The sequence below is a fragment of the Streptomyces sp. NBC_01750 genome (assembly GCF_035918095.1).
GTDB lineage: Bacteria > Actinomycetota > Actinomycetes > Streptomycetales > Streptomycetaceae > Streptomyces.
Genome location: NZ_CP109137.1, coordinates 5486470 through 5598224, shown reverse-complemented (window position 1 = coordinate 5598224; position 111755 = coordinate 5486470). Strand labels below are relative to the sequence as shown.

Sequence of the window (111755 nt, the reverse complement as noted above, 5' to 3'; positions counted from 1 at the left end):
ACCGTGCGCGGGCGGAGCCGTCTACTCCCCGGCGATCACCGACTTCACGGTGATGGTCGACCAGACCTCGCACATGTTCATCACCGGACCCGACGTCATCAAGACGGTCACCGGTGAGGACGTCGGCTTCGAGGAGCTGGGCGGAGCCCGCACACACAACACCACCTCGGGCGTCGCGCACCACATGGCGGGTGACGAGAAGGACGCCATCGAGTACGTCAAGTCGCTGCTGTCGTACCTGCCGTCCAACAACCTCTCCGAGCCGCCGGCCTTCCCCGACGAGGCAGACCTGGAGACGAACGACGAGGACCGCGAGCTCGACACCCTCATCCCGAACTCCGCGAACCAGCCGTACGACATGCACACGGTCATCGAACATGTGCTTGACGACAGCGAGTTCCTGGAGACGCAGGCGATGTTCGCGCCGAACATCCTCACCGGCTTCGGGCGGGTGGAGGGCCTTCCGGTCGGCATCGTCGCCAACCAGCCGATGCAGTTCGCGGGTTGCCTCGACATCAACGCCTCGGAGAAGGCCGCGCGCTTCGTCCGCACCTGTGACGCCTTCAACGTCCCGGTCATCACCTTCGTGGACGTGCCCGGCTTCCTGCCCGGCGTGGACCAGGAGTACGGCGGCATCATCCGGCGCGGCGCGAAGCTGATCTACGCCTACGCGGAGGCGACGGTCCCGCTGATCACGGTGATCACGCGGAAAGCCTTCGGCGGCGCGTACGACGTCATGGGCTCCAAGCACCTGGGCGCCGACCTGAATGTGGCCTGGCCGACGGCGCAGATCGCGGTGATGGGCGCGCAGGGCGCGGTGAACATCCTGCACCGCCGCACCATCGCGGCGGCCGGAGACGCCGACAGCACGGAGGCGACGCGGGCGCGCCTGATCCAGGAGTACGAGGACACGCTGCTCAACCCGTACACGGCGGCCGAACGCGGCTACGTCGACGCGGTGATCATGCCGTCGGAGACGCGGGCACAGGTCGTGAAGGGCCTGCGCCAGCTGCGTACGAAGCGGGAAAGCCTGCCTCCGAAGAAGCACGGCAACATCCCCCTCTAGCCCCCAGGAAGGGACTTGACGATGATCAAGGTCGTACGAGGAAACCCGACCCCGGAGGAGCTGGCCGCCGCACTGGCGGTGGTTCAGGCGCGCGCCGCGGCGACGGCCTCCGTCGCGGACGGGGAACCGCTACTGCCGGAGCAGTGGTCGGACCCGGCGCGCATCGGGCGGAGCCGGAGGCCGCAGCCGGGACCGCGCGCCTGGGCGCGCACGTACTGGCCGGTGTAGGCCGGGCATCCGGGGCTCCGCCCCGGACCCCGCGCTCCATCGGGCGGGACATGCTTGCGGGGCTCGGGTCCGGTCACAGGACCCGAGCCGCCTCGGCCGCCGTCCGCCGGCACCCCATGCGCCGAACTCCGGAGCACCGCACCAAGCCGAGAGAAACTAATGGGACAACAGACCCGTTTACAGGGGGGCGACACCCGGAATTAGCCCGTTGTCACCCCGGCGGTTGAGTACTTGTACTCAGGCGCCGTTCAGGCCGCGGCAGCAGGATCGATTGCATGCTGTGGTCCGACCCGGAGAACGAACCCCCCGAAGAACTGCGCGAGATGCAGGCCATGATGCGTCGCGTGGGCTTCGTGCTGGCACTGGCCATGGTGCTTGCGATGTTCGTGGTCGGTCTCCACTGATCGCCGCCTACGATGGCCCCATGACCGATCAGCGTCGCCGTCTCGTCCTCGCCTCCGCCTCGCCCGCCCGCCTCAATCTGCTGCGCCAGGCCGGACTCGCCCCCGAGGTGATCGTCAGCGGTGTCGACGAGGACGCCGTGTCCGCGCCCACCCCGGCCGAGCTCGCGCTGGCACTCGCGGAGGCCAAGGCATCCGTTGTGGCGGCCCGTGCCGATGTGATCAGGAGCAGCGCGCTCGTCATCGGCTGCGACTCCGTACTCGAACTCGACGGCCACGCGTTCGGCAAGCCCGCCGACGCGGAGGAGGCCATCACCCGCTGGAAGTCGATGCGCGGGCGCGTGGGCACCCTGCAGACCGGGCACTGCGTCTACGACACCGCCACCGGCCACTACGCCTCGGGGACCGCGTCCACGGTCGTGCGCTTCGGCCGCCCGTCCGACGCCGAGATCGCCAGCTACGTCGCCAGCGGCGAACCGCTCCAGGTGGCGGGCGCCTTCACCCTGGACGGCCGCTCGGCACCCTTCATCGAAGGCATCGACGGCGACCACGGCAATGTCATCGGCCTCTCGCTGCCGCTGCTGCGGAAGCTGCTGAGCGAGCTCGGCCACTCCATCACCGACCTGTGGACGTGACATCCGCTCACTTCCGCGTCCACGGGGTGACGCCGGCTCACATGTGCGGCCCGGGGAGCGAAGTCGTCGTCCTCAGGCCGGCGCCGCGCCGTTCGTGGGCGCCGCCCCGTTCGCAGCCGCCGGGGCGTCCTCCACCGGACCCTGCTCCCGCCTCCCGTACGCCACCAGCGTCAGCACGATCAGCCCCAGCACGACCATCATGAACGCGAACGCGTCCCAGCCGACCAGGCCCACCGTCAGGGCGCCCAGCACTCCGTGCACGATCGCACAGCTGATCAGCAGGATCCGCCCGAGGCGCCCCGGGGCCCGGTCCCGCAGGCCGGTAATCAGCAGGACCACACCGCACGCCGCCAGAAACAGGCCGAAGACGCCGCCCATCACCCAGGTCCCGGTGACCATCGCAGCCGGGTCCAGGTCGGCGAGCGACATGTCCTGCCGGTGGACGAAGGTGGCAAGGATGCCGTTGATCAGCACGATGCCGACGGCCTCCACCAGCAGAACAATCGCGGCCACAATGGCCACCGGTCTGCGCGCCACGGCGCCCCCAACCCTCAGTTACCGGAAGTACGTACGACATCCCGAACGCTACTAACGGGTAAACCGTGGGACAAGGGTCCCGGCACGCTGAGTCCGACAGCAAAGAATCGTTCGCCCATTCGTAGGGACTCGACAAAGAAACGCCATACGGGACTGACCGCTCGAACAGAGACCTGTGCCACACCACAGGGCTACTGTGCGAGGGAGGAACCCGTCGTACCGTGGTGCGACAAGGGATTTCGCGACTTGCGCGAGCCTCGAATCACGCTCCGTGTGGGCAAGCTCACCATTGGGGACGGGTCGTAAGGCCGTGTCGGTAGTCCCTAAACTCAGCTTGTTTCAAGGAGGGAGCCATCGTGCGCAAGGTGCTCATCGCCAACCGTGGCGAAATCGCTGTCCGCGTTGCCCGCGCCTGTCGGGACGCCGGGATCGCGAGCGTAGCCGTCTACGCCGATCCGGACCGGGACGCTCTGCATGTCCGCGCGGCCGACGAAGCGTTCGCCCTGGGCGGTGACACCCCGGCCGCCAGTTATCTGGACATGGCCAAGGTGCTGCAGGCCGCGAAAGATGCGGGGGCGGACGCCATCCATCCCGGATACGGCTTCCTCTCGGAGAACGCCGAATTCGCCCAGGCCGTGCTCGACGCCGGTCTGACCTGGATCGGACCGCCGCCGCAGGCGATCCGCGATCTGGGTGACAAGGTCGCCGCCCGTCATATCGCGCAGCGCGCCGGCGCTCCGCTGGTCGCCGGTACGCCCGACCCGGTGAGCGGTGCCGACGAGGTCGTCACCTTCGCCGAGGAGCACGGGCTGCCGATCGCGATCAAGGCCGCGTTCGGCGGTGGCGGACGTGGTCTGAAGGTCGCCCGCACTCTCGAAGAGGTGCCGGAGCTCTATGACTCGGCGGTGCGTGAGGCCATCGCCGCCTTCGGCCGCGGCGAGTGCTTCGTCGAGCGGTACCTCGACAAGCCGCGGCACGTAGAGACCCAGTGCCTGGCCGACAGCCACGGCAATGTCGTCGTCGTGTCGACGCGTGACTGCTCACTGCAGCGCCGCCACCAGAAGCTGGTGGAGGAGGCTCCGGCTCCGTTCCTGACGGAGGAGCAGAACGCGGAGCTGTACGCCGCGTCCAAGGCCATCCTCAAGGAGGCCGGTTACGTCGGCGCCGGCACCGTCGAGTTCCTCGTCGGCACCGACGGCACGATCTCCTTCCTCGAGGTCAACACCCGTCTGCAGGTGGAGCACCCGGTCACCGAAGAGGTCACCGGTATCGACCTGGTCCGCGAGATGTTCCGGATCGCGGACGGCGAGGAGCTCGGCTACGGCGACCCGGCCGTGCGCGGTCACTCCTTCGAGTTCCGCATCAACGGCGAGGATCCGGGACGGGGCTTCCTCCCCGCTCCCGGTACGGTCACGGCCTTCGCGCCGCCGGCCGGCCCCGGTGTCCGTCTGGACGCGGGTGTCGAGTCCGGCAGCGTCATCGGCCCTGCCTGGGACTCGCTGCTGGCCAAACTGATCATCACCGGCGCCACGCGTCAGCAGGCGCTGCAGCGCGCCGCGCGTGCGCTGGCGGAGTTCAACGTCGAGGGCATGGCCACGGCCATCCCGTTCCACCGCGCGGTTGTCGCCGATCCGGCGTTCACCTCGGACCCGTTCACGGTGCACACCCGGTGGATCGAGACGGAGTTCGTCAACGAGATCAAGCCCTTCTCCGTGCCCGCGGAAGCGGAGGAGGACGAGGCCGGTCGCGAGACGATCGTCGTCGAGGTAGGCGGCAAGCGTCTCGAGGTCTCGCTGCCGTCCTCGCTGGGCATGACGCTGGCCAGGACCGGTCTGGCCGCGGGCGCCAAGCCCAAGCGGCGCGCCGCGAAGAAGTCGGGCCCTGCGGCCTCCGGCGACACGCTCGCCTCCCCGATGCAGGGCACGATCGTCAAGGTCGCGGTCGAGGAGGGCCAGGAGGTCAAGGAGGGCGACTTGGTCGTCGTACTCGAAGCGATGAAGATGGAGCAGCCGCTGAACGCGCACCGCTCCGGCACCATCAAGGCTCTCTCGGCCGAAGTCGGCGCCTCGCTGACGTCCGGCGCGGTGATCTGCGAAATCAAGGACTGACGTCCGGCCGTATGTGTATGTGTGGGGCCTGCCCGGCTTTCAGCGGGCAGGCCCCACACGTGTGTTCAGGCGCAGTCGGCGGACTGCTGGTGCTGGTCCCGGCTTTGGACACGGCGGAAGTGCTTCCAGGGGACGGCAATATTCGGAGGGCTCCTCCGAATACGCAAATGGCATCCTGGACACCGGGGGCGGACTCAGGGAGGACGGCGCGATGGCGACACGTACGGCGGGCACGGCCGGTGCGACTGGTACGGCCGGTGCGGCGGCGGGCTCGCCGCGCCCCATGCGAGCCGACGCGCGCCGCAATTACGAACGGCTGCTGGCCGAAGCCCGTACCGCCTTCGCGGAGTACGGCACCGATGCCTCGCTCGAGGAGATCGCACGCCGCTCGGGCGTGGGCATCGGCACGCTCTACCGGCACTTCCCCAACCGCAACGCCATGATGAACGCGGTCTTCCAGGAGGCGCTGGCGTCGCTGCTGCAGCGCTCACGCGAACTGGCTTCGGCCGAACAGCCCTGTGGAGCTCTGGTGGAGTGGCTGCGCGCCATCATCACTCATGCGGGTGAGTACCGCGGTCTGGCGCGGGCGCTGATGTCGGCCTCGCACGACGAGAGTTCGGCGCTGTCCGGGTGCAGCGTGCCGATGCGCGACGCGGGCGAACGGCTGCTGGTGCGGGCACAGCAGAGCGGTGCGGTGCGGGCGGATGTGTCGATCGGCGACCTGATGCAACTGACGAACGCGATCGCCCTGGCGGCGGAACAGGATCCGGACGACCCGGAGTTGGCGGACCGCCTGCTGACGCTGACACTGCGGGGCCTGAAGTCCGGGACCGAGACCCACGCGGGCTGAGGCCGCGGGGCGAGGCGAGGCGGGGCCGCTCCCCTGCCCGTCCCTTCCCACAACCGGGGCAAGCCCCGGACCCCGGACCCCGGACCGCGCCCGCGCCCCGCAGGGGCGGGTGATCGAGCGGCGGCCGGGTGGGACGAGAAACGTCCGCAGCGCGAAGTCAGCGGCGGCGGAGGTCCGCCACCCGCGCCGCCCGTTCGCCCGGCGCCGGGTCCGCCAGCGACCCTCCCGCCGCGCTGCGCAACTGCGGCCCGCCACGCGTACGCCGCTGGCCCGGAAGCGGGACCTCCCGGCGAGGCTGCCGCCCCGTCGGGAGGCCGTCACCGCCGGCGCCGGACACGGCGCCGGCCACCACGATCTGGACCCCCTGGTCCGCCAGCGCCTGCAGCTCGGTGGCCGCACGGTCGTCATGCGCAGGCGGCTCGTCGGTGACCAGCCGCGTGATCACATCCGTCGGCACCGTCTGGAACATCGTGTCGGTGCCGAGTTTGGTGTGGTCCGCGAGGACCACCACCTCTGCCGCGGCCTGCACCAACGCCCGGTCGACGCTCGCCGACAGCATGTTGGACGTGGAGAGCCCGCGCTCGGCGGTGAGACCGCTGCCGGAGAGGAAGGCCCGGGAGACCCGCAGCCCCTGCAGGGACTGCTCCGCTCCGCTGCCCACCAGGGCATAGTTGGAGCCGCGCAGCGTCCCGCCGGTCATGACGACTTCGACCCGGTTGGCATGGGCCAGCGCCTGAGCGACCAGCAGGGAATTCGTGACGACGGTCAGTCCGGGGACACGCGCGAGCCGTCGGGCCAGCTCCTGCGTTGTCGTCCCGGCGCCGACCACAACCGCCTCGCCCTCTTCGACGAGGCCCGCGGCAAGATCGGCGATGGCCGTCTTCTCCGCGGTCGCGGACAGGGATTTCTGCGGAAAGCCGGACTCCCGCGTGAAGCCGCCCGGCAGTACCGCACCGCCGTGCCGGCGGTCGAGGAGTCCTTCTGCCTCCAGTGCCCGCACGTCCCGCCGTACGGTCACTTCGGAGGTCTGGACAACACGGGCGAGCTCACGGAGCGACACGGCCCCGTTGGCGCGCACCATTTCGAGGATCAATTGGCGACGTTCTGCAGCGAACACGAAACTGACAGTAACCTGACCGGCCGATAGTTTTCAGCACTATGCGCCGAATAACAGAAGTTGTGCACACACCTGGCCGCCAAGTGGTATTGGCGGCCCCGAAGTTGATCGGCCGGTGCGTGGAGTGCCCGGGGTTCTTCGGATTTACGCCTGCATCACGCCTCGCCGGTCGCCTTGCGGGTGTGCAGCTGCCGTGCCACCTCGGCGATCGACCCCGACAGAGAGGGGTACACAGTGAAAGCGTTTGCGATCTGTTCCACCGTCAGATTGTTGTCGACCGCGATCGAGATGGGATGGATCAGCTCGCTCGCGCGCGGCGAGACGACCACACCGCCGACCACGATTCCCGTACCCGGACGGCAGAAGATCTTGACGAAGCCGTCCCGGATGCCCTGCATCTTCGCGCGCGGGTTGCGCAGCAACGGCAGCTTGACGACCCGTGCGTCGATCTTGCCGGCGTCCACGTCCGCCTGGCTGTAACCGACCGTCGCGATCTCCGGGTCGGTGAAGACGTTCGACGAGACGGTCTTCAGGTTCAGCGGCTGCACCGCGTCGCCCAGGAAGTGGTACATCGCGATCCGGCCCTGCATGGCCGCGACCGAGGCGAGCGCGAAGACGCCGGTGACGTCACCGGCCGCGTACACGCCGGGAGCGCCGGTACGGGAGACCTTGTCGGTCCAGATGTGGCCCGAGTCCTTGAGCCGTACGCCGGCCTCCTCCAGGCCCATGCCGGCGGAGTTCGGGATCGCGCCGACCGCCATCAGACAGTGCGTACCCGAGATGACACGGCCGTCGGAGAGGGTGACCTCGACGCGGTCGCCGACGCGCTTGGCGGCCTCGGCGCGGGAGCGGGCCATGACGTTCATGCCGCGACGGCGGAAGACGTCCTCGAGGACGGCGGCGGCGTCCGGGTCCTCGCCCGGGAGCACGCGGTCGCGGGAGGAGACGAGGGTGACCCGGGATCCGAGCGCCTGGTACGCGCCGGCGAACTCGGCGCCGGTGACACCGGAGCCGACCACGATGAGCTCCTCGGGGAGCTCGTCCAGGTCGTACACCTGCGTCCAGTTGAGAATGCGCTCTCCGTCGGGGAGGGCGTCCGGGATCTCGCGCGGGTGGCCGCCGGTCGCGATCAGTACGGCGTCGGCAGTCAGCGTCTCCTCGCTGCCGTCAGCGGCGCGCACGATCACCTTGCGGGAGCCGTCCATGGCCTGGCGCCCGGAGAGCCGGCCGCGGCCGCGCAGCACGCGCGCGCCGGCCCGGGTGACGGAGGCCGTGATGTCGTGGGACTGGGCGAGGGCGAGCCGCTTCACCCGTCGGTTGACCTTGCCGAGGTCGACGCCGACGACCCGGGCGGCCTGCTCGATGTGCGGCGTGTCGTCGGCCACGATGATGCCCAGCTCCTCGTAGGAGGAGTCGAAGGTCGTCATCACCTCGGCCGTCGCGATCAGAGTCTTCGAGGGTACGCAGTCGGTGAGCACCGACGCTCCGCCCAGGCCGTCGCAGTCGACGACGGTCACCTCCGCGCCGAGCTGGGCGCCCACCAGGGCCGCCTCATAACCGCCGGGTCCGCCACCGATGATCACGATCCGGGTCACAAAAAAGTCCGCCTCGCATTGTCAATCCCGGCCCGCCTGCCCGCCCGACCGGGGGTCCGGGGGGTGCCCCGGGGGAATGCAGTACGTACCCCATTGTCCCGCACGGTTCAAGTAGCTCTTCCCCCGGGGCTCCGTACCGCCGCAACCGTGTGCGGTTCCGCCGGGTGGGCAGCCTCTCCGCCCCCTCCCGTACCCTCGATCCCATGTCGCTCTACGCCGCGTACGCCGGCAACCTCGACGCGCGGCTGATGTCCCGCCGCGCACCGCACTCCCCCTTGCGCGGGACCGGCTGGCTCAACGGCTGGCGGCTGACCTTCGGCGGCGAGCAGATGGGCTGGGAGGGCGCGCTGGCCACGATCGTGGAGGCGCCGCGCTCGCAGGTCTTTGTCGCGCTGTACGACATCGCGCCGATGGACGAGGACTCCATGGACCGCTGGGAGGGTGTCGGGCTCGACATCTACCGGCGGATGCGGATCCGCGTCGACACGCTGGACGGCGAGGAGCCGGCCTGGGTGTACGTGCTGAACGGGTACGAGGGCGGGCTGCCGTCGGCCAGGTATCTGGGGGAGCTGGCGGACGCGGCGGATTCGGCGGGGGCACCGCACGACTATGTGATGGAGCTGCGCAAGCGCCCTTGCTGACGCGGCGTGCGCCTTTCCGGTTGCCGGGTCGAGGTCGCCGGTTGCCGGGTCGCGAGTCGCGTTCAGTGGTTCGCACGTTCATTTGTCGGAAACGACAAGACAACGATCCGAAGACCGTGGGCTGCATCATCTACGCGCGTAGGGAATGACCGGCTACCCTCGTCGGCGTGAACGCATCTGTGAATCCGGACCTCAACGGCGCTCTTGCCGACCCCCATGCCGCAGCCGACGCAGCAGCCGCGAGACTGCGCGAGCTGACCGGCGCCGAGACGCACGACGTAGCCCTGGTGATGGGCTCCGGCTGGGCGCCCGCCGCCGATGCGCTCGGCGCGCCCGAGGCCGAATTCCCGGTCACCGAACTGCCCGGCTTCCCGCCGCCTGCGGTCGAGGGCCACGGCGGCAAGATCCGTTCGTACCGGATCGGCGAGAAGCGGGCGCTGGTCTTCCTCGGCCGGACCCACTACTACGAGGGCCGCGGGGTCGCGGCGGTGGCGCACGGGGTGCGTACCGCGGTGGCAGCGGGCTGCAAGACGGTCGTCCTGACGAACGGCTGCGGCGGCCTGCGCGAGGGCATGCGCCCCGGCCAGCCGGTGCTGATCAGCGACCACATCAACCTGACGGCGGCGTCGCCGATCATCGGCGCGAACTTCGTGGACCTGACGGACCTGTACTCGCCGCGGCTGCGGGCGCTGTGCAAGGAGGTCGACGCCTCCCTGGAGGAGGGTGTCTACGTCCAGTTCCCCGGCCCGCACTACGAGACGCCGGCGGAGATCAACATGGTCCGCGTGCTCGGCGGCGACCTGGTGGGCATGTCGACGGTCCTCGAGGCGATCGCCGCGCGCGAGGCCGGCGCGGAGGTGCTCGGCATCTCGCTGGTCACGAACCTGGCTGCGGGCCTGACCGGCGAGCCGCTGAACCACGAGGAAGTACTGCAGGCGGGCCGCGACTCGGCGGCGCGGATGGGCGAGCTGCTGACGCGGGTGCTGGACCGCATCTGAGCGGCGAGAACCCGTCCCGCCGACCCACCGCCGATGTGCGGGGGTGTGGGGGCACGGTCCCCCCACCCCCGGCACACGCGGCGGCTTCGCGCCGTGTGCCGGGTGCGAGCGGCATCGCGCGGCAGGGCGCGGGGTTGGCCGGGCGGCGGAATCGCACTGCGGGGGCCACGGGAACCGCGTGGCGGCCCGGGCGCAGGAGCTCGTACCTCCGGACGGATCGACGGTGCGTACCCCGCGCCCGGCGAGGCGGCGGCTTCGCGCCGCGGGGGCAACGGAACCAGGGGCCCACGCACAGCAAGCCGGACACCACCCCCGGCACCGGCAGCGCGTTGACTTCGCGCCGCGGCGGAGGGTTCTCCGGGTCCGCTTCCCCCGGAACCGGACCGGCCGGCCCGAGCGCGCCGGAGGCCCCCGCACAGGGGAGCCGTGCCGCTTCGGTGCCGTGGATCGCGGGTACAGGACAGCCCCACGGCGCCGCGGGCGCCACAGGGGATCGGGGGCGGCCCTCCGAAATAATGGGCGGGGCGACGGATTACACACGAGAGGCGGACCAACCGTGCAGCAGGACCTCATCGCGCGGGCGAGCGCGTGGCTGGCGGAGGACCCGGACAGTGAGACCCGGGACGAACTCGGGAAGCTCATCGAGACCAAGGACCTCGACGAGCTCGCCGCGCGGTTCAGCGGGATGCTGCAGTTCGGGACGGCCGGACTGCGCGGGGAGCTCGGGGCCGGGCCCATGCGGATGAACCGGGCCGTCGTCATCAGGGCCGCCGCCGGACTCGCCGCGTACCTCAAGGCGAGGGGACAGGGCGACGGGCTCGTCGTCATCGGATACGACGCCCGCTACAAGTCCGCCGACTTCGCGCGCGACACCGCCGCCGTCATGGTCGGCGCCGGGCTCCGCGCCGCCGTGCTGCCGCGCCCGCTGCCGACGCCCGTACTCGCCTTCGCCATAAGGCAGTTGGGCGCGGCCGCCGGTGTCGAGGTCACGGCCAGCCACAACCCTCCGCGCGACAACGGCTACAAGGTCTACCTCGGCGACGGCTCCCAGATCGTGCCGCCCGCCGACGCGGAGATCGCCGAGGAGATCGCGGCCGTGGCGAGTCTCCATGATGTGCCGCGGGCCGAGAGCGGCTGGGACACCCTCGGCGACGAGGTCCTGGACGCCTATCTGGCGCGTACGGACGCCGTCCTGACCACCGGCTCCCCCCGTACCGCCCGCGTCGTCTACACGGCCATGCACGGCGTCGGCAAGGACGTGCTGATCGCCGCCTTCGACCGCGCCGGCTTCCCCGCGCCCACCCTCGTACAGGAGCAGGCCGAGCCCGACCCGGCCTTCCCGACCGTCGCGTTCCCCAATCCCGAGGAGCCGGGTGCGATGGATCTCGCCTTCGAGACCGCGCGCCGGGCACAGCCAGACATCGTCGTCGCCAACGACCCCGACGCGGACCGGTGCGCCGTCGCCGTCCCCGACGAAGCCGCGCTGGGGGTCCCCCCGGCAGCGACAGGGGGAGGCTGGCGCATGCTCCGCGGCGACGAGGTCGGCGCACTGCTCGCCGCGCACCTCGTCCACAAGGGAGTGTCTCCGCGGGACAGGAACAGCACCTTCGCCGAGTCGATCGTGTCCTCGTCCCTGCTGGGGCGGATCGCCGAGGCCGCGGGTCTGCCGTACGCGGAGACGCTGACCGGCTTCAAGTGGATCGCCCGCGTGGACGGCCTGCGGTACGGCTACGAGGAGGCGCTCGGCTACTGCGTCGACCCCGACGGCGTACGCGACAAGGACGGCATTACCGCCGCGCTGCTCGTCACCGAGCTGGCCTCGGAGCTGAAAGAACAGGGCCGTACGCTCACCGATCTGCTCGACGACCTCGCCGTCGAGCACGGTCTGCACGCCACGGACCAGCTGTCGGTGCGGGTCGAGGACCTGAGCATCATCGCGAACGCGATGCGGGCGCTGCGCGAGCAGCCGCCGGCCGTGCTCGCCGGGCTGCCCGTCGTCACCGCCGAGGACCTCAACCGCGGTACGGACAGGCTGCCGCCCACGGACGGGCTGCGCTACTACCTCGACGGCGAGTTCAAGGCCCGCGTCATCGTCCGCCCGAGCGGCACCGAGCCCAAGCTCAAGTGCTACCTGGAGGTCGTGGTGCCGGTCGCGGACGCGTCCGCGCTCGCCACCGCCCGGGAGCGGGCCGCCGAGGTCCTCGCCGGGATCAAGCGGGATCTCGCGGCGGCCGCGGGTATCTGACCGCCGGCCGGCGTGCGTACGGACCGTCCGCCGGTGGGCGCAGGAACCGCCCGCACGTCGGTACAGGGACCGCCCGCACGACCGCCCGCACGACCGTCCGCACGGGTGAATCTCGTACGGAGTTGAGGCAGTGGCACCCGCTCCCCGGGACCGTCCGGGAAAGGGTGTCCCGGTAGCGCATACCGAGTCCCAGGAGCTGCCGCTGTGCACCCCACCGCGACCGTTCGGCCCACCGTCCCCGCCTCCCGGCGCCCACCGGCCCCGGGAGGCGGTGCCGCGACCGGCGTACGGGACCGGCTGCGGCGCGCACTGCGGCGGGCCGCGCCCGCGCTGCTCGGCTATCTCGCGGTGCGGCTGTGCGGTCTTCTCGTCCTCGCCAGGTGGACGCATCTGGGCCACCACGGTGTCTGGCCGACGCTCGCCACGTCCTGGGACTCCGGCTGGTACCTGGGCATCGCCGACCACGGGTACGCCGACACCCTCGGCACCCGGTTCAACACCAACAACCTGGCCTTCTTCCCGCTCTATCCGGTCCTGATCAAGGCCGCCGCCGGTGTGACACCCGGCTCGCGCGCCACGGTCGCACTCGTCCTCGCGGTCATGTTCTCGTTCGTCGCCGCGTGGGGGGTCTTCGCGGTGGGCGACCGGTTGTACGGGCGGCGGACGGGCACGATGCTCGCCGTCCTGTGGGGCGTGCTGCCCGTCGCGATCGTCCAGTGGATGGGCTACACCGAGTCATTGTTCACGGCGCTGGCGGCGTGGGCGCTGTACGCGGTGCTCACCGGGCGCTGGCTGTGGGCGGCTTCGCTGGCCGTGCTCGCCGGGCTGACCAGGCCGACGGGCATCGCGGTCGCGGCGGCCGTGTCCGTGGCCGCGCTGCTGGCGTCCTGCCGCGGGAACCGGCGGGCGCTCGTGGGGGCGCTGATCGCGCCGCTGGGGTGGCTGGCGTACGTCGCGTGGGTGGGGCTGCGGGTGGGACGGCCCGACGGTTACTTCGCCGTGCAGAGGCTGTGGCGCAACGAGTGGGACGGCGGGGCGACGACGCTGCTGCGGCTGCGGCAGTACCTGCTGTACATGACGCGTCCTCAGCTCTTCCTGGTGATGGTGTCGTTGATACTGATCGTGTCGGTCGGGCTGTATCTGCTCTGCCTCGCCGACCGGCAGCCGCTGGTGCTGCTCGTCTTCACCGGCGTGCTGCTGCTGGTCGTCCTGGGCAGCGGCGGCGTCTACTTTCCGCGCACCCGCTTTCTCCTGCCCGGCTTCCCGCTGCTGCTGCCGATCGCGCTGGCACTGGCCAGGGCGCGGCGGACGGCGGTGGTTGCGGTGGTGCTGGGCACGTCGATGCTGTCGTCGGCGTGGCTGGGGTCGTACATGCTGCTGGTGTGGAAGGGACCGCCGTGACCGTCGCGGTCGGACGTGGACCGGATGCCTCGCGGACGCCGCGCGCGGCGACGAGGCGGCATCCGGCCGGACCCGGCCTTCATCGGCCCCGGCCGACACCTCGGGGAGACTCAGGAGCTGAGGAGGGGCCTCAGCCGATGGCCAGCAGCACCGTGAGCAGCACGGCCCCGGCCACGGCCGGCGCGACCACCTCGTACGCCCAGCGGACCTGCGGCTCGCCCTGCGCACCCGGCCGCGACGCGTTGCGCTCGGCCACTGCGCGCAGATCCGCGACCGTCCGGTCGGCGGGAGCCAGCCGTGCCTGGGAGTCGTTGACGTCGGCCGACACGGACGTCCGGCTGTGCGGGTCGTCGTGCGCGTTCTGCACCTGCCTGCGCGAGACCCGCTTGCGCTGGCGCAGCGACACGGGGATGGCCCAGAGCTGGTACTTCGTGCCCTCCTGCGTGAGGACCTCGCTGGAGTACCCGGCGCGCACATCGGCGACGGCCGCCCACGGCAGGGTGATCGTCCGGAACGGATTCCTGATCCGCACCCGGTCCTCGTTGACGAAGACCGCGGGCCGCAGCGTGAACGCGACGATGAGCGGTACGACCAGCACCGCCCCGGCGAGCGCGAGCCACGGCGTCCGTCCCTCGCCGCGGACGAGCGCGTCCCCGGCGATCCAGACGATGAGTGCGAGCAACAACACACCGCCCGCGATCCCGGCGGGCGACCGGAAGACCCGGTCGGCGTAGGTGGGCTCGGAGGGCTGCTGCGGGCTACTCATGCCTCCGATTCTGCCGTACGCTGCAGCCTCTCCTCCCGCGCGGGTCACGCCCGCCGCGAGGTCACCGTCCGGCGGCGCTGACCTGCCCCCCTGTACAGGTCGCTACGCGCGTAGATATGCTCATCTGGTGACCATGCCCACCACCCCACCCGCATTCGCTGACGTGACCGCGTCCGACAGCACACTGCGCCGCTTCCTCCACGGCCTGCCCGGCGTCGACGCCGTAGGCCTGGAGGCCCGCGCCGCAGGGCTCGGCACGCGTTCGATCAAGACGACGGCCAAGGCGTACGCCATTGATCTGGCCATCTCGATGATCGACCTGACGACGCTCGAGGGTGCGGACACCCCGGGCAAGGTCCGGTCGCTCGCCGCCAAGGCCGTCCATCCCGATCCCACCGACCGCACGACCCCGACGACCGCCGCGGTCTGCGTCTATCCCGATATGGCAGCCATCGCCAAGGAGGCCCTGCGGGGCTCCGGCGTCAAGGTCGCCTCCGTCGCCACCGCCTTCCCGGCCGGCCGCGCCGCGCTCGACGTCAAGCTCGCGGACACCCGTGACGCCGTCGCCGCCGGAGCCGACGAGATCGACATGGTGATCGACCGGGGAGCCTTCCTCTCCGGCCGTTACCTGAAGGTCTACGAGGAGATCCTCGCCGTGAAGGAGGCCTCGGGCGCCGCCCGGCTGAAGGTCATCTTCGAGACCGGCGAGCTCTCCACGTACGACAACATCCGCCGCGCCTCCTGGCTCGGCATGATCGCCGGCGCGGACTTCATCAAGACCTCGACCGGCAAGGTGGCGGTGAACGCCACTCCCGCGAACACCCTGCTGATGCTGGAGGCCGTGCGCGACTTCCGGGAGCAGACTGGAGTGCAGGTGGGCGTGAAGCCTGCGGGCGGCATCCGCACCAGCAAGGACGCGATCAAGTTCCTCGTGCTGGTCAACGAGACCGCCGGTGCGGACTGGCTGGACAACCACTGGTTCCGCTTCGGCGCGTCGAGCCTGCTCAACGATCTGCTCATGCAGCGTCAGAAGCTGGCGACCGGCCGCTACTCCGGCCCCGACTACGTGACGGTGGACTGAGCCCCATGGACATGGACAAGCAGCTGTTTGAGTACGCACCCGCACCCGAGTCGCGGGCAATCGTCGACATCGCACCGTCGTACGGCCTCTTCATCGACGGCGAATTCACCGACGCCGCGGACGGCAAGGTCTTCAAGACCGTCTCGCCGAGCACCGAGGAGGTGCTCGCCGAGGTGGCCCGGGCCGGCGCCGAGGACGTGGACCGCGCCGTGAAGGCGGCGCGCAAGGCCTTCGAGAAGTGGTCGGCGCTGCCCGGCGCGGAGCGGTCCAAGTACCTGTTCCGTATCGCGCGGATCGTCCAGGAGCGCTCGCGCGAGCTGGCCGTCCTGGAGACGCTCGACAACGGCAAGCCGATCAGGGAGACCCGCGACGCGGACCTGCCGCTGGTCGCCGCGCACTTCTTCTACTACGCGGGCTGGGCCGACAAGCTCGACCACGCCGGCTACGGCGCGAACCCGCGGCCGCTCGGCGTCGCGGGCCAGGTCATCCCCTGGAACTTCCCGCTCCTGATGCTCGCGTGGAAGATCGCCCCGGCGCTCGCGGCGGGCAACACGGTCGTCCTGAAACCCGCCGAGACGACCCCTCTCTCCGCCCTCTTCTTCGCGGACATCTGCCGTCAGGCGGGCCTGCCGAAGGGTGTCGTCAACATCCTTCCGGGTTACGGAGAGACGGGAGCCGCGCTCGTCGCGCACCCCGACGTCAACAAGGTCGCCTTCACAGGCTCGACCGCCGTCGGCAAGGCGATCGCCCGCCAGATCGCCGGCACCGACAAGAAGGTCACCCTGGAGCTGGGCGGCAAGGGCGCGAACATCGTCTTCGACGACGCCCCGATGGACCAGGCCGTCGAGGGCATCGTCGGCGGCATCTTCTTCAATCAGGGCCAGGTCTGCTGCGCGGGCTCGCGCCTGCTCGTCCAGGAGTCGATCCAGGACGAGCTGCTCGACTCCCTCAAGCGCCGGCTGTCCACGCTGCGCCTGGGCGACCCGCTGGACAAGAACACCGACATCGGCGCGATCAACTCCGCGGAGCAGCTGGCCCGGATCACGGCGCTGACCGAGAAGGGCGAGGCGGAGGGCGCCGAGCGCTGGTCCGCGCCCTGCGAGCTGCCGAGCTCCGGCTACTGGTTCGCGCCGACGCTCTTCACCGGCGTCACGCAGGCGCACACGATCGCGCGCGACGAGATCTTCGGCCCGGTGCTGTCCGTACTGTCGTTCCGTACGCCGGACGAGGCGGTCGCCAAGGCCAACAACAGCCAGTACGGCCTGTCCGCCGGTGTGTGGACGGAGAAGGGCTCCCGGATCCTGGCGGTGGCGAGCAAGCTCCGCGCGGGTGTCGTGTGGGCCAACACCTTCAACAAGTTCGACCCGACCTCGCCGTTCGGCGGCTACAAGGAGTCGGGCTTCGGCCGCGAGGGCGGTCGCCACGGCCTGGAGGCGTACCTCGATGTCTGACGTGACCAACAGCGGCTCCGCCGTGCGGCGTTTGAACGTCTTCAAGACCTACAAGCTGTACGTCGGGGGCAAGTTCCCCCGGAGCGAGAGCGGCCGGGTGTACGAGGTGACCGACTCCAAGGGCAAGTGGCTGGCGAACGCGCCTCTCTCCTCCCGCAAGGACGCGCGTGACGCGGTCGTCGCGGCGCGCAAGGCGTTCGGTGGCTGGTCGGGCGCGACCGCATACAACCGCGGCCAGATTCTCTACCGCATCGCGGAGATGCTGGAGGGCCGGCGCGAGCAGTTCACCGCCGAGGTCGCGGCCGCCGAGGGCCTGTCCAAGTCCAAGGCCGCGGCCGTCGTCGACGCGGCGATCGACCGCTGGGTCTGGTACGCGGGCTGGACGGACAAGATCGGCCAGATCGTGGGCGGGGCGAACCCGGTCGCCGGCCCGTTCTTCAACCTCTCGACGCCGGAGCCGACAGGCGTCGTGACCATCGTCGCGCCGCAGGAGTCGTCCTTCCTGGGCCTGGTCTCGGTTCTCGCCCCGGTGATCGCGACGGGCAACACCGCGATCGTGGTGGCGAGCGAGAAGGCACCGCTTCCCGCGCTCTCGTTCGGCGAGGTGCTGGCCACTTCGGACCTCCCGGGCGGCGTGGTCAACGTGCTGTCCGGCCGGACCGAGGAGATCGCGACCCCGCTCGCCGCGCACCAGGACGTCAACGCGATCGACCTGACCGGAGCCGGCGAAGTCCTCGCGAAGGAGCTGGAGATCGCGGCGGCGGACAACCTCAAGCGCGTTCTCCGTCCACAGCCTGTGGATTTCTCGGCCGATCCGGGCACGCACCGCCTGACGGCCTTCCTGGAGACGAAGACGGTCTGGCACCCGACGGGCTCGCTGGGCGCGTCCGGTTCGGCGTACTGACCCGACCCCTCCCATGGCCGAGCCCCCTGCCGTCCCGTCCGGCGGCAGGGGGCTCTTTCATGTCCCGGTTTCATGTCCCGGCTGCGTGCGCCGGCTGCCGACCTCGGCTCAGACCGGCAGCGACCCCGCGGCGCCACCGGCCACCGGCAGGTCCTTGAGTGCGGCACCGTCCGCCAGGGGCCCGGTGGCCGCCTCGGTGGAGACCGGCTTGAAGTCGGCGACCTGGGTGCCCACGCCGTTGTCCAGCGGGTCGACGCCCGTCTTGGCAAGCGGGTTGAGCTGAAGGCTCTTGACCTGCCCGGCGCCGGTCACCGAGTTCGCGACCGCGCCGGTCAGCGCCTGACCCTGCCCTTGGTCGAGCGTGCCGAGGCCCACGGGCGCCGCCGGCGCAGCGTGCGCGGCATCGCCCGCGCCGAGGACCGCGGCCACCGCCGCGACGGTCATACCTGCCCGCAGCAGCGCGAGCCGGCGGGACTGGGGAGCTGTGTGACGTGCCATGGGATTCCTGACTGAGTGAGTAATCGGACGAGCACGCAGCGTAGTTGAGGTGTGATGCTCTGTACACCCTCCGCCCCGAGGGGTCCCCTTCACGGGGCAATGCCTCACACTGGTGTCCCGTGAGCTCTTCCCCCATACCGACCCGTGTTGTGCTGCTCGCGGGCCCCTCAGGTTCCGGAAAGTCTTCCCTTGCCGCCCGTACCGGCCTGCCGGTACTGCGCCTGGACGACTTCTACAAGGAGGGTGACGACCCGACGTTGCCGCTCGTCGAGGGCAGTACGGACATCGACTGGGACTCGCCGCTGTCGTGGGACGCGGACGCGGCGGTGGCCGCGATCGTCGAACTGTGCGCCGCGGGACGTACGACGGTCCCCGTGTACGACATCGCGACGAGCTCCCGCATCGACCGGGAGGCGCTCGACATCGACCGCACGCCGCTGTTCGTGGCGGAGGGCATTTTCGCGGCGGACATCGTCGGGCGGTGCCAGGACCTCGGCGTACTGGCGGACGCGCTGTGCCTGCGCGGCCGCCCGTCGACGACGTTCCGCCGTCGGCTGGCGCGGGATCTGCGCGAAGGCCGCAAATCGGTGGGGTTCCTGCTGCGGCGGGGCTGGCGCCTGATGCGCGCGGAACGCGGCATCGTGGCGCGCCAGGCAGAGTTGGGCGCGCACCCCTGCGGGAAGGCGGAGGCACTGGGCCGCCTCGCGGCGGCCGCGGCGGGCCGCAGCCGGACGCCCGCGGCACGGACGTCGGCGTAGCGGACCACGGCGCTGCCGGTCACCCTTCCCCGCATCGGCCCGTACCGCCGGTGCCCGGGTCACCGCAGACAGAGAGAAGCGGGGCCGGACAAGACCCCCCGGCCTGTCCGGTCCCGCTCTGTATCTCCCCCGTGACCCCGGTCGGTCCCCCGTGACCCCCGTGGATCCCCCGATCCCGCCGTCTCCCCCGAAACGGCGGCCCCGTTCCCCCCGTTGCCCTCAGGCCACCAGCTCGCCGAAGGACTCTTCCTCGTCACGGCCGAAGCTGAGGACCTCGTCCTCACGCAGCCGGCGGAGCGACCGCCAGATGCTCGACTTCACCGTGCCGACACTGATGTCCAGGATCTCCGCGATCTCCGGGTCCGTGCGGCCCTCGTAGTAACGGAGGACGAGCATCGTCCGCTGGAGTTCGGGAAGCCTGGCCAGCGCCTGCCAGAGCACCGCGCGCAGCTCCGTACCCCGCATGGCGTCGATGTCACTCGCCGTCTCCGGCAGCTCCTCCGTCGGGTACTCGTTGAGCTTGCGCCGGCGCCAGGCGCTGATGTGCAGGTTGGTCATGGTGCGGCGGAGGTAGCCCCCGACCGCCGCCTTGTCGCTGATCCTGTCCCAGGCCCGGTATGTCGAGAAGAGGGCGCTCTGCAGCAGATCCTCCGCCTCGAACCGGTCACCGGTCAGGTGGTACGCGGTCGCGTACAGGGAGGCACGGCGTTCCTGCACGTAGGCGGTGAACTCCGCCTCGGACAGGCTCGTCCGCTCCCCCGCTACCTCCCGGTACGCCTCCCCGCCGCCCCCCACAGGCGCGTCAACCACCGCCATGTACGACGGCTTGTGCTGACGCCCGGCGCCGCGAACGCACCCCCGCCCGTTCACAGCGCCGGACTTCTCCGTGCTCCGCACGACGTCGTGGAGACGCGTGACAACTGCGCTTGAGGTGGTGCTGTGCAGTGCGTTCATCTCGCGCCCCCCGTCGATTGGAGTCTGCTTCGGTCCGTGTGCCAAGAAGCTTGCCCAGGCAGTTTCATGGCGGTGTCCGCCGACTGTCACAGGCGCGTCACAAGCCCCGCCGGAATGGTCGCGGAGGCGGTCGGAAGGCAGTCGGAAAGCGTTTTGGGAAAGGGCTTGCACGGCTTGCCACAAGGGGAGGAGTCGTGTGAGAGCCGACCAACTGTCGAACTCCGGCTCCCCCATGGGTCAGAATGACCTCCGTGCCCTTCCTGTTGCTGATCGAGGACGACGACGCCATCCGCACGGCCCTCGAACTTTCCCTGTCCCGCCAGGGCCACCGAGTGGCCACCGCGGCGACGGGAGAGGACGGCCTGAAGCTGCTGCGCGAGCAGCGGCCGGACCTGATCGTGCTGGATGTGATGCTGCCCGGGATCGACGGTTTCGAGGTGTGCCGGCGGATCAGGCGCACCGACCAGCTGCCGATCATTCTGCTGACCGCACGCACCGACGACATCGATGTGGTCGTGGGGCTCGAGTCGGGCGCGGACGACTATGTCGTGAAGCCCGTCCAGGGCCGTGTGCTGGACGCCCGTATCCGCGCGGTGCTGCGGCGCGGCGAGCGCGAGTCCACCGACTCGGCGACCTTCGGCTCGCTGGTGATCGACCGCTCCGCGATGACGGTCACCAAGAACGGCGAGGATCTCCAGCTCACGCCGACCGAGCTGCGGCTGCTGCTCGAGCTCAGCCGACGGCCCGGACAGGCCCTGTCGCGGCAGCAGCTGCTCCGGCTGGTGTGGGAGCACGACTACCTCGGTGACTCGCGGCTGGTGGACGCCTGTGTGCAGCGGCTGCGGGCGAAGGTCGAGGACGTGCCGTCCTCGCCGACCCTGATCCGTACGGTGCGTGGCGTGGGCTACCGGCTGGACGTCCCGCAGTGAGCGACACGCGCGCCGCGACGCCCATGGACGGAACAGCCGGGTGACCACTGCCGCCAAGCGCGCGATCCTCGCCGGACTCCGCTGGACGAGCCTGAGGCTCCGACTTGTCGTCGTCTTCGCGCTGGTCGCGCTGACCGCCGCGGTGTCCGCCTCGGGCATCGCGTACTGGCTCAACCGCGAAGCCGTGCTGACCCGTACCCAGGACGCGGCGCTCGGGGACTTCCGGCAGGAGATGCAGAACCGGGCGGCGGCGCTGCCGCTGCGTCCGACGCAGAACGAACTCCAGAAGGCGGCCGAGCAGATGGCGGGCGGCAGCGCCGGCTACAGCGTGCTGCTCATCGGCGAGCGCGCCAAGGGCAAGCCGATCGTCGGTACGTCCGACCCGGACAGTTTCACGCTCGACGACGTACCGGCGAGACTGCAGGAAGCGGTGAACCAGCGGCAGGACGTCGGGGCCGGCAACTCCGTCCCGTACCACCTGTACTGGCAGCGCACCGAGCGCAACGGCAAGCCCCATCTCGTCGGCGGCACCAGGATCGTCGGCGGCGGGCCGACCGGCTACGTCTTCAAGTCACTGGACCAGGAGCGTCAGGACCTCAACTCGCTCGCCTGGTCGCTGGCGATCGCCACCGCGCTGGCCCTCGTCGGCTCCGCGCTGCTCGCGCAGGCCGCGGCCACGACCGTTCTCAAGCCCGTGCACCGGCTGGGTGAGGCGGCGCGGCGGCTCGGCGAGGGCAAGCTCGACACCCGGCTGCGGGTCTCCGGCACGGACGAACTGGCCGAGCTGGCAAGGACGTTCAACAAGACCGCGGAATCGCTGGAGAAGAAGGTCGCGGACATGAGTGCGCGGGAGGAGTCCAGCCGTCGCTTCGTCGCCGACATGTCGCACGAACTGCGCACCCCGCTGACCGCGCTCACCGCCGTCACCGAGGTGCTCGAGGACGAGGCCGACAGCCTCGACCCGATGATCGCGCCCGCCGTGAACCTGGTGGTGAGCGAGACCCGGCGGCTGGGCGATCTGGTGGAGAACCTGATGGAGGTCACCCGCTTCGACGCGGGCACGGCCCGGCTCGTACTGGACACGGTGGACGTCGCCGACCAGGTCACCGCCTGCATCGACGCGCGCGCCTGGCTCGACGCGGTGGATCTGGACGCCGAGCGCGGGATCATCGCGCTGCTCGATCCGCGCCGGCTCGATGTGATCCTGGCCAATCTGATCGGCAACGCACTCAAGCACGGCGGCTCGCCGGTACGGGTGTCGGTGCGGCCGGTCGACCACGAGCTGCTGATCGAGGTCCGCGACCACGGGCCCGGCATCCCCGAGGACGTACTGCCGCATGTCTTCGACCGCTTCTACAAGGCGAGCGCCTCACGGCCGCGCTCCGAGGGCAGCGGTCTCGGGCTGTCGATCGCGATGGAGAACGCCCATATCCACGGCGGCGACATCACCGCAGCCAACTCCGCGGACGGGGACGGTGCGGTGTTCGTACTGCGGCTGCCGCGCGACGCCTCGTCGCTGAGGGACGGCGACGGCCACGGCGGCACGGACCCGGACGCCGGTACGGACCCCGACACCGACGGCGACGCGGACCGGGGCCGCGCCGACGGCCGTGGAGAGGAAGACGCCCAGTGACGCCGAGGAGCCGTACCCGGCGGGCGGCAGTGTCACTCGCCGTACTCGTGGGCGTCGTTGTGCTCGGCGGCTGCGGGATCAGGACCACCCAGGTGCCGGTCGACGCCGGGCCCGCGCCCTCGCGGGTGCCCTGCGAGGTGTCCGCGGAGAGCATCACCCCCCAGACACAGCAGCAGGGTGTCCCGGTCCGCGTCTACCTGGTCTGCGCCTCGCAGCTGGAGTCCGTGGACCGTACGGCGCGGATCCCCGGGGTGAAGGACGTCGACAGCCGCGTACGGGTCGCGCAGGCGCTCCTCGACGAGCTCGAGAAGGAGCCCTCGCCCCCGGAACACGAGGCCGGCTTCGCCACGTACGTACGCGGGCCGCTGGTCCTGACGGCTGCGCGCAAGGGCGATCCCGCGGGCACCCTGCGCCTCAGCCGCCAGCCGGAGGATCTGCCGGCGCCGGCACTGGCCCAGATCGTCTGCACCTTCGCGGAGAGCAGGGCCGCCGCCACGGGCGGTTCGGTGCTGCTCGGCGGGCCCGGGGAGTACGCGCCCCGGGCGTACCAGTGCTCCGCCGGGATCAAGGAACGGCCGGATGAGGCGGTGCCGACGCTCGGCGCGCTCCCGTCGTCCTCCGCCGCTCCCTGAGCAACGTCGCAGCCCCGTCCGGAGCCTGGTCCGGAGCCGGTTCGAAAGCCGGTTCGGGATGGGGTTCAGGGGCGGGTTCCGCTTCCTCTTAGAAGCTCGCGGAACCGATCCCGGCGAAGCGTGCGTCTTGGGGGGCGTGCAGCGTCAAGGTCCGGTCGGCAGTGCCGCCATCCGCTTCCGCGCGGCGGGGGTCATCCTCCTCCTCGCGCATCTGCTGCTCGTTTCCTGGCTGACGCTGCGCCCACTGGACGTGGTGTGGGTGACGGCCGCGAATCTCGAGCCGCTCGCCGGGATAAAGGCGGATCTGGCGATGGGCCCTGTGGAAGCCGCGCGCCGCATCGGCGAAGGCCTGCTGCTGCTGGCCCCGCTCGGCATACTGCTGCCGATGGCGGGCGGCCGGCTCACCGTCTCTCCGCTGGCATCGATGGCCCGTACGGTCGCGGCCGGGGCGCTGCTGTCGCTCGGCATCGAACTGCTGCAGACCGGGGTGCCCGGACAGGTCGTCGATGTGGACTCCCTGCTGCTGAACACTGCCGGGGTGGCGCTGGCCCATCTGGCCTTCGTGCCCGCGGGCCGGGCCCGGCTCCGCCGCAGGCAGGGGCGGGCGGCCGCGGGCTCCACCCGGCAGCGGCACGGCACGATGCTGCGGGAGGAGTCGTCTCAGGGGCCGACCCCGACGATTCCAAGGGTCGGGATCGCACCGTAGAGCGACGCTTCGACCCCCTTCGCGAAGCCACTATGGATGCATCGGGAGCACAACAGACGCTCCCCAACAGGTTCTCGCGAAGGAGCCCACCATGGCCGCACTTGTCCGCCCCCGAGACGGACGCATGATCGGTGGAGTGTGCGGGGCGCTGGCACGGCGCTTCGGCACCTCCGCGACCACGATGCGTGTGATCTTCCTGCTCTCATGTCTGCTGCCCGGCCCGCAGTTCCTGCTCTACCTGGCGCTGTGGGTGCTGCTGCCGTCCGAGAAAGCCGCCGGCACTGCCTGGTAGCAGGCCCGGACGCCGGTAGCAGGTCGGCACGGCCCGGTCGTACACCGGCACCGCCCGGTCGTACACCGGCACCGCCCGGTCGTACACCGGCACGGCCCGGTCGTACACCGGCACCGCCCGGTCGTACACCGGCACCGCCCGGTCGTACACCGGCACCGCGCCGGTGTGAGCAGTCAGCCGGCAAGCACCTGGGCGACCTTCGCCAGCTGTTTGTCGGCGACCTCCTGAGGGACGCGCGGCGGTGTGCGCCGCGCGAGGTCCAGCGCCATGAAACGCGCCACGGTCGCTCCCTTGCGGACCACGACCATGTGGATCGGGGCCACGGCGCCCTCGTTGGTCCCGACGGTGGTCCAGCTGACCGTCTCGTCGGCGCCGCGGGTGGTGAAGGCCGCGGCCTTCACCTCGCGGTAGGCGCCGCTGCGGCCGTCGAGGGTCGCACCGAAGCCGCCGCCGCACGCCGCCACCGCCGACTTGAGTCCGGCCATCAGCTTGCCGGCGTCGGCCCGGCTGTACGAACTGAGCGAGGCGGAGACCGCCAGTCCGAGGTTCTTGAGGGAGCCGAGACCGCGACTGACGGTGCGGTCGGCCTGCGGGCTCGGCCTGTCGCCCATGGCATCGGCGAGCGGCTGGCACTGCGGCTTGTCGGAGGCGGGCTGACCGGAGGGCGCGAGCGCGCTCTTCCCCGAGGACACCTGGAAGCCGGCCAGATCGCCGGTGGCCAGTGCGGCCCGCTCCAACTGCGGCCCGTTGAGCGGCGCGGACGCATCGCTGCCGCTGCCTCCACCCTTGCCCGTATCGGTACCCGTACCTGTACCTGCGGACGTCGCCGTGGACGCGGGCGTGTCCGTGTCCTTGGCGGGGCGCCCGTCGACGCCACTCGTACAGGCCGTGGCCAGCAGGAGCGCGGGGACGGTGGCAAGTGTGGTCAGTCCTGCGGTCTTCACGCGCATGGCCGCGATCCTGGCACAAGCGAAGTGGGTGTACACCCGATTCGGGTGTACACCCACCTCTTGTGTACGGAGCCGGCGTACGTCAGCTGAGGCCGGGCAGGCCACCGCCGGCCGGCAGACCGCCGGCGAGCGGAAGGCCGCCCAGCAGCCCACCGACCGGGTCGACGGCCTGGTCGGTGGGCAGCGCCTGGGGGGCGCCCGCCGGAAGCTTGGTGAGCGCATCGTGGACCGGCACGACACTGGGGACGGAGTCGGGGACGGGGACGGCGGCGGCCGTGCCGGCGGCGGCAGCGGCAAAGGCGGCGCCGACGACGGCGACACCGAGAGTCTTGGCAGCAGACTGCTTCATCAGGGATGAGTCCTTGGGACGGGGATTATGAGCGACTCTGCAAGCTAGCCACGCTCGCACAGGGGTCGCAAATACCACGAAGCGGCCGGAAGTTGACATTCCCAGCCGCTTCGGTATAGGTGTCGCGATCAGCTGCCACCGTGGGAAGAATCGCTGGTCGTGGCGGTCTGCCGGAACAGCCACTCGGACTTCAGCTCGGCGTATCCGGGCTTGATCACATCGCTGATCATCGCCAGTCGTTCATCGAAAGGAATGAACGCCGACTTCATCGCATTGACGGTGAACCACTGCATGTCGTCGAGGGTGTATCCGAAGGTCTCGGTCAGCAGCTCGAATTCGCGGCTCATGCTCGTACCACTCATCAGCCGGTTGTCGGTGTTGACCGTCGCCCTGAAGTGCAGCCTGCGCAGCAGGCCGATGGGGTGTTCGGCGTACGAAGCGGCCGCGCCGGTCTGCAGGTTGGACGTCGGGCACAGCTCCAGGGGGATGCGCTTGTCCCGTACGTACGAGGCGAGCCGCCCGAGTTTCACACTGCCGTCATCGGCGACCGTGATGTCGTCGATGATCCGCACGCCGTGCCCGAGCCGGTCGGCGCCGCACCACTGGAGCGCCTGCCAGATCGACGGGAGCCCGAAGGCCTCGCCCGCGTGAATCGTGAAGTGGTTGTTCTCCCTCTTCAGGAACTCGAAGGCGTCGAGGTGGCGAGTGGGCGGGAAGCCCGCCTCGGCGCCGGCGATGTCGAAGCCGACGACGCCCATATCCCGGTAGCGGTTGGCCAGTTCGGCGATCTCCAGGGCGCGAGCGGCGTGCCGCATCGCGGTGAGCAGGGCGCCGACACGGATACGGTGGCCGCTCTCGCGGGCCAGTCGCTCGCCTTCGCGGAAGCCGGCGTTGACCGCCTCGACGACCTCTTCGAGGCTCAGGCCGGCTTCCAAGTGCTGCTCGGGTGCGTACCTGACCTCGGCGTAGACGACTCCGTCCTCGGCAAGGTCCTCGGCGCACTCGGCGGCGACGCGGAAGAGCGCCTCGCGGGTCTGCATGACGGCGCAGGTGTGCGCGAAGGTCTCCAGATAGCGCTCCAGCGAGCCGGAGTAGGCCGCCTCGTGGAACCAGATTCCGAGCTTGTCCGGCTCGGTCTCGGGGAGCTCGTCGTAGCCCGTCTCGCGGGCGAGGTCGATGATCGTGCCCGGTCGCAGCCCGCCGTCGAGGTGGTCGTGGAGGAGCACCTTCGGAGCGCGGCGGATCTGGTCCGCGGAGGGCGTATTGAGGGTCTGGCTCGTCATCTGCGCACTCTACGCCCTACGCGCGTAGAGAGCGCCCCCTCACCTCGCCCGTCGATACATAACAGTGACCGTGCGGACGGGTTGCGTACACCTGTCCTTCTGAGAATGTTCTGCCATGGCACACCACGCACTGCCCCTGTGGTGGGGGCGTCCGGCCGATGAGGCCGGAGGAGCGGAAACCCGCCGTGAGGCGACCGTGGCAAGGGCAGCGCGAGGGAGCCGTACCCCGCCGCGCGCCCGCCTCGGACGCGCGAGCGGCGGGCGCGTCGCCGGGCAGGACTCCGCGGTCTGCGGGGTGGTACTGCTGCTGCCGGACGGCGAGCCGGAGTCCTTGCGCAGACCGTCCCGGCTCTCGTACACGGCGGCACTGCCGCTGGGCCGCACGCTGGCCCGGGTGGGCCGCGCGGACGGGCTGGTGGTGCACCGGGTCCGTTACCGCTGCCGCGGCTGGAACGGTCCGGACGCGCATCTCGCGGCCGACGCGACATGGGCGGTGGACGAGGTGGTACGCCGCTACGGCGACGTCCCGGTGTGCCTCACCGGCCACGGCATGGGCGGCCGCGCGGCTCTGCACGCGGCGGGCCACCCGGCCGTCAACTCCGTGCTGGCGCTGGCCCCTTGGCTGCCGGAGGACGATGTGGCGGCCACACCGGAGCCGGTGAAGCAGCTGGCGGGGAAGCATGTGCTGATCGTGCACGGCACGAATGACGCGCGCACGGACCCGGAGCTCTCGTTCCGCCTGGCCGAACGCGCGAAGAAGTCCAACCGCGACGTCTGCCGCTTCGAGGTCCACTCGGACGGCCACGCGCTGCGCCAGCACCACGAGGAAGTCCGGGCGCTGGCGGCGGACTTCGTGCTGGGCGCGCTCTTCACCAGGACGTACGCCCGCCCGGTGGCGGACGCGCTTGCGGCGCCACCGCCGCTGGGCCTGCGGATGCCACTGGCGGCGGGCTTCGGCCGCGCACTGCGGCGGTAGCGCCTGCGGGCGCTGCAGGTCGCTGCGCAGCTGGTGCTCCTGCCGGCAATCACGCCCCTGGTTTCTCAGGCTCAGGGGAAGCTGAGCGCCACGATCACCGCGAAGGCCTCCAGCAGGATCTGCAGGGCGAAGGCGGCCGTGCGCAGCTCATGCAACCGCCGCGTACGTGCGGGAAGGGCAATGGTCACCACACAGGCAAGGACCACGCCGATCACCGTCCACGAGAAGGTGCCCGCGGGCCAGGGAGAGCAGCCGTCATCGCCGTAGGTCAAGCACCTCGATCCCCGCTCGGTGGACAGCGCGAGAATTCCGGCCATGAACACCGCCGGGATCAGCAAGACGGCGGAGTTCAGGGACCATCTGCGGATGTCGGGGGGTGTGGCCGTGGTGGGCTGCGCAGCGGGTGGGGGCGGCGTCGGGTTCATGGCCTTGATCCAACCTTTGGCTGCCGCGCTGCCGTATCCGCGCCGGTACTCAGGAAGTACGCCCTGCGTACTCAGTAATGCTTGACCGTCTGAACCGTCTGGGACTACTCGCAGAAACGATCACGCGTCGGCGACAGCCATTGGTGCGGCTGGGGTCGTCACAGCGACTCTGATACCGCCGGTAGCCGCCGGAACGACCTGTGCCAGACTGCCATCCTCGGAGAAGCGCGCGATCAAAGCGGAGGCCGCTTCCGGAGGAGCGACATCGCGTACAGCCCAGCCGGTCCCCGCGAAGTACTCTCGGGCCCGCCGCATCGCCTGCAGCATCTGGTCCGGGGCGCACGGCGCCGTCGACCAGGCATGGTGGATCGAGACGTCCCCGTCGCTCTCCTCGACCACCCGCAGCTCCCTGTCCAGCCGCGTCGGGGCGTACGGGACCTGGAGCGCGTCGTAGATCCGGCTGGAGTGGCGGAGGACCCGGCGATGAGGCTCGGGGTCGGTCCGGGTGGAGGCTGGGCTCGCGCCGGCCGTCTCGGATCCCGCCACGGGGTCGAAGCAGGGCGAGGTCACCGTGATCGCGGCAAGGCCGTCGCCCTTGGCGCGGTCCACGACACCGGCGACGGCACCCATCCAGAAGTCGTCGGTCTTAGTGCGCATGTCGACCGAGGGGAACGGGTCGGACCAGTCTCCGTCCCCGTCCGAGGACTGAAACTCGTACCCCTGCTTCACCCAGGCGTCCCGTGCCTGCCTCACCAGATTCTTGGCCTCGGTACCCGGCACACCCGTTAGTTGGTAGGAAAGGCTGAGCTGCGCCCGCTCGCGGGAGTCGTGGTCGTCTGCGACGCATGCGCCGACGGCGGAGGGCCCGATCTGCCTAAGAATCGGCTTGGGCGACATGCCGTCCACCGCTTGGCGAACGATCTCCCCGGCCCGCTGGGTTGCCTGCTGCTCGTCCATGCTGACCTGCTTCACATCCGTGCCTGTATCGCTGTTCCCTTGAGCTCCACACGCCGTCACCGCGACCGTCATGGCCAGCAGCGTCGCAATGGACACCCTTCTGGTCGCTGTCACGGCTGTCCTCCGGTCACGATCTTGGCCATCCCTCGTAGGGAAGCTCCGTCCCAGTACTGCGAGTGGGCGGGAGTCCCGTTCAGACCCCAGTCCCCGCCATCGGCGACCTTGAACGTCCGCCCGCCGAAGTCGTCGCTGGTCGGATCGTAACCGTAGAGGATTGAGTGATCGTCGAAGAGCCGCATGTATGCCTTCGGGTTCAGGGGCGCCAAGGTGCCCGCATTCGGCGGGGCAAGGTTGATGAGGTCATTCTCGGCTGTCGCCGAGAACACCTGGTCGGCCGGAATATGCAGGTCCTTCGCGTGATCCACACCCACGCCCGGGCTGCCCACGAAAATGGCCTTGTCCACCGGCAGGTCAGGGTGGTCCCGCATGGTCTCGCCGGCAACCAACGTGCCATAACTGTGGCCTAGGACAGTGGAGTTCACCTCCCCGGCATGAGCTGCGTCGATCCCGGTCAGGAAGTCGTTCAGCGGCTCCCGCGCGTTGTCGGCCCACGTCGTTTCGGTGGCATCGCTCAGCACGCTCTGCGGGGCGTCGTAACCGAGCCACAGGATCGACGCCGTCTGGTGGGCAGGATCGGCGATCGTGGCCGGCCTTGGGAGCCTCCGCCAGCGCATCCTTGAGCCTCTTCTGCGGGCCGGCGAGTTCGCTGGCGAGTCCGTTGAGGGCGGTGCGGATGAGTCCGCACTCGGTGTGGATGTACTGGTAGTTGCGGCTGAGCCGGGCCAGATCGCCGATGGCAGCATCGGCGGTGTGGCCCTTCTGGGTCTCGCGCAGCTTGCCGAGCATTTCGTTGTCGACGCGGTCCTTGGCGGCGTTGGCGCGGCTGGAGACCTTGCCCCAGCCGTCCGCCGCGTCCTCGTACTCCTTGGTATTCAGCTTCTCCAGCTGCTCCCAGGTGATCGCCTCGGCCCCCCGGTCCCGCCCTCGAAGGTCCGCTTGGTCGTGACCTCGCGCTCGCCGAACTCCTTGCCCGCGCTCCTGAGGGAGCCCTCGAGCCGCCCGCACTCGTCGCGGACGGCGGTGAGACGCATCTTCCAGGAGGTCAGGACCTCGCTCATCGCCTTGGTGCTGTCCAACCCTGCGGTGCTCTTCGCCTCGACCTTGGCAGCGGTCTCCAGTTCGGTCAGCGCGGAGGCCGAGGACGTGTGCAGCGCACCGGCTACACCCGACGCGCGGGTCCAGGGCCCCTGGCTGGCCTTGTGGTCCGGGCCGCCCTTGCCGCTGTCTCCCGGCGCGTTCGCGGACGCCAGAGTCATCGTTGCCCCGGAGCTGTCCGCGTCGAAAAGCTCCTGCCATCTGGCGCTGAGCGCCATGAAGTGCCCCCCGTGGTCGTTTTGTTACTCCCGGGGAACTTAGCAACAGGAGAGTCTCCGAGGGACGAAAGGGCCCGGAGATGAGTACCAGTACCTAGAAGAATGAGCATGCAACGTCGGGCCGGTCAGGGTCCCGGAGTTCGCACCAGACTGTTGGTGGACGGTGACGGGGGTGCCTTCGCGGAGGTGGCTGATGACGTTGCTCAGCAACTCGCCGGAAACTGACCCTCACTCCGGCAGCAAGCGCCCCCGTCGCGACAGCAAGAACTTCTTGAATGCCGCCACCGGAGCCGTGTCCGGGTGGCCGTCCAGCCATGCGACGCCGATCTCCCGTACCGCACGCGGCGCCGTCACCGTCAGTTCCACGACGCCCGGGCGGGCCACCGCCGGTGGCGGGAGCAGGGCCACGCCCAGGCCCGCAGCCACCAGGCCGCGCAAGGTCTCCGCCTCCTCGCCCTCGAAGGCGATCCGTGGCGTGAAGCCCACCTCCGCGCACAGGTCGTCGGTGATGCGCCGCAGGCCGTAACCCGGCTCCAGGGTCACGAAGGTTTCGTCGGCCGCCTCTGCCAGGCGGATCCGCTTGCGGCCCGCCAGACGGTGGTCGTCCGGCACGACCAGCCGTAGCCGCTGTTCGTCCAGGCGCCGGGCCACCAGGTCCGGCGCGTCCGGGACCGGTGAGGTCAGGCACAGGTCGAGATCCCCCGCGCGCAGGCGCTCGAGCATCGCCTCGCCGTAGTTCTGGACGAGCGTGAACCGGATACGCGGATGGTCGGCGCGGAAGGCCCTGATCAGCCCCGGCACCGTCTCGGAGCCCATCGTGTGCAGAAACCCGAACGCGACCTTGCCCCCGCTCGGGTCCGCGTCCGCCTGCACCGACTCCGCCGCCCGTTCCACCTCCGCCAGGGCCCGCTCCACGGAGGTGAGGAAGGTGCGGCCGGCCGGGGTGAGCGACACCGTACGGCCCTTGCGGGCGAACAAGGTGACCCCCAGGTCCTCCTCGAGCCGCACGATCGCCCGCGACAGCGTGGACTGCGGGACGCCCATCTCCTGCGCGGCTCGCGTCACATGCTCGTGGCGGGCGACCCCGGCGAAGTACGCGAGACGCGGAGCAAGCAGCAGCGCTGTGTCCCTTGCGTATTCTTCGTAACTGCCTGGTGACAGCCGAGGCTGTGAGCTGTGTTGATGCGCCATGGGAACGATTATTGCAATTTCATGCATTGGACGCATGAAAAGTGGCGGCCTACTTTTGGCGCATGCCTCCTGCCAGTACCAAGGCGCCCACCACCGTGGGCGCCGCCCCGCTGTCCCCTTCGCCCTCCCCCACACTCCTCGCCCCGGGCGGCCCCGGTTACCGCCGCATGAGCTTCGCGCTCTTCGCCGCCGGTGTGGCCACCTTCGCCCTCCTCTACTCCACGCAGGCGCTGCTGCCCGCCGTCTCCGCCGGCTTCGGCGTGAGCGCGAGCGCCGCCAGCTGGACGGTCTCCGCCGCGACGGGCGCGCTGGCGCTGTGCGTCCTGCCGCTGAGCGCTCTCTCCGAGCGCTACGGGCGGCGCACCGTGATGACCGCCTCGCTCGCGGTCGCCGTCGCGGTCGGGCTGCTCGTGCCGTTCGCGCCGAGCCTGGAGTGGCTGGTGGCGCTGCGCGCCGTGCAGGGTGCGGCGCTCGCCGGTCTGCCGGCGTCGGCGATGGCATATCTCGCCGAGGAGGTACGGCCCAAGGCGCTGGTCGCCGCGATCGGCCTGTTCGTGGCGGGCAACAGCATCGGCGGCATGAGCGGCCGGATCGTCACCGGCTGGGTGGCACAGCTGTGGGGCTGGCGCGCGGCGCTCGGCGCGGTCGGCCTGTTGGCGCTGGCGTGCGCGCTGGTCTTCCGCGCCATGCTCCCCAAGGCCCGTAATTTCACGCCCGGTTCGCTCAACCCGCGCGCCCTGGCGAAGACGGTCCGCGGCCATCTGGCCGACCCGCTGCTGCTGCGGCTGTACGCGATCGGCGCGCTGTTCATGACCGTCTTCGGCGCGGTCTACACGGTGATCGGCTACCGCCTGGTCGAGGCGCCCTTCAACCTCCCCCAGGGCATCATCGGTTCGATCTTCCTGGTCTATCTGGTCGGTACGGTCTCCTCCGCCGCGGCCGGAAAGCTCGTCGCCCGGCTCGGCCGCCGTGGCGCGCTCTACCTGGCGGTCACCACCACCACCGCGGGCCTGCTGCTCTCGCTGGCGGACTCGCTGCCCGCCGTGCTGCTCGGCCTGGTCCTGATCACCGCGGGTTTCTTCGCGGGCCACGCGGTCGCCTCGTCCTCGGTGAGCCGTACGGCCAGGACTGGCCGCGCTCAGGCATCGGCGCTCTACCAGTCCGCGTACTACCTCGGCAGCAGCGTGGGCGGCACGCTCGGCGCGGTCGCCTTCCACTCCGGCGGCTGGGCGGGGACGGTGCTGCTGGGTCTGCTCGCGGTCCTCGGCGTCGTATCGATCACGCTGTACGGGACCCGGGTGGCGCGGGCCGAGCACCGGCTGGTGCTCGCTGCGGCCCAGCGCTGAAATAAACACAGAAATCCGCACAACTCCAACTCCCCGGCGTGCGTCCAACGGGCAGGCATATCGCAACTGCGCGGTGCACGGAGGGGAGTTGGTGGCTGTGAGGGGCATGACGAGGGGTACACACCGCAGACGGGCAGGCGTCGTGCTCGGTCTGACCGGACTGGTGGTTCCGCTGACCATGGCACTGGGCAGCGCGCCCGCGCAGGCGGCGTCGTGCACGACGTCCACGGGCCCGTACCAGAAGCAGGTGGAGAAGTTCCTGGGCCGCCCGGTGGACGGGAAGCAGTCGGCGGCCGACTGCAAGGCGATCCGGACCTTCCAGGGCTGGCACGGCATCAAGCCGACCATCGGGTACGCGGGCGAGATCACCTGGCGCACCATGAACACGATCCTCCAGCAGCGGGCGGCCGGAAAGACCCCGAACAAGGCGGGCAGGTGCCCGACCAACAAGGGCCGTATCGCGTGCGTGGACCTCACTCGCCAGCTGACGTGGATCCAGGACGGCAAGAAGCTGAAGTACGGCCCGGTGCCGGTGCGCACGGGCAAGAACGGCACCGAGACCCGTACCGGCTCGAAGAAGATCTATCAGCGGAGCATCAAACACTGGTCGACCCTCTACCGCGTATGGATGCCGTACTCGCAGTTCTTCGACGGCGGACAGGCCTTCCACTCCACGACGAAGTCGATGTACAACCCGCCCGGCTCCGGGGGCTGCGTCAACATGCGCCCCGCGGATGCGAAGGCATACTGGAATCTTCTGAAGAACGGCGACGACGTGTACGTCTACGGGCGCAAGCCCGGAACCTGACCCCGTTGTCAGTGCCCTCCTGTAGGTTCCGAAGGGCTGGGGCCGATGGGCGACAGGGGTGGACCCTATGAGTGATCTGGCAACGACACAGGACCTGGATTCCAGGCTGGAGCAGCACCGCAGGGAGCTGACCGGCTACTGCTACCGCATGCTCGGCTCCGCCTTCGAGGCGGAGGACGCGGTCCAGGACACGATGGTCCGGGCCTGGCGGAACTTCGAGAAGTTCGAGGGGCGCTCCTCGCTGCGCTCGTGGCTCTACCGCATCGCGACGAACGTCTGCCTCGACATGCTGAGCGCGGGCAACCGCCGGGCCCGCCCGATGGACCTCACGTCCGCCACGCCCGTGGCCCAGGCACAGCTCAACGCCCGTCCGGAGATCACCTGGCTGGAGCCGGTGCCGGACGGGCGGGTGCTGCCGTCCGTCGCGGACCCGGCCGAGACCGCGGTGGAGCGGGAGAGCATCCGGCTCGCGTTCGTCGCCGCGCTGCAGCATCTGCCGCCCAAGCAGCGGGCGGTACTGATCCTGCGCGAAGTCCTGGCGTGGAAGTCCGCCGAGGTGGCCGAGCTGTTGGGTACGACGGTGGCCTCGGTCAACAGCGCGCTGCAGCGGGCGCGGGCGACACTGGCGGAGTCGCAGCCCGCGTCGACCGACGCGGACGATCCGCTCGACGAGGAGCAGAAGAAGCTCCTCGACCGCTATGTCGCGGCCTTCGAGGGGTACGACATGAAGGCGCTCACGGCCCTGCTGCACGAAGACGCGACCATGTCCATGCCGCCCTACGACCTGTGGCTGCGCGGCCACGACGACATCGTGGGCTGGATGCTCGGCGTCGGCGAGGTCTGCCGGGGCTCGAAGCTGGTCCCGACCGTGGCCAATGGCTCGCCGGCGTTCGCGCACTACCACCCGAGCGGGACCGGCGAGGGGTACGAGCCGTGGGCGCTCATCGTCCTGGAGATCAGGAAAGGCATGATCGTCGGGATGGACTTCTTCCTTGACACCAAGCGCTGGTTCCCGCTGTTCGAGTTGCCGACGCGGCTGGACGGGGAGGGCGCTGCCGCGGGCTGACACCCCGTCGTCCACCACCTCTAGACGACGACCTCGCCGAACCCCACCAGATCCAGCAGCGCCAGCAGCTCCGGTCCGGCATTGCGCAGCCGGATCCGACACCCCAGCCGCCGGGCGGTGAGCTGCAGGCGGGCGAGAGCGTTCACAGCGGCCAGATCGGCATGAGTGAGTCCACCGACCTCACAGATCGCCTCCCTGGCACCGCTGCGGATGAGCTGAGCGCCCAACTCCTCGCACAGACGCGGCACATCGGCCGCGGCCACTCTCCCGGCGATGCGCACGACGATCGGCTGTGTGGCGTCCACACCCAACAGACCCCCCGGGCGGCCATAACTCATCGCCATGGCCGCCCCGGGGGCAACAACGTCAGGCGATGCGGTCCAGCACGATCGGGTTCGCGGTGAACTCCGTGCCCGCCGGGGCGATGTCGTACGCCGAGGTCAGCGAGTCCAGCGCGTAGGCGAACTTCTCCGGAGTCTCCGTGTGCAGGGTGAGCAGAGGCTGGCCGGCCGTCACCGTCTCGCCCGGCTTGGCGTGCAGCTCGATGCCCGCGCCCTCCTGGACCGGGTCCTCCTTGCGGGCGCGGCCCGCGCCCAGGCGCCAGGCCGCGACGCCGATGTCGTACGCGTCCAGGCGGGTGAGGACGCCGGAGGAAGGCGCCGTCACCACGTGCTGCTCACGGGCGACGGGCAGTGCGGCGTCGGGGTCGCCGCCCTGGGCCGCGATCATGCGGCGCCAGTGGTCCATCGCCGAACCGTCGGCCAGGGCCTTCTCCGGGTCCGCGTCCTTGATGCCGGCCGCCTCGAGCATCTCGTGGGCCAGCGCGAGGGTCAGCTCGACGACATCGGCGGGGCCGCCGCCCGCCAGCACCTCGACGGACTCGCGGACCTCGAGAGCGTTGCCGGCGGTGAGGCCGAGCGGGGTGGACATGTCGGTGAGCAGCGCGACGGTCTTCACACCGTGGTCGGTGCCGAGTCCCACCATGGTGGAGGCGAGTTCGCGGGCGTCCTCGATGTTCTTCATAAAGGCGCCGGAGCCGACCTTCACATCCAGGACCAGCGAGCCCGTGCCTTCGGCGATCTTCTTCGACATGATCGACGAGGCGATGAGCGGGATGGCCTCGACGGTGCCGGTGACATCGCGGAGCGCGTACAGCTTCTTGTCCGCCGGGGCGAGTCCGTCGCCCGCCGCGCAGATCACGGCGCCGGTGGAGTCCAGGACGTCCAGCATCTCGGCGTTGGAGAGCAGCGCCCGCCAGCCGGGGATGGACTCGAGCTTGTCGAGCGTGCCGCCGGTGTGGCCGAGGCCGCGGCCGCTCAGCTGCGGGACGGCCGCGCCGCACGCGGCGACCAGCGGCGCGAGCGGCAGCGTGATCTTGTCGCCGACGCCGCCCGTGGAGTGCTTGTCGGCGGTCGGGCGGGACAGCGCGTCGAAGTTCATGCGCTCGCCGGACGCGATCATCGCGGCCGTCCAGCGGGCGATCTCCGCACGGTTCATGCCGTTCAGCAGGATGGCCATCGCCAGCGCCGACATCTGCTCGTCGGCGACCTCACCGCGTGTGTAGGCGTCGATGACCCAGTCGATCTGCTCCGGGCTCAGCTCGCCCCGGTCCCGCTTGGTGCGGATGACGGAGATGGCGTCCATGGGATTCCTTCCGGCAAATGAAGTGCGTACACGCGACTCTACGCGCATAGAGAAGTCGGGAAAATATGAGTGCGGAGCGGCCCTCCCGCTACGGGCGGGAGGGCCGCGGTGTCAGCGCAGATGCCCGGGCCCGAAGGCCTGCGGCAGCATCTCGGACAGCGGGAGCACCCCTCCCGGGGTCTCCAGAAGCAGCTCGGGACCGCCGAATTCGTACAGCAGCTGACGGCATCTGCCGCACGGCACCAGCGACTCGCCCCGGCCGTCCACGCAGGTGAAGTGGGTCAGCCGGCCGCCGCCCGTCGCCTGCAGCTGGGAGACCAGACCGCACTCGGCGCACAGGCTGAGCCCGTACGAGGCGTTCTCGACGTTGCAGCCGACGACCGTGCGGCCGTCGTCGACGAGCGCGGCCACGCCGACCCGGTAGCCCGAGTACGGGGCGTACGCGTGCGACATGGCCTCACGCGCCCGCTCGCGCAGAGCGTCCCAGTCGACGGGCGTCACTTGCCCTGGCCCTTCCGGTAGCGCATACCGTCCGCCTTCGGCATCCGCAGCCGCTGCGCGGAGATCGAGAGGACGAGCAGTGTCACGACGTACGGAGTGGCGCTTACGAACTCGGTGGGCACCGTGTCCGTGCCGAGGTACCAGACCAGCACACCGGCGGCGATGACCGCGCTGATCACAGCCGTAAGGTAAGCCTTGCGGTAGAGCTTCCACAGCGCGAGGCCCGCGAGCAGCACCGCGAGCAGCAGAAGCAGCGCGTGGACGGACTGGCCGCCGGCACGCAGCTGGAGCGCGTCGGCGAAGCCGAACAGGCCCGCACCCATGGCGAGTCCACCGGGCCGCCAGTTACCGAAGATCATCGCCGCGAGGCCGATGTAGCCGCGCCCTCCGGTCTGGCCCTCGTTGTAGATGTGCGAGGTGACCAGGGAGAGGAAGGCACCGCCGAGTCCGGCCATCCCGCCGGAGACGATCACCGCGATGTACTTGTACTTGTAGACGTTGACGCCCAGCGACTCCGACGCGATCGGGTTCTCGCCGCAGGAGCGCAGCCGCAGACCGAACGAGGTCTTCCACAGCACCAGGAAGGTGGCGAAGAAGAGCACCACGGCCAGGATCGTCAGCAGCGACAGGTTGCTGACCAGGCCGCCGAGGATGCCCGCGAGGTCCGACACGAAGAACCAGTGGTGCTTCTCGATCGAGACGAGCCAGTCGGAGAGCCCCGGAACGGTCACCGAAGGGATCTCCTCGGCCGGCGGGGACTGCTTGGGGCTGCCGCCCTTCGCCGCGGCCTCACCGGAGTTGAACCACAGCTTGGCGAAGTACGTCGTGAAGCCGACTGCCAGGATGTTGATCGCGATACCGGAGATGATGTGGTCGACACCGAAGGTGACAGTGGCGACGGCGTGCAGCAGACCACCAGCCATGCCGCCCAGTACACCGGCGAGAACGCCGATCCACGGGTTGGTCTGCCAACCGGCCCAGGCACCGAAGAAGGTGCCGAGGATCATCATTCCTTCGAGGCCGATGTTGACCACACCGGCCCGCTCGGCCCACAGACCGCCGAGACCGGCCAGACCGATCGGCACGGCCATCGAGAGCGCGGCGCTGATCTGGCCCGCCGAGGTGAGGTCCTGCGCTCCGGTGATGGCGCGTACGGCGGACAGCGCGATGAGCGAGCCCGCGACGATCAGCAGGATGACAGGGAATGAGAGGCGGGAGCGGCCGCCCTTGCCGCCGGAGACCTTGGGGGCCGCGGGCGGCGGGGTGGAAGTCGCCGTGGCGGTCACGCCGACACCTCCTGGTTGTCGGAGTTACGGGCCTGGTCGGCGAGCTTCTCGCCGACCTGCCGCTGCTGGCGCTTGAGGCCGTAGCGGCGCACCACTTCGTAGGCGATGACGACGCAGAGCACGATGACGCCCTGGATGACGCCGACGATCTCCTTGTCGTAGCCCTCGAACTCGAGCTTTCCGGAGCCGCGCTCCAGGAAGCCCCAGAGGATGGCGCCGAGGGCGATGCCGATGGGGTGGTTGCGGCCGAGGAGGGCGATGGCGATACCGGTGAAGCCGATACCGACGGGGAAGTCGCCGCTGTACTCGTACGAGTCGTTCAGCAGCGTCGGCATACCGATCAGACCGGCCATGGCACCGGAGATCAGCATGGAGGTGACGACCATCTTCTTGACGTTCACACCGCTCGCCTCGGCGGCGGAGCCGGACTGGCCGACGGTGCGCAGGTCGAAGCCGAAACGGGTGCGGGAGAGTGTGAACCAGTACCCAATGCCGGCCACGACCGCGACGACGATGAAGCCCCAGATCGGTTCCGGCGTCGTCGGGAACTCGAAGAAGTGGGAGGACTCGGGGAGCGGCGTGGTGGACACCTTCGTCCCCGCGACATCCAGGTGGCCGAGGCGGCCGGGCTGGAGCAGATAGCCGATGATGGCCGTCGCGATCATGTTGAGCATGATCGTCGAGACGACCTCACTGACGCCCCGGGTGACCTTGAGGACACCGGCGATACCAGCCCACATGGCACCGACGATCATCGCGGTGATGATGATCAGCGGGATCTGCAGGGCGCCGGGCAGCGTCAGCGCGCCTCCGACTGCAGCGGCGAAGAACGCGGCGAGCCGGTACTGGCCGTCGACGCCGATGTTGAACAGGTTCATCCGGAAGCCGATGGCTACCGCGAGACCCGCCAGGTAGTACGTCGTCGCCTTGTTGAGAATGTAGACCTGGCTGTCCGACTTCACGCCATAGTCGAACATGATGCCGAAGGCACTGAACGGCTCCTTGCCGGTGGCCGCCAGCACCAGCGCCGAGACCAGGAACGCGGCCACGATCGCGAGCAGCGGAGCCGCCAGCCCGAGGAGCACTCGCTCCTTGTCGAACTTCTTCATCGGGCCTCGTCCTCCGGGGCGCTGTCTTCAGGGTGCTCGAGGTGGCCGGTAGCCGCGCCGGTCATGGCCGAGCCCAGCTCCTCGGGGGTGATCGCCGCGGGGTCGGCGTCCGCGACCAGCCGGCCGCGGTACATCACCCGCAGGGTGTCGGACAGCCCGATGAGCTCGTCCAGGTCGGCGGAGATGAGCAGCACCGCAAGGCCCTCGCGGCGCGCCTCGCGGATCTGGTCCCAGATCTGCGCCTGCGCACCGACGTCCACGCCCCGGGTGGGGTGCGCTGCGATCAGCAGCTTGGGGTTGTGGCTCATCTCGCGGCCGACGATCAGCTTCTGCTGGTTGCCGCCGGAGAGAGAGGCCGCGGTGACCTCGATGCCGGGGGTGCGGACGTCGTACTCGCGCACGATCCGCGCGGTGTCGGCGCGGGCCGCCTTGAGGTCGAGGAACGGGCCCTTGCTGTTGGGCTTCTCGGTGACGTGGCCGAGGATGCGGTTCTCCCACAGCGGGGCTTCCAGCAGCAGTCCGTGCCGGTGGCGGTCCTCGGGGATGACGGCCATCCCGTCCTCGCGCCGCTTGCGGGTCGGCGTCCGCGAGATGTCGGCGCCGTCCAGGGATACCGCACCGGTGTCCGGGTGGCGCATGCCCATGATCGCCTCGACCAATTCGGACTGGCCGTTGCCCTCGACACCGGCGATGCCCAGCACCTCACCCTTGTGGATGGTGAAGGTGATGCCGTCGAGCACCGCGCGGACGACACCATCGGGGTCGGTGGCGGTCAGCCGCAGGTCCTGGACCTGGAGCATGGGCACATCAGTGACAGTCGACTCGCGGGTCTCCGGCGAGGGCAGCTCGGCGCCGACCATCAGCTCGGCGAGCTGCTTGGTGGTGACGGTCTTCGGGTCGGCGTTGCCGACCGTCGTACCGCGCCGGATGACGGTGATCTCGTCGGCGACCGTCAGTACCTCGCCCAGCTTGTGGGAGATGAAGATGACGGTCAGCCCCTCGGCCTTGAGCTCGCGCAGGTTGTCGAAGAGCGCGTCGACCTCCTGCGGGACGAGCACGGCGGTCGGCTCGTCGAGGATGAGGGTGCGGGCGCCGCGGTAGAGGACCTTGAGGATCTCGACGCGCTGGCGGTCGGCGACACCGAGGTCCTCGACGAGGACGTCCGGGCGGACGCCGAGGCCGTACGCGTCCGAGATCTCCTTGATCTTGGCGCGAGCCTTGTCGCCGATGCCGTACAGCTTTTCGGAGCCGAGGACGACGTTCTCGAGAACCGTGAGGTAGTCCGCGAGCATGAAGTGCTGGTGCACCATGCCGATGCCGCGGGCGATGGCGTCGCCGGGGTCATGGAACGAGACCTGCTCGCCGTCCACCGCGATAGTGCCCTCGTCCGGCTTCTGCATGCCGTAAAGGATCTTCATCAGAGTGGACTTGCCGGCGCCGTTCTCGCCCACGAGGGCGTGGACGGTGCCGCGGCGCACGGTGATGTCGATGTCGTGGTTGGCCACGACTCCGGGGAATCGCTTGGTGATGCCGCGGAGCTCTACGGCATGGGGACTGCTGGACGCTTTGATGGCGCACTCTCCTTGGCAGGAGCGGGGGGAGCGAAGGCGGTGGATGGCGCGAAAAATACCGCGTACAAAGGGATGTTACGCGCGTAGCATCGACAACAAATCGACGCTGGACTCGAATACTCGGCCGAGACCGGGACCGGGGCCGCGCGCGTCGGGGCCCGGAGAGACAGCCGAAGCCGCTCGCCGGGCCCCGATCACACGATGGATCAGGTAGTGGTCTTCACCTTGATGGTGCCGTCCACGATCTTCTTCTTGGCCTCGTCGAGCTTGCTCTTGATGTCATCGATGTGGCCACCGGTGGTGGTCAGACTGACGCCGCTCTCGGCGAGCGAGTACGCATGCACGCCGGTCAGGGGCTTGCCGTCCTTGACGGACTTGACCAAGTCGAAGACGCCGGTGTCGACGTTCTTGACGACCGAGGTCATGATCGTCGAGGCGTACTTCTTCAGGGCCGGGTCCTTGGCCTGGTCCGAGTCCACGCCGATCGACCAGGCGCCCGGCTGGGACGCCACGGCCTCGATGGAGCCCGCACCGGATCCGCCCGCCGCCGCATAGATGACGTCGATGCCCTTGTCGAGCATGCCCTTGGCGGCAGCCTTGCCCTTGTCGGGGGCACCGAAACCGGAGAGGTCCGTACCGGTGGTGAGGTACTGGATCTGCACGGAGGCCTTCGGGTTGGTGTCCTTGACACCCTGCTCGAAGCCCGCCGCGAACTTCTTGATCAGCGGGAGATCGACACCACCGATGAAGCCGACCTTGCCGTCCTTGGACTTGAGGGCGGCAGCAACACCGGCGAGGTAGGAGCCCTGCTCCTCGGTGAAGACGATCGAGTCGACGTTCTTCTGGTCGGAGACGGAGTCGATCAGGCCAAAGTTGGTCTTCGGGTACTTGGCGGAGACCGCGTCGATCGCGTCCTTGTACGCGAAGCCGACGCCGATGACGGGGTTGTAGCCGCCCTCGGCAAGCGAGGCGAGCCGCTGCTCACGGTCGGCGGGGGTCTCCCCGTTCTTGGCGGTGAGCTCCTTGGTCTCGGCATTGAACTCGGCCTTGGCCTTGTCGAGACCGCGGGCTGCGGAGTCGTTGAAGGAGTTGTCGCCACGGCCGCCGACATCGAAGGCCATGCCGATCTTCAGCGTGTCCTTGCCCGAGCTGGTCGACTCGGTGGACGACTCGCCGCAGGCGGTGGCGGTGAGAGCGAGAGCCGCGGTGACAGCACACGCGGCGGTGATCTTGGATACCCGGCGCACGAGGAGGGTCCCTTCAGGACTGGCCGAAGCGCCACTTCCGGCGCTGATTTCGGGGCGATCGTAACGCGCGTAGATGTCAGTTAAAGACACGTTCATCAGTCGTTATCGGATCGTCGCGAACAAGCCACCCACTCAACATAGGGTAGCGAGCTCAACACGGAGCGTGCACAGCGGTTCGGCGTGTCGATATCCGAGTAACGACCCGCTCGCCAGCATCCGAGGGAATGGAATTCAGTCATCCACTTTCTTGGCTACAGGACACTTCCCGAACCCGCTTGCCCCGCCTGCGAATTCACTGATAGAAATCGAACGACCACGCGATCACGTCAACGGGGCTAATTCTCAGATCTGTCCACATCTGGAAGCAAGGCAGCGGCAGCTGTCAAATCGGACATTCCGGAGACAGTTCGACTTTTCAGTGATTACCCGTGCGTGAATCATCATTCGTCATGGACAGGGGGAGCCATGAATAAGAGAGCCTCCATTATCTCCGGTGTCACGCTCGCGCTCACGGCCGGTGCACTCGTGCTCGCGCCCGGCGCCTCCGCGAGCGCGCAACTCGGCGACTGCAACGCCTGGAAGTCGAACAGGCCTCCATACACTGGCTCTGCGTACTGCAGCGGAATGGGCTGGAGCGACAAGTTCCGAGTGAAGCTCACCTGCATCGACCCCCGCGGCTCACAATGGCTCGTGTACGGCCCGTGGAAGAAGAACGCGCAGACGTCCACCGCGAAGTGCTCAGACAATCCGAACGTCGGCATCTACAAGGTCGGGTTCGCCTTCGATCACTGAGTGTTCGCGCAGGAAATCAAAATTCGGGAGGCAGCCCGTTGCTTGCGCTGCCTATTTCGTGAACAGGAGAATCGTGGACAGGAAGTCAGTAATTTCCGCTGTCGCCTTAGCGGTAGTAACCGGATCGCTGATGATGGCACCGAGCGCCTCCGCCGGAGAGTCAAGTACCCAGCACGCCGCGTGCAACACCTGGAAGTCCAACACGGCGCCCTGGCGGGGCTACTCCAACTGCACGGGGATGCTGCCACTGGTCGAGCGCCATCAGGTGAAGCTCATCTGTATCGACCCTCGCGGACACCAGTGGACCGTATACGGCAAGGGCGCCGGCAACGGCCAGACCTCGAGCGCGAAGTGTTCGGACAACCCGAACGTCGGCATCTACAAGGTCGGCGCCAACGTCTACCGCATATGAGGGAGTGGCGCATGAGGAAGACACTCGTCACCGGCGCGCTCGGCTTTGTGATCGCGGCCGGATCGCTGACGGTGGCACCCACCGCGTCCGCCGGTGAGTCGGACGCTCAGGCGCCCCAGTGCAACCTCTGGAAGTCCAACAGCGCTCCGTACACCGGCTACGCCTGGTGCAAAGGCCGGAGGCCGACGAGCATTCATCGGGTGAAAGTCACCTGTGTCGACCCCCGCGGAAGCCAGCGGATCGTCTGGGGACCGCCTCGGCGAAGCGAGCAGACCTCTGCTGCGAAGTGCTCCGACAACCCGAACGTCGGGATCCTCAAGGTCAGCGTCGCGTACGTGGACTGAAAACCGCGTCGACGCCGCCCGGCCTTGCTTCCAGGCCGGGCGGCGTCCCTCTGCCTAGGCGGGGAGCCCGTCGATAAGGGCCGCAGCCGTGAACAGCTCCACGCCGACCTCGATGGCACGCTCGTCGACGTCGAAGTCCCCGCGGTGCAGATCGTGCCGGGCGGTGTCACCGGGCGTCCGGACGCCCAGCCGCGCCATCGCGCCCGGGACGTGCTCCAGATACCAGGAGAAGTCCTCGCCGCCCAGGCTCTGCTCGGTGTCCTCCACGGCGTACGGTCCCCTGCGCGCGGTCTGCGCGTCCCGCAGCAGCTCGGTCACGACGGGGTCGTTGACCACCGGCGGGACTCCACGGATGTAGTTGATCTGCGACTTGGCCCGGTGCAGCGTCGCGATCTCGTCGATCGCGGCATGCACCAGGTCGGGGGCGGCGCGCCAGCCGGGCAGATCGAGGCAGCGCACGGTGCCGGACAGTTCGGCGTGCTGCGGGATGACATTGCAGGCGTGACCGGCCTCGATACGGCCCCAGGTGACGGCGAGCCCGGAGCGGGCGTCGACCCGGCGGGCGAGCAGGGCCGGAACCTCGGTGGCGACCTTCGCGACGGCGGTGACCAGATCGGTGGTCAGATGCGGGCGGGCGGTGTGGCCGCCGGGGCCGTCGAGGGTGATCTCGAGCCGGTCGCAGGCGGAGGTGATGGGGCCCGGCCGCAGGCCGATGACTCCGGCGTCGACCTTGGGGTCGCAGTGCACGGCGATGATCTTGCCGACGCCGTCCAGTACGCCGGACTCGATGGCGTCGGACGCGCCACCGGGCAGCACCTCCTCGGCGGGCTGGAAGATCAGCCGGACCGGCTGCGGAAGCAGCCCCTGCCGGTCGAGCTCGGCGAGGACGAGCCCCGCACCCAGGACGGTGGTCGTGTGCACATCGTGCCCGCAGGCGTGCGCCCGGTCCGGGACGGTGGAGCGGTAGGGCACGCCGGCCTTGGTGTCCGGGATGGGCAGGGCGTCGATGTCGGCGCGGATCGCGAACAGGGGACGTACGCCGTCCCAGGAGCCGATGTCACACATGAGTCCGGTACCCGTGGCGAGCACCCGGGGCTCGAGGCCGGCCTGCTCGAGGCGGGCCTTGAGCACGGCGGTGGTACGGAACTCCTGGTTGCCGAGCTCCGGGTGCATATGCAAGTCGCGGCGGAACTCGACCAGTTCAGCGCGCAAGGACTCGGACAGCGTGCCGGCCGGTACGGCCTCGCCGGGCTGTTCGGCTTCGGACTCGCGGGACATCAGTTGGTTCACCTGTTGAAGAGTAGGCCCAGGCATGCCCCGACCGACCACCGATCAACGAAAGATCAGCCCGATAGGGTAAGGAAAGATGGCCGCGAGGTGCATGGTTGTCCACTCATGTGGGTAAGCTCACTTCTCTTCTCGACCGGAAGTCGACCGGCGATCCCCGAAGAGCCATGGATTTTCCGCGATCCGAGGCTCACTCCGTGACGAACCAGTTGCAGCCAATTGTCCTCTACTTGGAGGCATCCAGGACATGCAACCGCTCTCCGCCAAGGGAGTCACGGTGCCGGTGCGGAGTCACGGCGCCGGCCGAGTCACGGTGCCGGCCGAGTCACGGTGCCGGCCCGCTCACGCCGGAGCGGGCAGCCGGTGCACATCCCGGGCCGTCCCCGTCACCCCCGCCAGGAATCCCTGGGCCCGCGGGGACGCGCCGTCCCTGAGCCACCCCGGGGCGATGTCGCAGACCGCGACCTTGATCCCCGTGCCCGCGAGGGCGAGCGGGAGCGTGTGGACCACGGTGGACGGGAAACTGAGGACCATGCCGCCGATGGGGCCGCGGCGGGCGATCAGTTCCAGCGGCAGGTCCGGGCGGACGATCTCCAGGCCGGTCTCGACGGCGAGGCGGTGGAGTTTCTCCGAGCTCTCGCGGCGGTGCGCGAAGTAGCGGGTGGCGCCGTGGGTACGGGCCAGGGCGCGGACGGCCTCCACATACTGGTCCGGGTCGACGACGCCCGTCTCCACGAGAGACGTGCCGACGAGGTCCGCGCCCCGGGTGATCCTGGGCGGGCCGAAGCGGGAGCGGGTCCAGGCGAACCGGTTGGCCGTGACCGTGACGCCGGGCGGCGGCTCGACCGGCATCGAGGTGAACACCTCGACGTTGCGGGTTCTGGACGGGGTGAGCCGGCGCCGCGCCAGGAAGGTGACCGGCGCGAGGACCAGTTCGCGGGGGCCCCTCCTGCCGCGCCGGTGCCAGCGCACCAGCTTCTCGCCGTGTGCCAGCTGCGCGACGAACTCCATGGTGGCCGTGCCGTCGTCGACCACGGTCAGATCCTTGCTGCGGACGAGGGTCAGCAGCAGCTGTACGTACCGGGAGAACGGGTCCCCGATGACGATGCGCTCGGCGCGGTGCAGCATCGGGCCCAGCTCGCGCAGCGTCTTCAGCGGCGCACCCGCCCTGCCGCGCGCCTCCTGCCAGCGCACCGCGTATCCCTCGTCGCGGGCCAGCTCCGCCATCCGGCGCAGCTGGCCCCGCGACATGGGGTCGGTCGGCGACAGAACGACGACGGTGAGGTCGGTGGCTCCTCTGTGCGGCCCTGCCCCCGGCAACCCGGTCCGGCCCGTCCCCGCACGACCGCCCGGCTGTGCCGGGACACCGCTCAGTGTCTGCGGCGCACCCGGCCGTGCGTGGGCCCACTCCAGGACGTTCAGGAGCTGTACCGGACTCTCGACGAAGGCGAGATTCACTGAAGTTCACCTCGTGATGCCGGGCCGGCCTGACGGCCGGCCTGCTTGTGCGACCCGAAGTCCCGGAGCCCGCCACGGAGCGGATTTCGGGGGCCTCGGGTCCTGGGAAGGCAGAGCACGGCGGCAGGCATGTCAGACCGCGGCCGGCTCACGGTCGCCGGCCTCGGCGACGACGCCCGCGACCCGGCGCAGCTTCTTCATCGGGGCGAGCTCCGACTCGTAGACCTTCTTGACGCCGTCGCCGAGCGCCGTCTCGATGGTGCGGATGTCGCGGACCAGGCGCTGCAGACCGCCCGGCTCGACGGAGGCCGCCTGGTCGGAGCCCCACATGGCGCGGTCGAGAGTGATGTGGCGCTCGACGAAGGCGGCGCCGAGCGCGACCGCGGCGAGGGTGGTCTGCAGGCCGGTCTCGTGGCCGCTGTAGCCGATCGGGACATTCGGGAACTCGGCCTGGAGGGTGTTGATGACGGTGAGGTTGAGCTCCTCGGCCTTCGCCGGGTATGTCGAGGTGGCGTGGCAGAGCAGGATGTTGTCGCTGCCGAGCACCTCCACCGCGTGCCGGATCTGCTTCGGCGTGGACATGCCGGTGGAGAGGATGACCGTCTTGCCGGTGGCGCGCAGGGAGCGCAGCAGCTCGTCGTCGGTCAGCGAAGCGGAGGCCACCTTGTGGGCGGGGACGTCGAACTTCTCCAGGAAGGCGACGGCCTCGGTGTCCCACGGCGATGCGAACCAGTCGATACCGCGCTTCTTGCAGTGCTCGTCGATCTTGCGGTACTCGTCCTCGCCGAACTCCACGCGGTGGCGGTAGTCGATGTATGTCATCCGGCCCCAGGGGGTGTCGCGCTCGATGTCCCACTGGTCGCGCGGGGTGCAGATCTCGGGGGTGCGCTTCTGGAACTTGACCGCGTCACAGCCGGCGTCTGCGGCGGCGTCGATGAGCGCGAAGGCGTTGTGCAGGTCGCCGTTGTGGTTGATGCCGATCTCACCCGTGACGTAGACGGGGTGACCGGGGCCCGCGGTCTTGGTGCCGAGGGTGCGCAGACGGGACGTGCTCATGAGGGGTGGTTCCTTACTTCTCGGGGGAGTTGTGGGGGGTGGCAGGGGTGTCGGTGGTCTCTTGAGAGGTGTTTTCAGGGGTGATTTCAGGGGTGTTGAGCGTCGGGCCGAGGAGCCAGGCGGCGATCTCGCGGATCGCCCCCTCGCCGCCGGGCCTGGTGGTGACGGCACGCGCTGCCGCGCGTACGGAACCGTGCGCACTCGCGACGGCCACGGGCCAGCCGACGAGGTGGAAGCACGGAAGATCGTTGACGTCGTTGCCGACGTAGAGCACCCGCTCCGGCGCGATCCCCCGCTCCTCGCACCACTGCTTCAGTGCGAGGTCCTTGCGGTCGATGCCGTGCAGGACGGGGACCTGCAGTTTGTGGGCGCGGGCGGCGACGACCGGGTTCCGCTCGGTGGACAGGATCAGCAGTTCCAGGCCCGACGTGCGCAGGTGGGCGATGCCCAGTCCGTCGCCGCGGTGCACGGCGACGATCTCGCGCCCGTCGGAGTCGATGAGCACGCGGTCGTCGGTCTGGGTGCCGTCGAAGTCGAGCACGACGGCGTCGATGTCCTCACGGGTGGGCAGCGCGGGGGTGTCGAGGAGGGGCGCCAGCGCCCGGGCCCTGGCCAGCTCGTGCGGGTCGTCGACCTCCAGGACGCGCGCGGGGTCGGTCCTCACGAGCGCGGTGCGGCCGAAGAACCGGTGGCCGGCCTCGCGGAATCCGGTGGCGGACATGGCGTACGCGGCCCCGGTCTCCAGGAAGTCCTGCGGCCGGTCCTGGCGGCGCGGCCGGAAGGACGCGTCGTGGTTGACGCCGTAGCCGGAGGTCCGGCCGGTGTCGACGAGCAGCGCGGTGGAGCCGCCGACGCGCTGGGCGCCGATGGCCGCGGCAGTGCTCTGCTCGACCTCGCCGTCCTGCTCGCGCCAGACGAAGCCGTGGAAGGGGGCGACGGTCACCGCGCTGTCCGCGCCGCCTTCGAGCACCGCCGCCGCCACACCCTCGACGTCTTCGCGCGCCAGGAACGGGCTGGTGCACTGGATGAGCAGGACCACGTCCACCTGCGTGCCGTGCATCGCCTCGTACGCGTCCATCGCGTGCAGCACCGCCGCCTCGCTGGTCGCGGTGTCCCCCGCGATCGCGGCCGGCCTCAGCACCACCTGGGCGCCCGCGTGCCGGGCCGCCTCCGCGATGTCCCCGTCGTCCGTGGAGACCACGACATCGGTGACGTGCGGTGCGGCGAGGCTCTCGCGCACGGCGCGCGCGACGAGCGGCACTCCGCCCACGGGGGCCAGGTTCTTGGCCGGGACGCCCTTGGAGCCGCCACGGGCGGGGATCACGGCGAGTACGGTCATCTGAGCTCCTGAGTACGGGAGTTGAGGTGAGGCGCAGGGACGCGCGGTCACAGCTCGCCCATCCGGCGGATGATCGGGGCGACGCGCTGCACGCCGTGGCGGTACGCGCCGCGCGCCGCGTTCCGTACCGCCTCGCGCACCACACGCCGTACGCCGGTGATCTCGGTGGCCGGGGCCGCGCCCGGCAGCGGAGTGCCGTCGGGGCCGAGGTGGTGGCGGGCGAGGATGCCGGGCAGATAGCCCGGCGCGGTGGCGGACGTGTAGTACGGCGCGAGCGGCGGGAGTCCGGAGCTCTGCAGCAGCTCGGCGACGCGCTTGCGGGCCGCGTCGAAGGCGGTGTCGTACGCGCCGTCCGCGGCCACGCCCTGCCGGGCGAGCCAGTCGGCGTCGGGCGCGGGGCGGTGTCCGCCGTCGAGCCGGTTCCAGGAGGTCAGCAACCCGGATCCGAGGAAGTGGTGGTTGCCGAGCGCCTCGCGCACACCGAGGTCGGTGAGGACCGCGGTGGGGATGCTCCGGTGCAGCGATTCGAGGGCGGCGGTGGAGGAGACGGTGACCAGCAGGTCGGTGCGGTCGAGGACGTCGCCCATGTGCCCGTAGACCAGCTTGAAGTTGGGCGGCAGTCCGCCCGGCAGCTTGTCGGCGAGCTTCTGGTAAGGGAGTTCTTCGAGGTGCGTGGTGTGCTCGCCCGGCCTGGAGCGCAGCTTCAGCAGCACCTCGCGGCTCGGGTGGAGGCGGGCGTGCTCGACCAGGCGGCGCAGCAGATAGGTGCGGTCGGCGCGGGATTCGGGCACCGAGGGCTGGGCGGCGAAGACGACGGTGTCGCGCCCGTTCCGTGCCTCGTGGGGCGCGCCGCCGAGGAAGGGCAGCGCGGCCTCGGTGACGGACGAGGGGTCGGCGCCCACTCCCTCGTACACCGCGCGGAAGCGGTCCGCGTCGTGACGGGAGTTGGCGAGGACGACGTCCGCGCCGTGCCGCAGCAGCAGTCCGTCGGCGAGCTTCTCGTAGACGACGCCGACATAGCCGGTGACGACGACGGGCCGGCGGGGCAGCCGGAGCGCGGCCAGTCCGTGCAGCATGGCCTGGACCGCGCCACCGACGAGGGCGAGTACGACCACGTCGTACTGCTCGTCGTTCATCGCCCGCAGGAACTCGTGCCCGGTCACCTCGCGCAGTTCGTCGGCGCGCACACCGACCTCGGCGAGCTGGCGGGCCGTCGGGGTGGCCCGGCCGCGCAGCAGAAAGCCGCTCAGCTCGACGGAGTCAGCACAATCGACGGCGTCGGCCGAATCCCGTGGGCCGGCGGAACCCAATGAGTCGCGCGGGACGCCCTGCGCGGCGATACGGCGCGCGGTGAGGGCGCCCCATTTCCACCGGGTGTCGGAGTCGGCGAGTACGGCGACCCGTACGGCCTCGCTGGTACTTGATGGCACGCCGAGGACGTTAGAAAGGCATTCCGTTTGACGGCCCAACTGGACCGCAACAGCTGGTTAACAGCGCGTCTACGGTTGGCGATAGGGCCCCTGAATCAACCTGGTTAACAAAGTCGCCGCTCTGCGTTCACCTGCCATCTCTCCCGGCGTCAGTACGAATGCCGGGTGTCGGCCCTAGCGTCACGCGGGTGGTTAAGCTCTCCGTCATCGTGCCGTTCTACAACGTGCAGACATACGCGCCCGACACCCTCAGAAGCCTCCAGGCGAACGCCCGTGAGGACTTCGAGTTCCTGCTTGTCGACGACTGTTCGACGGACGGGACACCGGAGATCCTCGAGCGCGCGGAGCGCGAGGTTCCGGGGGCTCGCCTGATCAGACATGAACAGAACGGCGGACTCGCCACCGCACGCAACACCGGCCTCGACGCCGCGACCGGGGAGTACCTCGCCTTCCTCGACGGCGACGACTGGCTGGCCCCCGGCCACTTCGAGCAGCTGCTCGCCGCCATCGAGGACCTGGGCTGCGACTTCGTCCGTACGGACCATGTGCAGTGCACGGCCAGGGCCCGTACGGTCCATCGCGTCCCGGTCGGCCGGCGCGGCGAGGTGCTGCGGCCCCGCGACGCGATCCTGCCGGCCGACCGCTCCACCGGCGTCGACTACCCGTTCGCCTGGGCCGGGATGTACCACCGGCGGCTCGCGGAGCGCGGGCTGCTGCACTTCACGCACGGGCTGCGCACCGCCGAGGACCGGCCGTGGATCTGGCGGCTGCACCGCGAGGCGGAATCCTTCGCGGCGGTCAGCCGGCTCGGAATCTTCTACCGGCGCGGAGTGGCTTCATCACTCACTCAGATCGGCGACATCCGGCAGCTCGATTTCATTCGCGCGTTCGACCAGGTGCTCGAAGAAACGGCGAAGGATCCGGATTCCGAACGACTGCTGCCGAAAGCCGTACGCACGTACTGCGCGGTTATTTCCCACCACTTGGGATCAGTAGAGAGGTTCGAACCACCTGTGGCGCGGAAATTGCGTGCGATGAGTGCGGCGGCGCTGAGGCGGATGCCGCAGGAAATTCTGAAGGACGCGCTCGACTCGATGGACACCGAGCGTGCGTCACGTCTGCGCAGGCTGCGCCGCCGCCTCGCCCCGGTTTCCGCGGAGGCCGCGGCCTGATGCGTACGACCCAGATCTTCCTCGCGTCCTCGCTGTACGGGGCCGCCACGCTGGCCGCAGCGCTGGACAGCGGCTGCTTCGCGCCCGCGGACCGGCGGCTGCTGCTGGTCGCCAACAACGCCACGACGCCGGAGACCTCGCCGGCGCTGGACGAGATGCCGGGCTTCGAGCGGCTGCGCGGGCGCTTCGACGGCGTGCTCTCCTGGAACGAGGCCATCTCCCCCTTCCACCCGGGCGGCTGGGCCCCGCGGCCGGACGACGCGCCGCTGTGGGAACGCCATCTGCGGCTGCTGTGGGACCTCGGCGACGACCGGATCGAGCTGGCCGTCGAGTCCATCCAGGTCAACCCGGCGCTCGCGGTCGCGCAGCTCTTCCCGGACGCGGCGCTCGATGTCTACGCCGACGGCCTGATGAGCTACGGCCCCACCCGCAACAAGATCGACCCGCTGGTGGGCGAGCGCGTACGCAGGCTGTTCCATCTGGATCTGGTGCCGGGCCTGAAGCCGCTGCTGCTGGTGGAGTTCGGGGCCGAGCCGCGGATCGTTCCGACGGAGGCCTTCGTCAAGGTGGTCGCCGAGCTCTCCGACGGCGTGACGGATCCCGCGTCCGACGCGGTGTCCGCCGAGGGCGAGGGCCCGGCGCTGCTGCTGGGCCAGTATCTGGCGGCGCTGGGCATCATCACGCCCGCGGAGGAAGAAGCCCTTCACGTCCGGATGGTGCGGGGCGCGGTCGCGCTGGGCCACCGCCGGATCGTCTTCAAGCCGCACCCCACCGCGCCCGCCTCCTGGACACGCACGCTGGAGCGCGAGGCGGCGGCTCTGGACGCCGAACTGACGGTCCTGGACCGGCCGTTGATCGCCGAAGTGCTCTACCGCCGGCTTCGGCCCGCGCTGGTGGCCGGCTGCTTCTCGACCGCGCTCCTCACGGCGAGCACGTTCTACGGCATTCCCGTGGCCCGGATCGGCACTCAGTCGCTCCTCGACCGGCTCACGCCGTACCAGAACAGCAACCGGGTGCCGGTGACGATCGTCGACGCGCTGCTGCCGGATCTCGCCGACGGCGCGGCCGGTGCGCCCAAGGAGGCCGACGAGACACTGACCGGTCTGGTCAGCGCGGTCGGCTTCGCGATGCAGCCGCAGCTGCGGCCGGATCTGCGGGCGGCGGCGGAGAGCTATCTCGGACGCAACCTCAACAACCGCACCTGGCGCTACTTCAAGCGCCGCAGGCTGACGGTGCTCGGGCTGCCGGGAGGCATTCCGGTGCCGCGCAACGCGACGGTACGCCGGATGGTGCGGAGGGCGCGGCGCCTGAAGCGGGTGGCGCTCGGGTGACCCCTGGGCCCCCGCACCGGGCACCCGCGCCGCGGACCCCGTGCCTCAAAGGCCGGGGCTCCTGTTGGGGCTCCGCCCCAAGCCCCGGTCAGGACGGGCGCTCCGAAGGGGCCAGCACCTCCCCGATCCCCGCCACCACCGCCGCGAGCCCCGTCTCGAACCCCGTGGCGTAGCCGCGGAAGATCTCCTCCCCCGCGGCCGCCGTGAGGGGGTACTCCGCCAGCCGGTCGGCCCGGGCCACCAGGTCGTACCCTTCCGCCCCGGTCGCCGTGTCGGGCCGAATCGACTGCTCCTCGATCACATGGCCGATCGTGTAGCTGTACGCGGTGAACCAGGCGCGGGCCGCCGCGCCCGGCGTGAAGCCCGCACCCGTGAGGATGCGCAGATGCGCCTCCATCGGGCCGGCGTAACTGGTGTCGGTGAAGTGGGTGCCGCTGTAGACCTTGGCGCCGTCGCGGTAGCGCAGCAGATGCTCGCGCAGTCCGCGCATGGCCGCGGCGAGGCTCTCGCGCCAGTCGGCGGCCGGTTCCGCCGCCAGAAGGTCGGCCGCCATCCGCCGGAGCATCTCGGTCGCCATCTCGTCGAGCAGCGCCTGCTTGTCCTTGAAGTGCCAGTACAGGGCGGGGGCCTTGACGTCGAGCTCCTTGGCGATGGCGCGCAGCGTCAGCCCTTCGAGTCCCACTTCGTTGAGCAGGCGCAGGGCGGCGCGCGCCACCCGGATCCGGTCGAGTCGTTCCGTAGCCACGGTGCCAACCTACCTGCCGCCCTTGACAACTTAACGACGTTAAGCGCATCCTCTCGGGCATGGCACTTAACAACGTTAAGGAAACCGTCGCCGACGCGGAGACCGACGTCCTGATCGTCGGGGCCGGGCCCACCGGGCTCACCCTCGCCTGCGATCTGGCCCGCCGCGGCGTACGCGCCCTCGTCGTCGAGCAGCAGGACACGCTCTTCCCCGGCTCACGCGGCAAGGGCATCCAGCCCCGCACGATGGAGGTCTTCGACGACCTCGGCGTCGTGGACGCGGTCCTCGCCTCGGGCGGCAAGGCTCCGGTCGGCATGGTCTGGCAGGACGGCAGCCGCCAGGGGGAGCACGACATGTTCGAGCGCCCCGGGCCCACGGACTCCGCGCCGTACGGCGAGCCGTGGCTGCTCCCGCAGTGGCGCACCCAGCAGATCCTGCACGCGCGCCTGACGGAGCTCTCGGGCCGAGTCGCTTTCGGTACGGCCCTGACGGGGCTCAGCCAGGACACGTACGGAGTGACGGCCCAGCTCTCCACAGGGGCGGCGGCGACAGGACCATCGACGATCCGCGCGGCCTACATGGTCGCGGCGGACGGCGGCCGCAGCACGGTCCGCGCCATCCTCTCCATAGCGATGACCGGCGAGAGCGTCGACCCGGCCCCGATGCTGGTCGCCGATGTCCGCATCCCCGCGCTCGACCGCCTCAACTGGCATGTCTTCCCGGGCGGCAGCGCCGGCTACCTCGCCATCTGTCCGCTGCCGGGGACCGACCACTTCCAGGTCGTGGGCCAGTTCGCGCAGGGCGAGCCGGACACCTCGCCCTCGGGCGTACGGGAGCTGATCGGCGTCCGCACCCATCTGGCCGCGGACGAGGTAACCGAGGTGCTGTGGGCCTCGGACTTCCGGCCGCGCGCCGCCATGGCGGACCGGTTCCGCGAAGGGCGCGTGTTCCTCGCGGGCGACGCCGCGCATGTCCACTCCCCCGCCGGCGGGCAGGGCCTCAACACCAGCGTCCAGGACGTCTACAACCTCGGCTGGAAGCTCGGCCAGGTACTTCGCCACGGCGCACCCGAGTCGCTCCTGGACACCTACGAGCGGGAGCGGCTGCCCGTCGCGGCACAGATGCTCGGCCTCTCCACCCGTATCCACCGCGGCGAGGAGCAGCGCGGCGCGGCCACCATGCAGCTGGGGCTCGGTTACCGCGGCGGCCCGCTCGCCTCCGGCGGCGCGGGCGCGCTGGAGGCGGGCGACCGCGCCCCGGACGGTCCGCTGCCCGGCGGACGACGGATCTTCGACCTCTTCCGCGGCCCGCACTTCACGCTGCTCGCGGTCGGCACGGACTCCGAACTGCCCGTACTCGACGGTGCACCGGTGCACATACACCGGATCGAGGCGTACGAGCCGTACGGGAAGGGTCTCTTCCTTGTCCGGCCCGACGGCTACATCGGCTGGGCGGGCGAGGACATGTCCGGCCTCGCCGAGTACCTGGTCAGGTGCTGCTGAGAGAGAGCTTCACCGCGAAGCCCAGGAACAGCACGCCGGCCGCCGACGTCGCACCCGCGGACAGCCGCTTGCGACGGCGGAAGGCGGCCGCCAGATGCGTCCCGGTGAAGATCAGCAGAGTGAGATAGAGGAAGCTCGCCAGCTGGGCGAGCACGCCGAGCACCACGAAGGAGAGCGCCGGATAGGCGTATGCGGGGTCGACGAACTGCACGAAGAAGGCGATGAAGAAGAGGATCGCCTTCGGGTTGAACAGGCTGATCACAAGAGCCTTGCGGAACGGCCGTTCGGCGGCGGACCCCTCGGCCGGGGCTGCCTGCTCGGCAGTGAGCTCACGGCGGGTGCGCCACAGCGACCAGGCCGCACGCAGCATCCCGATCGCCAGCCAGGTCAGATAGCCGGCGCCGGCGAACTTCACGATCCCGAAGAGCAGCGCGTTGGCCTGGAGCAGCGAGGCGACGCCCGCGGCGGAGAGCACCATCAGCACGGTATCGCCGCACCACACCCCCGCGGCCGCCGTATAGCCCGTACGCACACCGCGGCGCGCGGCGACCGAGAGCACGTACAGCGAGTTCGGCCCCGGCAGCAGAACGATCAGGACAAGGCCTGCGAGATAGGTCGGGAGATCGGTAACACCCAGCATGAGGCGGAGTGTCGCACATCGGCACGACACTCCGCCTTTGGGTTCCGTATCGCGGAACCGGTCGGAACGAGCAGCTCAGAACGCGTCGGCCGGAACGTATGTGCCCCACACCCGGCGCAGCGCGTCGCAGACCTCGCCGACCGTCGCTCTGGCCTTCAACGCGTCCTTCATCGGGTACAGCACATTGTCCGTGCCCTCCGCGGCCTTCTTCAGCGCGGCGAGCGCCGTGTCCACGGCCGCCTGGTCACGCTCGGCCCGCAGCTTCGTCAGCCGGTCGGCCTGCTGCGCCTCGATGGCGGGGTCGACCCGCAGCGGCTCGTACGGCTCCTCCGCGTCCAGCGTGTGGCGGTTGACGCCGACGACGACGCGCTCGCCGCTGTCGGTCTCCTGCGCGATGCGGTACGCGCTGCGCTCGATCTCGTTCTTCTGGAAGCCGTGCTCGATGGCGTTGACCGCGCCGCCCAGGTCCTCGACCCGTTCCATCAGCGCCAGCGCCGCCGCCTCCACATCGTCCGTCATCTTCTCGACGACATAACTGCCCGCGAACGGGTCCACGGTGGCGGTGACATCGGTCTCGTACGCCAGGACCTGCTGAGTACGCAGGGCGAGCCGCGCCGACTTGTCCGTCGGGAGCGCGATCGCCTCGTCGAAGGAGTTCGTGTGCAGCGACTGCGTACCGCCGAGGACCGCCGCGAGCCCCTGGACGGCCACGCGCACCAGGTTCACCTCGGGCTGCTGGGCCGTCAGCTGCACACCGGCCGTCTGGGTGTGGAACCGCAGCATCAGCGACTTGGGGTTCTTCGCGCCGAAATCGTCCCGCATGATCCGGGCCCAGATCCGGCGCGCGGCACGGAACTTGGCGACCTCTTCCAGGATCGTGGTACGCGAGACGAAGAAGAAGGACAGCCGGGGCGCGAAGTCGTCGACGTCCATGCCGGCGGCGACGGCCGTACGGACGTACTCGATGCCGTCCGCGAGCGTGAAGGCGATCTCCTGCGCGGGCGAGGCGCCGGCTTCCGCCATGTGGTAGCCGGAGATCGAGATGGTGTTCCACTTCGGGATCTCGGCCTTGCAGTACTTGAAGATGTCGGCGATCAGCCGAAGCGAGGGCTTGGGCGGGAAGATGTAGGTGCCGCGGGCGATGTACTCCTTGAGCACATCGTTCTGGATGGTGCCGGTGAGCTTGTCCGCGGGGACGCCCTGCTCCTCGCCGACGAGCTGGTAGAGCAGCAGAAGCAGCGCGGCGGGGGCGTTGATCGTCATCGACGTGGAGACCTTGTCCAGCGGGATACCGCCGAAGAGCACGCGCATGTCGTCGAGCGAATCGATGGCGACGCCGACCTTGCCGACCTCGCCGCTCGCGATCGCCGCGTCCGAATCGTGGCCCATCTGGGTCGGCAGGTCGAAGGCGACGGACAGGCCCGTCGTGCCGTTGGCGATGAGCTGCTTGTAGCGGGCGTTGGACTCGACCGCGGTGCCGAAGCCCGCGTACTGGCGCATCGTCCAGGGGCGGACGGTGTACATCGTCGGGTAGACGCCGCGGGTGTAGGGGTACGCGCCGGGCTCGCCCAGCTTCTCGGCCGGATCCCAGCCGTCCAGTGCACCCGGTCCGTAGACCGGCTCGATAGGCAGTCCCGACTCGGACTCGCGCGCCATGGTTGTGTGCCTCCCACTAGAGCTACTCACTGGTAACTGAGCTCGGGTCGGACTGTAGCGGCGGACCCGCGACCGGTGGAGAGCCGCACGCCGGGACCTTGCTCACAGCCTCTTCCACAGCTTGTTCCCCATAGTGCGCGGGATTGCGCAACCGAGCAGGGCGGGAATCTGTCTCTGGAGACACAGGAAATACAGGGGGGCGAACATGCTTCGGAATTCCGTCATATGCAGATCACTGGCCGCGGCCGCGGTGCTGGCCGTGACCGCGGGCTGCACGGCGCAGGCCGCCGTCGGCCGGCCGGCCGGGGCCGACGCCAAGCCGGGCGGCTCGGCGCCCGCGCAGACCGGCACGGCGACTCCGTCCGCGTCGGACCCGGCCACGCCGAAGCCGAAGGGGACGACCGGCAAGCCTCGCGAGCCCGCCGGGACCGCGCGGACCGAGGTTCTGATGGCGAACGGCTCGAAGGGCGAGCGGGTGCGCGAGCTGCAGGCCAGGCTCGCGCAGATCGGCTGGTTCGACGACAGGCCGACCGGCACCTACGGTTCCGTGACGGTCGCCTCGGTCAAGGGCTTCCAGGGCAAACGCGGTCTGCCGGCAACCGGCGACACGGACACCATGACCTGGCAGAAGCTGCTCGGTATGACGACGAAGCCGACGCGCGACGAGCTGAACGGCGCCACCGTCAACAAGCCGGCGGCGAAGCTCGACCCGCGCTGCATGACGGGCCGGGTGATGTGCATCAGCAAGACCACCCGCACGCTCTCCTGGGTGATCGACGGCAAGGTGCGGTCGACGATGGATGTGCGTTTCGGCTCGCAGTACACGCCGACCCGTGAGGGCACCTTCAGCGTGTTCCAGAAGTCCAGGGACCACGTCTCGACGATCTACCACACGTCCATGCCGTACGCGATGTTCTTCAGCGGCGGCCAGGCGGTGCACTATTCCTCGGACTTCGCGGCCCGCGGCTACAACGGCGCGTCGCACGGCTGCGTCAATGTCCGGAACAAGGGGAAGATCGCCTCGCTCTTCGCGCAGGTCCACAGCGGCGACAAGGTCGTCATCTACTGGTGAGAGTCGGAGAAGAGTGGCGCGGGCGGGACCGGGGGAACGTGTCCCGCCCGCGCCATGTGCGCCAAGCCGTAGGTACGGGGGGAACCCCGGCTCGGGCGCGGCCGATGACCAGTCGGCTCACTATCTACTGCGCCAGTGGCTCAAAAAACGTCACACCTGGGTGATCGGATACCGGCAGCGGCAGAGAAACCGCAGGTCAGACAGGATGCGACAAGACGCCGGGCGGGGCCTGGCGAGGCTCACGGAACCTAGCGGGTACTCACGGAGGGGACGGTGGAGGACACGGCGGGCAGCGGTGACCAGGACACGGGCGGCAGCGATCCGCCGCCCGGCCGGCCGTCGTCCGAGTCGGAGCCGCCGTTGCCCTTTCCGTCGTCGTCGTCACCGTCGTCGCCACCGCTGCTGTCCGGGGCGGCTGTGATGTCGCCGCTGAGCACCCGGTCGCAGAACCGCTGCACCCGTTCGGGCCCCTTGGCCGTTGCCTCCAGTCGCCGCTTGCGCTCCGAGGCGATACGGCCGCTGCGATAGTCGCGGCAGGCATCGACCGTCTTGCGGTACCACTCGGCGTTGCGGTCGCCCGACTTCTCGCCCGCGTCGCCCTGCTGCTTGCCGTCGCCGTCCGGCATCCCGCCGTTCGCCTCGTCCTGATGCTGACCGGTTCCGCCGCTCGGCGATGGGGACACCGGAGGCGTACTGATCCCGCCCGGCGTCTGCGACGGGGAGTCCGGTCGGCCGCCGGTCGGCGAATCCGAGACCAGCGGCCCGGGAGTCGCGGCGGCCGAGATCGAGGACGCGGGCAGCGGATCGTCGTTGCTGAAGGGAGTGGGCAGCATGCCGGTGCCGGCCGCGACCGCCACTCCGCCGAGCGCGCAGCCGGCCACGGCGGCGGCGATCCCGAAGCGCACCGGACGGCCGAAGCGCAGTCCGGGGGCCGAGCGTGTGGAGCGAGCGAGTCGTACGGTGCCGATGGTGTCGCCCGCGGGCGACGCGGCGTCGGCCCTGGCCTTGCGGAAGGCGGCCAGCGCGGCGGCCTCGCCCGGCATTTCGCCGTCGCCGCTGTAGTCGGTCCGGCCCGCGCGGTACAGCGCACCGGAGAGTCGCGCGGCCTGGGTACGGGCGTGTTCGTCGGCGGCCTCGACCGGTTCGCCGCGCAGCAGTCGCTCCGCAGCATCCTTGTCAAGCCACTCGTACCGCTCGTCGGCCATCACATGTCCTTCTGCGTCCCCAGGCGTGAATGCGTCACACCGGCGGGTGCCGTCGAACCGGGTCGGGGGCCTCGCTGCGGCGGTACGCCACCGAGATCCGCCGCGCCTGCCCGGACGTTGTCCGGGTCCGCGCCGTCCGCGAAGCCCGCACCCTCGGCGCCGTCCGCGCAGTCTACGAACCCAGCACCATCCGCACCATCCGCACCGTCCACGCCGTCCGCGCCGACCAGCTCGGCCAGCCGCTTCAGGCCGCGGTGTGCCGCGGTCCGTACGGCACCGGGCCGCTTGCCGAGCGTCTTGGCCGCGCTCTTCGCGTCGAGGCCGACCACGACGCGCAGTACGACGGCCTCGGCCTGGTCCTGCGGCAGTTGGGCGATGAGGGCCATGGTGTGGCCGGTGGCGAGGGCCTCCATGGCCTCGTCCGCGGTGTCCGACCCGGCAGGCATCCCGGTGAGTTCACTCTCGTCGCCGCCGACGGCGGGGCGCCGGCCCCGCATACGTATGTGATCGAGCGCCCGATTGCGGGCTATTCGTGCGGCCCAGCCCCGGAATCGGTCCGCGTCTCCGCTGAACCGGTCGAGGTCGCGGGCGATCTGCAGCCAGGCCTCCGAGGTGACGTCCTCGGCCTCCGGCTCGCCGACCAGAGTCCGGACATAACCGTGCAGTCGCGGGTGCACAGCGCGGTACACAGCACGGAAGGCGTCCTCGTCCCCGTCCTGAGCCGCGAGCACCGCGGTGGTCAACTCCGCGTCGTCCCCCAGCACTCCCTCAACCCGTCCCGAATCGCAGCTGGTCACCACTGCCGCGCCGCCCTGTGCGCGAATCAGCACGCTACGTCCTCCTACCGAGCCACGTCCACATTTTGTACAACCCGCAACAACATGCTGACACAGCGGGGTGTGACAGAAAACGCACGCTCGGCGCTGAGAGAAGTACGGGGCCGCTCTGCGGCCCCGGCGAACGACGACCGGGGCCTCTCCTGTGGGGGGTGGCGGCCCCGGTCGTCCTTCCACGTCCGCGAGCGACTGTCAGGCGGGGCCGGGCTGCCGGAGACGCCGCCCCGGTGTCCTACTGCCCCGGATTCTCCGCGGGCTTCCCCGACTTCTCCGGCTTCCCCGCGGGCTTCCCCGACTTCCCCGACTTCTCCGGTTTCTCCGGTTTCTCCGGTTTCTCCGGTTTCTCCGGTTTCTCCGCGGGCTTCCCATCCGCAGGGTTCGGCGAGGTGTGCATCTCGCCCGCCAACAGCCGCTCGCAGTAGACCCGTACGGCCTCCGGACCGCCGGCGGCCGCCTCCAGTTCGGCCATGGGCTTGACCTTGGGGGCTGTACCCCGTCGCGAAACAGCCGCCAGATACTGGCGGCAGTGCGCGGCTGTGTCCCGCGCGGTGCCCGGACGCCCGGGGGGAGCGTCGTCCGCGGACGGCCGAGTGGGCCGCACCGGGCTCTGCGGCGCTGCTTCCCCGCGCCCGTCACCAGCCCTGCCCTCTTCGACGCCAGGTTCCCTGGGCGCGGTCCGTACCGGTTTCGGCTGCGCGCCGCCCCCGAACGGCGACGGGATCGCACCCTCCCCGGCCGCGACCGCCACCCCGCCCAGCGCCGCCGCCGCGGCAACACCCGCCACCAGCGCCTTGAGCGCCCGCGCCCAGCGCCGCTCACCGCCCGGCCGCCAGTCGTCCCGGCTGCGCCGCCACCGCACCGGTGCCGCGCCCACGCCGCCCTCGTCACACGCCAGGCGGAACGCCCGCAGCGCCCGCTCCTCGTCAGCCGGATCGAGCACGCCGGGGCGGCGCGCCGCCCCGAGCAACGCATCGAGTTCGGGTGTGCGGGGGTCATCCCGTTCGGGTTTCATCTCTCATCCTTCGGCGTACGCCCTGGCCAGTCGCTCCGCCAGTCCTCTCAGTCCCCGGTACGCCGCGGTACGCACGGCTCCGGGGCGCTTGCCCAGCACCCGCGCGGCCGCGGGCCCGTCGAGCCCGACGACCACCCGCAGCAGTACCGCTTCCGCCTGCTCGCGCGGCAGGCTGCCGATCAGCCCGAGAGCGCGCTCGGTGGAGAGCGCTTCGAGCGCCGCGGCGGCCGTGTCCTGCCCGTCCGGAAGTTCCAGCACATCCTGCTCCGGTAAGGAGATGCGCGGACGCCGCTTCTGCCTGCGCAGATGATCCAGGGCGCGGTGCCGGGCAATCGTCGCCGTCCAGCCCCGGAACCCCGCCCCGTCGCCACGGAAACGGCTCAGGTCACGGGCGATCTCCAGCCACGCCTCGGCGGCCACGTCCTCGGCTTCGTCGCCAACGAGCCCTCGGACGTAGCCGATCAGCCCAGGCTGCACCAGCCGGTACGCGGTCGCGAAGGCGTCCTCGTCACCCTGCTGCGCCCGCTCGACGGCAGCCCCGAGTTCCGCGTCGTACGCCCCCACAGTTCCCTCTCCGTACCGGCGCCCTTCGGCACATGCCCCTTCATCTCTGCGTACGGAGACGGAGAAACGTCACCGTCCGCAGGCGGCCCTCGGGTCGGCGGGTCTGCGTGCCCGCCCGTCCTGAATGCTCCGCATCTCGCACCACACGGTCTTGCTGCCGGGGCCCTGTTCCACACCCCACCGGAGGGTCAGGGCGTCGAGCAGGGCGAGGCCGCGGCCGGTCTCGCCCTCGTCGGCGGCCTTGCACAGAACGGGCAGGGCCCGGGGGTCGGGGTCGGTGACCTCCAGTCGCGTACGGCCCTGCCCACAGGCCACACGGACGGTCACGGGGACGCCCTCCCCGAGATGGCGGACGACGTTCGTGATCAGCTCGCTGGCGCACAGCTGGAGGTCGGCGCAGGGCCCGCCCATGTACGCACGTAGGGCCCGGCGGATCTCGGGCACGGCCTTCGGCGTGGCGAGCAACTCCAGGGTGAGCGGTGGTCGCATCACGCAACTCCCTTGCGCAGGGCGTCGACCAGAGCCCGCGCGGTGGCCAGGTTGCAGTTGCCCAGCGCGATGAGGGGCCGGGACGGGTAGCGGGCGGCGAAGGTCGGCAGGTCGACGCCGAGGGACGGCAGCGTGATGCCGTGGGCGGCGAGGGCGGCCCGCAGCTCCTCGGCGCAGTCCTGTACGTCAGGGTGGTCGTGCATGGGGGGTCACACCTTCCAGTGCGCTCTGTGACGAACTGCTCACACCCTGACGCGGCGCCGCGTACCGTGAAAGAGGTTCGGGCTCCCGGCTCTGAACTGCACGTATGTGACGTGGAGTTGGTACGGGCACGGGAATCACCGGGACTCGGGCGGAGACACCGGGAAACGGGCGGTAACGGCACCAGGAGCGGTGAACGATGGGGCAGCGCAAGGACATCGACGGGTCGGCAAGCGTCCCCACCTTCTACGGCAAGGAGTTGCGCTGGAAGCGGGAGGCGGCCGGGCTCACCCTCCAGCAGTTGGTCGAAGGCAGCTTCTACGGCCCCAGTCACCTCAGCGAGATCGAACGCGGGGCGCGCCGTATGCCGGCGGAACTGGCCGAGCACGTGGACAAGGCGCTGGGGACGGACGGCTTCTTCAAGCGCCGCTGCGAGGACGTACGGAAGGCGAAGAGGCGAGGACACGCGAGCTACTTCGAGCGCGTACTGGAGGCAGAGAAGCACGCGAAGTCCATCGAGGAGTGGTGCCCGACCCTGATTCCCGGACTGCTGCAGACAGCCGCGTACGCGCGGGCGCTGGTTCGGGCAGCGATGCCGCTGGCGCCCGACGACGAGGTGGAGGAGAAGGTCAGCGCCCGGTTGGCGCGTGCCCGCCTCTTCGAGGACAACCAGAGGACCCCGATGTACTGGGCGATCCTGTCCGAGTCGCTGCTGCGCCAACCGGTCCTTCCGCCGGAGCAGGCGGCCGAACAGCTGGAGAGCATCGCGGCGCTGGCGAGGCGCCGCCGGATCGTTCCACAGATCCTTCCGTGGAACTGTGGCCCGCATCCCCTCATGATGGGCATGGCCAAGATCATGGCCTTCCCCGATGCCCCGCCCCTGGTCTACTTGGAGTCGCAGCACAGCGGGGACACCATCGACGATCCGGCCCTCGTGGACGAGTACCGCAGGTCGTACGATCTGCTCAGGGCCGCCGCACTGCCGCCGGAGGCGTCCCTCGCCCTGATCGAGAAAGCGGCTGAGGATGACCGAAATGGCAAGCAACGGGATTGACTTGAGCACCGCTGTCTGGCGCAAGAGCAGCCACAGCAACGGCACTGGCGGAGACTGCGTCGAGGTCGCCGAGGCCTTCCCCGGCGCCGCCCGCTGGCGCAAGAGCACCTACAGCAACGGCAGCGGCGGAGACTGCGTCGAGGTCTGTGACGCCCACACCGGCATCGTCCCCGTCCGCGACTCCAAGCTCCCCCACGGCCCGGTCCTCACAATCACGGCCCCCGCCTGGACGTCCTTCGTCACGTCCCTCAAGTAGACGGCGGCTCGGCTGCCCAGGCCCCAGAGGGAACGGCGCACCTGACGCCCGACCGGAAAAGCAAACGGCCCTCCCACCGGCCTCGGCCGGCGCCGGGCCCGGGTCGGCTCCCGCGGCCCCAGCCGTCCGCGGCGGCCTCGAGCCGCGCGCGTCAGCGCTTGACGCGCGCCCGGCGCGAGACGACCGCGCGCAGCACCCGCTGCCCCTCGGTCGACACATCCAGCGCCTGGCGCAGCCCGACGCCTCCCTCCGCGTCCGCCAGGATCTCCAGGATCTGGACCTGACGGCGCAGTTCACCGGCGACCAGCGGACCCGCGCCGTCCGGCTCGCCCTCACGGCAGCGCTTCAGCACGTCGACCACATCGGCCGCCTCCGGTACCTCGGTACCGGGACCCGCGTCGAAGCGGTGGTGGAGTTCGAGGGCCGCGACGGAGCAGTCGTCCGCCCACTCCCGCAGCGGATCCACCTCCCACTCGGAGGGCGCGGCGCCGAGCATCTGCCGTACGAGAGCGGCGGCTTCGTCGTCGACGGCCGCGTTCTCCATGGTCTCCCTGGCCTCCGCGAGGCGCAGGGACCAGTCCTCCTCGCCTTCCACCAGCCCGGCCCAGAGCGGACGCAGGGCGTCCGCCTCGGACGCGAGCAGCGGCAGACAGCGGTCCAGGCAGGCGAGCCCGCTCGCGGCCAGGCCTCGCTCATCGGCCTGTGCCATCAGTTCCCTCAGGCTCTTCGACGCCATGGACGCCTCCCGTCGCGGACGCAGTACTTCCTCTTACTGCGCCCCGTGGCTCAAATGCGTCACTCCGACAGACCGGGAATTCCCAGTCCATCGAGGAATCGGAAGAAGAGTTCCTCGGCGAAAGGCTCGGGCCGCTTGGCGCAAAGTACCCCCTTCAGCGGTCCCGCCGCCATGGTCGTGCCGGCTTCCGCCGCCCATTCCGCCGCCCGCCGCACCGCGTCCTCGGCGGTCAGGAAGAGATCGTCGAGCACCATCCCGCTCGCGTCGAGATACCCGGCCATCGCCTCCCTGGCCAGGCACGCGTACCAGGATCCGCTGTCCGGCGCCGCCGCCTCCACGACCACGCAGTCGCTGTCCATGACGAAGCCGAAGAGCACCGGCGAGCCCATCGACCGGGCGAGCGCGCCCATATCGCCGATATCGGGCTCCTTCGGGTGCTGCCAGATCTGCCAGCCGTCCGCCCGGCGCTGGTACAGCGCCAGATTTGCCCGTACCCCGGCCAGCGCACCCTGCTCCGCGAGTGGCCGCCCGCTCCTGCCCACGACGTAGTAACCCGAGAATCCCATGACCCGCTCCCCCCATGCCTGAGACACCAGCCTTACCCGGAGGATCAGTCACACGTCCCTCGCACACATATACGCCACAACTCTGTTACATTCTGTCCACCTGGAACTCGGCCTGCACCGCGCCCAGTTGGGACCGCCGCGGCCGTGAAGTCCGGTGTGAGCCCGCGCGCCCCCGGGCGGGCTCACACCGCGACCTCCTGAGGGCCCCGCACGGCCTTGACGCTCTGCATGCGCGTCAGCCTGCGGACGACGAGGATCGCCAGCAGCGCGGCCACGATGTCGACGAGGTCGGTGACGATGAACGCGTTCGCGGCCGTCCTGAGCGCCTCCGCCGTCTTGGCATCGTCGTACTGCCGGTCCGCGACACGGTCGATCAGCAGCGAGCTGATCCACGCCGTCCACCAGGCGTTGAGGACGGCCTGTGACTCCCCCTTCGACCTTCCGTACGGGTCCTGGCGGCTCGCCACCCAGATGTCACCGGCGACCCCGCGCGGGATCCACAGATTGCCGATCGGGATGAACCAGCCGCCGATCGCCCAGCCGGGGCCACGGCGCTGCAGATCCGGCGCGAACACGCCGGCGTTGATCCGTACCCGGTGGAACCAGATGATGAAGAGCACGGCCGCCGCCAAAAGTCCGACGGACTGAAGCCCGCCCGCCGTAGCGATCAGCACGTCCGCCCGCTCCAGGTCCTCGTCCGCGAAGACCTCGAACCTGTCTCCCGGCAGCGGACCCACCACTCCGCGGAGATTGACCGAGGCGAAGACGGAGAAGAGGTCGGCCACGATGACGAACGAGAGCAGCGCCACTACGGCGTACGAGAGTCCGACCGGCGAGCGCAGTACGGATGTGGGCCTGGAGTAGCCCATCGAGGGGCGAGCAGGCGGCGGAGTGCTGTTGGCCGCGGCTACCGAGCAGCCATCGCAGAGGCCCTCCCCGGTCGTGGCCGTACTTGTTCGGCAGTTCGAGCAGAGCATGGCTGAGCGGACCCCCCACGGGTGAGACGACACCCCTCCCCAGAGGCGTCACAGAATTGCGGCCGCACAACGTGCGGCCGCCAGCGGAAGATATGTCTCCCCGGCGGCCGCCGTCCAGCATGAATCCGCCATTCAGCCCAGTTTCCCGGCCAGCTGCTCAAAGGCTTGCCAGCTGCGCATCGGAGGGCGCGGGTCCCACAGCTTCTGGGACGTCGCCCGCAGCGGCATGGCGATGCCGCGTGCGACCTGGTCCTGGGTCTGCGCATTGGAGAGGTCGCACCAGACCGCGAAGCGGCCGCCCAGGATCTGGTCCGAGTACGTCCGGGGCACCGGCCGGGTGCCGCGGATCACGAACGGGGTCCACTCCTCGTAGATCCGACGGCCTGTGGGGTAGCGGAACTCGTTCGGCTGGCCCAGCACGTAGTACATGTACTCGTCGTTGAGATTGATCAGCCGTCGGCCCTCGCGCAGATACTCCTCCGGCGGCCGCGCCCCGATCTCCTTACCGGTCCAGTACTCGACCTCGAGGTCCTTGTCCGCGGCGACCACACCGCCCCGGAAGAAGCCGTCGTTCCAGGCCTTGAGCTTGCGGCCCAGCGGGCGCAGCACCGCCGCCCGGTCGTTCACCCACGCGGTCGCGAGGTCCTGGACCCGCGCGTTCGGCCCGTACTTCTGGCGGGCGAGGGCTGCGAGCTGCGGGAAGGACGCTTCGGGGTTCTTCCTGACCAGCGCCTGGTACTCGTCCCCGCCGAGATGCCAGTACGCGCCGGGGAACAGATCCGCGTACTCCTTCAGCAGCTCGTCCACCAGCTTCGCCGACGCGGGCTGCCCGACGTCGATCGCCCCGGGCACGGCCCTGCCGGCCGCGTCCCGCAACTGGAGCTGGGGATGGGCGGCCAGCACCGCACCGAGGTGGCCCGGGGAGTCGATCTCCGGGATGACCGTGATGTGCAGCCGCGCGGCGAAGTCCACGATCCGCCGGACCTCGTCCTTGGTCAGGTGCTCGCGCGAGACGATCTCGGGATGCGTGTCCGAGGCGATACGGAAGCCCTGGTCGTCCGAGAAGTGCAGGCCCAGCTGGTTCATCTTGAGGTCGGCCATCTCGCGCAGCCGGTCCTCGATCCAGCCCGCCGTGAAGTGCTTGCGCGCGATGTCGACCATCAGCCCGCGCTGCGGCCGGTCCGGCTGATCCCGTACGACGCCTTCCGGCATCGCGCCCCCGGACCGCACCGCCTGCTTCAGCGTCCGGGTCCCGTAGAAGACCCCGGCCTGATCAGGACCGGAGATCCTGACCCGGCCGCCGCGGGTGAGGACGGTGTACGACTCGGGCTTGCCCTTCGCCGCCGTCGCGAGTGCCAGCTCGACGTCGCCGGCCCGGGCGGGAACCGCGCCCCGGTAGCCGAGCTTCATCTCCTTCGCTATCAGCTGCCCCTCGTCGGCGAGGGCCTCGCTGCCCTTGGCGATGACGACCCCGCCGGTCCCGGGCCGCCAGCCAGGACCGCGGGCCGGCTCGTGAGTGCGTACGGAGGGAATGGTGTCGGGAGCCTTGGAAAGCGGGTAGGCCCTGGAGGGCGAGGGCGCCGCGGCCACGGGTGTCTTGCCTGCGCCCCGTACACCGCCACCCGTTCCGCCGGGTTCACCGCTGGAGCAGCCGGTCAGCGTCATCGAGAAGGCCGCGGCTGCGGCAACGATCGCGCCGGTGACCCGCGCGCGCTCAGATTGCCGTGTCACTCGGATACCTCCCATTTATGGCGAAACTACGGCGAAGCGCCCCCCTTCCAGGTCTATCACGCGCCGCGGAACTCTCCCGTCCGGGTGAAAATCACGTATCCGTCGGACAGCTCCCGTGCGGCGTGGATAGCGTTATGAACCATCCATAACTTGCCTCCCAGCCGTCCTGCTGTCCCGTTCGAGGAGCCCACGCTGTCCAGCGAATCCCACGCCGGCCTCCCGAAGCGACCGCCGACACTCCACCACACCCAGCGGGCCCTCACCCCTTCGGCCATACCCTCCCCGCGGCACGGCGCGCCCGGCCTCGCTCATTTCAACGCCGCCCCCGCCGACCTGGCCGAAGCCGTACTGCTCGGCTGCTGCAGCAGCCGCCGCTGGGCCCAGCGGCTGGTCGCCCACCGGCCCTATCCCGACCTCGACGCGCTGCTCGCCGCCTCCGACGAGGCCGGCTACGACCTCTCCCCCGCCGACCTCTCCGAGGCACTCGCCGACGAGTCCTCCGCCGGTCTGCATCCCGGTGCGCCGCAGGCCGCGCAGACCGCGCTCTCCGCCGCCCACGCCGCGTACGAGAGCCGCTTCGGCCACGCCTTCGTGATCAGCCTGCACGGCTACCGCCCCGAGGAATACCTCGACCAGGTACTCGCCGGTATCCGCACCCGCCTCGCGCACGAGCCGGACGAGGAGCGGGCCGTTTCCGCCGAGGAGCTGCGCGGCCTCACCCGCTCCCGACTGGCGCATGTAGTGGCCAACCATCCGGAATCAGACGTCGCGGGGGCTTCCCGATAGCCCGTCCGAGGCTGTTTGATTGCCTGTTTGATCACACCTGAGGACCCCGGGCGAACGAACCGACAACTCGTCGCTACGATGGCCAGGGCCGGTGGACCGTACCCGGCCGGGCCAGACCGACCCCCCAAGCCGGCAGGCCCCAATCCCCGCTCCCGGAGGGTTCTGCCGTGCCGGCTGGAACGCTGTACCGCGGCCGGGAAGGAATGTGGTCCTGGGTGGCTCATCGAGTCACCGGCGTCCTCATCTTCTTCTTCCTGTTCGTACACGTGCTGGACACCGCTCTCGTCCGCGTCTCTCCCGAGGCGTATGACAGTGTCGTTGCCACGTACAAGACGCCGATCGTCGCGCTGCTGGAATACGGCCTGGTGGCCGCCATTCTCTTCCATGCGCTCAACGGCCTGCGTGTCATCGCTGTGGACTTCTGGTCCAAGGGCCCGCGCTACCAGAAGCAGATGTTCTGGACCGTCATGGCCATCTGGTTCGTGCTGATGGTGGGTGCCCTTTACCCGGTGCTCGGCCACGCCGTACGTGAACTGTTCGGGAGCTGACGCCAGACATGTCTGCTGACACCTCTTCCGTGATCGGTCCCGTCGAGGGCGTAGAGCCTGCGCGCCGATTCGACGCCGACAATCCGGCTCCGTACATCGAGGCGCCTCGCCGACGCACCAAGAAGACCCCGAAGTCGACCCGGGGCAACTTCGAGATGGCCGCATGGCTCTTCATGCGCCTGTCCGGTGTCGTCCTCGTCGTCCTGGTCATCGGCCACCTGCTGATCCAGCTCGTGCTCGACGGCGGCGTCTCCAAGATCGGCTTCGCCTTCGTGGCCGGCCGCTGGGCGTCCCCGTTCTGGCAGACCTGGGACCTGCTGATGCTGTGGCTCGCCATGCTGCACGGCGCCAATGGCCTCCGTACCGTCATCAACGACTACGCGGAGCGCGCCAACACGCGCCTGTGGCTCAAGGGCCTGCTGTACACCGCCACGGTGTTCACCATCCTTCTGGGCACGCTGGTGATCTTCACCTTCGACCCGAACATCCGCTAAAGCCGGGGCTGACGAGACCAATGAAGATCCATAAGTACGACACCGTCATCGTCGGCGCGGGCGGCGCCGGCATGCGCGCGGCCATCGAGTCGACCAAGCGCAGCCGTACCGCCGTACTGACGAAGCTGTACCCGACCCGCTCCCACACGGGCGCCGCGCAGGGTGGCATGGCCGCCGCGCTCGCCAACGTGGAGGAGGACAACTGGGAGTGGCACACCTTCGACACGGTCAAGGGCGGTGACTACCTGGTCGACCAGGACGCCGCCGAGATCCTGGCGAAGGAGGCCATCGACGCCGTCCTCGACCTGGAGAAGATGGGCCTGCCGTTCAACCGGACGCCGGACGGCACCATCGACCAGCGCCGCTTCGGCGGGCACTCGCGCAACCACGGCGAGGCGCCGGTCCGCCGGTCCTGCTACGCCGCGGACCGCACCGGCCACATGATCCTCCAGACGCTGTACCAGAACTGCGTCAAGGAGGGCGTGGAGTTCTTCAACGAGTTCTACGTCCTGGACCAGCTGATCACCGAGGTCGACGGCGTCAAGAAGTCGGCGGGTGTGGTCGCGTACGAGCTGGCCACCGGCGAGATCCACATCTTCCAGGCGAAGGCCGTCATCTACGCCTCGGGCGGCACCGGCAAGTTCTTCAAGGTGACCTCCAACGCGCACACCCTGACCGGTGACGGGCAGGCGGCCTGCTACCGGCGCGGACTGCCGCTGGAGGACATGGAGTTCTTCCAGTTCCACCCGACGGGCATCTGGCGCATGGGCATCCTGCTGACGGAGGGCGCCCGTGGTGAGGGCGGCATCCTCCGCAACAAGGACGGCGAGCGCTTCATGGAGAAGTACGCGCCCGTCATGAAGGACCTCGCCTCGCGTGACGTCGTCTCGCGCTCCATCTACACGGAGATCCGCGAGGGCCGCGGCTGCGGCCCCGAGGGTGACCACGTCTTCCTGGACCTGACCCACCTGCCGCCGGAGCAGCTGGATGCCAAGCTCCCGGACATCACCGAGTTCGCGCGTACGTACCTCGGCATCGAGCCCTACACGGACCCGATCCCGATCCAGCCGACCGCGCACTACGCCATGGGCGGCATCCCGACGAACGTCCAGGGTGAGGTCCTGCGGGACAACACCACCGTCGTTCCGGGTCTGTACGCCGCCGGTGAGGTCGCCTGCGTCTCGGTGCACGGGGCCAACCGCCTGGGCACCAACTCGCTGCTGGACATCAACGTCTTCGGCAAGCGGGCCGGCATCGCCGCGGCCGATTACTCGGCGAAGGCCGACTACGTCGACCTGCCCGAGGACCCGGCGTCGTTGGTCGTGGCCCAGGTCGAGCGGCTGCGCGCCTCCACCGGTACCGAGCGGGTCGCCGAGATCCGCAAGGAGCTGCAGGAGACCATGGACGCGAACGTCATGGTGTTCCGTACCGAGCAGACGATCAAGACCGCGGTCGAGAAGATCGGCGAGCTGCGCGAGCGCTACCTGAACGTCTCCGTCCAGGACAAGGGCAAGCGGTTCAACACCGACCTGCTGGAGGCCATCGAGCTGGGGAATCTGCTCGACCTGGCCGAGGTCATGGCCGTCTCCGCACTCGCCCGCAAGGAATCCCGCGGCGGTCACTACCGCGAGGACTACCCCAACCGCGACGACGTCAACTTCATGCGCCACACCATGGCGTACCGCGAGGTGGGCGACGACGGCACCGAGTCGATCCGGCTCGACTACAAGCCGGTCGTCCAGACCCGCTACCAGCCGATGGAGCGTAAGTACTGATGGCTACTCCCGTCATGGACAAGGTGCAGGCGGAGAGCGCCGCCTCGCCCTACATCACGGTCACCTTCCGGATCCGCCGCTTCAACCCCGAGGTCTCCGACGAGGCCCAGTGGCAGGACTTCCAGATCGAGATCGACCCCAAGGAGCGTGTACTCGACGCCCTCCACAAGATCAAGTGGGACGTCGACGGCACACTCACCTTCCGGCGCTCCTGCGCGCACGGCATCTGCGGCTCCGACGCGATGCGGATCAACGGCAAGAACAGGCTCGCCTGCAAGACGCTGATCAAGGACATCAACCCGGAGAAGCCGATCACGGTCGAGGCCATAAAGGGCCTGACGGTCCTCAAGGACCTGGTCGTGGACATGGAGCCGTTCTTCCAGGCTTTCCGCGATGTGATGCCGTTCCTCATCACCAAGGGCAACGAGCCGACCCGTGAGCGTCTGCAGAGCCCCGAGGACCGCGCGCGCTTCGACGACACCACCAAGTGCATCCTGTGCGCCGCGTGCACGTCCTCGTGCCCGGTGTTCTGGAACGACGGCCAGTACTTCGGGCCGGCGGCGATCGTGAACGCGCACCGCTTCATCTTCGACTCGCGTGACGAGGCCGGCGAGCAGCGGCTGGAGATCCTCAACGACAAGGACGGTGTGTGGCGTTGCCGCACGACGTTCAACTGCACGGACGCCTGCCCGCGCGGTATCGAGGTCACCAAGGCGATCCAGGAAGTGAAGCGCGCGCTGATCACGCGTCGTTTCTGAGCGTCTGAACCTCCCGGCAGCGGTAGTTGCCGGAGCGGTAACAAGGGTCCCGCCTCCCGGTCTTGGGGAGGCGGGACCCTTCGCCGTGCGGCTTCACTTCACCAACGCGCGCGATACCTGGCAGGATCGTGTCGTCTGACATGTGCAGCAGGAAAGCGGGGACGAGATCATGAGCGAGCCGAATCCGTACGCGGACGGGGAGCCCGAGTACAAGTGGGGACCGACACAACCGCCGGGATCGACGCCGGCGTACGGCTACCCGAACCAGGCGCCGGGGTACGGATATCCCGGCGGGACCACCCCCGACTACAGCCAGACGCAGCCGGCTCTCCCCATCCCCGCTGCCGGGCCGCCCGCTCCGATGGGTGGCGCTCCGCTGGTGTCGATCGGCGACATCACCGTCATGGGCGACTCGATAGTGACGCCCGCCGGCACCCTCCCGCTGAGGGGCGCGGTCTGGAACGCGACGGACATGTCGCGTACCGAGGAGAAGATCCCGGCGCACGCCATCGTGCTGGCGGTCGTGTTCTTCATCTTCTGTCTGCTGGGTCTGCTCTTCCTGTTGATGAAGGAGAAGACGACCACGGGCTTCATCCAGGTCACGGTGACGAGCGGCGGCAGGCACCACTCGACGATGATCCCGGCCCGCGGGCCCGAGTCCTTCCAGATGGTCATGGGCCAGATCAACTACGCGCGCTCGCTGAGCAGTATGTGACGGCGCCCTCTAGAGCTGGCTGGTGATCGTCGCGTCGGTGATCTCCGTGTCCCTGGCGAGCATCATCGCCTTGCTGAGGATCACGGCGAGCATCCGGTCACCCTCGAAGGGCAGGTATCCGGCGTTCACCGCGCCGCTGCCCACCGCCGGGACGATGCACAGATAGCGCTCGTGCGGATCGATCAGGACGTTGCCCGAGCCGAGATGGATCCGGTAGGCGTGCCGATCGCCGCGGACCCGCAGGAAGCGGCCGTCGACCGTGCAGCGGTCGGCGATCGCAAGCCGTGGCACGAGCCGGGTGAGCAACTCGCGGCGGATCGCGGCTGATTGGGACAGCTCGCCGAAGCCGTACGAGGTCCAGTACTCCCGGAAGCGGCCGCCGGGTCCGCCGTCCTGCCAGGTGGGGTCGTTGCCGACGGAGGCCACGCCCACGAACAGATCGACGTCGCGCAGGACTTCGGAGAGCACCGGCTCGGGTATGCCGGTCAACGGCAGCGGGTCGACGGGTGTCCCGTCCTGCCATCGGCCGGCCTGGCGGTAGGCGCCGCCGCCCGCGTGTGCCCAGTTGCCGGGGGCGTCGATCGGGTAGAAGCGGACCTGGTCGGTGACGATGCGGGTGTAGGCGCCGGAGTCGGTGAGGTCGTCGTCGTCCCTGCCGCCGACGCCCTCGATCCAGTACTCGGCACGCAGCCCCCACTGCGGCAACTCCCTTACCGCGGGCGGGTAGGAGTCGTCGACGCTGAGCCGGAGCCGGGCGGTCCAGCCGCGGACCGCGGCCAGGGAGTTGAACTGGTGCTGGCGCAGGATGTGCCCGGCGAAGCGGTTGGAGTAGGTCCCGGTGGTCCGCTCCGCGTCGGTGAGCGGATACACCTCGCGGTGGGCCTGTTTGAACGGCTGGGTGACGCGCTCGGCCTCCAGCCGCTCCTGCTAGGCGGCGACTTCGTCCGCCCGGCGGGAGACCGGATGCCAGAGCTCGACGACGGCGGTGCCGGCGGCGCACACGGGGGCGCCGTCCAGCGTGTGCAGATCAGTGCCGTGGAAGTACGCGGGAGTGTCGCCGATCATCCAGATCAGCCGGCGGGCGAGCGTGCCGACCAGCGGGTGGTCGAGGCAGCGCCGGCGCCAGTCCTGGTACGCCCAGGTGCGACGGGCCAGGAACTGCCGGTCCAGCCGCTCGGCCTGCGCGATGAGCATCTTGTCGATGTCCTTCACGGCGGCCTTGAGCTCCTTGAGCTCGTCCGGGAAGTCGCGCTTCACGGCCGCCGGCACGCTCTTGACGGCCTTGCCGGCTGCATTGCGCCAGGACAGCACGGCCTTGCTGCCGTGCACTTCCAACAGGGCGGTGGATTCGCCCAGTTCGTACTCGCCGTGGCCGACGCCGGTCAGCCCGAACGCCGGTACGGCGAGCTCCTCGATCTCCTCCCGGCTCAGCCCGAGCGCCTGTGCGCGGGCGTCGAGAGCGGCGCTCAGCTGATTGAGGGTCCCCTTGTAGGTGACGCGGGTGGACAGTCGCGCGAGTTCGGCGAGGGCCGCGTCGCCGTCCGTACGGGAGAGCCCGGTCACGCCCGCGTTGGCGACCTTCGGGTTGCGGGGACCGACTTGAGGGACCTTGCGCAGAGACGTCTCGACGAGGGCTCCGAGAACGCGTGCGGTGTCCTGCCCGGCCGGCAGCAGGGCGGTCAGCCAGGCGACTCCGCGCAGGGCGTCGGCGTTGAACGGGTCGTACAGGCTGTTGTGATCGGCCCGGTGCCGGTTCGCGTACAGCTGGATCGTCCGTGGCCGCCCCACGAGCTGGAGCCAGTTCAGCACCACCTCCCGCACGGCCACGGTGCCGATCTCTTCGATCAGCGCGCGGCCGGCCTGCTCCCAATTGCCGGTGGGCTTGGCGGAGGTGGCGGTCCGCAGATGCGCCAGCAGCCGTCGCCCCGCGTCGCCGAACCCGGCCGCGTCCGCCAGGGCCCGGTCCGCCCACGCCTCACCAGGGTTGAGGACGGGGTCCTCGACCCGGTCCAGCACGAGGGAGAGTTCGGGCGCGACGCCGTAACTGTCCAGCAGGGAACGGCGCAGCAGGGCGACGAACGCGCCGGGCAGTTCGCGTCCCGCGTCCAGTTCGCCCTCCGCCAGCGTGATCAGTTCGTGGTAGGCGTGGAAGGTGTGGGCGGTGCTGAGCTCTTCCATGCGCGTGAGCCGATCGGCGCGGACGAAGTCCTGCGGGAGCCCGCTCCCGACGATCCCGGCAAGGGTCAGTGCGTGCGTACGGACGGGGTCTCCCCAGGGGTATGCCCGGGAGCGCTTCACCAGCCCGTCGGCGAGCCGCATCCGCTCGTCCTCGGGCAGCTTCCGGACAGCGTCGAGCACCGGCGCCCCGTCGCCGTCCCAGTGGTTGTCGTAGCCGGTCGCGATGTGCAGCAACTCATCGGCGAGGAGGCCCATATTGCCTTCGGCGGCCAGCTGCCGGACCGTCTCGACCCGCTCCGGGTAGCGCGTCCCCATCAGCCACCCACCAGCGGAACGAGCTTCAGGAAGGTGACCTCCGTGGCGCTGCCGATCTCGAGCTGCTGGTCCAGCTCCTCGATCTGCCGGTCCCCGACCAGCACCAGGAAGCCGTTGCGCCCGAACGCCTCGACGGCACGCTCGTACGCAGGCCCGGCCTCCTGGCCGTCCACGACCTCTTCAAGCACCCTGCGCCGTATCAACTCGCGCAGCGCGAGGCGTTCCTCCGCGACTTCCAGTCCCAGAGCGTCGCGGCGTTCCCCCGATGTCGTCTCGTCGACGAAGGTCACCATTCCCATGCCGAGAACAGTAGAAGCCGCCACTGACAATCAGTCCTGACCGGGGGAGACCGGCCGCTCGAAGAAGGTCTCCAGCGAGACGGTGGCCTGCGTCCCGCTGACGCCCTCGATGGCGTACAACCGCCGCAGTACGTCCTGGAGCTGCTCGGTGGTGGCGGTGCGCACCTTCACCAGTACGGACGCGCTGCCCGCGATGATGTGCGCCTCCTGGATCTCGGAGATCGCCGCGAACGCCGCGCCCGACTCCCCCATCCAGGCGGACGATTCGACCATGACGAAGGCGAGTACGCCTCGCCCCAGCGCCGCCGGGTCCACCTCCACCGTCGTACGGCGGATGACACCGCGCTCGCGCAGTTTCCGCACCCGCTCGTGCGCGGCGCCGGCCGAGAGACCGACGGCCTTGCCCAGCGCGGAGTAGGCCTGGGTGGCGTCCTGCTGGAGCAGGGCCACGAGCTCACGATCGATGTCATCCACGCTTGCGACCATACCTCATACTGCGATACGGATACTCCACAGTATGTTGTTCAGTAATGGACTTGGAGGTCCAGATCATGTCCAGCATTACCCGCCCCTCGATATACGAGATCCTGGACGATCGCTTCCGTACCGGACGGTGCGCCAACGGCGACGAGCGGCTGGAGACGCTCCACGACGACTGCCGCTGGGCCGAGGGCCCGCTCTATCTGCCCGCCTGGCGGCAGCTGATCTGGAGCGACATCCCCAACGACCGCATGCTGCGCTGGGACGAGGCGACGGGCGCGATCAGCCTCTTCCGCTCTCCGGCCGGCCACAGCAACGGCAACACGCTCGACCGCGAGGGCCGGTTGATCAACTGCGAGCAGGGCAACCGGCGCGTGACCCGCACCGAACCGGACGGCACGCTCACCGTCCTCGCCGACCGCTTCGAGGGCAAGCGCCTCAACAGCCCGAACGACGCGGCCGTACGGTCCGACGGCTCGGTCTGGTTCTCCGACCCGGACTTCGGCATCACCAGCGACTACGAGGGCTTCCGCGCCGAGAGCGAGATCGGCGCCTGCAACGTCTATCGCGTGGATCCGGCGACGGGCGAGGTCCGCCTGGTCGCCGACGGCTTCGGCGGCCCCAACGGCCTGGTCTTCTCGATCGACGAGCGGCAGTTGTACGTCTCCGACACGCGCGCCGGCCAGATCCGCGTCTTCGACGTACGCGAGAACGGCACCCTCTCGGACGGCAAGGTCTTCGCCGAAGCGGCGGACGGCATCAGCCGTTTCGACAACATCCGCTTCGACGACGAGGGCCGGCTGTGGGCGGCCGCAATGGACGGCGGAGTGCACTGCTACGACCCGGACGGCACCCTGATCGGCCGGATCGTCGTCCCCGAGGCGGTCTCCAACATCACCTTCGGCGGTCCCAAGAACAACCGGCTGTTCATCACGGCGACGACGAGTCTGTACTCGCTGGTGATGTCGGTGACGGGTGCTCGGCGACGAGCATGATGCGGCGCAGCAAGTCGGACGGTGAGCCTCTTCATCCGGACGACCGCGCCCCCGACGCCGGGGTCGAGATCGGGATCGACGCCGGGGTCGAGATCGGGATCGGGATCGGGATCGACGTCGGATCGAGATCGGGATGGACGCCGGGCAGGACGGGCTTCCATCGCTCCACATGCCCGTCGGTCCAGTCACGGTGCTCCGTGCGGTCGTGGTGGGCGCGGCGTGCCTCGGCACAGCGGCGGTTACGCGAGTACGCCGGTTGGGGGCCGCCGGGGCCGTTGTCAGTGGTGCGCCGTACCGTCGACAGGAGTTGAGCTCGGGGAGGGGACCGGCACGATGACGGCGATGACGGACGGCCTGGAGACCCGGCTGTACGAGGCGGGGTGGCAGGAGCGCACGGGCGAGGGGCGGCCGGTGCGGGAGCTCCTGGAGTCCCTGGAGGAGCCCGAGCAGCGGCAGGCCGCGCTCTGGTTCCACCAGAACGTCATCGACGGCGGCGCGGACGAGGTCAATCGGGAGGCGCTGGGCTGGATGGCGTCGCGGCAGCTCGACTGGACCGCGCAGCAGGCCGACGAGCTGCTCGGGCGGCTGGCCGGCAAGGATGCCCAGGTCGATCTGCCCACCCTGTTGGGGGAGTTCGTGCCGCTGGTGGGGCCCGCACTGGCGGCGGCCCGCGCGGCGGGGGCGTACGACCGGGGGCTGGTGCGGTCGCTGCGCCGATGGATGCCGTTCGCGGGGGTCCGGTCCGAGACGATGCGGGAGCAGCTCGACGAGCTGGCGGGGACGGAGCCCGACGCCACCGGGCTGTCGGACGAGCTGCTCGACGCCTTCGACGATTACGGACCCGCGATGCGGGCGGCCCACGGCGCGCTGCTCGCCGCTCCCGGCGTCAACGACCTCCTGTGGCACTGCATGGGGCAGGACAAGCTGCGCGCCACCAAGCGGTGGCGCAAGGAGGCGGCGGCGCTGCTGGACCGCGCGGAGGGCGGTCCCGGCGTGGTACGGGCGCTGCTGGAGGGGATGGCGGGGCAGCGGGAGCATTCGGTGGCGGCGCCCGCCTGGGTCGGCCCGTACACCGTGCGGGGGATCGCGGCGGAGGGCAACACCCGGCTGCTGCGCGGGCTGTTGTGGGCGGCCGCGGACGTCGAGGCGGACTGGGTGGTGCCGGCCGTCGGCGCGGTCGCGCTCAACTCAGGCACGGGGACGGGCGGTTCCGGCGGCGACTGCCGCAGCGGCAGGTTGGCCACGACCGCGGTCGCAGTGCTCTCGGCCTTCGGCGGCACACAGGGCGAGCAGGCCGTCGACCGGCTCGGCCGGCTCCAGCGCAAGATCCGCAACCGCACGGTGCTCAAAGGCATCACCGCCTCCCTGCAGGCTGTCGCCGAGCGCGGTGGAATCACGCCGTCGATGCTCAGGGAGCGGGCCGTGCCGTCCGTCGGCCTCGATGCCCGCGGCATCCGCGAGGAGCCTCTCGGCGACTACACCGCGGTGCTGTCGATCACCGCTTTCGCGACGGCCACGCTCTCCTTCCGGGGGCCGCAGGGCCGGGTGCTCAAGTCCGCGCCGAAGGCGGTCCGGGAGGAATTCGGCGAACAACTGACACAGGTCCGCGCCGCGCTGAAGCAGCTGCGCGCGCTCCTGCCGGTCGAGCGCGCGCGGCTCGAGGAGCATCTGATGGCGGGCACCCAGTGGGCGTCCGGCGACTGGAAGCGGTACTACATCGACCATCCGGTGACCGGCGCGATGGCCCGCGGCCTGCTCTGGGAGACGAGCGCGGACGGCGGCGAGCCGTGGATCGCCGGACTGCCTGAGCGTACGGCGGGCGGCTGGGTGCTGGTCGGGGCGGACGGCACGGCGGCCCCGGTGACGGACAGCGCCGTGCTGCGGCTCTGGCACCCCGTGCGCGCCGACGCCGACGAGATACGGATCTGGCGCGAGGAGCTCGCCGAGCGCGAGCTCCGTCAGCCGTTCAAGCAGGCCTTCCGGGAGGTCTATCCGCTCACCCCGGCCGAGGAGGAGACGCGCGCCTACTCCAACCGCTTCGCCGGCCACATCCTGCGCTACAACCAGGCGAAGGCGCTGATGGTGGAGCGCGGCTGGCTGGGCAACCACCTGGGGTACTTCAGCGACGGATACGCGGCGGAGATGGTGCGGGAGCTGCCGCGCGCCGGTCAGCTGAACACCTCCGACGGCGTGTTCTGGCGCGCCCGGTTCCATCTCGAGCTGGCCGAGCAGCGGTCGGACGGCGGTACGGCGTCCCTGTGCTCAACGGACCAGCTGCGCTTCGAGCGGCGGCACGGGGCACGTGGACCATGGGAGCGGGCCGACCTCACTGCCGTACCGCCGCTGGTGCTGACGGAGGCGATGCGGGACGCGGACCTGTTCGTCGGAGTCGCGTCGATCGGGGCGGACCCGCAGTGGCGGGACCGTGGTGAAGAGCGCGCGTACGACGGGTACTGGGAAGGCTGGGCGTTCGGCGAGCTCGGCGAATCGGCGCGGATACGGCGGGAGTCGCTGGCCCGGCTGCTGCCGCGGACCCGGATCGCGGACCGCGTGGAGCTCACGGACCGCTTCCTGCGAGTGCGCGGCGAGCTCCGCACGTACAAGATCCATCTCGGCTCGGGCAACATCCTGATGGAGCCCAACGACGCCTATCTCTGCATCGTGGTGGACCGGTCGGCGGTCGGCGGGAGCGGGGAGCGGCTCTTCCTTCCCTTCGAGGAGGACGGCGGGCAGCTGTCGGTGATCATGTCGAAGGCGTTTCTGCTTGCCGACGACGAGCGGATCACCGACCGCACGATCACGGCTCAGCTGAGGCGCGACAGGTAGGCGGCCCGGTCGGGCCGGTCGGGCCGGAGCGACCGTTCGGGACCTGGGGGTTCACGAGCGGCGGCTTCGGCCCGGGAAAACCACGAGCGGCTCCGGCCCTGGGAGCGCACGAGCCGCTCCGGCCCTGGGGGTTCACGAGCGGCGGCTTCGGCCCGAGGAGATGTCGGGCCCGGCACAACTCCGGCCCGGGGAGTGACGGGCCCGGCACAACTCCGGCCCGGGGAGTGACCGGCCCGGCACAACTCCGGCCCGGGGAGTGACCGGCCCGGCACAACTCCGGCTGCGGGCGGGCGGCCCGGAGAGCCGGGACGCGATGCGTTCTCTCGTCGCCCCGCCTGCGGCCGGGCCCAGCGGGGTTCCCACGGGCAGTTCCATCGCGCCCGACCGCCCGCCCGACCGCCGCCTCGATCAGCGTGTCCTCGCGATCGACGCAGGCGACAGCCCGGCGCCCGCGGCATGTGACCTGCCACTTCGCAAGAGAGCGTCACCCGGCCGGGGTTGGAGCCCCGATGCCGCCGCGCCTTCGGGTGCCATCCTGCTTGAACATGTTCAAAAGGAGGTCTACAGTCCATCACAACAGCTTTTGAACGCGTTCAAGGGAGGGTGGGGCATGGACCTCACTGTTATCGCGTACGTCATCTACCTGCTGATCAGCATCGGGCTCACCATCTGGGTGGCCCGCACGCTCAGCCGGAACGGCCGGATCTTCCTCGCCGACGTACTCCAGGGGAACGAGAAGCTCGCCGATGCCGTGAACCACCTTCTGGTGGTCGGCTTCTACCTGGTCAATCTGGGCTTCGTCGCCCTGTACCTCAAGGCCGCCGATGCCGTCTCCGACGCCCGCGGACTCTTCGAGGCGCTCTCGGTGAAGATCGGCGTCGTGCTCCTCGTCCTCGGTGTGATGCACCTCGGCAACGTCTACGTCCTCAACAAGATCCGCCGGCGCGGAGTGATGGAGCGCGAGCAGACGCCGCCGGTGCCGCCGCAGGGCTGGACGGGTCAGGCAGGCCAGGGCCCGTGGGCCGCACCCGCCGCCGGTCCCGCCGGGGCGTGAGCCCGATGGGCACCCCGGCCGGCACCCCGGTCCGCCCCCAGGCCCGCATCCCGGTCCGGGGACTGACCGTCCTGTACGACGCCCAGTGCTCGCTCTGTGTGCACCTGCGGAGTTGGCTGCTGCGGCAGCGCAAACTCGTACCACTGGACCTGGTGCCCGCCGCGTCGGACGAGGCGCGGCGCAGATACCCCCGTCTCGACCACGCCGGAACCCTCAAAGAGATCACCGTCATCGGGGACAGGGGCCAGATCTACACCGGGCCCGCCGCCTGGATCGTCTGCCTCTGGGCCCTGGCCGAGCACCGGCCCAAGGCCCACTGGCTCGCCACTCCGGCGGGTGCCCCCTTCGTACGCGTCACGATGCTCGCGGCGGCCAAATACCGCGAGGCGACCGCGGCGGGAGCGGCCGTCGGTACGCCCTGCGACGACCGGTGCTCCATCCCCGGTTAGGCTCGGACACCGTGACAGAAGTGAAGGCCCCCAAGAGCGAGCAGACCCGCACGCTCATCCTCGAGACCGCGCTCCGTCTCTTCCAGGAGCGCGGTTACGACAAGACGACGATGCGGGCCATCGCCCGGGAGGCCGGTGTCTCCGTGGGGAACGCGTACTACTACTTCTCCTCCAAGGAACACCTCGTCCAGGGTTTCTACGACCGGATCGCCGCCGAACACCAGGCGGCGGTCCGGCCCGTGCTCGACCGGGAGACGGATCTGGAGGCCCGGCTCGCCGGGGTGCTGAAGGCGTGGCTGGACATCGCCGCGCCGTACCACGAGTTCGCGGCCCAGTTCTTCAAGAACGCGGCCGACCCGGAGAGCCCGCTCAGCCCCTTCTCCCCCGAGTCGGAACACGCACGCGAGGCGGTTGTCGCCGTACACCGGGAGGTCCTCGCCGGTTCGAAGGCCAAGGTCGCGGAGGAACTCGCCGACGTTCTCCCCGAGTTGATGTGGCTCTCCCAGATGGGACTCGTCCTGTACTGGGTCTTCGACCGCTCGGAGGGACGTGCCCGCAGTAGACGCCTCGCCGAACGCGGCGCCAGGCTCACCGCGCGCGGTGTCGCGCTCTCCCGTTTCCGGGTGCTGCGGCCGCTCGTACGCGAGGTGCACGAGCTGTTCACGGACTTCCTTCCCGGAATGGCGGAGACCGTCGCCGCCCGCAAGAAGTAGCGCGGAATGACGAACACCCCGGCCGCCGCCCACGTGTTCGTCCCACAGGGGGCGACGCCATCAGCGGCTCACTCCACCCGAAGACCCGGCCGCCCCTGAGCTCCGCCCCTGGGCTCCGCCCCTGAGCTCCCAGGCAAGCTCAACCTCGGCCGAACCCGGGCTATGCCTGCCGGGACGCGAGCTGTACGACGGTGATGTCGGAGGCGGCTCCGACCCGCACGGGCGGTCCCCAGGCACCCGCGCCGCGGGTCACGTACAGCTGGGTGTCGCCGTAGCGTTCGAGCCCGGCGACCGTTGGATTGGCCAGGGCCGCAAGATAGTTTCCCGGCCAGAGCTGACCACCGTGCGTGTGCCCGGACAACTGCAGGTCCACGCCGTGCTCGACAGCGTCGTGGATGACGACGGGCTGATGCGCGAGCAGTACGGAGGCGCGCGCCGGGTCCCGGTCGCCGAGGGCCTTGGCGAAGTCGGGCCCGTCGCCCTCGCTCTCGCCGGCGAGGTCGTTGACCCCGGCGAGGTCGAAGCCTGCGATCTCGACGCGCTCGTTGCGCAGCGGCCTGAGCCCGAGCTCGCGGACATGGTCGACCCACTCCTCGGCGCCCGAGAAGTACTCGTGGTTGCCGGTGACGAAGAAGGACCCGTGCCGTGCCCGCAACTGCGCGAGCGGCTCGGCGGCCGGCCCGAGGTCGGCGACGGTGCCGTCGACGAGGTCGCCGACGACGGCGACGAGGTCGGGCGAGGTGGCGTTGATGGTGTCGACGATCCGCCGGGTGTGGGCGCGGCCGAGGATCGGGCCGAGGTGGATGTCGCTGACGACGACGATCCGGAACCCATGGGCGGCGCGCGGAAGTCTGGCGAGCGGCACGGTGACGCGCTTCACCCGGGGCCCGCGCAGCACGCCGTAGGCGCCGTATCCAACTGTCCCCAGAGCAACGGCCGCGGCGCCCGAGCCGACAACCCGCGAGACGAACATCCGGCGCGAGAGGGCGCCATGCGCGGCGGGCGGGTCGGCGGCGACCGCCTCGGGCGCCGGGTGCGCCAGGGTGCGGTTGGCGCTCGCCTCCGCCATCGGCGTCGTCACGAGGGCAGCATGCCCGGGCTCTCCCCGCGCGGGCGCTGCCGGAGTCGGCCCGGTGGTCCAGGGGCTCTGCCCCACAGTTTCGGGAAGGGGGCGGGCGGGGGACTTCGCCCCGGTCACCGCCGTCGTCGAAGGCCGCTCACGTGCCCGTCGCAGCAGCAGCAGCCGTACGCCCTCCCCCACCACCAGCGCCAGCGTCAGATACAGCAGCACCGCCAGCCACAGATACCCCGGCCACGCCAGCACCCGCTGCAGCCAGAACGGCGCCCCCGCCCGCCCCGACACCAGCGCTCCCACGGAAAGCAACGGCAGTACCCACGTGGCCACCGTGCCCGTCCGGCGTGCCGCCCCGCCCCGCGCCGTCGTGTCGCGTACCAGGCGCCGCCATACGTACCAGTGCACCCCGGCGAGCACGGCGACGACCGCGACCACCACAAGCAGGACGACGACCACCACGGGTAGCTCCCCTAGTCCTTTTTCTTCTGCGCGTCTTCACGACGCAATGCGCGTACGCCACGCAACCCGATCACGCCGACGACCGTCCCCAGGAGAAAGGACGTAATGGCGAGCAGCAGATGCACCCAGAAGTAGGCGGTCGGGTGACCCGCGTCGTCGAAGGCGAGCCCGCTACCGTCCTTCCAAAGGTTCTTGACGAAAGTGATCCAGATGAACCAGCTCCACACCCCGAACGCGAGCAGGAACCAGGAGACGGGGCGGCTGAGCTTCATGGACTCAGTATCGCCGCCGTCCTCCGACCGGGTTCCTCGGGGTGGGCTGTCCCGGCGTCACCCCCGGCGGGTCATTAAGATGATGAGCGCATTTTTCTCAACGCCATGTACGTTTTCGAGCGTGTCTGCTCTGAAAAAGACCGCGCTGACGGTCACTGCCGCCGCGTTGCTCCCCGTTCTCACTGTCGCGCCCGCTTCCGCGGACACCGAACACCGCCCGGCAGAGAAGAAACAGCCGATGCCCCCGGCCGCCATGTCCTCCGTCGGGGGCGCCCAACTCGGCAAGCCCGGCACCCAGGTCAGCCTCGGCCCCGGCGCGCCCGTCCTGCCCAAGGATGTGAGCGGCCGGTCCTGGATCGTCGCGGACGCGGAGAGCGGCGACGTGCTGGCCTCGCACAACGCCCACTGGCGGCTGCCACCGGCGTCCACTCTGAAGATGCTGTTCGCGGACACCGTGTTGCCCCGGCTGCCGCAGGACGAGATCCACGAGGTGACCAACGCCGAGCTCGCGGACGTCGGCGAGGGCAGTAGTCTGGTCGGCGTCAAGGAGAAGCAGACGTACTCCGTCCACGATCTGTGGCTCGGTGTCTTCCTCCGCTCCGGAAACGACGCCGTGCATGTGCTCGCCTCGATGAACGGCGGCGTAGCCAAGACGGTCATGGACATGCAGCAACACGCCGACGAGTTGCAGGCACTCGACACCCATGTCGTATCGCCCGACGGCTACGACGCCAACGGCCAGGTCTCCTCCGCGTACGACCTCACGCTCATCGCTCGCAGCGGCATGCAGAAGAAGGACTTCCGCGAGTACTGCTCCACCGCACGCGCCAAATTCCCCGGTGTGGAGGCCGCGGGCAAGGCGCGCGAGACATTCGAGATCCAGAACACCAACCGCCTGCTCACCGGCGACTCCGGCATCTCTCCGTACAAGGGCATCGCGGGCGTCAAGAACGGCAACACCTCGCACGCGGGCGCGACCTTCACCGGTGTCGCCGAGCGCGACGGCAAGGTGCTGCTCGTCACCGTCATGAACCCGGACTCCGGGGAGAGCCAGGCCGTCTACAAGGAGGCGGGCCGACTGCTCGACTGGGGCTTCGCCGCGGCCGGGAAGGTCAAGCCGGTCGGCGAACTGGTCCCGCCGAAGTCCGCGACCCCGTCCTCCGACGGCGGGAAGCCGGCCGGCAACGGCGCTCCGGCGAAGACGCATGCCGGGACGAGCGGCGCCGGCGGCGTCGGCACCGCGATCGCCGTCACGGGCGGAGCGCTGCTGGCGCTGGCGGCCGGTGTGTTCCTGGTCAACCGCCGCTGGCCGCTGCGCCGCCGTTAGCCCCGCCGACGGTCTCCGTCGTACCACCGTGCTCACCCGGCCCGCTCCGCTCACTCGGTGTCGCCGTCCAGGCGGCGCAGAACAGCATCAGCTTCGCGGTGAAGTTGATCCACAGCAGCAGGGCGACCGGAACGCCGAAAGCCCCGTACATGCTTTTCGACGCGACGCCCCTCATATAGCTGCCGAGCAGCAGTTTGAGCAGTTCGAAGCCGACCGCGCCGATCAGTGCCGCCACGACCAGGCGGCGGCGCGGCGGCTGCACCCCGGGCAACAGGGTCAGCATGTACAGCAGAATCAGGAAGTCCGCGACGACGGCGATCACGAGGGCCACGATCTGCAGCAGTACGCCACTGGCTCCGCCCTCGTCGATGCCGAGCCGCTCGGCGGTCCAGCCGACGGTGGTGGAGCCGAGCGCGGAGGCGGCGAGCGAGGCGAGCGCGGTCGCGCCGAGCCCGAGCAGCACACCCGCGTCCTTAAACTTGCGCCGAACGGGGTTGCCCTGGACCTCGTCGTCCAGCTCCCAGACGGCGCGCAGACAGTCCCTCATCGAGCCGATCCAGCCGATGCCGGTGAAGAGCAGCAGCGCGCCCGCGACAAGCCCGACCGTGCCCGCGTTGGCGACCAGGGAGTTGATGTCGAGCTGGTCGGAGATGCCGGGCACCTGCTCGCTGAGCTTGTTCTCCATCTTGTCCAGCTGCTCGTTGTCGAGCAGCGCGGCGCCGGTCGCCGCGGCGACCGTGATCAACGGGAAGAGGGCGAGAAAGCTGATGAACGTGATCGCGCCGGCGAGTCGCGTCCAGTGCACCCGGTCGAGAGTCTCGTACGAGCGCCACGCGTGGGTGCGCATCAGCCTGGCCACGAGCGGGCCGATGACGGGGAGCTTGGTCAGCCAGTCCATGTCGTACGCGTACCCTCCACACCGAATACCAGCGTCCCCATTCGCCGGAATCGGAGGCAGGCGGCGAGGACTGCCCCTGCCGACCCGATCCGACCGGTCCGACTGGTCCGACCGATCCGGCCCGATCCGCAGGCCGCTCACAGATCGGCGACCGCCAGTCCGTACATCGCCGCCCACACCAGCCCGATGACGGCGAACGCCCGGTCGCGCAGCACGACGTCCTCGGGCGCGCCGGCCGTACCCCGGTCAGCGAAGACCGCGTACCGCAGCACCGCCAGGATGAACGCGATCACCGACAGCTGCCGCCAGGGCAGCAGTGCCCGGTCGGCCACGCCACCGCTCTCCATGGCCCACAGACAGTAGGCGAGCACGGCGACACCGGCAGCGAGCTGCCAGACGAAGCGCAGATATCCGGTCGTGTACTCGTTCAGCAGCGCACGCGTCGCGCCCTTGGCGCCCTCCATCTGCACGGCCTCCGAGTACCGCTTGGCCGCCACCATGAAAAGCGCGCCGAAGCCGGTGGTGATCAGGAACCACCGGGACAGGGGGATGCCGAGCGCGATCCCGCCGATCATCGCGCGCATCAGGAACCCGGTGCTGACGACTGCCAGATCGACGACGAGAACATGCTTGAGCCAGATGCAGTACGCGAGTTGCATCGACAGGTACGCGATGAGCAGCGCGCCGGTCATGGCATTGCACAAAGTGACGGCGCCGGCGATCGCGGCGCCGGCAAGCAGCGCGCCGACGGTATGGGCAAGGGCCACCGGGACGTCCCCGGCGGCGACCGGCCGTCGGCATTTGACGGGGTGCGCACGGTCGGCACCGGCGTCCCGGGCGTCGTTGATCAGGTAGACGCCCGCGGCGGCCGTCGTGAACAGAACGAAGACAACGGCCAGTTGGACGGCGGTGTGCCGCGAGTCCAGCGCTCCGGCGGAGGCGGGGGCGGCCATGACAAGCACATTCTTGACCCACTGGCGCGGCCGGGCGGTCCTGATCAGGCCGACGGGCAGTCTCATGGCCCGAAGTGGGGTGGGCCGCTCCGGCCGGTCCAGCAGCGCGGTGCCGCGCTCAGTCATCCCGCCCGCCTCCCGCAGCTCCTGCGGCGCCTGAGGCGCCTGAGGCGCCTGAGGCGAGTTCCGCGGCTCCCACGAGGGGGCGCGTCATCCAGGCCGCACCCAGACCCGCGGTGAGCCCGCCGAGCACGGCACCCGCGGCGATGTCCGTCGGATAGTGGACGCCGGCGACCAGGCGGGAGACGCACATCGCGGCAGCCAGCGGCGGCGCCAGCCGGCGGCCGACGGGGCGTACCGCACCGAAGGCGACAGCGGCCGCGGCCGACGATGCGGCGTGCGAGCTGGGAAAGGAGTGCCGTCCGGCGGTGCGCACGAGGGGCTCACGAGCCAGGAGTTCGGGCCGGGGGCGGCGTACCAGCCGTTTGATTCCCATACTCGCCAGATGGGCTGCGCCCACCAGGGTCGTGGCGCGCAGCCATGCCCCGCGCCACTCCCGGTCGGCAGCCGCTCCCGCGAGCCCGGCGACGAGCCAGAGCGCGCCGTGCTCTCCGGTGAACGAGAGTGCGCGGGCGACCGCGGCCACACGCGGCTCGCCGCCGCAGTCGCGCATCGCCGCCAGCAGCCGCCGGTCGGCGGCCGCACAGTCGACGTATCCCATGTGCCTTCGCCACCCCTTCTCATGAGCCAGGGGCGACTCTTCTCGGCGATCGGCCCACTTTCACGCCCATCTTTAATGACACTCGTTTAATCACCCATTTCGGCGAGTCCGGTGACGTACAGAGCAATTGGTCAATAGGCGGCTATACGGTCAAGGGCATGCTCAGTGCCGACTTCGTGTCCGTCACCGGTTGGGGCCGGACCGCCCCGACGACCTCCCGAATGCTGCGGCCCCGTACATCCACGGAGGCCGCGGCAGCGGTACGGACGTGGGGGGCGCGCGGCGGCATCGCCCGCGGGCTCGGGCGGGCGTACGGCGACGCGGCGCAGAACGCGGGCGGCTCCGTACTCGACATGACCGCGCTGGACCGGATCCGTACCGTCGACGCGGAGGCGGGCCTCGTCGTGTGCGACGCGGGCGTGAGCCTGCACCGGCTGATGGAGGTGCTCCTGCCGCTCGGCTGGTTCGTGCCGGTGACCCCGGGGACCCGCTACGTCACGGTGGGCGGCGCGATCGGCGCCGACATCCATGGCAAGAACCACCATGTCTCAGGATCCTTCTCCCGCCATGTGCGGTCGTTGGAACTGCTCACCGCGGACGGCGAGATCCTTGATGTCGTCCCGGGCACCGACCTCTTCAACGCGACGGCGGGCGGCATGGGACTGACCGGGGTGATCCTCTCGGCGACAGTGCAGCTCCATCCGGTCGAGACCTCGCTGATGTCCGTCGACACCGAACGGACCACGGACCTGGACGATTTGATGAACAGGCTCAGCACCACCGATCACCGTTACCGGTACTCGGTCGCCTGGGTCGACCTCCTCGCGCGCGGCCGTGCGCTGGGGCGCTCGGTTCTCACCCGCGGGGAGCACGCACCGCTGGACGCGCTTCCTCCGCGCGCGCGGCGCACGCCGCTCACATTCCGCCCGGGACAGCTGCCGGCCGCCCCCGGCTTCGTACCGGAAGGACTGCTGGGACGAACCACCGTCGGGCTCTTCAACGCGTTCTGGTACCGCCGGGCGCCGCTGTGGCGGACCGGTGAGCTGCAGAAGATCTCGGCCTTCTTCCACCCCTTGGACGGCGTCCCGCACTGGAACCGGATGTACGGGCGCGGCGGCTTCGTGCAGTACCAGTTCGTCGTCGGCCACGGGCAGGAGGAGGCACTGCGCCGGATCGTGCGGCGCATCTCGCGGCGCGGCTGCCCCTCGTCGCTGGCGGTGCTGAAGCGGTTCGGCGAGGGCGACCCGGGGTGGCTGTCGTTCCCGATGGCCGGCTGGACCCTGGCTCTGGACATCCCGGCCCGGCTGCCGGGCCTCGGCGCGTTCCTGGACGAGCTGGACGAGGAGGTCGCGTCGGCGGGCGGCCGGGTCTATCTCGCGAAGGACTCCCGGCTGCGCCCGGAGCTGCTCGCCGAGATGTACCCGCGGCTGCCCGAATTCCGCGCACTGCGGGCCGAGGCGGACCCGAGGGGCGTCTTCGTCTCGGACCTGTCGAGGCGCCTGGCCCTGTGACGCCCGGCTGCGACAGCCCTGGGCCCTTCCGGCGTCCGAGCCCCGCACCCGCCGCCTACCCGCCCCCGTCCCTTCCCCCGCCCCTTCCCTCCCTCCTTGAGGAGCCCCTGTCATGAAGGACGCCTTCGGCACCCCGCAGTCCCTGCTCGTCCTCGGCGGTACGTCGGACATCGGGCTGGCCACCGCCCGCCGGCTCATCGCCCGCCGCGCCCGTACGGTCTGGCTGGCGGGCCGTCCCTCGCCCGCTCTGGAGACCGCCGCGGCCGAGCTGCGCACGCTCGGCGCGGACGTGCACACCGTCGCCTTCGACGCCCTCGACCCCGCCGCGCACGAGTCTGCACTGGGCAAGGTCTTCGCGGAGGGCGACATCGACATGGTGCTGCTCGCCTTCGGCGTCCTCGGCGATCAGGCGAACGACGAGTCCGAGCCGCTGGCGGCGGTCCGGGTCGCGCAGACCAACTTCACAGGGGCGGTCTCTGCCTCACTGGTGTGCGCGGGCGCGCTGCAGAGCCAGGGGCACGGCTCGATCGTGGTGCTGTCGTCGGTGGCGGGCGAGCGGGCCCGCCGCGCCAACTTCATCTACGGCTCGAGCAAGGCCGGCCTGGACGCCTTCACACAGGGTCTGGGTGACGCGCTGCACGGGACCGGAGTGCATGTGATGGTCGTACGCCCCGGATTCGTACGCACGAAGATGACGGCGGGGCTGGCCGAGGCACCGCTGGCCACCACGCCGGACGCGGTCGCCGCGGCCATCGAGCAGGGGCTGCGGCGCAGGTCGGACACGGTGTGGGTGCCAGGAGCGCTGCGTTTGGTGATGTCGGCGCTACGACATGTACCGAGGCCGGTCTTCCGCCGGCTGCCCGTCTGACGGCCTCGCGGGGCGCCGGCCGCCGGTCGCGGGGTGCGAGTCACGGTGGGGCCGGCCGCGAGCCGCGGTGGGCGCTCGCGAGTCGCGGTGGGCCGGACGGTCGGGTCAGATGGTCGCGGCGGGCTCGTCGATCGGGGCGCCCTGGGCCGGGACCGCCGCGATGCCGCCGCCGAAGGCGTACGAGCTGAGCTTGCGCCACACGCCGTCCGCGCCCTGCTCGTACAGGGCGAAGGAGGCGCAGGTCCACGCCGCCTCGTAGTCCGACAGCTCCTCGTAGGCCCGGTCCATCGCCTCCTCGGCGATTCCGTGCGCCACGGTCACATGCGGGTGGTACGAGAACTGCAGCTCGCGCACGAGCGGCCCGGAGGCATCCCGCACCCGCTTCTGCAGCCAGGTGCAGGCCGCCGCGCCCTCGGCGACCTGGACGAAGACGACGGGCGAGAGCGGGCGGAACGTTCCGGTACCGGAGAGCCGCATCGGGAACGGCCGGCCGGAGCGCGCGACCTCGGCGAGATGCGCCTCGATCGCGGGCAGGGCGTCGGCCTCCGCCTCGGTGGGCGGGAGGAGCGTGATGTGCGTGGGAATACCGTACGCGGCGGGATCCCCGAAGCCCGCGCGCCGCTCCTGGAGCAGGCTGCCGTAAGGCTCCGGGACCGCGATCGAAACGCCGAGCGTTACGGTCCCCACGTCGTTCTCCTCAGTCGTCGGTAGGTAGGTCTGCAGCCGCCAGTGTGGCGGCTGAACCGTAGATGTGACCAGAGTCCTTGGACACAGTGCTGATTCAGTGATGAATCAGACGGAATCAGTGTCCTCAATGTTTGGCGGGAAGGAAGCCCACCTTGTCGTATGCGGCGGCCAGGGTCTCGGCGGCGACCGCGCGGGCCTTCTCCGCGCCCTTGGCCAGGATGGAATCCAGCGTCTCGGGGTCGTCCAGATATTCCTGCGTACGGCTCCGGAACGGCGTGACGAAGTCCACCATGATCTCGGCGAGGTCGGTCTTGAGCGCGCCGTACATCTTGCCCTCGTACTCCGCCTCGAGCTCGGCGACAGTCTTGCCGGTGAGGGTGGAGTGGATGGTGAGGAGGTTGGAGACGCCCGGCTTGTTCACGGGGTCGAACCGGATGACGGTGTCGGTGTCGGTGACCGCGCTCTTGACCTTCTTGGCGGTCGCCTTGGGCTCGTCGAGCAGATTGATCAGGCCCTTGGGCGTGGAGGCCGACTTGCTCATCTTGATCGACGGGTCCTGGAGGTCGTAGATCTTCGCGACCTCCTTGACGATGTGCGGCGCCGGGACGGTGAAGGTGTCGCCGAAGCGGCTGTTGAAGCGCTCGGCGAGGTCACGGGTGAGCTCGATGTGCTGGCGCTGGTCCTCACCGACCGGGACGGCGTTGGCCTGGTAGAGCAGGATGTCCGCGACCTGCAGGATCGGATACGTGAAGAGGCCGACGGTGGCGCGGTCGGCGCCCTGCTTGGCGGACTTGTCCTTGAACTGCGTCATCCGGGAGGCCTCGCCGAAACCGGTGAGGCAATTCATGATCCAGCCGAGCTGGGCGTGCTCGGGGACATGACTCTGGATGAAGAGGGTGCAGCGCTCGGGGTCGAGACCGGCGGCGAGCAGCTGGGCGGCGGCGAGCCGGGTGTTGGCACGCAGCTCGGCGGGGTCCTGCGGCATGGTGATCGCGTGCAGGTCCACGACCATGTAGAACGCGTCGTGGGTCTCCTGCAGCGCCACGTACTGGCGGATCGCACCGAGGTAGTTCCCAAGGTGGAACGAGCCTGCGGTGGGCTGGATACCGGAGAGCGCGCGGGGTCGGTCAGAGGCCATGCTCATCATTCTCTCAGGTGTGGAACCGATCTCCGGCCGCCGGTGTATGAAAGGTGTGAGTACGCGCGAGGGGACGCCGGAGGGGGGCTGCACCGTCGTGGAGGGGGGCGGCTTCGTCCTCGACGAGGCTGCGGTGATCGCACGGGTGCGCGCCGGAGAGCCGGAGGCGTACGCGGAGCTGGTGCGCGCCCATACGAATGTCGCGCTGAGGGCGGCTGTGGCCTTCGGGGCGGGTGCGGATGCGGAGGATGTGGTGCAGAGCGCCTTCCTCAAGGCGTACCAGTCGCTGGGACGGTTCCGGGACGGCGCGGCCTTCCGTCCGTGGCTGCTGCGGATCGTGGCCAATGAGACGAGGAACACAGTGCGCTCCGCGGTGCGGCTGCGGGCGCTCGCCGGGCGGGAGGCGCTGCTGCTCGGCTCCGAGCCGCTGATACCGGAATCGGCGGACCCTGCGGTGGCTGCCGTGGCGGAGGAGCGGAAAGCGCTGCTGCGGGCGGCGCTGGACGAGCTGAGTGAGGAGCAGCGGCAGGTCGTCACCTACCGCTATCTGCTGGAGATGGACGAGGCGGAGACGGCCGAGGCGCTGGGCTGGCCGCGCGGCACGGTGAAGTCGAGGCTGAACCGCGCGCTGCGGAAGCTGGGGCGGCTGCTTCCGGGGCTTCTGCCGGGGAAGGGAGGTGAGGAGCAATGAGTGACGAGGATCGTCCTGGCGACGAGCACGAGGCCCTGCGTGAGGAGCTGCGAGGGCTGGGGCGCGGGATCGGGATCCCGGATGTCGACGGCGAGACGATGGCGGAGCGGGTGCTGGCGCAGCTCCTCGCCGAGGCGGTGCCCGTGCCCGCCGCGCCCGGGAGGGCCGAGCGGTTCAGGCGCTGGACACGCAGGCGGGGCCGGGCACTGACGGTCGCCCTCTCCGGGCTCGTGGTGGTGCTGGTGCTCACGCCTCCGGTGCGGGCGGCCGTGGCGGACTGGTTCGGTTTCAGCGGGGTGGACGTGCGGTACGACCCGTCGATGCCGCCACCGCCCGGGGGGCCTGTTCCGTGGTGCCACGACCCGGTCCCCTGGGCAGAGGCGGAGCGGCGCGCGGGCTTCAGGGCGCGGGTGCCGGGAGCGCTCGGCGAGCCGGACGCGGTCTCGGTGACCGTGGGGCCTGCGGGCAGGTCGGTGGTGAGCCTGTGCTGGAGCGAGCGGGGTCGCACGATACGGCTGGACGAGTTCCCGGCGAGGCTGGACCTCGGCTTCGCCAAGGAGGCTCGGCTCATGCCGGAGTGGGTGGCGCTGAGCGGTGGGACCGGCCTGTGGTTCGCCGAGCCGCATCTGCTGCGGTTCCGGATGACCGACGCACAGGGCGCCGGGTGGACCGAGGCCGAGCGCACGGCGGGTCCGACGCTGCTGTGGACGGCTGCGGACGAGCGGACGACGCTGCGGCTCGAGGGCGTGGCATCGCTGCCGCGCGCCGAGGAGATCGCGGAATCCACGCCCTGAGAAGACCCATCGCGCGCTGCCGAGCGATTGTCCCGGAACGGGAACCTGGCGGGGGCGAGCGGTGTACCAGAGGTGACGCGGACGCGGTGCGGATGGTCTGTACCGGCTCCGGCTGGGGGAAGTATGCGACTGCTACGACGACTTGCCGCACTGGCGGCGGTGCTCGCACTGACCTGGATCCTCGCACCGAGCGCGGTGGCGGGAGGGCCGACGAGTGTACTGATCACCTCTCCCGAGAGCGGTGAGACGGCCTCGCTCTACTACTCCGACAAGGAGTACACGACCCTGTTGGGCCTGCTGGGGGCGGACCGGGTGAAGGGCCAGAAGGAGCGGCCGCCGTCGCTGGACATGGCGGTGGGGACGCGGCAGATCAATGTGACCTGGATGGCCCACGATGTGGCCCCGTGGCGCGTGGACCGGGTGTATCCGGGCGAGCGACGGGGCCTCGTCTGGATACATACCTCTACGGAGCCGACGTCGCAGAAGGGCTACTGGCATCAGGCGCGGAATCCGGCGGAGCTGACCCGGCACCTCAAGAAGCTGGGTCTGATGGGCAAGAAGTCCGGCGGGAGCGGAGTCGCGATGTTCCCACCCGCATGGGGACAGGAGCAGGACCGGGGCGGGAGTTCCGAAGCCGCCGCTCCCCCGCACGAGGAGCGGCGGCGGCCCACTGCGGCGGCTGCCGCCGGCGGCACGGACTGGTGGTGGGCGATACCGGGGCTCGCTGCCGGGGCCGTGTTGGCACTGGTGCTCCGCCCGGTGGTCTCACGGCTGCCGCGCCCGCCGTTCGGGCGAGGCAGCGGCGCGCCGGAGACCGGACCCCGTCAGGAGCTGCTCGACAGCTAGGCACTCTCCGGACGGGCTTGCCGGACAGGCTTGTTTTCAAGCCCGTCCGGCGATCGAACCCGTCCGGCGATCGAGGACGAACCGGCTGCCGACCGGACCCGGCCGGCTATGGCGGTCACCGCTGGCTCACCGGTCACCCGTCAGCGCGCTGGGCGGACAGTCCGGGCGCCGGGAAGGCGGCCATCAGCTCGGCGACCTCGGACCGGATGGTCGCCAGCGAGTCCTCGTCTCCCGTGCCGGCCGCGGTGACACCGCGGTCGATCCAGTCGGCGACGGCGGCCATGTGCTGCGTACCGAGACCGCGCGAGGTGAGGGAGGGGGTGCCGATGCGTACGCCGGAGGGGTCGAAGGGCTTCCTCGGGTCGTACGGGACGGTGTTGTAGTTGACGACGATCCCGGCCCTGTCGAGGGCCTTCGCCGCCACCTTGCCGGGCACGTCCTTGGGAGTGAGGTCCATCAGGATCAGATGGTTGTCGGTTCCGCCCGACACCAGGTCGAAGCCGCGGGCGAGCAGCTCATCGGCGAGCGCCTTGGCATTGGCGACGACCGACTGAGCATAGGTACGGAAGGAGGGCTGGGCCGCCTCGTGCAGGGCGACCGCGATGGCCGCGGTGGTCTGGTTGTGCGGGCCGCCCTGGAGCCCGGGGAAGACCGCCTTGTCGATCGCCTTGGCGTGCTCCTCGCGGGACATCAGCATCGCGCCCCGGGGTCCACGCAGGGTCTTGTGGGTGGTCGTGGAGATCACATCGGCGTGCGGCACGGGGGAGGGATGGGCGCCACCCGCGATCAGGCCCGCGATATGCGCGACATCGGCGACCAGGACGGCGCCGGACTCGCGGGCGATCTCCGCGAAAGCCGCGAAGTCGATGGTGCGGGGCAGCGCGGTGCCACCGCAGAAGATGAGCTTCGGCCGCTCCTTCAGGGCGAGTTCGCGGACCTCGTCGAAGTCGATCAGGCCCGTGTCCTGGCGTACGCCGTACTGGACACCGCGGAACCATTTGCCGGTGGCGGAGACGCCCCAGCCGTGCGTGAGGTGGCCGCCCATCGGCAGGGCCATGCCCATCACGGTGTCGCCGGGCTCCGCGAAGGCGAGATAGACGGCGAGGTTGGCAGGAGAGCCGGAGTAGGGCTGGACATTGGCGTGCTCGACACCGAAGAGGGCCTTGGCGCGGGCGATGGCGAGCAGCTCGACCTGGTCGATGTTCTGCTGGCCCTCGTAGTAGCGGCGGCCTGGGTAGCCCTCGCTGTACTTGTTCTGCAGGACCGTGCCGGAGGCTTCCAGTACGGCCCGGGAGACATAGTTCTCGCTGGGGATCAGCCTGAGCGTCTCTGCCTGGAGCTGTTCCTCGGCGCCGACGAGGGCCGACAGTTCCGGGTCGGTGGCGGAGAGTGCGGGGTGCGGCAGGGGAAGCGTCATGGTGTCCTCCGGGGCGATCCGTTGCTCGGTCGTGGTCCCGGGGTGCGGCTCGGGGGTCCCCTCGGCCTGCGGCGAGGAGCGGGCGGCACCCTGATGGGATGTGTCCCGGAGTACCCAGGCGGGCGGCACCTCGTGTGGTCTTCCGCGCGCGGTTCCCTCGAGGTCACTTCCCCGTACGCCAGTCGCCGTGCGTAATGCCCAGCCTAGCGGCCAGGACCCACAGCAAGGTTTCTCAGTCCACCATGCGAGCGACGATAGAAACAGGGGCATCACCCCGCCCCAACCGGACGGCTCGTCTCTACTGAACGGAGATCCCGTGTCCACATCGGAGAGTGCCATTGCCTCCGCGGAGGCTCACAGCGCGCACAACTACCACCCTCTGCCCGTCGTCGTCGCCACGGCGGAGGGCGCCTGGATGACCGATGTCGAGGGGCGCCGCTACCTCGACATGCTCGCCGGGTACTCGGCGCTCAACTTCGGTCACGGAAACCGTCGTCTCATCGACGCCGCCAAGGCGCAGCTGGAGCGCGTCACGCTCACCTCCCGCGCCTTCCATCACGACCGGTTCGCCGACTTCTGTACACAGCTCGCCGAGTTGTGCGGCATGGAGATGGTGCTGCCGATGAACACCGGGGCGGAGGCAGTCGAGACTGCCGTGAAGACCGCCCGGAAATGGGGCTACCGGGTCAAGGGTGTCCCGGACAACATGGCGAAGATCGTCGTCGCGGCCAACAACTTCCACGGCCGTACGACGACGGTGATCAGCTTCTCGACGGATCCGGAGGCACGGGCGGACTTCGGTCCGTACACCCCGGGCTTCGAGATCGTTCCGTACGGGGATCTGACCGCGATGGACGCGGCGCTGACCGAGAACACCGTCGCCGTGCTGCTGGAGCCGATCCAGGGCGAGGCCGGAGTGCTGGTGCCGCCGGCCGGATACCTCTCACGGGTGCGGGAGCTGACCCGCGAGCGGAACATCCTCTTCATCGCGGACGAGATCCAGTCGGGCCTCGGGCGGACCGGCCGGACGTTCGCCTGCGAGCACGAGAACGTCGTGCCGGACATGTATGTGCTGGGCAAGGCGCTGGGCGGCGGTGTCGTGCCGGTGTCGGCGGTCGTCTCCTCCGCCGAGGTGCTCGGCGTCCACCGTCCCGGGGAGCACGGCTCGACCTTCGGCGGCAATCCGCTGGCCTGCGCGGTGGCCCTGGAGGTGATCGCGATGCTGCGCACCGGCGAGTTCCAGCAGCGCGCCACCGAGCTGGGCGACCACCTCCACCACGAGCTGGGCCTGTTGACGGGCGGCGGCGCGGTGGAGGCGGTGCGCGGCCGCGGGCTGTGGGCGGGCGTCGACATCGTGCCGAGCCGCGGCACCGGCCGGGAGATCTCCGAGAAGCTGATGGACCGCGGGGTCCTGGTCAAGGACACCCACGGCTCGACGATCCGGATCGCCCCGCCGCTGGTGATCAGCAAGGAGGACCTGGACTGGGGCCTGGACCAGCTCAGAGCCGTACTGGAGGGCTGAGCGGCCGGTACGGCCCCGTACTGGACACCCGGCCCGTACTGGACGTTCGGACTGTACGGGCCCGGGCTAGAGGATGACGTGGGGCAGGAAGCGGGCGTACTCGTCCGTGACCAGCCCCGCCGATTCCCGGATACCGAGCCCCGCCGCCTCGTTCTCGACGACCCACGCGCCGAGCACCACGCGGTTGCCGTCGAAATCGGGCAGCGGGGCAAATTCCTGGTAGCAGCACGGCTCATCGCGCAGTTCGGGCTGGGCGCCGGGCTCATGGATGGTGACTCCGGCGCCCTCCCGGCCGAGCAGCGGCTTGGCCACGTAACCGCGCTCCACGGCGAGTTCACGTGGCCCGTCGAGGTACGCGGGAAGCAGGTTCCGGTGGCCCGGACTGAGCTCCCAGAGGATCGCCAGCAGCGCCTTGTTGGAGAGCAGCATCTTCCAGGCGGGCTCGATCCAGCAGGTGGTGCCGGTGCCGCCGCCGTTGTCCAGGGTGTCGAGGACGTACGGCCCGAAGCGGTCGGTGGTCAGCCACTCCCACGGATAGAGCTTGAAGCAGCTGCGGATGAAGCGCAGCCGGTGGTCCACGAAGCGCCCTGACAGCCGGTCCCAGCCGATCTGTTCGACGGACAGCGCTTCGGTGGCGAGGCCCGCCTGCTCGGCGGTCTCGCGCAGATACGCGACCGTCATCAGGTCCTCGCCCAGCTCGTCGCCGTCGGAGTGGACGAAGTGCAGCGGCCCGGGCGGAAGCAGCGGCGCCTGACGCTTCCAGGCGTCGACGAGGCGTTCATGGAGGGAGTTCCACTGGTCGGCGCCCGGGAAGCGGTCCTCCATCCAGAACCACTGCGAACTGGCGGCCTCGACCAGAGAGGTGGGGGTGTCGGCGTTGTACTCCAGCATCTTGGCCGGGCCGGTGCCGTCGTAGCGCAGATCGAACCGGCCGTAGACGGAAGGGAGTTCGTCCCGTCGCCGCCAGGACTCGGCTATCAGCGAGGCGAGTCTCGGGTCGGTGATGCCGAGGTCTGCGAAGCGGTCGTGCTCGACAATGTGCGCGGCGGCGGCCAGGCACATGGCGTGCAGTTCCTCGACGACCTCTTCCAGCGCCTCGACCTCGGGCAGCGAGAATTCGTAGTACGCGCTCTCGTCCCAGTAAGGGCGCAGGGAGCCGTCCGGGTAGCGGGTGAGCGGGTAGATGAGGCCCTGTTCCTCGACGATCTGCTGCCAGCCGGGGCGGGGCTCGATGGTGTGACGCTTCATGCTCTGTGTGTCCCGTACTCAGCCGCCGCCGGAGCTGGAGCCGCCGAAGCCGCCGCTGTCGACGGCAGTCCTGTCGAAGCTGCCGCCCTCGGCCCGGTCACCGCTCACCCTGCCGCCGTAGTAGTACCTGCCGGAGCTGCTGGATCCGTCACTGTCGCCGTCGCCGTCGCACTTGTAGTCCGGCAGCACCTCGTAGGTCACCGGATCGACGCACCGCTCGTCCGGCTCCGAGCTGCACGCCGTCAGCGTCGCCGCGAGCACCCCCATGCCGCCGAGCACTACCGTGCTCGACCTCAGCCTGCGTCGTGCCATCAGCCGGTCGCCCCCGTTCGAATCAAGCCAGTGGATCGCCGGACAGACTAGAGGGCCGCCCCGCGGGGCTGTCAGCCCGGTCCACCAGCCCTCCCCATCCGCGGTTCATCTACAGTCGCTCTGTGCTCTTTGGGATGATCTGTGCAGTCGGTTCCGCGGTCTGCTTCGGCACGGCCTCCGTCCTCCAGGCCGTCGCCACCCGGGCCGCTGAACCCGGCACCGGCTCAGGTGTCGATCCGGCGCTGCTGCTGCGGGCGCTGCGCCAGTGGCGCTATGTCGCCGGACTCGCCCTGGACGGCCTCGGCTTCGCCCTCCAGATCGTCGCGCTGCGCTCCATCCCCATCTACGCCGTCGGCGCGGCGCTCGCCGCGAGCCTCGCGGTCACGGCCGTGGTGGCGGCCCGCCTGCTCGATACCCGTCTGAGCCGGACGGAATGGGCCGCGGTGGCCGCGGTCTGCGCGGGTCTTGCCATGCTGGGCCTCGCCTCGGGCGAGGAGGGCGACCGCGCCGGATCGGACGCGCTGCGCTGGGCGATGCTCGGCGTCGCCTTCGCCGTACTCCTCGCCGGCACGGTCGCGGGCCGCCTCCCCGACAAGGCGCGCGCCCTGGTGCTCGGCCTCGGCGCGGGCTGCGGCTTCGGGGTGGTCGAGGTCTCGGTCCGCCTGATCGACACGGTCTCCCTGCCCGAAGTTCTCACCAACCCTGCCCTGTACGCACTGCTGCTCGGCGGCGGCGCGGCGTTCCTGCTGCTCACCTCCGCCCTGCAGCGCGGCTCGGTAACGACGGCCACGGCGGGCATGGTGATCGGCGAGACGATCGGCCCGGCGCTCGTGGGCGTGGTGTGGCTCGGCGACCGGACCCGCGAGGGCCTGGCGTGGCTGGCCGTCGCGGGATTCGTGGTGGCGGTGGCGGGTGCGCTGGCTCTGGCACGGTTCGGCGAGCCGCCATCGACGGCGCCGGCCGAAATCAGCCCCTCGGGCGGTTGAGGAGCCGGGCTCGGGGCGGAGCCCCGGCAAGAGCCTCGCCGGCGCGGATCAGCCTCTCCGCGCGATCGAGGCGCGGCCCCGGGGCCCGAGCCCTTGGGCGCGCCTCATGGCAGCGCCCGGCACAGCGCGTCGAGCGCTCCTGCCCAGCCGCTGTCCGCCGGCGTCGCGTACCCCACCACCAGCGCGTCCCTCCCCGGCGGCACGTCCTTGTGGCGGAATCTCGAGACGCCCTCCACCGCCAGGCCCTGCCAGGCCGCCGCCTGAATCACGGAGCCCTCCGTGCCCGGCGGGAGTTCGAGCACCGCGTGCAGTCCGGCGGCGATACCACTGACCCGGATGTCCGGCGCGCGCTCCGCCAGTGCCCGGACCAGCTGGTCACGCCTTCTCCGGTAGCGCAGCCGCATTCCGCGTACATGACGGTCGTACGCACCCGATGCGATGAACTCCGCGAGCGTCAGCTGGTCCAGCGCGCTCGACGCCCAGTCGACGGACCCCTTTGCCTCGGTCACCTCCCCGACCAGTTCCTCGGGCAGCACCATCCAGGCGAGCCGCAGCCCCGGCGCCAGCGATTTGCTCGCCGTGCCCATGTAGACCACCCGCTCCGGGTCCAGCCCCTGGAGCGCGCCCACCGGCTGCCGGTCGTAGCGGAACTCCCCGTCGTAGTCGTCCTCCAGGATCAGCCCGCCCGACCCGCGCGCCCAGTCGACGGCGGCCGCGCGCCGGTCGGGGTGGAGCGGAACCCCTGTCGGGAACTGGTGCGCGGGCGTCATCAGCACGGCGCCCACCCCGCGCAGCGCGGCCAACTCGCCCGTCTGCGAGCCCAGTTCATCGACGGGCAGTGCCGGAGTCCGCAGACCAGCCTCGGTCAGCAGGTTCCAGTGCACATCGAGCCCGTACGACTCGACGGCCATCTCCCGTACCCGACGCCGTCTGAGCACTTTCCCCATCAGCATCAGTCCGTGTACGAAGCCGGAGCAGATGACGATGCGCCCGGGGTCCGCGTACACACCGCGCGCCCGTGCCAGATAGTCGGCGAGTACGGTCCGCAGCTCGATGCGCCCGAGTGGGTCGCCGTATCCGAGGGCCTCGTGGGGCGCGCTGGTCAGTGCCCGGCGAGCCGCCTTCAGCCACTCCGCGCGCGGAAAGGAGGCCAGGTCGGGTGTGCCGGCATGCAGGCTGTACGTGGGGCGGCGGCGGGCCGGCCGTGCTCTGACCACGCCGGCCGGCGGTTTCCTCGGCACGGCTCGTCTGGCCACCCGTGTCCCCGAGCCCTGTTGCGCCGTGAGCCACCCTTCGGCGACCAGCTCCGCGTACGCGTCCGCGACCGTATTGCGGGCGATGCCCAGGTCGACGGCGAGCGAGCGCGAGGACGGCAGCCTGGTCCCAGGCGCCAGCCGGCCGGTGCGCGCGGCCTCCCGCAACGCGTCCATCAGGCCCGACCGCAGCCCGGATCCGCGCAGTTCGACATGCAGATCAGCACCGAAAGTGGCCCAGGAATCTGTCATGGAAGTGGACCATACTCCTGTGCCACCAGCCGCGTAGCTTCGTCGCCATGACGACGAACGGAAACGAGTCCTACGCCCACGAGCACACCCCCCGTCTCCAGATCGGACAGCTCGCCCCCGAGGTCTACAAGGCCATGGTCGCGCTGGACACGGCCGCCCGGCAGGGCGTGGACCCGGTCCTCCTCGAGCTGGTGAGGATCCGCGCCTCGCAGATCAACCACTGCGCCTTCTGCCTCGATATGCACACCAAGGACGCGCTGGCGGCGGGCGAGTCGGTGGATCGGATCATCCAGCTCAGCGCCTGGGAGGAGTCGCGGCACTTCTACACCGAGAAGGAGATCGCGGCGATCGAGCTGACGGAGGCCGTGACCGTCCTGACCGACGGCTTTGTGACGGACGAGGTGTACGAGAACGCCGCGAAGTACTTCGACGAGAAGGAGCTTTCCCACCTGATCTCCTCGATCACGGTCATCAACGCCTGGAACCGTTTCGGCGTGTCGACCCGCATGGTCCCCGGCCACTACACGCCCGGTCAGTTCAAGCACTGACCGCCGCCCACAGTCCCAGCAGATCCAGCAGATCCAGGAGAGAAATGACCGTGACCGTCTTCCGCTCCCTGCACCACGGCCGTTCGTCCGGCGATCCCCTGGTGCTGCCCGGCCCCTGGGACGCGGCCAGCGCCCGCGCCTTCGCGGACGCGGGCTTCCCGGCGCTGGCCACGCCGAGCGTCGGTGTCGCCGCCGCGCTCGGACACGAGGACGGGCAGACGCCCGCGGACGAGATGTTCGCGGCCGTCACCCGCATCGCCCGCTCGGTGGACGTGCCCGTCTCCGCGGACGTCGAGGACGGCTACGGCCTGTCTCCGAAGGAACTGGTGGCCCGGATCCTCGACACCGGCGCGGTCGGCTGCAATCTGGAGGACTCCGACTCGGCCACGAAAGCCCTCAAGGACCCGCAGCGGCACGCGGACTGGCTGGCGGAGGTACGCGCGGAGGCGGGCGACCGGCTGTTCATCAACGCCCGGGTCGACTCGTTCCTGCGCGGCGTGAGCGACCCGGCCGAGGCGATCACCCGGGCGCGGCTCTATGTCGCGGCCGGGGCGGACTGCGTCTACCCGTTCGCCGTACCGCCGGAGCACATCCCATTGCTGCGCGAAGGGATCGAGGGCCCGATCAATGTCGCGCCGTTGCCGGGCAGTCCGAGCATCGCTGAGCTGGGCCGCCTCGGCGCGACCCGGATCACCTTCGGGCCCGGCCTGCACCGGAAAGCGATGGCGGCGGTACGAACCATCGCCGAGAACCTGCGCGCGGAGCACACACAGCGCGCGGACTAACCGGCCTGGTCCGCCGGGCCGGCCTTCCCGGCTCCGGGCCTGGTCGCCTCCGCGTCCTTCGCCAGGTCCACCGCCGCGATAAGACTCAGCCCCCGCTCGGCCTGGCGCAGCGCCTTGATCGCGGTGATCGAGTCGGCCGGCCCTTCGATGCCGGCCGCGGCGAGATGCCCGCGCACCCAGCGGCCGCGCAGCTCGGCGTCCGAGGCCGCGGCGGCTTCGGCGACGAGAGCGGCGGCGCGCTCAAGACCGGGGCGTTCCTCGGGCGTGGCAGTGTCCAACGCGGCGCGGACGGCATCGCCGATGCCGTCCGCGTCACGCAGTACGAGTACGTTGAGTTCCTGCTTGCCGAGTCCGAACATGTATGGATCCTCGGCCGCAGGACCCCTCCCCCTCAAGAGAGTTGAGGGAATTCTGAGGCTACTTCTTCGGGAGCCACGCCTTCCACGTCGACTCGTTCTCCTTGACCCACTTCTCGGCCGCGGCCTCCGGCGACATCTTTTCGCCGGCGATCATCAGCGCGACCTCGTTCTGCTGCTCGGTCGTCCACTTGAAGTTCTTCAGGAACTGAGCCGCCTCGCCGCCGTTCTTGGCGAAGTCTGCGTTGAAGTACTTCTGCAGCGGTGTGTTCGGGTAGGCGCAGGCGATCTTCTTCGGGTCCGCGTCACAACCCGCCTTGTACTGAGGCAGCTTGACCTCGACCATGTCGATCTGGGCGTTCAGCCACTGCGGGGTCCACCAGTACGTCAGGAACGGCTTCTTCGCCTTGGCGTACTTCTTCATCGCGGTGATCTGCGCGGCCTCGGAGCCCGAGTAGTTGGTCTTGAGGTCCAGCTTCAGGTTCTTGATGAGCGCGTCGTCGTTGGTGACGTAGTCCGGCGAACCCTCGAGGATCTCGCCCTTGCCACCGCTCTCCGCGGTCTTCAGGTCCTTCACATACTTGTTGAGGTTCTTGTAGTCCGTGACTTCGGGGTGCGCGTCCGCGTAGTACTTCGGCACGAACCAGCCGATGTGTCCGGTGACGCCGAGGTCGCCGCCCTTGACGACGGTCTTCTTCGTCGCGACGTACTGCTTCTCCTCCTTGGGGTGACCCCAGTCCTCCATGATCGCGTCGACGTCGCCCTTGGCGAGCGCGTCCCAGGCGAGGACCTCGCCCATCTGCTGGGTCTTGACGGTGTAGCCCAGCTCCTTCTTCAGGATGTAGGCGGCGACGGCCGTGTTGGCCTGGGCGCCGACCCAGGACGGGACGGTCAGCGTCACGGACTTCTTACCGCCCACGTCGTTCTTCTTGCCGGTGTCGGCGGCGCCGCACGCGCTGAGAGTGAGGACACCGAGGGCACTGACGACAGCGGTGGTGATACGGAGGGTGCGCATGGTGCTCCTGTACATGGAAGGACGGGTTCAGTCGGTCTTGCGGGTGGTGGGCTGCGTGATCCGGTCCAGTACGAGACCGAGACAGACGATCGCGACTCCGGCTGTCATCCCGATGCCCATCTCGCCCCGGGAGAGGCCCTTCACGACGTCGTAGCCGAGCGCGCCTCCGCCGACCAGGCCGCCGACGACGACCACGGCGAGGACCAGCACCACACCCTGGTTGACGGCGAGCTGGAGCGCCGGACGGGCAAGCGGCAGCTGGACTTGGAGGAGTTGCTGCCGGGGCGACGCGCCGAGCGAGCGGGAGGCCTCCAGCGCGGCCGGGTCGACCTCGCGCAGACCCTGCGTCGTGATGCGTACGACAGCCGGCAGCGCATACACGACAGCCGCGATGATCGCCGAGGCACGGGTGACGCCGAACAGCGCGACCACCGGGATGAGATACACGAACTGCGGCATGGTCTGCATGGCGTCGAGTACGGGCCGCAGCCATCGCTCCAGACGACCGGCCCGCGCGCAGAAGATGCCCGCGAGCACGCCGAGGAAGAGCGTCAGGACGAGCGCCGCGAGCACCTGCGAGAGCGTGTCCAGCGACTTCGCCCAGACCCCGAGTACGCCGATGGCCGCCATCGAGACAGTGGCGGTCAGCGCCGTCACCCAGGTGCCGACCAGCCAGGCCAGGGCCGCCACCAGCAGCAGCAGGGACCACCACGGCAGCCAGGTCAGGACGTCGCGCAGCGGGTTGAGGATCCAGAGCGTGAAGTGCTCCGACCACACTTCCGTACCGCCGAGGACCGGGATGCCGGAGGAGAGGTGCTCGGTGATCCAGTTCTGGGCCTTGTTGACGGGCGTGGAGATGTCGTATGTCCAGCCCTCCGGCCAGGCGGTGCCGATCGCCAGCCGCCCCAGCACCGCGGCCACGACACCGGCGAACACCAGCGCCCACGCGGACCGGCCGTGCAGCAGCCCGCCGCCCGGTGCGCTCTCGCCGATACGGTCGCCCGCGGCCGCTGTCGTACGGTCCAGCCAGACGGCGATCAGCACGATCGGGATGCCGGCGGCGAGTGCCTTGCCGACGTCGACGGTGGAGAGCGCGGAGTACACCTGTTCACCGAGTCCGCCGGCGCCGACGAGGGCCGCGATGACGACCATCGAGAGCGCCATCATGATCGTCTGGTTGAGGCCGAGGAGCATCTGCCTGCGGGCGAGCGGCAGCCGCGCGGTCCGCAGTCGCTGCCAGCCGCTCGCGCCGAGCGACGCGGACGCCTCGAGCACGGCGGGGTCGGCACCGCGCAGTCCGAGCGCGGTGAGACGGGCCATCGGCGGGGCCGCGTAGATCACCGTGCAGAAGAGCGCGGCCGGCGTGCCGGTGCCGAATACCAGCACGAACGGCAGCAGATACGCGAAAGCCGGCATCACCTGCATGGTGTCCAGCACCGGCCGCAGTGCCCGGTCGACGCGGTCGGACAATCCGGCCGCGAGACCGATCAGGACGCCGAGCAGCGCGGCGACGGCCACCGCGACGACCATCAAGGCGATGGTGAGCAGCGTGGCGTCCCACATCCCGAGGAGCCCGCACACGGCGAAGGCCACGAACGCGGTCCCCGCGACCTTGACCCCGCGCCGCCCGAGCCCGGCGGCCCGCCAGGCGATCAGCACACCGGCGACCACGACACCCAGCCAGCCCATGGCGTCCAGGAACCGGTAGACCACGTCGACGGCGTCCACGGCCGTGTTGGAGAAGTGGAGCAGGAAGTAGAGGAAGACAGGGTGGGTATCGCGGTTGTCGATGACCCACTGGTTGGCGTCGTCGAGCGGCCCGGAGACATTGACCGTCAGCTCGCCGGGCCAGCTCCCGCTGCCCCACAGCGCGATGCCGGCGGGTATGAGCACCAGCGCGGCAACGGCGATCAGCAGGAGCTTGCCCTTGACGCGGTGGCGCAGCAGGGACCGGAGAGTGCGTTCGGGTGCGGCCGCTTCCTTGGCGGGGGCGGTGACGACGGCTGTCATGCGGCCGCCACCTTGTCCGTGTCGGCACCCCGGTCGAGGCCCGCCACGACATCCAGCAGCCCACGGTGGTCGACGACCCCCAGGCACCGCCCGTCCTGCATGACACGCGCCGTCATACCGCTGCGGGCGACCGCCTCGATCGCCTCGAAGACGGTCGCGTCGGCGGCGACCGCCGGTCCGGTATCGGCCTCGCCGGCATCCGCGGGGCGCATCGCCGTACGCACCGTCATGACCTGCTCGCGCGCGACATCGCGGACGAAGTCGCGTACATAGTCGTCGGCGGGCGAGCCCACGATCTCCTCCGGCGTGCCCAGCTGCACGATCCGGCCGTCCCGCATCAGCGCGATACGGTCGCCCAGCTTCAGCGCCTCGCTCAGATCGTGCGTGATGAAGATCATCGTCCGGCCTTCCTCGCGGTGCAGCCGGATGACCTCCTCCTGCATATCGCGGCGGATCAGCGGGTCGAGCGCGCTGAACGGCTCGTCGAAGAGCAGCACTTCGGGGTCGACGGCAAGCGCACGGGCAAGCCCGACCCGCTGCTGCTGACCGCCCGACAGCTGCCCGGGACGGCGGTGTTCGAGGCCCTCGAGGCCCACCTTGGCGATGATGTCCGCGGCCCGGGACCGGCGGGCGGCCTTGCCCATACCCTGGATCTCGAGGCCGTACGCGATGTTGTCGATCACCGAGCGGTGCGGCAGCAGGCCGAAGTGCTGGAAGACCATGGACGCCCGGTGGCGGCGCAGTTCGCGCAGCCGCGCCGTGTCCATGGACAGCACGTCCTCGCCGTCGATGGCGATCGCCCCGGACGTCGGTTCGATCAGCCGGGTCAGACAGCGTACGAGCGTCGACTTGCCGGAGCCGGAGAGGCCCATGACGACGAAGACCTCGCCCTTGCGCACATCGAAGGAGACATCGCGTACGGCGGCGGTGCAGCCGGTGCGCTCGCGCAGCTCTGCCGGGGAGAGCGCGCCGAGTTCGGCGTCGCCGGGGATGCGGCCGGCCTTCGGACCGAAGACCTTCCACAGGTCGCGTACGGAGAAGACGGGCGGCTGACCGGTGTCGGAAGCAGTCTCCTCGTTCACATCCACTCGCTTCGTCTCCGCGCTGGTCTCGGCCTCGGACTCGGTCTTCATCGGGTCATGCCCCTCTCCTCGGAAGCCACGGACAGCAGCTCCGCGCACTTCTCTCCGACCATGAGGACCCCGATCATCGGGTTCACGGCCGGCATCGTCGGGAATACGGACGCATCCGCGATACGGATGCCGTCGAGACCCCTGACCTTCAAGTCCGGGGAAACTACGGCAAGTTCATCAGCGGTGGCACCCATTCGGCAGGTACCCGCGGGGTGGTACACTGTGTGCGCGACCTTTCGCGCGTACTCACCGATCGCCTCGTCGGAGGTGATCTCGGGCCCCGGGCAGACCTCCCTCTTCAGCCAGCCGGCCAGCGGTTCGGTCTCGGCTATCCGACGGGCGATCTTGATGCCGTCGACGAGCGTACGGCCGTCGTAGTCGTCCTCATCGGTGAAGTAGCGGAAGTCCAGCGCAGGCTTTACGTCCGGATCCGCGCTGGTCAGATACAGCCGGCCGCGGCTGCGCGGCTTGGGGATGTTCGGCGTCATCGACACCCCGTGCGCGGGCCGCCGGTAGCCGAGCCGCTCCGGGTTGTCGGTGAACGGTATTTGGTAGAAGTGGAACATCAGGTCGGGCCCTTGTGCGTCCCGATCCCGCTGCACGAAGAGGCCCGCGTCGCTGTCCATCGCCGAGTTCTCGGGGATCGGCCCGTGCGTCTCCCAGACGATCACCGATTCCGGATGGTCGAGCAGGTTCTCGCCGACGCCCGGCAGATCGTGTACGACGGGGATGCCGAGCCGCTCCAGATCGGCGCGCGGCCCGATGCCGGAGTGCAGCAGCAGCCGCGGAGTGTCCACCGCGCCCGCGCAGACCAGGACTTCATGACGGGCCCCGAGGAACTGCTCCTCGCCGTCCTTCGTACGGACATGCACTCCGGTCGCCCTGGGGTTCGTTCCGCCGGAGACAGGGGGAGCGTCCAGCTCCAGCCTGTACGCCCAGGTCTCCAGGGCGATATGCAGGTTCGGGCGGTCCAGGAACGGGTGCAGGTACGCGACCGAGGCGGAGGACCGCTTGTTGTTCTCCGGGTGGTACGCAAGGTCGAAGAAGCCGACGCCCTCGTAAAACGGCTTCCTGTTGAAGCCCTCGACGCGCGGGACGGCCACCGCCGCCTGGGCCGCGTCGACGAAGTCACGGGCGATGGCGTTACGGTCCGCCTCGTCGACGGGCACGATGTTGTTCCGTAGCCGGTCGAAGTACGGGTCCATCGTGGCCGCGTCCCAGCCCTCGGCGCCGGCCGCCGCCCACTCGTCCCAGTCGGACGGCAGCGGCCGGAAGGCGATGAGGGTGTTGTGGGAGGAGCAGCCGCCGAGCACCCTGGCCCGGCTGTGCCGGATGTGGGAGTTGCCGCGAGGCTGCTCGGTGGTCGGGTAGTCGTAGTCGAGCTCGCCGCCGAGCAGCCCCATCCAGCGCCGCAGGGTGAGGACTTCGGGGCGGTCGACATCGCTCGGGCCGCCTTCGATGACGGCGACGGTGATGTCCGGGTTCTCGGTGAGCCGGGAGGCGATCACCGATCCCGCGGTGCCGCCGCCGACGACGACATAGTCGTACATGGTCATGTTCTGTTCGGTCATTTCTGCGTACCCCTGCTCAGCCCGCGAACCAGCGCACGGGGCGCGGGGCCAGGTTCTGGTAGATGTGCTTGGCCTCGCGGTATTCGGCGAGCCCGGCGGGCCCCAGCTCCCGGCCGATGCCGCTCTTCCCGAATCCGCCCCACTCGGCCTGCGGCAGATACGGGTGGAAGTCGTTGATCCAGACGGTCCCGTGCCGCAGCCGCCCGGCGACGCGCCGCGCCCGGCCCGGGTCGGCGGTCCACACGGCGCCTGCGAGCCCGTACTCGGTGTCGTTGGCGAGGGCGACGCCCTCCTCCTCCGTACGGAAGGTCTCGACGGTCAGGACGGGGCCGAAGACTTCTTCGCGTACGACGCGCATATCGCGGTGGCACTGGTCGAGGACGGTGGGCCGGTAGAAGTACCCCTCGTACCCCTCGCCCTCCGGCCTTGCTCCACCGGCCCGCAGCACCGCGCCCTCCGCCAGGGCGGAGGCGACGTAATCCTCGGTCTTGACGAGCTGCTGCCGCGAGACGAGGGGCCCGCACTCCACGCCCGTCTCGGTGCCGCGCCCGAGGCGGATCTTCTCGGCGCGGCGGGCCAGTTCGCCGACGAAGCGCTCGCGCAGCGACTCCTCGATGATGAGCCGCGACCCGGCGGAACAGACCTGCCCGCTGTGGATGAAAGCCGCATTGAGTGCCTGATCGACGGCAGTGTCGAAGCCCTCTTCCGTCCCGCACGCATCGGCGAAGACGAGGTTGGGGTTCTTGCCGCCGAGCTCGAGCGCGACCTTCTTGACGCTGTCGGCGGCGGCGCGCATCACCTTGGTACCGCTGGACAGTCCGCCGGTGAAGGACACCAGATCCACATCGGGGTGCTCGGCGAGCCTGGCCCCGACGGGGTCGCCCGCGCCGGTGACGATGTTCGCCACCCCGGCGGGCAGTCCGGCCTCGACGAGCAGCTCGATGAGCGCGACGGTGGTCAGCGGGGTGATCTCGCTGGGTTTGATCACAAAAGTGTTGCCCGCGGCCAGCGCCGGGGCAATCTTCCAACTCGCTTGCAGGAGTGGGTAGTTCCACGGCGTGATCAGCGCACAGACACCGACCGGCTCATGCACCACCACACTGTGTATCTCCTCGGATCCCGCGTCGACGACCCGTCCGCCGCTCTCGTTCATGACGAGATCGGCGAAGTAACGGAAGGCGTCGCTCACGCAGTCGACGTCGACGCGGCCTTCTTCGAGGGTCTTTCCGGCGTCCCGGCTCTCCAGCAGACCGATCTCTTCGCGGTCGCGCTGGAGCAACTCGGCGACGCGCCGCAGCAGCGCGGCACGCTCGGCGACGGGGGTGCGCGGCCACTCGCCCTGGTCGAATGCGGTACGCGCGGCGGCGATCGCGGCGTCGGTGTCCTCGGTCCCGCCCTCCGCCACGACGGCGAAGACGGTCGCGTCAGCGGGGTCGAGTATCTCGCGCGTGGCGCCGGATGCGGCTGCGCGCCACTCTCCGCCCACGTGGATGGTCTGTTGTGCCGACACGTCGCGTTTCGCCTTCCGTTCCCGAAATGTTTCACGCCGGTGATAGCCGGCGGACGGGTCGCCTGCCCAGGGGATCGGAAAGCATGCGCATTGGATGTCTCAAAGTTGCCCGTATCACTTTGCCGCGGCTGGGCAGGTGTACTCCGGCCTTGAAAGATGCGGTGAGCCCGCCGGCCGCGACTCCCCCGGAGGGCGGTCGGCTCGACGGCCGCGACTCCTCCGGGGGGCGGTCGGTCCGGCTTCCTGGACGCCGCCGGCGTCCGCTCCAGCATCGGTATCGCTCGTACCACCCGGCGTCTGCGGATCAGCGCGTCCGCGCCGCCTCCCAGGGGAGAGCGACGTCACATGCGGGCCGCCCATGGCCGCCTGGACGCCGCGGGCCCGGATGTGGTGCCCCCGGTGGGTTCCACCGACAGAACAAACGCCCCCGGCGGCCAGTCGGCTGCCGGGGGCGTCAGATACGTACGTGAGGCGTACGGATCAGATGAGGCCGAGCTCGCGGACCGCCGCGCGCTCCTCCTCCAGCTCCTTCACCGACGCGTCGATGCGCGCACGCGAGAAGTCGTTGATCTCCAGGCCCTGGACGATCTCGTACTTGCCGTTCTTCGTGGTGACCGGGAACGACGAGATCAGGCCCTCCGGGACGCCGTACGAGCCGTCCGACGGGATGCCCATGGACGTCCAGTTGCCCTCCGCGGTGCCGTTGACCCAGGTGTGGACGTGGTCGATCGCGGCGTTCGCGGCCGAGGCGGCCGAGGACGCGCCACGGGCCTCGATGATC

Annotated in this window: 113 protein-coding genes, 1 pseudogene and 1 riboswitch (2 of these 115 only partly in view); of the genes and pseudogenes, 53 read left to right on the top strand and 61 right to left on the bottom strand. The window is 70.1% G+C overall.

Annotated elements, in window-relative coordinates; all coding sequences use genetic code 11:
• The 4 genes from OG966_RS25530 to OG966_RS25515 all read left to right on the top strand — a co-directional run.
• On the top strand, positions 1 to 1066 hold the 3' portion of the coding sequence (locus tag OG966_RS25530; protein WP_326652177.1) for an acyl-CoA carboxylase subunit beta. 524 nt of this gene lie to the left of the window's left edge; only the last 1066 of its 1590 coding nucleotides appear in the window; its start codon lies off the left edge, out of view; its stop codon occupies positions 1064 to 1066.
• A 21-nt stretch (positions 1067 to 1087) separates the two neighbouring features.
• A complete protein-coding gene (locus OG966_RS25525) occupies positions 1088 to 1294 on the top strand; it encodes an acyl-CoA carboxylase epsilon subunit (RefSeq protein ID WP_326655366.1) in 207 nt (68 codons plus the stop codon).
• Positions 1295 to 1569: 275 nt separating this feature from the next.
• Positions 1570 to 1698, top strand: a complete 129-nt coding sequence (mmpB, locus tag OG966_RS25520) for a morphogenic membrane protein MmpB (RefSeq protein ID WP_326652175.1) — start codon at positions 1570 to 1572, stop codon at positions 1696 to 1698.
• Between the two features lie 20 nt (positions 1699 to 1718).
• Positions 1719 to 2330 carry a Maf family protein gene (locus OG966_RS25515; RefSeq protein ID WP_326652174.1) on the top strand — a complete coding sequence of 204 codons (612 nt, stop codon included), beginning with the start codon at positions 1719 to 1721 and terminating at the stop codon, positions 2328 to 2330.
• 72 nt (positions 2331 to 2402) lie between these two features.
• On the opposite strand, the gene OG966_RS25510 is transcribed toward OG966_RS25515, so the two are convergent.
• Positions 2403 to 2867 (bottom strand): hypothetical protein, encoded by a 465-nt coding sequence (locus OG966_RS25510; protein WP_326652173.1) that lies wholly within the window; start codon positions 2865 to 2867, stop codon positions 2403 to 2405.
• Between the two features lie 356 nt (positions 2868 to 3223).
• Here OG966_RS25510 and OG966_RS25505 point away from each other — a divergent pair, with 356 nt between their 5' ends.
• A complete protein-coding gene (locus OG966_RS25505) occupies positions 3224 to 4975 on the top strand; it encodes an acetyl/propionyl/methylcrotonyl-CoA carboxylase subunit alpha (RefSeq protein WP_326652172.1) in 1752 nt (583 codons plus the stop codon).
• 211 nt (positions 4976 to 5186) lie between these two features.
• Positions 5187 to 5825: a TetR/AcrR family transcriptional regulator gene (locus OG966_RS25500; RefSeq protein WP_406731147.1), complete on the top strand. Its 639-nt coding sequence runs from the start codon at positions 5187 to 5189 to the stop codon at positions 5823 to 5825.
• A gap of 157 nt (positions 5826 to 5982) precedes the next feature.
• On the opposite strand, the gene OG966_RS25495 is transcribed toward OG966_RS25500, so the two are convergent.
• A complete protein-coding gene (locus OG966_RS25495) occupies positions 5983 to 6942 on the bottom strand; it encodes a DeoR/GlpR family DNA-binding transcription regulator (protein WP_326652170.1) in 960 nt (319 codons plus the stop codon).
• A gap of 155 nt (positions 6943 to 7097) precedes the next feature.
• Complete coding sequence (locus OG966_RS25490) at positions 7098 to 8537, bottom strand: NAD(P)H-quinone dehydrogenase (protein ID WP_326652169.1); 1440 nt, start codon at positions 8535 to 8537, stop codon at positions 7098 to 7100.
• A 203-nt stretch (positions 8538 to 8740) separates the two neighbouring features.
• Between OG966_RS25490 and OG966_RS25485 the strand changes: the two genes are divergently transcribed.
• The 4 genes from OG966_RS25485 to OG966_RS25470 all read left to right on the top strand — a co-directional run bounded on the left by OG966_RS25485 (position 8741) and on the right by OG966_RS25470 (position 13822).
• Complete coding sequence (locus OG966_RS25485) at positions 8741 to 9178, top strand: gamma-glutamylcyclotransferase (protein ID WP_326652168.1); 438 nt, start codon at positions 8741 to 8743, stop codon at positions 9176 to 9178.
• A 167-nt stretch (positions 9179 to 9345) separates the two neighbouring features.
• Positions 9346 to 10176, top strand: coding sequence for a purine-nucleoside phosphorylase (locus OG966_RS25480; RefSeq protein WP_389174559.1), 831 nt, complete (start codon positions 9346 to 9348; stop codon positions 10174 to 10176).
• Positions 10177 to 10732: 556 nt separating this feature from the next.
• Entirely contained in the window at positions 10733 to 12421 is a 1689-nt protein-coding gene (locus OG966_RS25475) for a phospho-sugar mutase (RefSeq protein ID WP_326652167.1), read from the top strand.
• Between the two features lie 204 nt (positions 12422 to 12625).
• Positions 12626 to 13822: a hypothetical protein gene (locus tag OG966_RS25470; RefSeq protein WP_326652166.1), complete on the top strand. Its 1197-nt coding sequence runs from the start codon at positions 12626 to 12628 to the stop codon at positions 13820 to 13822.
• 130 nt (positions 13823 to 13952) lie between these two features.
• Here OG966_RS25470 and OG966_RS25465 read toward each other — a convergent pair whose 3' ends face one another.
• Positions 13953 to 14588, bottom strand: a complete 636-nt coding sequence (locus OG966_RS25465; RefSeq protein ID WP_326652165.1) for a PH domain-containing protein — start codon at positions 14586 to 14588, stop codon at positions 13953 to 13955.
• A gap of 133 nt (positions 14589 to 14721) precedes the next feature.
• Here OG966_RS25465 and deoC point away from each other — a divergent pair, with 133 nt between their 5' ends.
• From deoC to OG966_RS25450, 3 genes are read left to right on the top strand one after another with little or no spacing between them, the layout of a single operon-like run.
• The gene (deoC, locus tag OG966_RS25460; protein ID WP_326655363.1) at positions 14722 to 15669 is read left to right on the top strand and encodes a deoxyribose-phosphate aldolase; all 948 of its coding nucleotides are present in this window, start codon (positions 14722 to 14724) and stop codon (positions 15667 to 15669) included.
• A 5-nt stretch (positions 15670 to 15674) separates the two neighbouring features.
• Entirely contained in the window at positions 15675 to 17120 is a 1446-nt protein-coding gene (locus OG966_RS25455; RefSeq protein ID WP_326652164.1) for an aldehyde dehydrogenase family protein, read from the top strand.
• The gene (locus OG966_RS25450) at positions 17113 to 18024 is read left to right on the top strand and encodes an aldehyde dehydrogenase family protein (RefSeq protein ID WP_326652163.1); all 912 of its coding nucleotides are present in this window, start codon (positions 17113 to 17115) and stop codon (positions 18022 to 18024) included. The genes OG966_RS25455 and OG966_RS25450 overlap by 8 nt, the downstream gene beginning before the upstream one ends.
• 108 nt (positions 18025 to 18132) lie before the next feature.
• On the opposite strand, the gene OG966_RS25445 is transcribed toward OG966_RS25450, so the two are convergent.
• Complete coding sequence (locus OG966_RS25445) at positions 18133 to 18522, bottom strand: hypothetical protein (protein ID WP_326652162.1); 390 nt, start codon at positions 18520 to 18522, stop codon at positions 18133 to 18135.
• Between the two features lie 119 nt (positions 18523 to 18641).
• On the opposite strand from OG966_RS25445, the gene OG966_RS25440 reads away from it, so the two are divergent.
• The gene (locus tag OG966_RS25440; protein ID WP_326652161.1) at positions 18642 to 19280 is read left to right on the top strand and encodes a uridine kinase family protein; all 639 of its coding nucleotides are present in this window, start codon (positions 18642 to 18644) and stop codon (positions 19278 to 19280) included.
• 219 nt (positions 19281 to 19499) lie between these two features.
• On the opposite strand, the gene OG966_RS25435 is transcribed toward OG966_RS25440, so the two are convergent.
• Positions 19500 to 20234 (bottom strand): SigE family RNA polymerase sigma factor, encoded by a 735-nt coding sequence (locus OG966_RS25435; protein ID WP_326652160.1) that lies wholly within the window; start codon positions 20232 to 20234, stop codon positions 19500 to 19502.
• A 251-nt stretch (positions 20235 to 20485) separates the two neighbouring features.
• On the opposite strand from OG966_RS25435, the gene afsQ1 reads away from it, so the two are divergent.
• The 5 genes from afsQ1 to OG966_RS25410 all read left to right on the top strand — a co-directional run bounded on the left by afsQ1 (position 20486) and on the right by OG966_RS25410 (position 24426).
• Positions 20486 to 21163, top strand: coding sequence for a two-component system response regulator AfsQ1 (afsQ1, locus tag OG966_RS25430; RefSeq protein WP_326655362.1), 678 nt, complete (start codon positions 20486 to 20488; stop codon positions 21161 to 21163).
• A 40-nt stretch (positions 21164 to 21203) separates the two neighbouring features.
• Positions 21204 to 22796 (top strand): ATP-binding protein, encoded by a 1593-nt coding sequence (locus OG966_RS25425; RefSeq protein ID WP_326652159.1) that lies wholly within the window; start codon positions 21204 to 21206, stop codon positions 22794 to 22796.
• Entirely contained in the window at positions 22793 to 23428 is a 636-nt protein-coding gene (locus tag OG966_RS25420) for a hypothetical protein (RefSeq protein ID WP_326652158.1), read from the top strand. Before OG966_RS25425 ends, OG966_RS25420 begins: the two co-directional genes overlap by 4 nt.
• A gap of 136 nt (positions 23429 to 23564) precedes the next feature.
• Positions 23565 to 24134: a VanZ family protein gene (locus OG966_RS25415; protein ID WP_326652157.1), complete on the top strand. Its 570-nt coding sequence runs from the start codon at positions 23565 to 23567 to the stop codon at positions 24132 to 24134.
• A gap of 91 nt (positions 24135 to 24225) precedes the next feature.
• On the top strand, positions 24226 to 24426 hold the full coding sequence (locus OG966_RS25410) for a PspC domain-containing protein (protein ID WP_326652156.1): 201 nt from the start codon (positions 24226 to 24228) through the stop codon (positions 24424 to 24426).
• Positions 24427 to 24599: 173 nt separating this feature from the next.
• On the opposite strand, the gene OG966_RS25405 is transcribed toward OG966_RS25410, so the two are convergent.
• The 3 genes from OG966_RS25405 to OG966_RS25395 all read right to left on the bottom strand — a co-directional run bounded on the left by OG966_RS25405 (position 24600) and on the right by OG966_RS25395 (position 27008).
• On the bottom strand, positions 24600 to 25376 hold the full coding sequence (locus tag OG966_RS25405; protein WP_326652155.1) for a hypothetical protein: 777 nt from the start codon (positions 25374 to 25376) through the stop codon (positions 24600 to 24602).
• A gap of 82 nt (positions 25377 to 25458) precedes the next feature.
• Positions 25459 to 25725: a hypothetical protein gene (locus OG966_RS25400; protein ID WP_326652154.1), complete on the bottom strand. Its 267-nt coding sequence runs from the start codon at positions 25723 to 25725 to the stop codon at positions 25459 to 25461.
• Positions 25726 to 25853: 128 nt separating this feature from the next.
• Positions 25854 to 27008 (bottom strand): adenosine deaminase, encoded by a 1155-nt coding sequence (locus tag OG966_RS25395; RefSeq protein ID WP_326652153.1) that lies wholly within the window; start codon positions 27006 to 27008, stop codon positions 25854 to 25856.
• A gap of 295 nt (positions 27009 to 27303) precedes the next feature.
• Between OG966_RS25395 and OG966_RS25390 the strand changes: the two genes are divergently transcribed.
• On the top strand, positions 27304 to 27984 hold the full coding sequence (locus tag OG966_RS25390) for an alpha/beta hydrolase (protein WP_326655361.1): 681 nt from the start codon (positions 27304 to 27306) through the stop codon (positions 27982 to 27984).
• Positions 27985 to 28055: 71 nt separating this feature from the next.
• Here the strand turns inward: OG966_RS25390 and OG966_RS25385 are convergent, their stop codons facing one another.
• The 5 genes from OG966_RS25385 to OG966_RS25365 all read right to left on the bottom strand — a co-directional run bounded on the left by OG966_RS25385 (position 28056) and on the right by OG966_RS25365 (position 31990).
• Positions 28056 to 28409, bottom strand: a complete 354-nt coding sequence (locus OG966_RS25385) for a hypothetical protein (protein WP_326652152.1) — start codon at positions 28407 to 28409, stop codon at positions 28056 to 28058.
• Positions 28410 to 28529: 120 nt separating this feature from the next.
• The gene (locus tag OG966_RS25380) at positions 28530 to 29480 is read right to left on the bottom strand and encodes a hypothetical protein (RefSeq protein ID WP_326652151.1); all 951 of its coding nucleotides are present in this window, start codon (positions 29478 to 29480) and stop codon (positions 28530 to 28532) included.
• The gene (locus OG966_RS25375) at positions 29477 to 30100 is read right to left on the bottom strand and encodes an alpha/beta hydrolase (RefSeq protein WP_326652150.1); all 624 of its coding nucleotides are present in this window, start codon (positions 30098 to 30100) and stop codon (positions 29477 to 29479) included. The genes OG966_RS25380 and OG966_RS25375 overlap by 4 nt, the downstream gene beginning before the upstream one ends.
• A gap of 258 nt (positions 30101 to 30358) precedes the next feature.
• Positions 30359 to 30799: a hypothetical protein gene (locus OG966_RS25370; protein WP_326652149.1), complete on the bottom strand. Its 441-nt coding sequence runs from the start codon at positions 30797 to 30799 to the stop codon at positions 30359 to 30361.
• 228 nt (positions 30800 to 31027) lie between these two features.
• A complete protein-coding gene (locus OG966_RS25365) occupies positions 31028 to 31990 on the bottom strand; it encodes a LysR family transcriptional regulator (RefSeq protein WP_326652148.1) in 963 nt (320 codons plus the stop codon).
• Between the two features lie 62 nt (positions 31991 to 32052).
• On the opposite strand from OG966_RS25365, the gene OG966_RS25360 reads away from it, so the two are divergent.
• From OG966_RS25360 to OG966_RS25350, 3 genes are all read left to right on the top strand, one after another.
• Entirely contained in the window at positions 32053 to 33336 is a 1284-nt protein-coding gene (locus tag OG966_RS25360; protein ID WP_326652147.1) for an MFS transporter, read from the top strand.
• A 106-nt stretch (positions 33337 to 33442) separates the two neighbouring features.
• A complete protein-coding gene (locus OG966_RS25355) occupies positions 33443 to 34144 on the top strand; it encodes a L,D-transpeptidase family protein (protein WP_326652146.1) in 702 nt (233 codons plus the stop codon).
• A gap of 67 nt (positions 34145 to 34211) precedes the next feature.
• Positions 34212 to 35210 carry a sigma-70 family RNA polymerase sigma factor gene (locus OG966_RS25350; RefSeq protein WP_326652145.1) on the top strand — a complete coding sequence of 333 codons (999 nt, stop codon included), beginning with the start codon at positions 34212 to 34214 and terminating at the stop codon, positions 35208 to 35210.
• Between the two features lie 20 nt (positions 35211 to 35230).
• On the opposite strand, the gene OG966_RS25345 is transcribed toward OG966_RS25350, so the two are convergent.
• The 7 genes from OG966_RS25345 to OG966_RS25315 all read right to left on the bottom strand — a co-directional run bounded on the left by OG966_RS25345 (position 35231) and on the right by OG966_RS25315 (position 42568).
• On the bottom strand, positions 35231 to 35515 hold the full coding sequence (locus OG966_RS25345) for an STAS domain-containing protein (RefSeq protein ID WP_326652144.1): 285 nt from the start codon (positions 35513 to 35515) through the stop codon (positions 35231 to 35233).
• A gap of 61 nt (positions 35516 to 35576) precedes the next feature.
• Entirely contained in the window at positions 35577 to 36854 is a 1278-nt protein-coding gene (locus tag OG966_RS25340; protein WP_326652142.1) for a thymidine phosphorylase, read from the bottom strand.
• A 111-nt stretch (positions 36855 to 36965) separates the two neighbouring features.
• Positions 36966 to 37355 (bottom strand): cytidine deaminase, encoded by a 390-nt coding sequence (locus OG966_RS25335; protein WP_326652141.1) that lies wholly within the window; start codon positions 37353 to 37355, stop codon positions 36966 to 36968.
• Positions 37352 to 38641, bottom strand: a complete 1290-nt coding sequence (locus OG966_RS25330; RefSeq protein ID WP_326652140.1) for an ABC transporter permease — start codon at positions 38639 to 38641, stop codon at positions 37352 to 37354. The genes OG966_RS25335 and OG966_RS25330 overlap by 4 nt, the downstream gene beginning before the upstream one ends.
• A complete protein-coding gene (locus OG966_RS25325; protein ID WP_326652139.1) occupies positions 38638 to 39750 on the bottom strand; it encodes an ABC transporter permease in 1113 nt (370 codons plus the stop codon). Before OG966_RS25325 ends, OG966_RS25330 begins: the two co-directional genes overlap by 4 nt.
• Positions 39747 to 41321 carry an ABC transporter ATP-binding protein gene (locus OG966_RS25320; protein ID WP_326655360.1) on the bottom strand — a complete coding sequence of 525 codons (1575 nt, stop codon included), beginning with the start codon at positions 41319 to 41321 and terminating at the stop codon, positions 39747 to 39749. Before OG966_RS25320 ends, OG966_RS25325 begins: the two co-directional genes overlap by 4 nt.
• A gap of 206 nt (positions 41322 to 41527) precedes the next feature.
• Positions 41528 to 42568: a BMP family lipoprotein gene (locus OG966_RS25315; RefSeq protein ID WP_326652137.1), complete on the bottom strand. Its 1041-nt coding sequence runs from the start codon at positions 42566 to 42568 to the stop codon at positions 41528 to 41530.
• Positions 42569 to 43033: 465 nt separating this feature from the next.
• On the opposite strand from OG966_RS25315, the gene OG966_RS25310 reads away from it, so the two are divergent.
• The 3 genes from OG966_RS25310 to OG966_RS25300 all read left to right on the top strand — a co-directional run bounded on the left by OG966_RS25310 (position 43034) and on the right by OG966_RS25300 (position 44116).
• Positions 43034 to 43360 carry a hypothetical protein gene (locus OG966_RS25310; RefSeq protein ID WP_326652135.1) on the top strand — a complete coding sequence of 109 codons (327 nt, stop codon included), beginning with the start codon at positions 43034 to 43036 and terminating at the stop codon, positions 43358 to 43360.
• Positions 43361 to 43490: 130 nt separating this feature from the next.
• Complete coding sequence (locus OG966_RS25305; RefSeq protein WP_326652134.1) at positions 43491 to 43772, top strand: hypothetical protein; 282 nt, start codon at positions 43491 to 43493, stop codon at positions 43770 to 43772.
• Positions 43773 to 43783: 11 nt separating this feature from the next.
• Positions 43784 to 44116 carry a hypothetical protein gene (locus OG966_RS25300; RefSeq protein ID WP_326652133.1) on the top strand — a complete coding sequence of 111 codons (333 nt, stop codon included), beginning with the start codon at positions 43784 to 43786 and terminating at the stop codon, positions 44114 to 44116.
• A gap of 54 nt (positions 44117 to 44170) precedes the next feature.
• On the opposite strand, the gene OG966_RS25295 is transcribed toward OG966_RS25300, so the two are convergent.
• The 5 genes from OG966_RS25295 to OG966_RS25275 form a co-directional block, all read right to left on the bottom strand.
• Entirely contained in the window at positions 44171 to 45394 is a 1224-nt protein-coding gene (locus tag OG966_RS25295) for an amidohydrolase (protein ID WP_326655359.1), read from the bottom strand.
• Between the two features lie 351 nt (positions 45395 to 45745).
• The gene (locus OG966_RS25290) at positions 45746 to 46861 is read right to left on the bottom strand and encodes a hypothetical protein (RefSeq protein WP_326652132.1); all 1116 of its coding nucleotides are present in this window, start codon (positions 46859 to 46861) and stop codon (positions 45746 to 45748) included.
• Between the two features lie 132 nt (positions 46862 to 46993).
• A complete protein-coding gene (locus tag OG966_RS25285; protein ID WP_326652131.1) occupies positions 46994 to 47917 on the bottom strand; it encodes an N-acetylneuraminate synthase family protein in 924 nt (307 codons plus the stop codon).
• 13 nt (positions 47918 to 47930) lie between these two features.
• Complete coding sequence (locus OG966_RS25280; RefSeq protein ID WP_326652130.1) at positions 47931 to 49256, bottom strand: acylneuraminate cytidylyltransferase; 1326 nt, start codon at positions 49254 to 49256, stop codon at positions 47931 to 47933.
• A 47-nt stretch (positions 49257 to 49303) separates the two neighbouring features.
• Positions 49304 to 50686, bottom strand: a complete 1383-nt coding sequence (locus tag OG966_RS25275; protein WP_326652128.1) for a DUF6716 putative glycosyltransferase — start codon at positions 50684 to 50686, stop codon at positions 49304 to 49306.
• Between the two features lie 188 nt (positions 50687 to 50874).
• Between OG966_RS25275 and OG966_RS25270 the strand changes: the two genes are divergently transcribed.
• Positions 50875 to 51858, top strand: coding sequence for a glycosyltransferase family 2 protein (locus OG966_RS25270; RefSeq protein WP_326652127.1), 984 nt, complete (start codon positions 50875 to 50877; stop codon positions 51856 to 51858).
• Positions 51858 to 53189: a polysialyltransferase family glycosyltransferase gene (locus tag OG966_RS25265; RefSeq protein ID WP_326652126.1), complete on the top strand. Its 1332-nt coding sequence runs from the start codon at positions 51858 to 51860 to the stop codon at positions 53187 to 53189. The genes OG966_RS25270 and OG966_RS25265 overlap by 1 nt, the downstream gene beginning before the upstream one ends.
• An 88-nt stretch (positions 53190 to 53277) precedes the next feature.
• Here the strand turns inward: OG966_RS25265 and OG966_RS25260 are convergent, their stop codons facing one another.
• Positions 53278 to 53934, bottom strand: coding sequence for a TetR/AcrR family transcriptional regulator C-terminal domain-containing protein (locus OG966_RS25260; protein ID WP_326652125.1), 657 nt, complete (start codon positions 53932 to 53934; stop codon positions 53278 to 53280).
• A 59-nt stretch (positions 53935 to 53993) separates the two neighbouring features.
• On the opposite strand from OG966_RS25260, the gene OG966_RS25255 reads away from it, so the two are divergent.
• Positions 53994 to 55436: an FAD-dependent monooxygenase gene (locus OG966_RS25255; RefSeq protein ID WP_326652123.1), complete on the top strand. Its 1443-nt coding sequence runs from the start codon at positions 53994 to 53996 to the stop codon at positions 55434 to 55436.
• Here the strand turns inward: OG966_RS25255 and leuE are convergent.
• The gene (leuE, locus tag OG966_RS25250; protein ID WP_326652122.1) at positions 55423 to 56076 is read right to left on the bottom strand and encodes a leucine efflux protein LeuE; all 654 of its coding nucleotides are present in this window, start codon (positions 56074 to 56076) and stop codon (positions 55423 to 55425) included. The genes OG966_RS25255 and leuE overlap by 14 nt on opposite strands.
• A gap of 75 nt (positions 56077 to 56151) precedes the next feature.
• Positions 56152 to 57732 carry an acyl-CoA mutase large subunit family protein gene (locus OG966_RS25245; RefSeq protein ID WP_326652121.1) on the bottom strand — a complete coding sequence of 527 codons (1581 nt, stop codon included), beginning with the start codon at positions 57730 to 57732 and terminating at the stop codon, positions 56152 to 56154.
• Between the two features lie 205 nt (positions 57733 to 57937).
• On the opposite strand from OG966_RS25245, the gene OG966_RS25240 reads away from it, so the two are divergent.
• Positions 57938 to 58804, top strand: coding sequence for a L,D-transpeptidase family protein (locus OG966_RS25240; protein ID WP_326652119.1), 867 nt, complete (start codon positions 57938 to 57940; stop codon positions 58802 to 58804).
• Positions 58805 to 59052: 248 nt separating this feature from the next.
• On the opposite strand, the gene OG966_RS25235 is transcribed toward OG966_RS25240, so the two are convergent.
• The 6 genes from OG966_RS25235 to OG966_RS25210 all read right to left on the bottom strand — a co-directional run bounded on the left by OG966_RS25235 (position 59053) and on the right by OG966_RS25210 (position 63113).
• On the bottom strand, positions 59053 to 60009 hold the full coding sequence (locus OG966_RS25235; protein WP_326652118.1) for a hypothetical protein: 957 nt from the start codon (positions 60007 to 60009) through the stop codon (positions 59053 to 59055).
• Positions 60009 to 60773 carry an RNA polymerase sigma factor gene (locus OG966_RS25230; protein WP_326655358.1) on the bottom strand — a complete coding sequence of 255 codons (765 nt, stop codon included), beginning with the start codon at positions 60771 to 60773 and terminating at the stop codon, positions 60009 to 60011. Before OG966_RS25230 ends, OG966_RS25235 begins: the two co-directional genes overlap by 1 nt.
• Before the next feature lie 304 nt (positions 60774 to 61077).
• Entirely contained in the window at positions 61078 to 61857 is a 780-nt protein-coding gene (locus tag OG966_RS25225; protein WP_326652117.1) for a hypothetical protein, read from the bottom strand.
• 3 nt (positions 61858 to 61860) lie between these two features.
• Positions 61861 to 62421 carry an RNA polymerase sigma factor gene (locus OG966_RS25220; RefSeq protein ID WP_326652115.1) on the bottom strand — a complete coding sequence of 187 codons (561 nt, stop codon included), beginning with the start codon at positions 62419 to 62421 and terminating at the stop codon, positions 61861 to 61863.
• A gap of 69 nt (positions 62422 to 62490) precedes the next feature.
• Positions 62491 to 62910, bottom strand: a complete 420-nt coding sequence (locus OG966_RS25215; protein ID WP_326652114.1) for an ATP-binding protein — start codon at positions 62908 to 62910, stop codon at positions 62491 to 62493.
• Positions 62910 to 63113: a hypothetical protein gene (locus tag OG966_RS25210; protein ID WP_326652113.1), complete on the bottom strand. Its 204-nt coding sequence runs from the start codon at positions 63111 to 63113 to the stop codon at positions 62910 to 62912. Before OG966_RS25210 ends, OG966_RS25215 begins: the two co-directional genes overlap by 1 nt.
• 197 nt (positions 63114 to 63310) lie before the next feature.
• Between OG966_RS25210 and OG966_RS25205 the strand changes: the two genes are divergently transcribed.
• Together OG966_RS25205 and OG966_RS25200 are read left to right on the top strand one after the other, a co-directional pair.
• The gene (locus tag OG966_RS25205) at positions 63311 to 64165 is read left to right on the top strand and encodes a helix-turn-helix domain-containing protein (RefSeq protein ID WP_326652112.1); all 855 of its coding nucleotides are present in this window, start codon (positions 63311 to 63313) and stop codon (positions 64163 to 64165) included.
• A complete protein-coding gene (locus tag OG966_RS25200; RefSeq protein WP_326652111.1) occupies positions 64146 to 64421 on the top strand; it encodes a DUF397 domain-containing protein in 276 nt (91 codons plus the stop codon). Before OG966_RS25205 ends, OG966_RS25200 begins: the two co-directional genes overlap by 20 nt.
• Before the next feature lie 151 nt (positions 64422 to 64572).
• Here the strand turns inward: OG966_RS25200 and OG966_RS25195 are convergent, their stop codons facing one another.
• The 4 genes from OG966_RS25195 to OG966_RS25180 all read right to left on the bottom strand — a co-directional run bounded on the left by OG966_RS25195 (position 64573) and on the right by OG966_RS25180 (position 68446).
• On the bottom strand, positions 64573 to 65157 hold the full coding sequence (locus OG966_RS25195) for a hypothetical protein (protein ID WP_326652110.1): 585 nt from the start codon (positions 65155 to 65157) through the stop codon (positions 64573 to 64575).
• Positions 65158 to 65216: 59 nt separating this feature from the next.
• A complete protein-coding gene (locus tag OG966_RS25190) occupies positions 65217 to 65723 on the bottom strand; it encodes a hypothetical protein (RefSeq protein ID WP_326652109.1) in 507 nt (168 codons plus the stop codon).
• Positions 65724 to 65905: 182 nt separating this feature from the next.
• The gene (locus OG966_RS25185; protein ID WP_326652108.1) at positions 65906 to 66592 is read right to left on the bottom strand and encodes a DUF4328 domain-containing protein; all 687 of its coding nucleotides are present in this window, start codon (positions 66590 to 66592) and stop codon (positions 65906 to 65908) included.
• A gap of 240 nt (positions 66593 to 66832) precedes the next feature.
• Complete coding sequence (locus OG966_RS25180; protein ID WP_406731159.1) at positions 66833 to 68446, bottom strand: beta-N-acetylhexosaminidase; 1614 nt, start codon at positions 68444 to 68446, stop codon at positions 66833 to 66835.
• Between the two features lie 135 nt (positions 68447 to 68581).
• Here OG966_RS25180 and OG966_RS25175 point away from each other — a divergent pair, with 135 nt between their 5' ends.
• The 6 genes from OG966_RS25175 (at position 68582) to OG966_RS25150 (ending at position 73507) form a co-directional block, all read left to right on the top strand.
• On the top strand, positions 68582 to 69217 hold the full coding sequence (locus OG966_RS25175) for a 2-oxo-4-hydroxy-4-carboxy-5-ureidoimidazoline decarboxylase (protein ID WP_406731160.1): 636 nt from the start codon (positions 68582 to 68584) through the stop codon (positions 69215 to 69217).
• Positions 69218 to 69384: 167 nt separating this feature from the next.
• Positions 69385 to 69765, top strand: a complete 381-nt coding sequence (gene sdhC, locus OG966_RS25170; protein ID WP_326652107.1) for a succinate dehydrogenase, cytochrome b556 subunit — start codon at positions 69385 to 69387, stop codon at positions 69763 to 69765.
• Positions 69766 to 69773: 8 nt separating this feature from the next.
• Positions 69774 to 70259: a succinate dehydrogenase hydrophobic membrane anchor subunit gene (locus OG966_RS25165; protein WP_326652106.1), complete on the top strand. Its 486-nt coding sequence runs from the start codon at positions 69774 to 69776 to the stop codon at positions 70257 to 70259.
• Positions 70260 to 70279: 20 nt separating this feature from the next.
• On the top strand, positions 70280 to 72034 hold the full coding sequence (gene sdhA, locus OG966_RS25160; protein WP_326652105.1) for a succinate dehydrogenase flavoprotein subunit: 1755 nt from the start codon (positions 70280 to 70282) through the stop codon (positions 72032 to 72034).
• Complete coding sequence (locus OG966_RS25155; protein WP_326652104.1) at positions 72034 to 72792, top strand: succinate dehydrogenase iron-sulfur subunit; 759 nt, start codon at positions 72034 to 72036, stop codon at positions 72790 to 72792. Before sdhA ends, OG966_RS25155 begins: the two co-directional genes overlap by 1 nt.
• 169 nt (positions 72793 to 72961) lie before the next feature.
• Positions 72962 to 73507: a hypothetical protein gene (locus OG966_RS25150; RefSeq protein WP_326652103.1), complete on the top strand. Its 546-nt coding sequence runs from the start codon at positions 72962 to 72964 to the stop codon at positions 73505 to 73507.
• A gap of 9 nt (positions 73508 to 73516) precedes the next feature.
• Here the strand turns inward: OG966_RS25150 and OG966_RS40885 are convergent, their stop codons facing one another.
• The 4 genes and pseudogenes from OG966_RS40885 to OG966_RS25135 form a co-directional block, all read right to left on the bottom strand.
• Positions 73517 to 73933 carry a DUF7737 domain-containing protein gene (locus OG966_RS40885; RefSeq protein ID WP_442806815.1) on the bottom strand — a complete coding sequence of 139 codons (417 nt, stop codon included), beginning with the start codon at positions 73931 to 73933 and terminating at the stop codon, positions 73517 to 73519.
• Between the two features lie 345 nt (positions 73934 to 74278).
• A pseudogene (locus OG966_RS40880) lies at positions 74279 to 75685 on the bottom strand (DUF4132 domain-containing protein); the annotation flags it as partial.
• A 314-nt stretch (positions 75686 to 75999) separates the two neighbouring features.
• Entirely contained in the window at positions 76000 to 76299 is a 300-nt protein-coding gene (locus OG966_RS25140) for a hypothetical protein (protein WP_326652102.1), read from the bottom strand.
• Between the two features lie 30 nt (positions 76300 to 76329).
• Entirely contained in the window at positions 76330 to 76773 is a 444-nt protein-coding gene (locus tag OG966_RS25135) for an Lrp/AsnC family transcriptional regulator (protein WP_326652101.1), read from the bottom strand.
• A 56-nt stretch (positions 76774 to 76829) separates the two neighbouring features.
• Here OG966_RS25135 and OG966_RS25130 point away from each other — a divergent pair, with 56 nt between their 5' ends.
• From OG966_RS25130 to OG966_RS25110, 5 genes are all read left to right on the top strand, one after another.
• The gene (locus OG966_RS25130; RefSeq protein ID WP_326652100.1) at positions 76830 to 77774 is read left to right on the top strand and encodes an SMP-30/gluconolactonase/LRE family protein; all 945 of its coding nucleotides are present in this window, start codon (positions 76830 to 76832) and stop codon (positions 77772 to 77774) included.
• 333 nt (positions 77775 to 78107) lie between these two features.
• Positions 78108 to 80600 (top strand): DUF4132 domain-containing protein, encoded by a 2493-nt coding sequence (locus OG966_RS25125; RefSeq protein ID WP_326652099.1) that lies wholly within the window; start codon positions 78108 to 78110, stop codon positions 80598 to 80600.
• A gap of 610 nt (positions 80601 to 81210) precedes the next feature.
• Entirely contained in the window at positions 81211 to 81654 is a 444-nt protein-coding gene (locus tag OG966_RS25120; RefSeq protein WP_326652098.1) for a hypothetical protein, read from the top strand.
• Positions 81655 to 81659: 5 nt separating this feature from the next.
• Positions 81660 to 82103, top strand: coding sequence for a thiol-disulfide oxidoreductase DCC family protein (locus OG966_RS25115; RefSeq protein WP_326652097.1), 444 nt, complete (start codon positions 81660 to 81662; stop codon positions 82101 to 82103).
• An 11-nt stretch (positions 82104 to 82114) separates the two neighbouring features.
• Positions 82115 to 82816: a TetR/AcrR family transcriptional regulator gene (locus tag OG966_RS25110; protein WP_326652096.1), complete on the top strand. Its 702-nt coding sequence runs from the start codon at positions 82115 to 82117 to the stop codon at positions 82814 to 82816.
• 160 nt (positions 82817 to 82976) lie between these two features.
• Here the strand turns inward: OG966_RS25110 and OG966_RS25105 are convergent, their stop codons facing one another.
• Positions 82977 to 84350, bottom strand: a complete 1374-nt coding sequence (locus OG966_RS25105) for a metallophosphoesterase (RefSeq protein ID WP_326652095.1) — start codon at positions 84348 to 84350, stop codon at positions 82977 to 82979.
• A gap of 11 nt (positions 84351 to 84361) precedes the next feature.
• Entirely contained in the window at positions 84362 to 84622 is a 261-nt protein-coding gene (locus OG966_RS25100) for an SCO4848 family membrane protein (protein WP_326652094.1), read from the bottom strand.
• Positions 84623 to 84743: 121 nt separating this feature from the next.
• Between OG966_RS25100 and OG966_RS25095 the strand changes: the two genes are divergently transcribed.
• Positions 84744 to 85949: a D-alanyl-D-alanine carboxypeptidase family protein gene (locus tag OG966_RS25095; RefSeq protein WP_326652093.1), complete on the top strand. Its 1206-nt coding sequence runs from the start codon at positions 84744 to 84746 to the stop codon at positions 85947 to 85949.
• Here OG966_RS25095 and OG966_RS25090 read toward each other — a convergent pair.
• The 3 genes from OG966_RS25090 to OG966_RS25080 form a co-directional block, all read right to left on the bottom strand.
• Entirely contained in the window at positions 85918 to 86847 is a 930-nt protein-coding gene (locus OG966_RS25090) for a YihY/virulence factor BrkB family protein (RefSeq protein ID WP_326652092.1), read from the bottom strand. The genes OG966_RS25095 and OG966_RS25090 overlap by 32 nt on opposite strands.
• A 137-nt stretch (positions 86848 to 86984) precedes the next feature.
• Complete coding sequence (locus OG966_RS25085; RefSeq protein ID WP_326652091.1) at positions 86985 to 87926, bottom strand: decaprenyl-phosphate phosphoribosyltransferase; 942 nt, start codon at positions 87924 to 87926, stop codon at positions 86985 to 86987.
• Positions 87919 to 88521 carry a phosphatase PAP2 family protein gene (locus OG966_RS25080; RefSeq protein WP_326652090.1) on the bottom strand — a complete coding sequence of 201 codons (603 nt, stop codon included), beginning with the start codon at positions 88519 to 88521 and terminating at the stop codon, positions 87919 to 87921. Before OG966_RS25080 ends, OG966_RS25085 begins: the two co-directional genes overlap by 8 nt.
• Before the next feature lie 158 nt (positions 88522 to 88679).
• On the opposite strand from OG966_RS25080, the gene OG966_RS25075 reads away from it, so the two are divergent.
• Both OG966_RS25075 and OG966_RS25070 read left to right on the top strand, forming a co-directional pair.
• Entirely contained in the window at positions 88680 to 90032 is a 1353-nt protein-coding gene (locus OG966_RS25075; protein WP_326652089.1) for an FAD-binding oxidoreductase, read from the top strand.
• A 112-nt stretch (positions 90033 to 90144) separates the two neighbouring features.
• On the top strand, positions 90145 to 90900 hold the full coding sequence (locus OG966_RS25070) for a decaprenylphospho-beta-D-erythro-pentofuranosid-2-ulose 2-reductase (RefSeq protein ID WP_326652088.1): 756 nt from the start codon (positions 90145 to 90147) through the stop codon (positions 90898 to 90900).
• A 105-nt stretch (positions 90901 to 91005) separates the two neighbouring features.
• On the opposite strand, the gene OG966_RS25065 is transcribed toward OG966_RS25070, so the two are convergent.
• Entirely contained in the window at positions 91006 to 91587 is a 582-nt protein-coding gene (locus tag OG966_RS25065; protein WP_326652087.1) for a 2'-5' RNA ligase family protein, read from the bottom strand.
• Positions 91588 to 91711: 124 nt separating this feature from the next.
• Positions 91712 to 92734 (bottom strand): tryptophan--tRNA ligase, encoded by a 1023-nt coding sequence (gene trpS, locus OG966_RS25060; protein WP_442806752.1) that lies wholly within the window; start codon positions 92732 to 92734, stop codon positions 91712 to 91714.
• Positions 92735 to 92771: 37 nt separating this feature from the next.
• On the opposite strand from trpS, the gene OG966_RS25055 reads away from it, so the two are divergent.
• From OG966_RS25055 to OG966_RS25045, 3 genes are all read left to right on the top strand, one after another.
• Positions 92772 to 93416 carry an RNA polymerase sigma factor gene (locus OG966_RS25055; protein ID WP_326655354.1) on the top strand — a complete coding sequence of 215 codons (645 nt, stop codon included), beginning with the start codon at positions 92772 to 92774 and terminating at the stop codon, positions 93414 to 93416.
• The gene (locus OG966_RS25050) at positions 93413 to 94210 is read left to right on the top strand and encodes a hypothetical protein (RefSeq protein WP_326652085.1); all 798 of its coding nucleotides are present in this window, start codon (positions 93413 to 93415) and stop codon (positions 94208 to 94210) included. Before OG966_RS25055 ends, OG966_RS25050 begins: the two co-directional genes overlap by 4 nt.
• 123 nt (positions 94211 to 94333) lie before the next feature.
• Positions 94334 to 95056 (top strand): hypothetical protein, encoded by a 723-nt coding sequence (locus tag OG966_RS25045; protein WP_326652084.1) that lies wholly within the window; start codon positions 94334 to 94336, stop codon positions 95054 to 95056.
• A 133-nt stretch (positions 95057 to 95189) separates the two neighbouring features.
• Here the strand turns inward: OG966_RS25045 and glyA are convergent, their stop codons facing one another.
• Positions 95190 to 96473 carry a serine hydroxymethyltransferase gene (gene glyA, locus OG966_RS25040; RefSeq protein ID WP_326652083.1) on the bottom strand — a complete coding sequence of 428 codons (1284 nt, stop codon included), beginning with the start codon at positions 96471 to 96473 and terminating at the stop codon, positions 95190 to 95192.
• Between the two features lie 105 nt (positions 96474 to 96578).
• Positions 96579 to 96669, bottom strand: a riboswitch (ZMP/ZTP riboswitch).
• A gap of 120 nt (positions 96670 to 96789) precedes the next feature.
• Between glyA and rocD the strand changes: the two genes are divergently transcribed.
• A complete protein-coding gene (gene rocD, locus OG966_RS25035) occupies positions 96790 to 97995 on the top strand; it encodes an ornithine--oxo-acid transaminase (protein WP_326652082.1) in 1206 nt (401 codons plus the stop codon).
• Between the two features lie 66 nt (positions 97996 to 98061).
• Here rocD and OG966_RS25030 read toward each other — a convergent pair whose 3' ends face one another.
• Together OG966_RS25030 and OG966_RS25025 are read right to left on the bottom strand one after the other, a co-directional pair.
• Positions 98062 to 99243: a glutathionylspermidine synthase family protein gene (locus OG966_RS25030; protein ID WP_326652081.1), complete on the bottom strand. Its 1182-nt coding sequence runs from the start codon at positions 99241 to 99243 to the stop codon at positions 98062 to 98064.
• Positions 99244 to 99261: 18 nt separating this feature from the next.
• Complete coding sequence (locus tag OG966_RS25025; protein ID WP_326652080.1) at positions 99262 to 99555, bottom strand: hypothetical protein; 294 nt, start codon at positions 99553 to 99555, stop codon at positions 99262 to 99264.
• A 134-nt stretch (positions 99556 to 99689) separates the two neighbouring features.
• On the opposite strand from OG966_RS25025, the gene OG966_RS25020 reads away from it, so the two are divergent.
• Positions 99690 to 100541, top strand: coding sequence for a hypothetical protein (locus tag OG966_RS25020; RefSeq protein WP_326652079.1), 852 nt, complete (start codon positions 99690 to 99692; stop codon positions 100539 to 100541).
• A gap of 104 nt (positions 100542 to 100645) precedes the next feature.
• On the opposite strand, the gene pdxR is transcribed toward OG966_RS25020, so the two are convergent.
• Positions 100646 to 102046, bottom strand: coding sequence for a MocR-like pyridoxine biosynthesis transcription factor PdxR (gene pdxR, locus OG966_RS25015; RefSeq protein WP_326652078.1), 1401 nt, complete (start codon positions 102044 to 102046; stop codon positions 100646 to 100648).
• Positions 102047 to 102093: 47 nt separating this feature from the next.
• Here pdxR and OG966_RS25010 point away from each other — a divergent pair, with 47 nt between their 5' ends.
• A complete protein-coding gene (locus OG966_RS25010) occupies positions 102094 to 102594 on the top strand; it encodes a carboxymuconolactone decarboxylase family protein (RefSeq protein WP_326652077.1) in 501 nt (166 codons plus the stop codon).
• Positions 102595 to 102638: 44 nt separating this feature from the next.
• Positions 102639 to 103379 carry an isocitrate lyase/PEP mutase family protein gene (locus OG966_RS25005; protein ID WP_326652076.1) on the top strand — a complete coding sequence of 247 codons (741 nt, stop codon included), beginning with the start codon at positions 102639 to 102641 and terminating at the stop codon, positions 103377 to 103379.
• On the opposite strand, the gene OG966_RS25000 is transcribed toward OG966_RS25005, so the two are convergent.
• The 7 genes from OG966_RS25000 to OG966_RS24970 all read right to left on the bottom strand — a co-directional run.
• Complete coding sequence (locus OG966_RS25000) at positions 103376 to 103738, bottom strand: hypothetical protein (protein WP_326652075.1); 363 nt, start codon at positions 103736 to 103738, stop codon at positions 103376 to 103378. The genes OG966_RS25005 and OG966_RS25000 overlap by 4 nt on opposite strands.
• 58 nt (positions 103739 to 103796) lie before the next feature.
• Positions 103797 to 104750 carry an ABC transporter substrate-binding protein gene (locus tag OG966_RS24995; protein ID WP_326652074.1) on the bottom strand — a complete coding sequence of 318 codons (954 nt, stop codon included), beginning with the start codon at positions 104748 to 104750 and terminating at the stop codon, positions 103797 to 103799.
• Positions 104751 to 104777: 27 nt separating this feature from the next.
• Positions 104778 to 106760, bottom strand: a complete 1983-nt coding sequence (locus tag OG966_RS24990) for an ABC transporter permease subunit (protein WP_326652073.1) — start codon at positions 106758 to 106760, stop codon at positions 104778 to 104780.
• Positions 106757 to 107893, bottom strand: coding sequence for a quaternary amine ABC transporter ATP-binding protein (locus OG966_RS24985; RefSeq protein WP_326652072.1), 1137 nt, complete (start codon positions 107891 to 107893; stop codon positions 106757 to 106759). Before OG966_RS24985 ends, OG966_RS24990 begins: the two co-directional genes overlap by 4 nt.
• The gene (locus OG966_RS24980; RefSeq protein ID WP_326652071.1) at positions 107890 to 109464 is read right to left on the bottom strand and encodes a GMC family oxidoreductase; all 1575 of its coding nucleotides are present in this window, start codon (positions 109462 to 109464) and stop codon (positions 107890 to 107892) included. The genes OG966_RS24985 and OG966_RS24980 overlap by 4 nt, the downstream gene beginning before the upstream one ends.
• 16 nt (positions 109465 to 109480) lie before the next feature.
• Positions 109481 to 110974: an aldehyde dehydrogenase family protein gene (locus OG966_RS24975; protein WP_326652070.1), complete on the bottom strand. Its 1494-nt coding sequence runs from the start codon at positions 110972 to 110974 to the stop codon at positions 109481 to 109483.
• Positions 110975 to 111454: 480 nt separating this feature from the next.
• On the bottom strand, positions 111455 to 111755 hold the end of the coding sequence (locus OG966_RS24970; protein WP_326652069.1) for a malate dehydrogenase. Its footprint extends 689 nt past the window's final position; only the last 301 of its 990 coding nucleotides appear in the window; the start codon falls outside the window, past its right edge — the gene reads right to left on this strand; the stop codon is at positions 111455 to 111457.

Coding starts and splice junctions, on each gene's coding strand:
- OG966_RS25525 (WP_326655366.1), top strand. CDS start 1,088: ATGATCAAGGTCGTACGAGGAAACCCGACCCCGGAGGAGCTGGCCGCC.
- mmpB (WP_326652175.1), top strand. CDS start 1,570: ATGCTGTGGTCCGACCCGGAGAACGAACCCCCCGAAGAACTGCGCGAG.
- OG966_RS25515 (WP_326652174.1), top strand. CDS start 1,719: ATGACCGATCAGCGTCGCCGTCTCGTCCTCGCCTCCGCCTCGCCCGCC.
- OG966_RS25500 (WP_406731147.1), top strand. CDS start 5,187: ATGGCGACACGTACGGCGGGCACGGCCGGTGCGACTGGTACGGCCGGT.
- OG966_RS25485 (WP_326652168.1), top strand. CDS start 8,741: ATGTCGCTCTACGCCGCGTACGCCGGCAACCTCGACGCGCGGCTGATG.
- OG966_RS25465 (WP_326652165.1), bottom strand. CDS start 14,588: ATGAGTAGCCCGCAGCAGCCCTCCGAGCCCACCTACGCCGACCGGGTC.
- deoC (WP_326655363.1), top strand. CDS start 14,722: ATGCCCACCACCCCACCCGCATTCGCTGACGTGACCGCGTCCGACAGC.
- OG966_RS25455 (WP_326652164.1), top strand. CDS start 15,675: ATGGACATGGACAAGCAGCTGTTTGAGTACGCACCCGCACCCGAGTCG.
- OG966_RS25450 (WP_326652163.1), top strand. CDS start 17,113: ATGTCTGACGTGACCAACAGCGGCTCCGCCGTGCGGCGTTTGAACGTC.
- OG966_RS25445 (WP_326652162.1), bottom strand. CDS start 18,522: ATGGCACGTCACACAGCTCCCCAGTCCCGCCGGCTCGCGCTGCTGCGG.
- OG966_RS25435 (WP_326652160.1), bottom strand. CDS start 20,234: ATGAACGCACTGCACAGCACCACCTCAAGCGCAGTTGTCACGCGTCTC.
- OG966_RS25410 (WP_326652156.1), top strand. CDS start 24,226: ATGGCCGCACTTGTCCGCCCCCGAGACGGACGCATGATCGGTGGAGTG.
- OG966_RS25405 (WP_326652155.1), bottom strand. CDS start 25,376: ATGCGCGTGAAGACCGCAGGACTGACCACACTTGCCACCGTCCCCGCG.
- OG966_RS25400 (WP_326652154.1), bottom strand. CDS start 25,725: ATGAAGCAGTCTGCTGCCAAGACTCTCGGTGTCGCCGTCGTCGGCGCC.
- OG966_RS25395 (WP_326652153.1), bottom strand. CDS start 27,008: ATGACGAGCCAGACCCTCAATACGCCCTCCGCGGACCAGATCCGCCGC.
- OG966_RS25385 (WP_326652152.1), bottom strand. CDS start 28,409: ATGAACCCGACGCCGCCCCCACCCGCTGCGCAGCCCACCACGGCCACA.
- OG966_RS25375 (WP_326652150.1), bottom strand. CDS start 30,100: ATGCGCTGGCGGAGGCTCCCAAGGCCGGCCACGATCGCCGATCCTGCC.
- OG966_RS25370 (WP_326652149.1), bottom strand. CDS start 30,799: ATGGCGCTCAGCGCCAGATGGCAGGAGCTTTTCGACGCGGACAGCTCC.
- OG966_RS25365 (WP_326652148.1), bottom strand. CDS start 31,990: ATGGCGCATCAACACAGCTCACAGCCTCGGCTGTCACCAGGCAGTTAC.
- OG966_RS25360 (WP_326652147.1), top strand. CDS start 32,053: ATGCCTCCTGCCAGTACCAAGGCGCCCACCACCGTGGGCGCCGCCCCG.
- OG966_RS25355 (WP_326652146.1), top strand. CDS start 33,443: ATGACGAGGGGTACACACCGCAGACGGGCAGGCGTCGTGCTCGGTCTG.
- OG966_RS25350 (WP_326652145.1), top strand. CDS start 34,212: ATGAGTGATCTGGCAACGACACAGGACCTGGATTCCAGGCTGGAGCAG.
- OG966_RS25340 (WP_326652142.1), bottom strand. CDS start 36,854: ATGGACGCCATCTCCGTCATCCGCACCAAGCGGGACCGGGGCGAGCTG.
- OG966_RS25325 (WP_326652139.1), bottom strand. CDS start 39,750: ATGAAGAAGTTCGACAAGGAGCGAGTGCTCCTCGGGCTGGCGGCTCCG.
- OG966_RS25310 (WP_326652135.1), top strand. CDS start 43,034: ATGAATAAGAGAGCCTCCATTATCTCCGGTGTCACGCTCGCGCTCACG.
- OG966_RS25305 (WP_326652134.1), top strand. CDS start 43,491: ATGATGGCACCGAGCGCCTCCGCCGGAGAGTCAAGTACCCAGCACGCC.
- OG966_RS25300 (WP_326652133.1), top strand. CDS start 43,784: ATGAGGAAGACACTCGTCACCGGCGCGCTCGGCTTTGTGATCGCGGCC.
- OG966_RS25295 (WP_326655359.1), bottom strand. CDS start 45,394: ATGTCCCGCGAGTCCGAAGCCGAACAGCCCGGCGAGGCCGTACCGGCC.
- OG966_RS25285 (WP_326652131.1), bottom strand. CDS start 47,917: ATGAGCACGTCCCGTCTGCGCACCCTCGGCACCAAGACCGCGGGCCCC.
- OG966_RS25280 (WP_326652130.1), bottom strand. CDS start 49,256: ATGACCGTACTCGCCGTGATCCCCGCCCGTGGCGGCTCCAAGGGCGTC.
- OG966_RS25265 (WP_326652126.1), top strand. CDS start 51,858: ATGCGTACGACCCAGATCTTCCTCGCGTCCTCGCTGTACGGGGCCGCC.
- OG966_RS25255 (WP_326652123.1), top strand. CDS start 53,994: ATGGCACTTAACAACGTTAAGGAAACCGTCGCCGACGCGGAGACCGAC.
- leuE (WP_326652122.1), bottom strand. CDS start 56,076: ATGCTGGGTGTTACCGATCTCCCGACCTATCTCGCAGGCCTTGTCCTG.
- OG966_RS25245 (WP_326652121.1), bottom strand. CDS start 57,732: ATGGCGCGCGAGTCCGAGTCGGGACTGCCTATCGAGCCGGTCTACGGA.
- OG966_RS25240 (WP_326652119.1), top strand. CDS start 57,938: ATGCTTCGGAATTCCGTCATATGCAGATCACTGGCCGCGGCCGCGGTG.
- OG966_RS25235 (WP_326652118.1), bottom strand. CDS start 60,009: ATGGCCGACGAGCGGTACGAGTGGCTTGACAAGGATGCTGCGGAGCGA.
- OG966_RS25225 (WP_326652117.1), bottom strand. CDS start 61,857: ATGAAACCCGAACGGGATGACCCCCGCACACCCGAACTCGATGCGTTG.
- OG966_RS25215 (WP_326652114.1), bottom strand. CDS start 62,910: ATGCGACCACCGCTCACCCTGGAGTTGCTCGCCACGCCGAAGGCCGTG.
- OG966_RS25210 (WP_326652113.1), bottom strand. CDS start 63,113: ATGCACGACCACCCTGACGTACAGGACTGCGCCGAGGAGCTGCGGGCC.
- OG966_RS25205 (WP_326652112.1), top strand. CDS start 63,311: ATGGGGCAGCGCAAGGACATCGACGGGTCGGCAAGCGTCCCCACCTTC.
- OG966_RS25200 (WP_326652111.1), top strand. CDS start 64,146: ATGGCAAGCAACGGGATTGACTTGAGCACCGCTGTCTGGCGCAAGAGC.
- OG966_RS25195 (WP_326652110.1), bottom strand. CDS start 65,157: ATGGCGTCGAAGAGCCTGAGGGAACTGATGGCACAGGCCGATGAGCGA.
- OG966_RS25190 (WP_326652109.1), bottom strand. CDS start 65,723: ATGGGATTCTCGGGTTACTACGTCGTGGGCAGGAGCGGGCGGCCACTC.
- OG966_RS25185 (WP_326652108.1), bottom strand. CDS start 66,592: ATGGGCTACTCCAGGCCCACATCCGTACTGCGCTCGCCGGTCGGACTC.
- OG966_RS25180 (WP_406731159.1), bottom strand. CDS start 68,446: ATGGGAGGTATCCGAGTGACACGGCAATCTGAGCGCGCGCGGGTCACC.
- OG966_RS25165 (WP_326652106.1), top strand. CDS start 69,774: ATGTCTGCTGACACCTCTTCCGTGATCGGTCCCGTCGAGGGCGTAGAG.
- sdhA (WP_326652105.1), top strand. CDS start 70,280: ATGAAGATCCATAAGTACGACACCGTCATCGTCGGCGCGGGCGGCGCC.
- OG966_RS25155 (WP_326652104.1), top strand. CDS start 72,034: ATGGCTACTCCCGTCATGGACAAGGTGCAGGCGGAGAGCGCCGCCTCG.
- OG966_RS25150 (WP_326652103.1), top strand. CDS start 72,962: ATGAGCGAGCCGAATCCGTACGCGGACGGGGAGCCCGAGTACAAGTGG.
- OG966_RS25140 (WP_326652102.1), bottom strand. CDS start 76,299: ATGGGAATGGTGACCTTCGTCGACGAGACGACATCGGGGGAACGCCGC.
- OG966_RS25130 (WP_326652100.1), top strand. CDS start 76,830: ATGGACTTGGAGGTCCAGATCATGTCCAGCATTACCCGCCCCTCGATA.
- OG966_RS25125 (WP_326652099.1), top strand. CDS start 78,108: ATGACGGCGATGACGGACGGCCTGGAGACCCGGCTGTACGAGGCGGGG.
- OG966_RS25120 (WP_326652098.1), top strand. CDS start 81,211: ATGGACCTCACTGTTATCGCGTACGTCATCTACCTGCTGATCAGCATC.
- OG966_RS25115 (WP_326652097.1), top strand. CDS start 81,660: ATGGGCACCCCGGCCGGCACCCCGGTCCGCCCCCAGGCCCGCATCCCG.
- OG966_RS25100 (WP_326652094.1), bottom strand. CDS start 84,622: ATGAAGCTCAGCCGCCCCGTCTCCTGGTTCCTGCTCGCGTTCGGGGTG.
- OG966_RS25090 (WP_326652092.1), bottom strand. CDS start 86,847: ATGGACTGGCTGACCAAGCTCCCCGTCATCGGCCCGCTCGTGGCCAGG.
- OG966_RS25085 (WP_326652091.1), bottom strand. CDS start 87,926: ATGACTGAGCGCGGCACCGCGCTGCTGGACCGGCCGGAGCGGCCCACC.
- OG966_RS25080 (WP_326652090.1), bottom strand. CDS start 88,521: ATGGGATACGTCGACTGTGCGGCCGCCGACCGGCGGCTGCTGGCGGCG.
- OG966_RS25075 (WP_326652089.1), top strand. CDS start 88,680: ATGCTCAGTGCCGACTTCGTGTCCGTCACCGGTTGGGGCCGGACCGCC.
- OG966_RS25070 (WP_326652088.1), top strand. CDS start 90,145: ATGAAGGACGCCTTCGGCACCCCGCAGTCCCTGCTCGTCCTCGGCGGT.
- trpS (WP_442806752.1), bottom strand. CDS start 92,734: ATGATGAGCATGGCCTCTGACCGACCCCGCGCGCTCTCCGGTATCCAG.
- OG966_RS25055 (WP_326655354.1), top strand. CDS start 92,772: ATGAAAGGTGTGAGTACGCGCGAGGGGACGCCGGAGGGGGGCTGCACC.
- OG966_RS25050 (WP_326652085.1), top strand. CDS start 93,413: ATGAGTGACGAGGATCGTCCTGGCGACGAGCACGAGGCCCTGCGTGAG.
- OG966_RS25045 (WP_326652084.1), top strand. CDS start 94,334: ATGCGACTGCTACGACGACTTGCCGCACTGGCGGCGGTGCTCGCACTG.
- glyA (WP_326652083.1), bottom strand. CDS start 96,473: ATGACGCTTCCCCTGCCGCACCCCGCACTCTCCGCCACCGACCCGGAA.
- OG966_RS25030 (WP_326652081.1), bottom strand. CDS start 99,243: ATGAAGCGTCACACCATCGAGCCCCGCCCCGGCTGGCAGCAGATCGTC.
- OG966_RS25025 (WP_326652080.1), bottom strand. CDS start 99,555: ATGGCACGACGCAGGCTGAGGTCGAGCACGGTAGTGCTCGGCGGCATG.
- OG966_RS25020 (WP_326652079.1), top strand. CDS start 99,690: ATGATCTGTGCAGTCGGTTCCGCGGTCTGCTTCGGCACGGCCTCCGTC.
- pdxR (WP_326652078.1), bottom strand. CDS start 102,046: ATGACAGATTCCTGGGCCACTTTCGGTGCTGATCTGCATGTCGAACTG.
- OG966_RS25010 (WP_326652077.1), top strand. CDS start 102,094: ATGACGACGAACGGAAACGAGTCCTACGCCCACGAGCACACCCCCCGT.
- OG966_RS25005 (WP_326652076.1), top strand. CDS start 102,639: ATGACCGTGACCGTCTTCCGCTCCCTGCACCACGGCCGTTCGTCCGGC.
- OG966_RS25000 (WP_326652075.1), bottom strand. CDS start 103,738: ATGTTCGGACTCGGCAAGCAGGAACTCAACGTACTCGTACTGCGTGAC.
- OG966_RS24995 (WP_326652074.1), bottom strand. CDS start 104,750: ATGCGCACCCTCCGTATCACCACCGCTGTCGTCAGTGCCCTCGGTGTC.
- OG966_RS24990 (WP_326652073.1), bottom strand. CDS start 106,760: ATGACAGCCGTCGTCACCGCCCCCGCCAAGGAAGCGGCCGCACCCGAA.
- OG966_RS24985 (WP_326652072.1), bottom strand. CDS start 107,893: ATGAAGACCGAGTCCGAGGCCGAGACCAGCGCGGAGACGAAGCGAGTG.
- OG966_RS24980 (WP_326652071.1), bottom strand. CDS start 109,464: ATGACCGAACAGAACATGACCATGTACGACTATGTCGTCGTCGGCGGC.